We start from the raw sequence: 112804 nt of genomic DNA on the forward strand, positions 1-112804 counted from the left end.
CGCCGTCAGCGGGGAGACTGTCGTCTCGGCCAGTTGCGCCCAGGCGGCACGGTCGAGCTCGGTGTAGGGAGTCACCTCCCGCGACGGCTGCAGCATGAGCCCCATTCTTCCCATCCGCCGGGGGAGCACCCACACCGGGCAGACGTGGCCTTCGTCTCAACCGGCCGCCGGATCCGCGACCGCCGAAACTTTCGGACCCGCGGCGCCCCGGAGTGACCGGGGTCGTGTGCAAGGATCCGGCGTGATGTTCGACCCCTGCTGGCTCGGCGCTCAGCGGTTGCCCGAGGTGACCGTGCACGCCTCGGGGGCGCTGGCCCAGACGATCCGGGCCGAGCTGCGGCAGACCCGCCGGATCCGCAACGGCGTGGAAGTCGCGCTGTGCGTGCTGACCCGGGTCCGGGAATCGCCGTTGTGGCAGGAGGTCGAGGCCGCGCTGCCGCTCGACGGGCTGGGCGCGGAAGGCTTCGTGGTGGTGCGACGAGGCAACCAACTGGTCGTCGCCGCCGAGGGCGGCCGTGGCTTGCTGTACGGGCACTTCTACCTGCTGCGGTACTTCGAGTGGATGACCGGCGACTTCACCGTGGTCGAGCGGCCGGCCATCCCGGTCCGGATGCTGGATCACTGGGACAACTTGACGGGCTCCGTCGAGCGCGGGTACTCCGGTGGGTCGATATTCTTCCGCGACGGCCGGGTGGTCCAGGACCTGACCCGGGTGCGGGCGTACGCCCGGATGCTGGCGTCGATAGGGATCAACGCGGTCGCGATGGCCGAGACCCGGTTGCTCACCGACCATCTCCCGGATGTGTCCCGGCTGGCGGCGGTGTTCCGCGAGTACGGGATCGCGCTGAGCCTGGCGGTCGAGATGACCGATCCACCGGACGAGCGGGCGGCGCAGTGGTGGTCGGCCGCGGTCGGGCGCCTGTACGACGCCGTACCCGATCTCGGTGGGTTGATGGTGTCGGCGGACTCCGAAGGATGGTCGCCCGCAGACGGTGCGAACCTGCTCGCCCGGGCGTTGGCGCCGTACGGCGGGAGTGTGTTCTGGCGGTGTTCCGGGTACGGCGGCCGGCCGGACTGGCGGGATCGGCGGACGGATCGCGCGCGGGCGGCGTACGACCACTTCATCCCGCTGGACGGGCGGTTCGACGAGAACGTCGTACTGCAGGTGAAGCACGGGCCGCTGGACTTCCAGGCGCGCGAGGCGATGTCGCCGTTGCTGGGGGAGTTGCAGGAGACCGCGTTCGCGGTGGAGTTGCAGGTGACGCAGGAGTACACCGGGCAGCAGCAGGATCTGTGCTACCTCGGGCCGTGGTGGCGGGAGATCCTGCAGTTCGACACGACCGGATCAGGTGGGTCAACCGTCGCCGAGCGCACCGACGCGATCGTTGCCGTCGCCAACGTCGGCGACGATCCGAACTGGACCGGGCACAAGCTTGCCCAGAGCAACCTGTATGCGTACGGCCGGCTGGCCTGGGATCCGGGTGCCGATCCGGTCAGCCTGCTGCACGAGTGGGCCGCGGCGACCTTCGCGATGGACGATCGGACCCGCTCCGAGCTGGTGTCGATCATGGCCGGGTCCTGGCAGACGTACGAGCGTTACACCGCGCCGCTCGGGGTCGGGTTCATGGTCGCGCCGGAGACGCATTACGGCCCGAACGTGAACGGGTACGAGTACTCGGCGCGCGGGACGTACCACTTCGCCGACCGCTACGGCGTCGGCGTCGACCGCACGGTCGCGACCGGCTCCGGCTTCACCGCGCAGTACCCCGAGCCCTTGGCGAGCCGCTACGAGAACGTCAGCACCTGCCCCGACGAACTCCTACTGTTCTTCCATCACGTCCGGTACGACCACGTGCTGCAGAACGGCCGCACGGTCCTGCAGCACATCTACGACACCCACTTCCAGGGGTACGCCGAGGTGGCGGCGATGCTGACCCGCTGGAAGGCCATCGCGGACCGCTTCGAGCCCGTGGTGCGCGAGAACGTCACCTCCCGGCTGGAGGCGCAGCTCGCCAACGCCGCCGACTGGCGGGATCAGGTGAACACGTACTTCTACCGTCTCAGCGGGATCCGCGACGCGGAGGGGCGCACGATCTACGGGTAGGCTGGCCGAAAGTTTCGAGGGGAGGCGCTCGTGGGTCAGCGGATGACGATCGCGAAGATCGCGGAGCAGGCCGGGGTCTCGGTCCCCACCGTCTCGAAGGTGCTGAACGGTCGCGCCGACGTCGCCGCGGACACCCGGGCCAAGGTCGAGGGCATCATCCAGGAGCACGGCTACCAGCGCCGGACCGCGAGTACGGCGAGCAGCCCGATGATCGACCTGGTGTTCCCCGAGCTGAGTGGGGAGTGGGCGATCCAGCTGATCCGCGGGGTCGAGGGTGTGCTCCGGGCGGAGGGCGTCGAGCTGGTGCTGTCCGAGTGTGGCGACGCCCGGCGGCCGCGGCAGGAGTGGATCGAGTCCGTCCTGAACCGCCGGCCGCTCGGCGTGATCATGGTGTTCTCCGACCTCGACCCGGACCAGCGGGCGCAACTGGAGGCACGGCGGATCCCGTTCGTCGTGGTCGACCCGATCGGTGACGAGGGGGACGACGTACCGTCCATCGGCTCGGCGAACTGGAACGGTGGGCGGATGGCGACCCTGCATCTGCGCAAGCTCGGGCACACCCGGATCGGGATGATCGGCGGCCCGGTCGAGACGCTCTGCTCGCGGATGCGCGTCGACGGGTACCAGGACGCGTTGCGCTCGACCGGGATCGCGGTCGATCCCGAGCTGATCCGCGCCGGCGACTTCAGCGTCGGCGGCGGTCACCGGGAAGCTCTCGCGCTGCTCCGGTTGCCGGAGCGGCCGACGGCGATCTTCGCGGGCAGTGACATGCAGGCGCTCGGTGTCTACCAGGCCGCGCGGGAGCTCGCGCTCGACATCCCGCGCGACCTCTCGGTGGTCGGGTACGACGACCTCCCGGTGGCGCAATGGGTCGGCCCGACGCTGACGACCGTCCACCAGCCGCTGCACCAGATGGCCGAACTCGCCGCCCGCCTGGTTCTCGACCTTGCCCGCGGCATCACCCCGGCGGCCCTCCGCATGGACCTCGCCGTCGCCATGCGGATCCGGCAGTCCACAGCCGCACCGTCCGGCTGACCGTCCTGACTTCCGCCCCGCCCGCGGCGCGTGCTCCTCGCCGGAGGCGTCCGGTTAGGGTGAGAACCATGATCGTCGGCGTGGGCATTGATGTGGTCGACGTCGAGCGGTTCATGAAGACGCTCGAACGAACGCCCGGTCTGCGGGATCGGGTGTTCACGCCGACCGAGGCGGTCCGGCCGCCGGCTTCGCTGGCTGCTCGCTTCGCGGCGAAGGAAGCGCTCGCCAAGGCACTCGGCGCACCCGCGGGCATGCTGTGGCACGACGCCGAGGTGCAGACCGACGAAACCGGTCGCCCCTGGCTGGAGATCACCGGCACAGTCGCGGCCCAGGCTTCACGCCTCGGCGTCCAGAGTCTGCATCTGTCGCTGAGCCACGACGCCGGCATCGCTTCCGCCGTCGTCATCCTGGAGGGCTGAGTATGCGTCGCGCACACACCGTCGAACAGGTCCGGGCCGCCGAGGCCGAGCTGATGGCCCGGGTGCCCGAGGGCACCTTGATGCAGCGGGCGGCGACAGGCCTGGCAGTTGCCATCAGCAACTTCCTCGGCGGGACGTACGGCACCCGGGTCGTCCTGCTGATCGGCTCCGGCGACAACGGCGGTGACGCCTTGTACGCCGGTGCCCGGCTCGCCCTCCGCGGTGCCCAGGTCACCGCCATCCTGCTCTCCGCCAAGGCCCATGCCGAAGGCCTCGACGCACTCCTGGCCGCCGGCGGACGGGTCGGTTCGACCGACGACATCCGCACCGCCGACGTGGTGGTCGACGGCATCGTCGGCATCGGCGGTCGCCCCGGCCTCCGCCCGGATGCCTTGGCCGCCGTCGAGTTGGCCGACGAGTACGACGTACCGATCGTCGCCGTCGACACCCCGTCCGGCGTCGACGTCGACACGGGTGAGACCCGGGAACCGCACGTCCGTGCGGCACTCACCGTCACCTTCGGCACCCACAAGATCTGCCACTTCATCGACCCCGCCGCCACCGCCTGCGGCCCGGTCCACCTCGTCGAGATCGGCCTCGACCTCCCACCGGCCCCGATCGAATCCCTCCAGGCCGCCGACGTCCGCGCCCGCTACCCCGTCCCCCACGGCGAGTCCGACAAGTACTCCCGCGGCGTGCTCGGCCTGATGGTCGGCTCCACGCAGTACCCGGGCGCCGCGGTCATCGCCACCGCCGGCGCCCTCGGCGGCCCCGTCGGCATGGTCCGGTACGTCGGCCCGGACGCCGTCGCAGCCGAAGTCCGGGCAGCCCACCCGGAGATCGTGGCCGGCGACGGACGTGTGCAGGCCTGGACCATCGGCTCCGGTCTCGGCGACGAACTGGACATCGACCGGATCCGCGAACTCCTCGACGCCGAGGAGCCCGTCGTGCTCGATGCGGACGGACTGAAGGCGCTTGACGAGTCCGGCGACCACACCGGCGTACTCGTCACCCCGCACGCCGGCGAGCTGGCCCGCATGCTCGGCGTCGACCGCTCCACGGTGGAAGCCAAGCGCCTCGAGCACGCCCGGCTCGCCGCCGAACGCTTCGACGTCACCGTCCTCCTCAAGGGCTCGACGACCGTCATCGCCACTCCCGACGGGCACGTCCGCGTCAACACCAACGCCACCCCGTGGCTGGCCACCGCGGGTGCGGGCGACGTCCTGGCCGGTCTCTGCGGCGCGCTGCTCGCGTCCGGTCTGACGGCCCTCGATGCGGCTTCCCTCGGCGCCTATCTGCACGCCGCCGCGGCCAACCTCGCTTCGTCGAGTGCCCCGGTCACGGCCCTCTCGGTGGCGGCCGCTCTGCCGGAAGCCACGCGGTACCTGTTGCGCGCCTGAGTGGTGTGGACGTAGGACTGGATCTGCCAGTGCCTCCACCGCCTTTGGAGCGTGCACGTGAAGCGATTCGTGGGGTTCGTCGTCCTTGCTCTGATTGCCGTGCTGCCGGTGCCGGTCGCATCGGCGAGTGTGGCCAAGCCGTATGTGGCTGATCGGCAGACGAAGATCGACGTGATGGGGGAGTGGGCCCATCCGGACGATGACACCAGCATCATCGGGCCCTGCGGGGTCTGGCATCAGCGGTACGGCGTGAAGTGTGGCGTGATCCAGGTGACGCGCGGTGAAGGCGGCGGCAACGCGGTCGGCAACGAGCTCGGCCCCGACCTCGGTCTGCGCCGCGAGAACGAGGACCGCGTCGCGCACTACCGCTCCGGCACCGTCGACATCTTCAACCTCGACCGGATCGACTTCTTCTACAACCAGAGCGCGCCGCTGACGCAGTACTTCTGGGACGAGGAGGAGACGCTGCGCCGGGTGACCCGGGTCATCCGCGAGACGCAGCCGGAGATCTACATCGGCTTCACGCCGACCCTCGCCGCCGGTCACGGCAACCACCAGCAGGCCGGCCGGCTGATCTGGGAAGGCGTCATCGCAGCCGCCGACCCGAACCGGTTCCCCGAGCAGCTGAAGGGTCCGCACGCGCTCAGCACCTGGCAGGTGAAGAAGGTCTTCTCCGGCGGCAGCACGGCAGGCACCGGCGGTACGACGACCGCCGCGAACTGCACCACCGGCTTCACCCCGACCGGCCTGGACACCGTCGCGGGCGTGTGGACCGGCTACGACTCGCCGTACAAGTGGCCGGCCGGGAACCTGCAGGGACAGCCGGCCGGGACCGCGAAGATCTGGCAGCAGATCGCGGACGAGGGGCGCTCGGCGTACCCGACGCAGAGCCGGGTGATGTTCAAGGGGACCTCGGTTCCGGCGTGCTCGCGGTTCGGCATGACCGAGTCGTTCGTACCGTTCCAGCCGAACAGCAGTCCGCAGGCCGGGCTCGACGAGGCGATCCTGTTCGGCGCGACCAAGCCCGATCCCGGTGGGCTCCCGCTGGGGACCTTGGAGTACCTGACCTTCTCGCGGTTCTACAACGTCGCCGGTGAGTCCTTCCAGGCGACCGTGCACCTGAAGGCGCCGTCCGGGAAGCTTGCCAAAGGCAACATCGAGCTGACCGTGCCGGCCGGGTGGACCACGGACGGACCGCAGCCCGTCCCGGAGAAGTCGACCGCCGACATCACCTTCACGGTGACCCCGGCGGCCAACGCACCGGTGGACCAGAACGCGAAGGTCGCCGCCCGCTACACCACCGCTCATGCGTCCGGTTACACCGACAACGTCGTACGGATCGTGGCCGCTGCGGAAGGTCGCTTCCAGCGGTGGGGGAACTGGCAGGAGTACGACCAGTGGCTGCAGAACACCGCGCCGCAGGCCAATCGTCTCGGCCGCTCGCAGGCCATCCAGTCGATGGGGATCGGCCAGACGATCGACCTGCCGGTTGTCGTGCACAACTGGTCGGCGCAGCAGCAGAGCGGTGCGGTGTCGCTCGACCTGCCGGCCGACTTCACGGTCGACGCGCCCTCGAAGCCGTACGACCTCCAGCCCGGCGCGGACGCCACCGTGACGTTCAAGCTGACCAACACCGACACCTCACTGCCTGCGAACCAGAACGTGTCGATCCCGATCCGGACCGCCACAGGCAGTGAGACGCTGACGCTGACCCTGGTGCCGACGACGGTCATCCCGCAGGCGGCCCCGGTGATCGACGGCAAGGCGGAGCCGGGCGAGTACCCGGGCCCGACGCTCGACCTCGGCCGGATCTGGCAGGGCGCGGCCACCTGTACCGGCGTGGACGACTGCGGCGTTTCGTCAACCGGAGAAGGCAGTACGGCGAAGGTGAGCTGGTCCGACGACGCGTTGTACTTCTTCGTCCACGTGCGCGACGACTACCAGTCGTACGCCGTGACTCCCGCGGAGTGTGTCGGTCACTGGCAGGCCGACTCCGTCGAGATCCTGCTCGACCCGCGCGGGAACGCATCGAAGGCGCTGAAGGACACCGCGAACACGTTCAAGCTCGGCATCTTCCCGTTCACCCAGAGCGGCGGGCCCTGCTGGGAGCGGGATGCGGACAACCACCAGGGCTACTCGAGCGGCTCGCTCGACACCGGAAACGCACCAGGCGTACAGGTCGCGTCGACCGCGCAATGGGTCGGCAGCAACGAGACCACGGTTCCGCACGCGTACGCCGGTGGCGGCTACGACCTCGAGGTCAAGATCCCGCTGGCCGACCTGCCCGCCGCCGTCGACCCGACCCGGCTGGGTCTGAACATCACGCCGTACGACAACGACGACACCTCGGCGGCCGGTACGACGACGCTGCGGCACATCGACATGAGTACGCGGCTGGCCTGGTCGGCGCTCGGCTCGGTCCAGTCCGACCCGTACCGCTGGGGTCTCGCGACCCTGCCGGGCTACACACCACCGGCGGATCGCCCGACCACCCCGGCACCGCCGAACGTCTCCAACCCGAACCTGAACGGAGCCCTGTCGCCCCAGACCATCGCCCAGTCCGCCCGCAACGGCGTACCGATCTCCGGCCGCGTCCCGACCAGCGACCTGAAGATCCTGTCCGCCGAACTTCGCGGAAACGCCGTGGAGATCGTCACCAGTTCGAGTGGAGCCGGTACGGCCCGGGCGTTCCTGACCACCGGCCAGCTCGGTGCGATCCCGGTCTGGACAACCAGCTGTTCACCGGCTGCGGACCCAGCGCCCGACTACGGTCTGACGCCCTGCGCAGTCACCGACGGCGGCATCCCGCCGTGGTCCCCGGACATGAGCGGTCATCTCGTCAAACAGTCCAGCCAGCAGATCAGCCACGGCGTCCAGCACTGGTCCATCCCACTCACCGCGGCCCAACGCGCCACGCTGAGTGCCGACGGCCGGCTGCTCGTCTCCTACGAAACCCCACAGAACGAGGTCCAGGCGTTCGACGTCCAGCTCAGCCGGCGGTGAAGTCGAGTCCGCCGGCTGCTGTCCGGAGCTTCAACGTGGACGAGTCGATCTCGTAGCTGACGTCGCCCTTCAGGGCATTGAGGAGAGTGGTCTCGAGGGCCGCCGCGTCGCCGGTGCAGGCGCGGCGGGTGGTGGCGAGTTCGCCGAAGGTGAGCTTGTCGGTGGAACGCGCCACCATGCCCTGGAAGTCGTTGCACCCGGTCGATCCGGTGACGCGCTCGCCGTTGAGGGTCATCCAGGCCTTCTCGAAGCCGGCCTGGTGGGTGGCGGCATCACCGGTGACGACGGTGGTCAGGATCCACTTGGTGCCGTCCAGGGCGCGGGCCGGCTCGGCGGTGGCGCGGTCCACCAGCGAGATCGTCGTGCTGCCGGCCGTGAGGTCGAGCTTGCTACCGTCGAGCTTCCAGGCCGGCTTGCCGGAGAGGATGTTCGCCAGCCAGGAGTCCTGACCCTGCTGCAGACCGGGGCAACCCATCATGGTCATCGCCAGCCCGGCCTCGAGCGTCAGCTTGCCGCCGCTCGTCGACACCTTCGACTGCATCGAGTTGCAGCCGGCGTCCGCGACCAAGCGGCCGTCGTCGGTGAACTCCAGCCGGACCCGGGTGTTCGGCGCGAGCTCCTTGGGCTGTCCGTTCTCGGTCACGGCAGTGGACAGGAACGACTTGCCGGTCAGTGACGCACCTGCCTGGGACTCGCTCCCACAGGCGGCCAGGGCCAGCAGCAAACCGGCGGCGGCCAGGGCGATCGTCCGCATCTTCACACCCTACGGACGCCGCCGGCCGGGCCTTCGTTGCAGTGTGAAGGCTTGGTTAAGTCGGGCCCCCGGGTTGGCGGGTCAGATCACGGTTGGATAACGTCGCGGCGTACGCGAGAGCGAACGAGAAGGACAAGGCCGGTACGCCGGTCTGCCGGATCGGATCGGTGTTCCTGGGGACGCCGCCCTGTTTCTGGCCCCACTGGGGACCAAACGAACATTTGTTGGGTCACGCTGAAGCACTGGGGCAACGCAGAGTGGCCCGTCGAGCAGACGAGGAATGTGTTTTCCATGCCCCCCATCCGAACTGCCCGGAGTCGCAAGATCATCCCGGCGGTGTTCCTTGCCGTCGGCGCGCTCGTCGCCGCGCCGATCGTCGTCCATGCGGCCAAGGATTCCCCGGTATCAACTGCGAACGCAGCGGACAGCACGGTGACTGCCCTCCCGAGCGTCGGACGCGTCGAGACCTGCGTCCTGGACGCCTACTCCAGCTGTACCGTCCTGCACGGCTTCGCCCAGAAGCCGGTCGCCATCACCGCGACCGCCTCCGGACCGGCGATCCTGTCGATCGACCCGAGCAAGACCACCGACCAGAGCTACCGCCTGCGCGCCTTGCGCTACGACGGCCAGAAGTACCGCGCCGGCACCAAGTTGACCTACACGGCGCACTACGACTTCACGGCCGCGCCCGCGCAGCCCACCACTCCGGCGCCGAGCACCACGACGACGCCGACCAAGCCGCCGACGACCAGTACGCCGACGCCGAGCCAGCCGCCGACGACCACGACGACGCCGACCAAGCCGCCGACGTCGACTCCGTCGACGACCACGCCCACCACGACGACCCCCACGTCGACGGGCAGCCCGAGCCAGACCTGCACCAACCCGTCGTTCGTCACCACCTCGACGAACAACCAGGGTGACGGCCGGTCGTTCGGTGCGTACTACGTCCACAACAACATGTGGAACAACGACAACGGCACGTACACGCTGAGTGCCTGCAACTACAACAACTGGTTCCTCGACGTCACCCAGCCGCTGCCGGGTGACAAGGGCGTCCAGGCGTACCCGAACGTGCACAAGGACTACAACGACGTCGCATTGTCGAAGATCCAGTCGGCCAAGTTCGCGGCGACCACGCCCGCCAACTGCTCCGCGTGCATCTACAACGTCGCGTTCGACGCGTGGATCGGCGACGGGCTGAACAACGAGCTGATGATCTGGACCGACAACAAGGGCCAGGTCCCGGCCGGCAACAAGGTGGGCACCGTGACCTTCGGCGGCTTCACGTACGACGTCTGGCACGAGAACGGCTACACCGCGTACGTGTCCCAGGTGACGCAGAAGTCCGGCACGATGCCGCTGGCCAGCTTCTTCAACGACATGTCCTCCCGTGGCTGGGCCCCGAAGGCCACCACGTGGCAGGTCGACTTCGGCGTCGAGGTGGTGTCCACCGGCAACACCAAGCAGCGCTTCAACTTCACCGACTTCTCCATCCAGGAGAACTGACCCCCCGCGCTCTCGCGCTACCCGCGGCCGCCGTGACTCCCCCCAGGTCACGGCGGCCGCGTTGCGTAGGGTGCGGTTGTGATCGGACTCGTGATCTTCGACAACGACGGCGTACTGGTGGACTCCGAGCGGCTGGCCAACACGATCCTGGCCGAGCTGCTCACCGAGGCCGGGCTGCCGTACACCTTCGAGGAGACCGTGCGTGACTTCATGGGCGGCAGCATGGCCTCGATGCGGCAGCAGGCCGAGGCCCGGCTCGGGCGGCCGTTGCCCGCGGACCTGGAGGATCGCTACCACCAGCGGCTCTTCGACGGGTTCGCGCACCTGCAGGCGATCGAGGGCGTTGAGGCTGTCCTCGATCACCTCGAGGCGCGCGGCGTCACGTACTGTCTCGCATCGTCCGGCACCCACCGCAGGATCCGTACGGCGCTGACCGCGGTGGGGTTCCTGGATCGGTTCGACGGCCGGATCTTCAGCGCCGAGGACGTTGCCCACGGCAAGCCCGCGCCCGATCTGTTCCTGCACGCGGCCGGTTCGATGGGCGTGAAACCGGCCGACTGCCTGGTCGTCGAGGACAGCCCGCTGGGGGTCGCCGCGGCGGTTGCGGCCGGCATGAAGGTGTTCGGGTACGCCGGGATGACGGACCCCGCGAAGCTCTCCGACGCGGACGCGGTTTTCCATGACATGACCGCCCTCGCAGACCTCATCGACGCGGCCTGAGACACTGGAGGGGCTATGTCTACCCTCCAGTCACCTAGCGGCGACCGCCCGGTCCGCGCCGAGGCCGTCGTCGACCTGGCCGCGATCCGGCACAACGTGGCCACGCTGCGTGCCCGTGCCGCCGGCGCGCAGCTGATGACGGTGGTCAAGGCCGACGGGTACGGGCACGGAATGGTCCCGGTCGCCCGGGCCGCCCGCGAGGCCGGCGCCGACTGGATCGGCGCCGCCGTCCTCGAGGAGGCGCTCGCGCTGCGTGACGCCGGCGACACCGGTCCGATCTTCTGCTGGCTGACCACGCCCGGCGAGCCGCTCGCCGACGCGATTGCCGCCGGCATCGACCTGTCCGCGGGCGCGCCCTGGGAGATCGACGAACTGGTCGTCGGCGTGGTGGACCGGCCGGCCCGGGTGCACCTGAAGATCGACACCGGGATGAGCCGCGGCGGCGCCGTCCCCGAGGAGTGGCCGGCGCTGATCCGGGCCGCGGCGCGGGCCCAGGCGACCGGCCGGATCGAGGTCAAGGGCATCTGGTCGCACCTGGCGTCGTCGGACGAGCCGAAGAGCCCGGTCAACGAGTCCCAGCTCGCGACGTTCACCGAGGCGATCGAGGTAGCCGAGTCGTTCGGAATCGACGCCGAGTTCAAGCACCTGGCGAACTCCGGTGCCACGCTCGCGCTGCCCGAGACCCACTTCAACCTGGTCCGTCCGGGGGTGGCGACCTACGGGCTCTCGCCGTTCGGGCACACGCTGCCGTCGGCCGAGCTCGGGTTGCGGCCGGCGATGACGCTGCGGGCGCGGCTCGCGATGGTGAAGCGGGTGCCGGCCGGGGCGGGCGTCTCCTACGGCCTGACCTGGACCGCCCCGCGGCCGTCGACGCTGGGGCTGATCCCGCTCGGGTACGGCGACGGCCTGCCACGGCACGCGTCCAACGGCGCCCCGGTCCAGGCGGGCGGCAGGCGACGGACGATCGTCGGCCGGATCTGCATGGATCAGTGCGTGGTCAACCTCGAGGACGACCAGGCGGTCGCGGGCGACGAGGTGGTGCTGTTCGGCCCCGGGACCGCCGGCGAGCCGACCGCGGACGACTGGGCCGATGTCGCCGGGACCATCAACTACGAGATCGTGACCCGGCTGGGAGCCCGGATCCCCCGCCGGTACGTCGACAGTTCTGACAGCACCCCAGTCGAGAGGTAGACCGGTATGTCCAAAGCAGGACGGACTGCTGGTCTGATCGGGGCCGCGGTCGGCGTGCTGGCTGCGGGAGCGGCGGCCGGGGTCGCGGTCGAGCGGCAGGTGATCGGCCGGCGTTCGGGTCAGCGCGCGCAGCTGGAGGCCGAGCCGTTCGGTTCGCTGCGCGGCACTCCGCACGTCTTCACCGCCGACGACGGCGTCGAGCTGTACGTCGAGGTCGACGAGCTCAAGCGGTCCCGCCGCCCGGCCCCGCCGCCGAAGCGCAGGTTCGGCAAGAAGCTGCCGCTGCCGCCGGAGGACCTGACCGTGATCTTCGTCCACGGGTACGGGCTGAACATGGACGCTTGGCACTTCGAGCGCCGCGACCTGGCCGGGATCGGGACGATGGTCTTCTATGACCAGCGCTCGCACGGACGCTCCGGACGGTCGCCGAAGGAGCACGTCACCATCGACCAGCTCGGCAGGGACCTGTACGGGATCTTCGAGGAGTTCGCGCCGAGCGGCCCGGTGATCCTGATCGGTCACTCGATGGGCGGCATGTCGATCATGACCCTGGCCGAGCAGCATCCCGAGCTCTTCGGCGACCGGGTGATCGGGGTCGGCCTGTGCTCGACCAGCGCGGGCGGGCTGGACCAGGTTCCGATCGTGTTCCCGGGCGTCGTCGGCCGGTGGGTCCGGGCGCTGTCGGTGCCGACGGTCACCGCGCTCGCCCGCGTCCCGGACGTGGTCGAGCGCAGCCGCAAGGCCGGCACGGACCTGGTCTACCTCCTGACCCGGAAGTACTCGTTCGGCTCCGAGGTGCCGCCCGCGTTCACCGAGTTCGTCAACGAGATGATCTCGGCCACGCCGATCGAGGTGATCGCGGACTTCTACCCGCTGTTCGAGCGGCACGACAAGTACAACGCCCTCGAGCCACTGCAGAAGGTCGAGTGTGTGGTCATCGGTGGTGACAAGGACCACCTGACCCCGTTCAGCCACGCGGAGGAGATCGTCCGGCGGGTGCCCGGCGCGGAGCTGGTCGAGGTGAAGAACTGCGGCCACCTGGGCCTGATCGAGCACCACCGCGAGTTCACCGCCGCCCTCCTCGGCATGATCGAACGAGCCGAACAATCCCTAGGACACACATGAGTGCACTGATGGCCGGGCCTTCCCGGGAGGCCCCATGACCGACCTGCGTGTGGTCGACGCCACGGCGGACCACGTCGACCAGATCGTCGCGGTGATTCACCACGCCTTCTCCGCCCGGCGGGTGCTCGACCCGCCGGCCACCGCTCTGTCCGAGAACCCGACGACGGTGGCCGCGGCCATCGCGGAGCACGGCGGACTGCTCGTGCTGATCGACGGGGCGCCGGCCGGCGCGTTGCTGTTCAACCAGACCGGTGACGTACTCACCCTGCGCTGCGTCTCGGTGGACCCGCGCCACCAGGGCCACGGCGTGGCGTCGGCGATGGTGGGTTGCGCCGAGGAGGCCGCCGTACGGCGTGGTGTGAGCCGGGTGAACCTGATCGCGCGGGTCGAGTTGCCGGACACCGTGGAGTTCTGGCGGCGGCGTGGGTACTCGGTGGTCGAGCAGCATGACCACAACCTCATCTACGCGAAGGCGATGCCGCTCGAGCTCACCGTGCCGACGGCCGACGACATGCAGGCGATCGGCGAGGAGCTCGCGGGGCAGTTGCGGGCGGGCGACGTACTCGTGCTGTCCGGTGACCTGGGGGCCGGCAAGACGACGTTCACCCAGGGGCTCGGCGTGGGGCTGAAGGTGCGCGGTTCGATCACGTCGCCGACGTTCGTGATCTCGCGGGTGCACCCGTCACTGGCCGGCGGTCCGGCGTTGGTGCACGTGGATGCTTATCGGCTCGGTGGATTCGCCGAGCTGGACGACCTCGATCTCGACGCGAGTCTGGAGGACGCGGTCACCGTGGTCGAGTGGGGTCACGGCCTGGCCGAGGCACTGGCGCCGGACCGGCTGGACATTGTCGTGACCCGCGGCGACGACGACACCGACGAGACGCGCGAGCTGCGGATCACCCCGGTCGGTCCGCGCTGGGCGGCGTCCGGCGTCCGCGTATCTGTGCTGGAGAAGAACTGAGATGCTGCTTGCTTTCGACACCTCGAGTGCTGCCGTCACCGTCGCACTGGCGTCACCCGACGGCGAGATCCTCGCCTCGTCTACGACCATCGACGCCTTGCGGCACGGGGAGTTGCTGGCCCCGGCGATCGCGGACGCCTTCGCGACCGCGGGCGTGACGCCGCGCGATCTGACCCGGATCGCGGTCGGCGTCGGGCCTGGTCCGTTCACCGGACTGCGGGTCGGGCTGGTGACCGCGCGGACGATGGCGGACGTGCTCGGGATCGAGGTCGCGGGGGTGTGCAGCCTCGACATCCTGGCGCGGCAGTCGTCGCTGACCCTGCCCGTGGCCGTCGCGACGGACGCGCGGCGCAAGGAGATCTACTGGGCGCTGTACGACGGCCCGGCCGCGGACGGCAGCCGTCGTCGCCTCGAAGGGCCGGCGGTGGATCGTCCGGCCGAGGTCGCGCACGTGTTGTCGGGCCTGCCGGTGATCGGCCGCGGTGCGGTGCTGTACGCCGACGCGCTCGGCGTCTCCGATGTCGCTGTCGCCGAATACCCGTCGGCCGAGGTGCTGGCCGCCGGCGTGGCGACCGGGACGCTCGCGGTCGTCGCGCCCGACCCGCTGTACCTGCGCCGGCCGGACGTCACGATGTCCGCCGGCCCGAAGAGCGTGCTGCCGAAGTGAGACCAGCCATTCGCGCGGCCGGGGCGGATGATCTGCCGGCGCTGGCCGCGTTGGACGAGGTGTGCTTCGGCGCGGAGGCGTGGAGTACGGTCGCGTGGGCGACCGAGTTCGATCGGCTGTCCGAGGATCGGGTGATCCTGGTCGCGGACGAGGGCTCCGTGGTCGGGTACGCCGTACTCCTGGTGCCGCCGGTCGAGCTGGACGTGGTGGAGTTGCTGCGGATCGCGGTGTCGCCGGCCGAACGCCGTACCGGGATCGGCGGGCAGTTGATGACCGCGGCGCTGGCACGGTGCGCCGGGCGGACGGTGTTGCTGGAAGTTGCTGCGGGCAACGATTCGGCGCTGGGGTTGTACGAAGGCTTCGGGTTCGAGGAGATCAGCCGGCGGCGTGGGTACTACGCCGGTGGCGAGGATGCGGTGATCATGCGGTGGCGGGAGACGGTGTGAGTTCAGATGCGGTGACCATGGAGCCCCTGATTCTGGGGATCGAGACGTCGTGCGACGAGACCGGGGTCGGGATCGTCCGCGGGCAGACGCTGCTCGCCGACGCGATCGCGTCCAGTGTCGAGGAGCACGCGCGGTTCGGCGGCGTTGTACCGGAGGTCGCGAGCCGGGCGCACCTCGAGGCGATGGTCCCGACCATCCGGCGGGCGTGCGAGACCGCGGGGATCAAGCCGGCCGATGTCGATGCCGTCGCGGTGACCAGCGGACCAGGGCTCGCCGGCGCGCTGCTGGTCGGAGTGGCCGCGGCCAAAGGGCTGGCGCTGTCGCTCGACAAGCCTTTGTACGGCGTGAACCACCTGGCCGCGCACGTGGCTGTCGACACGCTGGAGCACGGCGATCTGCCGAAGGGCTGTGTCGCGATGCTGGTGTCCGGTGGGCACTCGTCGCTGCTCGCGGTCGAGGACATCACCGACGGCGTGGTACCGATGGGGAGCACCATCGACGACGCCGCGGGGGAGGCGTTCGACAAGGTCGCTCGCGTGCTGGGGTTGCCGTTCCCGGGCGGTCCCTATGTCGACAAAGCGGCGCGGGACGGCGGGGACCGCCTGTACGTGACGTTCCCGCGCGGGCTGACGTCGCAGCGGGATCTCGAGCGGCATCGGTTCGACTTCTCGTTCTCCGGGCTGAAGACGGCCGTGGCGCGGTGGGTCGAGGCGCGGCGTCGCGATGGTGAGGACGTGCCGGTCAATCACGTCGCCGCCGCGTTTCAGGAGGCGGTGTGTGACGTGCTGACCCGCAAGGCGATCGACGCGTGCAAGGACCGTGGGTTCGAGCACTTGCTGATCGGTGGCGGGGTCGCAGCGAACTCCCGGCTGCGCGCGATGGCCGAAGAGCGGTGCACTGCGGCGGGCATCGCCGTACGCGTGCCGCGGCCAGGGTTGTGCACCGACAACGGCGCGATGGTCGCGGCGCTCGGCTCGGAACTCGTCCGGGCCGGGAAGGCGCCGTCGCCGCTGGGGCTGCCGGCGGACTCGTCGATGCCGATCACGGAGGTGCTGAACAAGTGAGGTGGACGGGGGCGGACGGGTTCGAGGCCGACGACGATGTCTCGCGGATCGATGTGGACGTCGTGCAGGGGTTCCTGAGTACGTCGTACTGGGCGAAGGGGATCCCGCGTGAGGTGGTGGCGCGGTCGATCGCGGGCTCGCTGAACATGGGTGTGTACGCGGCCGACGGCGCGATGGTCGCCTTCGCTCGCGCGGTGACGGACCGCGCGACGTTCGCGTGGCTCGCGGACGTCTTCGTGCTGGACGAGTGGCGGGGGCATGGGCTTGGCCGGTTCGTGGTGTCCACGCTGGTCGACCACCCGGAACTGAAGGGCGTACGGCGCTTCATGCTGGCGACCGCGGATGCGCACGAGCTGTACCGCAGCTACGGCTTCAGCGAACTCGCGGACCCGAGCAGCATGATGGCCATCCGCCACGACGCCGCCGATCTGTACGGCCACCCGTGATCCACCCCGGGGTGGACCTGGTGTGGCACCCGGCTGGCGCGACTGATCTCGTCGTCCTGGCGCATGGCGGTAGGGAGCACTCTCAGGCGAGCCCGTACCTCTGGAGTGCTCCCCTCCTGCGCATGTGGCCGTTCGCGGCAGCCGCGCGCACAGCCGTCCCCACTGCTGCGATCGGACTGCTGCGCTACCGCTACCGGGGCTGGAACGGCGACGCCGCCGACTCCGCCGCGGATCTCCGCGCTGTCCTCGACGAGCTTCCTCCGGTGATCCGGCGGGTCGTCCTGATCGGCCACTCGATGGGCGGCCGCGCGGTCGTCGCCGCGGGCGATCATCCCCGGGTCGCCGGCGTACTGGCCTTGGCTCCGTGGCTCCCCGACGGCGAACCACTCACCGCACTCCGCGCGCCGGTCACCTTCGCCCACGGCACTCTCGACACCATCACCGACCCTCGCGCCACCACCGCCTACGCCAACCGCCTCCGCGCCGCCGGCACCCCGGTCACCGTCTACTCGGTCGCCGCGGAAACCCACAGCATGCTCCACCGGCCCGCCGACTGGAACACCCTCGTCGCCGCCTTCACCCACGACGCTCTCAGCACCCCGTCGCCCACAACCCCTTCAGCTGCTGGGGATACGGAGCCACTGCCTGAGTTCGGGCGTAGGTCGTCGGTTCCGGCTGCGGTCTGGTCCATCGCGGTAGCACGCCTGCGCCTCCCGGTGGTGGAACGCTTCCAGGCCGGCTGAACGAAACGACCGCGCTGTCGACGCGGTGCTGAGCTGTCAACGCGGTGCTGAGCTGCGAACGCGGTGCTGCGGCTGCAGTGCGGGGAAGGGCACGGCAGCGGGCAGAGACCTGGGGCTAGTGCGCCGCCTGCTCCCCAGGTGAACGGTCAGCGGCCAACCGGTTCCTGCCCACCACCCTGCCGAACCCAGATGAACGCCTGACTGCACCCGCATGACGCCCAGTCGACGTACGGCACCTCACTCCGTACGTCGTTCGACGCACGGCTCCTCAACCGCACGTCGAGTCTTAGTGGCGGGCCCCCGGCGAGTGCGGCAGCGGACGCAGCACCTCGCCCACCGGCAGGTCATCCGGGGACCCGCACGCGATGTCGATCATATGTTCGAATACACTCAGAGCGCAAGTCCGATGCGACGGCAGGAATAGGCGACCGCGTCCCGGCCGATCCGGGTGATGATGAGCGTCGCGGTCCCAGATCCTTTGGGGGCGAGCTTCTTCCTCAGCTGGGCCGGATCGACATCGACCCCGCGCTTCTTGATCTCCAGCGTCCCGATGCCCTGCGCGCGAACCCACGACCGCAGCGCCTTCTCCTTGTACGGCAACTGCTCCACCACCTCGTACGCCGACGCCAGCGGGGTCGGCACGAGCGTCGGTGCCGTGACGTAGGCGATGCGCGGATCCAGCAACCACCCGTCGACCGCGGCAGCCACAGCGGTCACCAGCCCAGCTCGCACCACGGCTCCGTCGGGCTCGTAGATGTACTGACCCACCGGACCACTCTCAGCCTCCGGTGCGTCGCTGACACTCACTCCACCAGGCAGAAGCGTCGCCCGCCGCGCGATACCGGCGTACAGCGCGCCAGACCACAGCGCCGCCTCCTTCACCTCACCGGCGTCGCTGACCCACTCCGCCTCGACCCCATCGGGTACGGCGTCATGCGGGATGCCCGGTGCGACCTTCACACACGCAGTCCGCTGCAGGAGCCCAGTGACGAACGACCATGGCGGCGAATAGGCGTTGTGGTCGAACACGCGCCGGCCATCCGCCCGCCGCGCCGGATCTGCAAACACCACGTCGTACGGCGTGAGCTCAGCCGACTCGGCGTCACCGACGACAACCTCACCGGGCAGATCGAGAGCCGCCAGGTTGGCGCGGGCCGTGGCCGCGGTCTCCGGATCGCGTTCGACACCAGTGACTCGTAGACCGGCGCGGGCGGCGCTGATGAGATCGCCTCCGATGCCACAGCCCAGGTCGACCACGCTGGCACCCGGCAACGTCATTGCGATGCGTGCGGCACGGTGTGAACCGACAGTGGTCCGGGTGGCCTGCTCCAGACCGTCCGGCGTGAAGTACATCCGCGCGGCATCCGCACCGAACTTGGCGACGGCTCGGTGGCGCAGCGATGCCTGTGTGACAGCAGCAGTGACGAGTGACGCGTCGTACCGCCGCCGGAGCTTCTCGACCAGTTGAAGCTCGCGGCCGGGGTGGTAGTCCGCGCAGGCAGCGGCGAGCACCTCAGCGCCAGGCCCGTCAAGCAACGCGGTGACTGTCACCCCGCAACCTTAGAGGGGGCTAGAGCAGCCTTTGCTCCAGCTTTGGGTGGCGGAGGAGTAGAGGCGCCAGTTCATGGCGGAGCGGGTCTTCGGGCCGTAGATGCCGTCCGCCACGAGCTTGTGCTTGCGCTGGACGAGTTTCACCACCGCGCGGGTGTTGCTGCCGTAGATGCCGTCGACGGCGAGCTTGGAGCCGTAGCAGAAGTTCAGGTTGCGCTGGAGGACCCGGATGGCGGTGTCGGGGTCGCCGTACACGGTGGAGCCGCGGTGTGGGTCGTCGCCGTACATGAGGTTGCAGGTCGTGCTGGTGCTGCCGTAGATCGAGGGCATCGGGATGCCCCAGCTGCGGTTGACGGGTACGAGCCGCGCCGCGCGGCACTGCGGGAGGGCGGCCGCGGCCTTCGCTTCGGCAGCGGCGGAGGTCCGGGCGGCGCTCGTCGCCTGATCTGCCGCGGTCTGTGGTGCCGGTCCGGCTGCTGGAGCACCGGCGCCGGCGGGCTGGTCCTTCGCGGCGCCGGCGGCGACCACTCCGACAGCGAGCGCGCCGACCGCGGCCAGGACCGCGACAGTCCGGCCGGACAGCTTGGGCAGAGACGGGAAGCTGATAGCCATGGCTTCTCCTCGGGGCGGTGCGCCGTTGACAGAACGGTCGCACGCCGACCCCGGGTAGGCCCAGCGTTCGACCACATTCCGTGCCTGGCCGGTTACCCGCCCGGAGGTTGCTGCCGGGTCAGGGTGTGTCCACTGGCAGATCAGGTCTGGCACTCGAGTTGACCGAGTGCTAATCGCGGCCTAGATTCGGTGTTGGCACTCTCCACCCGAGGGTGCCAGCGGTCCGGCCTCTGACCCCCGCGACGGCAGGGGAGCGCGACCAGTCTGAACCACTGACAAGCAAATCGACCGTGGAGGTCAGCAAGTGTCGGTCACGATCAAGCCGCTCGAGGACCGCGTCCTCGTCGCGCCGCTCGAAGCCGAGCAGACCACGAAGTCCGGCCTGGTGATCCCGGACACCGCCAAGGAGAAGCCGCAGGAGGGCGAGATCCTCGCTGTCGGCCCGGGCCGGATCGACGACAACGGCAACCGCGTCCCGCTGGACGTCGCCGTCGGTGACAAGGTCATCTACTCCAAGTACGGCGGCACCGAGGTCAAGTACGACGGCCAGGACTACCTGATCCTGGGCGCCCGCGACATCCTCGCAGTCGTCAGCAAGTGACGACCCCAGGGCGTGGGTCCGCGCCCCGGCAGATCCGCCGGGACGTTCCGCGTCCTGCCCGCTGTTCCTGACTGACACCGCCCTGGTGCCGACGACCGGTGCCGGGGCGGAGTCGGTCTGATACCTGTCCGGGGCGGTGGGGCGGGTCAGAGATGACACAGCGGGACCGGATCCGAACCTGCTACGAAGACATTCAGAGAGGGACTGGTTTTTTCCATGCCGAAGATCCTCGAGTTCGACGAGAACGCGCGGCGCGCGCTGGAGCGCGGCGTCGACAAGCTCGCGAACACGGTGAAGGTGACGCTGGGGCCCAAGGGCCGCTACGTCGTCCTGGACAAGAAGTGGGGCGCCCCGACCATCACCAACGACGGTGTCACCGTCGCCCGTGAGGTCGAGCTGGACGACCCGTTCGAGAACCTTGGTGCGCAGCTGGCCAAGGAGGTCGCCACCAAGACCAACGACATCGCCGGTGACGGCACCACCACCGCGACGGTGCTGGCGCAGGCACTGGTGCACGAGGGCCTGCGGGCCGTCGCCGCCGGGGTCAACCCGATGGGCCTGAAGAAGGGCATCGAGGCGGCCATCGAGGCCGTGTCGGCCAAGCTGATCGAGACCGCCCGGCCGGTGGACGACAAGGGCGACATGGCCCACGTCGCCACCATCTCCGCCCGGGACGCCGAGATCGGCACCTTGATCGCGGACGCGTTCGACAAGGTCGGCAAGGACGGTGTGATCACCGTCGAGGAGTCGAACACCTTCGGTACCGAGCTCGAGTTCACCGAGGGCATGCAGTTCGACAAGGGCTACATCTCGCCGTACTTCATCACCGACGCCGAGGCCGGCGAAGCGGTGCTGGAGGACCCGTACATCCTGATCAACCAGGGCAAGATCTCCGCGATCGCGGACCTGCTGCCGCTGCTGGAGAAGGTCGTGCAGTCCGGCAAGACGCTGCTGATCATCGCCGAGGACGTCGAGGCCGAGGCGCTGTCCACCCTGGTGGTGAACAAGATCCGCGGCAACTTCACCTCCGTCGCCGTCAAGGCGCCGGGCTTCGGTGATCGCCGCAAGGCGATGCTGGAGGACCTGGCCGCGCTCACCGGCGCGCAGGTCGTCGCCCCCGAGGTCGGCCTCAAGCTGGACCAGGTCGGTCTCGAGGTGCTCGGCACCGCGCGCCGGATCGTGGTCACCAAGGACAACACCACCGTGGTCGAGGGCGCCGGCAAGTCCGACGACATCGAGGCCCGGGTGAACCAGATCAAGGCCGAGATCGAGCGCACCGATTCCGACTGGGACCGGGAGAAGCTGCAGGAGCGGCTGGCCAAGCTGGCCGGCGGCGTCTGCGTGATCAAGGTCGGCGCGGCCACCGAGGTCGAGCTGAAGGAGAAGAAGCACCGCATCGAGGACGCCGTGTCGGCGACCCGTGCGGCGATCGAGGAGGGCATCGTCGCCGGTGGCGGCTCCGCTCTCGTCCACGCCGCCTCGGTGCTGGAGAACGGCCTGGACCTCGACGGCGACGAGCTCGCCGGAGTCCGGATCGTCCGTAAGGCCATCGTCGAGCCGCTGCGCTGGATCGCCGAGAACGGCGGCTACGAGGGCTACGTGGTGACCGCGAAGGTTGCGGAGCTGGAGGTCGGCAGCGGATTCAACGCCGCCACCGGCGAGTACGGCGACCTGCTGGCCCAGGGCGTGCTGGACCCGGTCAAGGTGACCCGGTCCGCGCTCGCCAACGCCGGCTCGATCGCCGCGCTGCTGCTCACCACCGAGACCCTGGTGGTCGACAAGCCCGAGGAAGAGGAGCCCGCCGCGGCCGGTCACGGCCACGGGCACGGCCACTGATCCTCAGGTCTGAACGAAAAGCACCGCCCGGCAGGTCTTCGGACCCGCCGGGCGGTGTTCTGTTCGGGGCGGTCGGTGCGGCGCCGCGGCGATCTGGTGGGATGACGTCGTGGCGACGATTCGTGAACGTGTCGACGAGGACCTGGACGTCTGCGCCGGCCTGCTGCGGGACGTGCACGAGCTGGCGGGGTATCCGATCAATTGGCCTGCCGACGCGCGCAGGTGGCTGACACCGGATGACGGGCTCGGCTGCTGGGTTGCTGAGAGCAACGGCCGGGTCGTCGGGCACGTGTCGCTGACGGCGAACGGGGCCGACGGGGCATCGGTGGAGCGGCTGTTCGTGGACCCGAAGGCGACCCGTGCGGGCATCGGCCGGCAACTGCTGGACCACTGCGTCAAGACCGCCGCCGACCTCGGGCGGAGGCTGTCGCTCGAGGTCGTCGACAACCGCGGTGCGGCCGTCACCCTGTACCGGCGTGCGGGCTGGCGGGAGACCGGCCGGACCCCGATCGACTGGGGCGGCGACCACGCATCGGCGGTCCTCCACTTCGACGCACCGCGCTGAGCGTCTCACGGGGCGACGTCCCGCTGTCTCAAACTCGGACCCCGACCCTCCGGTCCGAGTACCGTACGGGCGAGTAGTGACAGATCGTGATCAGAATCTGAAAATGCTCACGAATTGCCACTAGGCAACGAGAGATGAGAGCCATATCATCTTTCAGGCTGACCGGTCCGACACGAGGGGGCGAGGGGTGACCGAGGTCCAAGTACCGCACACCCACGACCGGGTCGAGCTCAGGGATCTTGCCGCGCTGGCCGGCGACGGGGACCGCACAGCTCTCAACGACCTGCTCACCAGGGTGCGCGCTGTCGCGCACCGCTACGTACGGTCCCGTCTGTGGACCTATCCCGGCGGCGCGGACATGGTCGACGACGTCGCCCAGGAAGTCTGTGTCGCGGTGTTCGGCGCGCTGAGCCGGTACCGTGACGAGGGGAGGCCTTTCGAGGCTTTCGTCTACGGCATCGCGGCCCGCAAGGTCGCCGATGCCCAGCGTGCGTTCGCGGTGGCCGACGTTTCGACGCCGGACCTGCCGGACGGCGCGGACGAGTCGCCGACTCCGGAGGAGCACGCGGTCCGGAGCTCGGAGGTCCAGCACATCATGGGGTTACTGGACAAACTGCCCGAGAAGCTACGCGAGATCCTGCGGCTTCGCGTGGTAGCGGGGATGTCAGCCGAGGAGACCGGCCGGGCACTGGGGATGACACCGGGGGCGGTGAGGGTCGCACAGCATCGAGCGTTGAACACGCTCAGGGGGTATGTGGGGCATGAGGGACGAGGAGCAGGGGAGGGGCATCATGGCTGACCGTTTCGACCTGGACGCGATCGACGCCGATGACGCACTGCTCGACCTGCTGGCCGCTGGTGGGGAGCCTGCGCGGAGCGCGGGGGAGCACGACCCGGCCGTTGCGCTGCTGGCCGAGTTGCGGCTGGCGGTGGAGGTCGAGGACGAACTCCCCGTGGAGACGATCGACGATCCGGAGAGCTTCCTGGCGCGTTGCGCCGCGCTGAACCCGATCACGGACCCGTTCGCCCGCAAGGTGGCGGCGCGCGGTCTGGCGCTGGGCGTCGCCGCGGTGGCCGCGCTGTCGGTCTCCGGGGTGGCCGCCGCGGTCAACGGCGACCCGCTCTCGCCGTACGAGAAGGTCATCGAGAAGATGGTCGACGCGGTCCGCCCGCAGACCAGCTTCCCGAAGGAACAGCTCGACGGCATGCCGGTGGTCGACAAGACGAAGATCGTCAAGGTCGCCAAGGACTACAAGCAGAAGCAGGACGCGAAGATCGCGGCCGAGGACCGGGTGGTCCGGGAGGAGCCGATTCCGCCGGCCGCCGTGCTGCCGACGGACACGCCGGACGTGCTGCAGCGGGCGATTCCGCAGATCCCCGAGCAGCCGACGGTGACGAAGGTCGACCCGCCGGCCGCGGAGACGACCAAGGCGCCGGAGAAGACGGACGACACCACGACGTCCGACCCGACGGACCCGCCGGCTACCACGCCGACCGACCCGCCGGCCACTGACCCGACGGCACCACCGGCCACGACGGATCCGACGACTCCGCCGGCGACCACGGACCCGACGACTCCGCCGCCGACCGACCCGACCACCACCGACCCGTCCATACCGCCGGCGAACCAGCCGGACACCGGCGAGACCGGCAACACCGAGACCGGGAACCCGACGACTGCGCCGACCGGTGACACGAGTCAGGGTGACACCACGGGCTCGGACACCACCACGCTGCCGGGTGACACGAGTGGTACCGATCAGTCCAGCTCGGACCCGGCTGGGACGACTCAGGAGCAGCCGCCGGTCGACACGCCGCCCGCTGACGTGCCGGATCCGCTGGGTGGACTGGTCGACAAGGTCATCGCGCCGATCCTGCCGTCAGCGACCGGGGCTGCCTTCGAGAACGAGACCGCCGAGCAGTTCTTCGGCGAGAGCGTTCAGGCGGCCGGCAAGCACTCGAGCGGGCAGACCAGCACCGGTTCGGTCCGGAACGTGTACCCGACCGGCAAGCACTCCACCGGCCTGTACGCCGAGGGCAGGCACGCGGCGATCGCCCGCGCGCACGGCTCGACCGCCGACGCCGACGTACTGCAGATCCTCGGCGTCGTCAACAAGCCGCTCCAGTGATCCCGCCGCGCCGGCTCACCAGCCGGCGCGCCGGGTCCCGGCCGGGCAGAGGCCCGGCCGGACCGGCCCTGTGGACGGGCGGTTCGGGGGCGTGAGCGGGCGCGGATAGGATGGGGTTCCGTTCTCGCCGTGTAAAGGTGCTTGTTTTACCCATGGACATCACAGCCACTGGAGTTCCGGACAAGTTCGCCGTCCTCGGGCTCACCTTCGACGACGTTCTCCTGCAGCCGAACGAATCCGACGTCATCCCGTCCGAGGCCATCACGCGGTCCCGGGTCAGCCGCAACATCGAGGTGAACATCCCGCTGCTGTCCAGCGCGATGGACACCGTCACCGAGGCCCGGATGGCGATCGCGATGGCCCGCCAGGGCGGCCTCGGCGTCCTCCACCGCAACCTCTCGATCGAGGACCAGGCCCAGCAGGTCGACCTGGTCAAGCGGTCGGAGTCCGGCATGATCGCGCAGCCGATCACCATCGGCCCGGACGCCAGCATCGGCGAGGCCGACGCGCTCTGCGCGCAGTACCGGATCTCCGGCGTCCCCGTGGTCGACAACGCCGGCGTCCTGGTCGGCATCGTGACGAACCGCGACATGCGGTTCGAGAACGACATGTCCCGCCCGGTGCGCGAAGTGATGACCAGGCAGCCGCTGATCACCGGCAGGCAGGGCATCGCCGCCGACGACGCGATGGCACTGCTCAGCAAGCACAAGGTCGAGAAGCTGCCGCTGGTCGACGAGGCCGGCAAGCTGACCGGCCTGATCACGCTGAAGGACTTCGTCAAGCGCGACCAGTTCCCGCTGTCCACCAAGGACGAGACCGGACGGCTGCGGGTCGGTGGCGCGATCGGCTTCTTCGGTGAGGCCTACAAGCGGGCGATGACGCTGGTCGAGGCCGGCGTCGACGTGCTCGTGGTGGACACCGCACACGGTCACTCCCAGGCCCAGCTGGAGATCATCCGCAAGCTCAAGGCAGACCCGGCCACCCGTGGCGTCGACGTCGTCGGCGGCAACGTCGGGACCCGCGCCGGCGCCCAGGCACTGGTCGACGCGGGCGCGGACGGCGTCAAGGTCGGCGTCGGCCCGGGCTCGATCTGTACGACGCGGGTCGTCTCCGGCGTCGGCGTACCGCAGGTCACCGCGATCTACGAGGCGTCCCTGGCCTGCAAGCCGGCCGGTGTGCCGGTGATCGGCGACGGCGGCCTGCAGTACTCCGGTGACATCGCCAAGGCGCTCGTGGCCGGTGCGGACACCGTGATGCTCGGGTCGCTGCTCGCCGGTTGCGAGGAGTCGCCGGGCGACCTGGTGTTCATCAACGGCAAGCAGTTCAAGGCCTATCGCGGGATGGGCTCGCTCGGCGCGATGCAGTCCGGCGGCCTGCGCAAGTCGTACTCCAAGGACCGCTACTTCCAGAGCGACGTCGGCAGCGACGAGAAGCTCATCGCCGAGGGCGTCGAGGGCCAGGTCCCGTACCGGGGCCCGCTGTCCGCGGTCGCGCACCAGCTGATCGGCGGTCTGCGCCAGTCCATGTGGTACTGCGGATCCCGGACCGTCCCCGAACTGCAGGAGAAGGGCCGGTTCGTCCGCATCACCTCCGCCGGCCTGCAGGAGTCCCACCCGCACGACATCCAGATGACGGTCGAGGCGCCGAACTACTCCGGCCGCTGACACCGCCTGTAACCGGTAAGGAACACCAGATGACCGAGATCGAGATCGGCCGCGCCAAGCGGGGCCGGCAGGCGTACGCGTTCGACGACATCGCGATCGTGCCGTCGCGCCGGACGCGTGACCCCGAGGAGGTCTCGGTCGCCTGGCAGATCGACGCGTACCGGTTCGAGCTGCCGATCCTGGCCGCGCCGATGGACTCGGTGATGTCACCGGCCACCGCGATCGCGATCGGCAAGGCCGGCGGTCTCGGCGTGCTCAACCTCGAAGGTCTCTGGACCCGGTACGAGGATCCGACCAGTCTGCTCCAGGAGATCACGTCGATCACCCGCGAGCAGGCGACGCATCGCCTCCAGGAGATCTACTCGGCGCCGATCAAGCCCGAGCTGCTCTCCCAGCGGGTTCAGGAGATCCGCGACTCCGGTGTCACGGTCGCCGGTGCGTTGTCACCACAGCGGACCAAGCAGTTCGCCAAGCATGTCGTGGACGCGGGCGTCGACCTGTTCGTCATCCGCGGTACGACGGTCTCCGCCGAGCACGTGTCCGGTCAGGCCGAGCCGCTCAACCTGAAGCAGTTCATCTACGACCTCGACGTACCGGTGATCGTCGGCGGTTGCGCGACACACCAGGCCGCGCTGCACTTGATGCGGACCGGTGCGGCCGGCGTACTCGTCGGCTTCGGCGGTGGCGCGGCGCACACGACGCGGAAGGTGCTCGGCGTCGCGGTGCCGATGGCGTCGGCGGTGGCCGACGTGGCCGCGGCGCGGCGGGACTACATGGACGAGTCCGGCGGTCGCTATGTGCACGTGATCGCGGACGGCTCGGTCGGACGGTCCGGCGACGTGGCGAAGGCGGTCGCGTGCGGTGCGGACGCGGTGATGGTCGGTTCGCCGCTGGCCCGCGCGAGCGACGCGCCGGGCGGCGGGTACCACTGGGGCGCCGAGGCCTGGCACGCGGACCTGCCGCGCGGTGAGCGGGTCGAGGTCGGCGTCACCGGGACACTCGAGCAGATCCTGTTCGGACCGTCCTGGGTCCCGGACGGCACGATGAACCTGGTCGGCGCCCTCAAGCGCGCGATGGCCACCACCGGCTACACGGAGCTCAAGGAGTTCCAGCGGGTCGAGGTCGTCGTCGGGTGACGGCCACCGGCGTCCTGCTGCTGCACGGATCCAGCGGTACGCCGGACCTCGAGCGGGTCCGGATCCTCGAGGCCGAGGGGTACGACGTACTCGCGCCGCGGTGGACCGTGGGCAGCGAGGTGCCATTGGAGTCGTTCCCGCTGGACGAGCTCGCGGAGCGCAACGATCGCCTGGTGGTCATGGGCAGCTCGTGGGGCGCCGAGGCCGCGCTGTTGCTCGGTGCGCTCGACGAGCGCGTGGACGCGGTAGTCGCCTTCGCTCCGAGCGCCTACGTGTGGGGCCGGTTCATCGAGGACGGGCGCCAGCGGTCGGCGTGGACGTGGCAGGGCGAACCGCTGCCGTTCGTGCCGTTCGACCCGGACTGGAAGGCGGACGACGACCCGCCGAGCTACACCGGGTGGTACCGGCAGAGCCTCGAGGTGTACGACGACGCGTCCGTCGAGCTGGCCCGGATCCCGGTGGAACGCATCCGCGAGGTGCTGCTGGTGGCGGGCGGTGACGACAGGGTCTGGCCCGCGGTGGAGTTCGCCGAGCGGATCGCCGCCTCGCGTGGTGCTCTGGAGACCCAGGTGGTGACGTTGCCCGAAGCCGGGCATCGCGTCGTCCTTCCCGGTGAACAGCCCAAGACCGCCGGGCAGCGGATGGCGCGCGGTGGTTCGGCCGAGGCCGATCGTGAGCTGGGCGCGCTCGCGTGGGACGACGTGCGTCGAGTCCTCACGGGTTGAGTGGTTCTGTAAGGATTGCCCGCATGGGATTGTTCAGCCGACAGAGCAGCCAGGACACGGACAATGTTGCCCTCGCCGCAGCGCGGGCCAGACTGTCCCCCGATGACGTGGACCAGGTGCGGTTCCTGATCACGACGAAGAAGACCGTGCACGCGGTGAAGCTGATCCGCGACCGTACCGGTCTCGCCCTCAAGCCGGCCAAGGAACTGGTCGACGACATCCGGCTGGGCCGCTACGTCCCGCCCACCACCGGTACGCCGCTGGTCCGGCGACCCGGCACCAACCTGGCCGAGCGCACCCGCGCCCTCAAGTCAGCCGGCGAACTCCACCAGGCGACCGCCCTGGTGGTGTCCGAAACCGGCATGACCGAAGCCGAGGCGGGGCTTTTCGTCGGTGCCCTGCGGACCGACCTGCAGGACTCCTAGGGCTTCCAGGCCGGATCCCGCCCGAAGGCACCGAGGAGTGCGTCCGCGGGGTCGGTGAACCCTTGGAGCCGGTCGCCGATCATGCCGAACGACCGGTAGGTGTCCTCGCGTTGCGCGAACCAGCCGGCCACCTCACTGACCAGTTCGGGCTCCATCCGGGGGTCGGCGCCGATCGCGGCCGCCAGATCCCACCCGTGCACGAGGTGATCGGCGGACAGTTGCCGCAGATATTCGCTCGCGTCCTCGTCGCCGTACGACAGATGCACCGTGGCGATCGGCTCGCCGGCTGCCGCCTGCGCGGCGCTTGCCGCCTCGGTGGCCGCGCCGATCGGATCGTCGCCGAGCAGATCCCCGTCCAGCGAGGTGCCGACCTCCGCGATCGTCCGGCCCGCCATCAGCGGCACGGTCCAGCGTTCCTCGCCGACCACGTGGTTCACCAGCGTGCGGACGTCCCAGTCGGCGCACGGCGTCCGGCCCGACCACTGGTCCGGGCCGACTTCGCCGACCAGCTGGGCGAAGTTGCCGACCGTCCGGTTGTGCAGTTCCACCGCGTCCATGACCTTCCCCCTCTCAGCGTCAGCGTCCGCCCGCGGGGGCAGCGCGTCAACGGCCGAGCTGGAGTTGCTGGGCGGCCTCGTGCGCTTGCTGCGAGGCGGTCAGGTCGCCGGTGGCGGCGAGCAGGTCGCCGTGGTGGCGGTAGCAGGAGCCGGCCAGGTCCTTCATCACCTTGTCGTCATCGGTGAAGGGGATCAGCGCGGTCGCGACCTCCGCGCACCAGCCGCCCAGGTCGAGGGCGATGTCGGTCCGCCCGGCCTGGTAGTACGCCTCCGAGATCTCGAGCAGCAGCTGGGCCCAGATCGGCACATAGGTGCTCGTCTCGTACCGCATCCGGTGCGACTCCCGCTCGGACGAGATCGCGAACAGGTAGTGCGCCTCCAGGCCCAGCGTCAGCGCGGTGTCCACGTCCTGCAGTAACAACGGCCGGATCAGCTCGGCCAGCTCGGCCGCCCGGACGGCCGCCGACTCGGGGTCGGTCCGGCCGGACACGGTCGCCAGCGTCATCCCCGGCGCGGGCTCGCTCAGCGCCAGCAGCCGGTGGTACTGCTCGAACGGACCGAGCTTGATCTCCGCGTTCTCCAGCGCGGTGACCAACGTGAGCGGCAGACCCCGGTCCAGCTCCTCGGTCACCCGGTTCGCCGTCTCCGGGTCGGTGTCGAACGCCGTCCGCAGGCAGGCCTCGCCCTCCATCAGCCGGCCGACGATGCCGAGGTGCTTGCCCTTCCTGGTCAGCGCCCCGACCAGCGTGCGCATGTCGGTCGCGGAGTCCGAGTCGGCGAGCGTGTCAGCCGTGGTCAGCCCGATCTCGTCGGCTTCCAGCGCGAGGTCGAGCCGGCCCTCGGCGGCATGGACGTCGGCCGACACGGCTGTCGCCGTACACAGATAGCGCGCGTACGAGAGCGATTGCGGGCTCTCGTTGATCTGGTCGGCCAGCTGCAGGAACAGCTGGGTCGCCGCGTCCGCGGACGCCACCGCCAGCGCGGGATCGCCGTACCGACGCAGGACGAGCGCGTTCATCGCGAGCACCCGGGCGAAGTCCGGTTGGTGCTTCAATCCGTCGACCCCGCCGACCAGCTGGCCGTACGCGATCACCGCGCCGTCCATCTCCAGTACGGCGGTCGCCCCGTGACCGCGATGCGCCTGGGTCATCGCCCGCCGGGCCCGCACGTCGGCCAGGAAGGAGGTCGCGTCGAGGACGCCGGCGTCGCTGAGCTCGGTGTAGCCGAGTTGGGCCTCGTGCAGCGCGGCCAGTGCTTCCTCGTGCCGGCCGGACGCGTTCAGCGAGCCGGCCAGCTCGTACTGGGTCGCGGCCATCAGGTGCTTGGCCTCGTAGTGGTTCGGGTGCCCTTCGGCCCGCTCCCTGGCCAGTTCGATGACGCGTTGCTGATACGGCCCGGCCTCGTCGGCACGGCCTTCCTCGATCAGCACCTGGGCTGTCTGCAGCGCCTCACCGAGCTCGTCCTCAGGAGGCGTCCAAAGCCCCCCGCTGTCCACCATCTCGACGTTCCACCCCTTCGCAGGTTCAGCCGATCAGCTTAGTGGTCAAACGCTCCGAACTCTCAGTCCTGACACGACCGAGTTGCACTGCTGACATGGCTATTACCGGCAGGTAGCCTGGACGAATGAGCGAGCAGACCTCGATTCCCGCGGACCCCGAGCTCGACCCGACCGCGTCGTACGCGACCGATCAGTCGGTCATCCGGCGGCTCTCGGGGCTGCTGCGGGCGACGGCCGGCACGCGGACGTCGTACGCGCCGGCGACCGGTCAGCCGATCGCGGACCTGCCGGTGTCCAGCCCGGACGACGTGATCGCCGCGATCCGGACGGCCCGCAGGACCCAGCAGACCTGGCGCCGGGTGCCGCTCGCCGAGCGGGCCGCGATCCTGCTGCGCTACCACGACCTCGTCCTGGATCACCGCCACGAGCTGGTCGACCTGGTCATCCGGGAGTCGGGCAAGGCCCGCAAGCAGGCGTTCGAGGAGGTCGCGCACGTCGCGCTGACCGCCCGCTACTACGGCCGCAAGGCCGCCGAGCTACTGGAGCCGCAGCGCAAGCTGGGCATCTTCCCGATCCTCACCCGCGCCGAGCAGCGGTTCGTGCCGAAGGGCGTCGTCGGCGTCATCTCGCCATGGAACTACCCGCTCAGCATGGCGATGGCCGACGGTCTGCCCGCGGTACTGGCCGGCAACACGATCGTGCACAAGCCGGACAGCCAGACCCCGCTGACCGCGCTCCGGGCGATCGAGCTGCTGTACGACGCGGGCCTGCCGCGGGACGCGTGGCAGCCGGTGAACGGCGACGGCCCGACCGTCGGCGGCGCCCTGATCCAGAACGCCGACTACATCTGCTTCACCGGCTCGACCAGGACCGGCCGGCTGGTCGCCAGGCAGGCCGGCGAGCGGCTGATCGGCTGCAGCCTCGAGCTCGGCGGCAAGAACCCGATGCTCGTCCTCCGCGACGCCGACATCCACCGCGCCGCCGAGGGCGCTGTCCGGGCCTGCTTCGCGAGCGCCGGCCAGCTGTGCGTCTCGATGGAGCGGCTCTACGTGGCCGACCAGGTGTACGACGCGTTCGTCACGGCGTTCGTGGACCGGGTGAAGAAGATCCGGCTGTCGGCCGGGACCGGCTGGGACGTGGACATGGGTTCGCTGATCTCGAAGGCCCAGCTGGAGACCGTGTCCCAGCATGTCGACGACGCGCGGGCGAAGGGCGCCACGGTGCTCGTCGGCGGCAAGGCCCGGCCGGACATCGGTCCGCTGTTCTACGAGCCGACCGTGCTGTCCGGGGTGACGCCGGCGATGGAGTGCTTCGACAACGAGACCTTCGGGCCGGTCGTGTCGATCTACCGGTTCTCCGACGAGTCCGAGGCGATCCAGCGGGCGAACGAGGGCGAGTACGGCCTCAACGCGAGCGTCTGGACCCGGGACGGCCGTCGCGGCCGGGCGATCGCCGCCCAACTGGTGGCCGGCACGGTCAACGTCAACGAGGGCTACGGGGCGACGTTCGGATCGATCGACACCCCGATGGGTGGCATGCGAGCCTCCGGGCTCGGCCGCCGCCAGGGCGCCGAAGGCATCCGCCGGTACGTCGATTCGCAGGCGATCGCGACCCAGCGCCTGCTGCCGATCGCGGCCTCACACGGCCTGTCCGACGAGACGTACGCCGAACTGATGACCGGCGCACTGCGGATCCTCAAGAAGCTGGGCCGCGCATGATTTTCGACTATGACGTTGTCATCATCGGCTCCGGCTTCGGTGGCAGCGTCAGCGCATTGCGGCTGACCGAGAAGGGCTACAAGGTCGCTGTCCTTGAGGCGGGCGCACGGTTCGACGACGCCGGGTTCGCGAAGAACTCCTGGGATACCAAGCGATTCCTGTTCGCGCCGAAGCTGGGCTGGTACGGCATCCAGCGGATCAGCGCGTTGCGCGACGTGATCATCCTGTCGGGCGCCGGAGTCGGCGGCGGCAGCCTGGTCTACGCGAACACTCTCTACGAGCCGCTGCCCGCGTTCTACACCGACCGCCAGTGGGCGCACATCACCGACTGGAAGGACGAGCTCGCGCCGTACTACGACCAGGCGAAGCGGATGCTCGGCGTCACCACCTACCCGGGCTTCACGCCCGCGGACCGGGTGATGAAGCAGGTCGCCGACGACATGGGCGTGGGGGACACGTTCCATCCGACCCCGGTCGGCGTCTTCTTCGGTGAGCCTGGTGTCGAGGTCGACGATCCGTACTTCGGTGGCGCGGGCCCGCGTCGTACCGGCTGTATCGACTGCGGCGAGTGCATGACCGGCTGCCGGCACAACGCGAAGAACACGCTGACGAAGAACTACCTCTACCTCGCCGAGCAGGCGGGCGCCCAGGTCTTCCCGATGACCACAGTGACGTCGGTTGAGCCGCTGCGGGACGGCGGGTACGCCGTGGACACCCGGCGTACCTCGGATCGGAAGAGCACACGGCGGTTCACCGCTGGTCAGGTCGTCTTCGCCGCTTCGGCGTTGGGTACGGCGAAACTCCTGCACCGGCTCCGGGACGAGGGCAAACTGCCCCGACTCTCGGACCGGCTCGGCGTGCTGACCCGGACCAACTCGGAGTCGTTGCTGGGCGCGATCTCGCGGGATCGCGACGTCGACTACAGCCGTGGGGTCGCGATCACGTCGTCGTTCCACCCGGACGACATCACCCACATCGAGCCGGTCCGGTACGGCAAGGGCAGCAACGTGATGTCGCTGCTGCAGACCGTGCTGACCGACGGCGACGGGGACAAGCCGCGGTGGCGGACCTGGTTGCGTGAGCTCGGGGTCCAGCGGAAGAACATCCGCCGGCTGTACGACCTGAAGCACTGGTCCGAGCGGACCGTGATCGCGCTGGTGATGCAGACCGCGGACAACTCGATCACGACGTTCGGCAAGCGGGACCGGCTCGGCCGCTGGCGGTTGAGCTCGAAGCAGGGCCACGGCGCCCCGAACCCCGCCTGGATCCCGGTCGCGAACCAGGTGGTCCGCCGGATGGCGAAGCTGATGAACGGGACCCCGGGCGGGACGATCGGGGAGCCGTTCAACGTGCCGATGACGGCGCACTTCATCGGCGGCTGCGCGATCGGCGACTCACCCGAGACCGGCGTGGTCGATCCCTACCACCGGGTCTACGGGTACGACGGCCTGCACATCGTGGACGGGTCCGCGATCTCGGCGAACCTCGGCGTCAACCCGTCGCTGACCATCACGGCCCAGGCGGAGCGAGCGCTCGCGTTCTGGCCGAACAAGGGTGCGGACGACGTCCGCCCGGCGCTCGGATCGGCGTACCGGCGGATCCAGCCGGTGAAGCCGGCGCATCCCGTCGTACCGGTGGATGCGCCCGGCGCGTTGCGGTTGCCGATTGTGCCGAAACAGTCTGTGACGAAGCCGTAACGCAACGATAATACTTCGCAGTGCCATCAGGGGAAATGAAAGAACCTCAGCACGTGTGTGGCTGCTGAGGTTTGTGAGGTATTTCTGAAAGGCCCAGTCTGTGCGTTCGAAGTGGCCAGAAAAGGGAGCAGGTCCCTCGGGAGCGTTTCCGCCCAAATCGCTTCCCGAGGGACCCACTCAAGCCGGGGTGAGGCGCCCGGCGCTTTGGGATCGGGTCACCAACCATGGCTGGCGACCCGAGCTCTTGGTCACTACCTTACATCCGATTCCAGGAGTTTCGAGGCTTCGCGACTGGTTGTGACCACTCTGCGTGCTGATCGTAATGATCAGCTTTTCGTTGCTCCATGTAACCGGGTGGCGGTCTTCCTTGCGGTAACCGCCTCTGCACACATCAACGAGCCCATCTACGGGGGGTTACGAGGTTCTCCAGAAAAGTCCCAAAAGATTTCGGGAGAGTGCGGAGAGTGGCTGAGGCACTTCGGCCGCCGGTGTTTCACGTGACGCCCGCCGCAGAGACGCCGCACCCGGCTGTCTTACTGTGAGCCGACCGTTCGATGAGGCAGGAGAACCATGAGCGACATCCTGGGCGTGGCACGTGAGCAGGTTCTGGAACAGGGCGTCGGCCTGAGCCAGGAGCAGCTGGTCGAGGTTCTCCGTTCACCCGACGAGTTGCTGCCCGAGTTGCTCGCGCTCGCCCACGAGGTGCGGGTCAAGTGGTGCGGCGAGGAGGTCGAGGTCGAGGGGATCATCTCGCTGAAGACCGGCGGCTGCCCGGAGGACTGTCACTTCTGCTCCCAGTCCGGCCAGTTCACCTCGCCGGTGCGCTCCGTCTGGCTGAACATCCCGGAGCTGGTGGAGGCGGCCAAGGAGACCGCGAAGACCGGCGCGACCGAATTCTGCATCGTCGCCGCCGTCCGCGGTCCGGACCAGCGGCTGATGTCCCAGGTGAAGGCCGGCATCGAGGCGATCAACGCCGAGGTCGACATCAACATCGCCTGCTCGCTCGGCATGCTCACGCAGGAGCAGGTCGACGAGCTCAAGGCGATGGGCGTGCACCGCTACAACCACAACCTCGAGTCGGCCCGCTCGTACTTCGGCGACGTCGTCACCACGCACTCCTTCGAGGAGCGCTGGGACACCTGCCTGATGGTGCGCGACTCCGGGATGGAGCTGTGCTGCGGCGGTCTGGTCGGGATGGGCGAGTCGCTCGAGCAGCGCGCCGAGCTGGCCGCACAGCTGGCCGAGCTCGACCCGCACGAGGTCCCGCTGAACTTCCTGAACCCGCGCCCCGGTACGCCGTTCGGCGACCTGGAGATCATGGACGGCAAGGACGCGCTGCGGACCATCGCCGCGTTCCGGCTCGCGATGCCCCGGACCGTCCTGCGGTACGCCGGCGGCCGCGAGCTGACCCTGGGCGACCTGGGCACCCGCGACGGCCTGCTCGGCGGGATCAACGCCGTCATCGTCGGCAACTACCTCACCACTCTCGGCCGCCCGGCGACCGCGGACCTCGACCTGCTGGCCGAGTTGAAGATGCCGGTCAAAGAGCTGCAGAAGACGTTGTGACCGAGGTCTACTGCGGCCACTGCGGCCGGGAGCTGACCGACGGCGATCACGACCGGTGCCGTCAGGCGCTGGCGCTCGAGCCTCCGAGGTACTGCGCCGAGTGCCGGCGCCGGATGGTCGTCCAGGTCCATCCGATGGGCTGGTCGGCCCGCTGCTCGGTCCACGGTGAGCTGGCGTCTCACTGACCTCGACTAGGGTTGAGGCATGCCCGACGCCGTACCTCGCCTGCTGGTCGCTCTCTACGGACCGACCTCGGCCGGGAAGACCGCGGTGTCGGTCGACCTGTGTCTGCGGATCCGGGACGAACTCGGACTCGAGCCGATCGTCGTGTCGGCCGACTCGCGCCAGGTGTACCGGTACATGGACATCGGGACCAGCAAGACCACGCCGGAGGAGATGCGCGGCATCCGCCACACGATGATCGACCTCACCGAGCCGGTGCGGAAGCTCGAGCTGGAGACGTTCGTCGCCGAGGCACGGCAGCACATGGAGGCCAGCTGGGCGTCCGGTGGTGTGCCGGTGATCGTCGGCGGCACCAGTGTCTACGTGCGTTCCCTGCTCGAGGGCTGGGAGGTGGACGCGGTCGCCGAGGCGCGGAACGCGGTCCGCCGCGACTTCCCGCGCAGCATGGCCGAGGACGCGTACGCCGTGCTCGACCGGCTGGACCCGAAGGCGGCCGGCAAGATCCACGCGAACAACTACGACGCGATCGTCAACGCGCTGGCGCATGCCATGGGCAACGATCCCGACCGGGCCGAGTCGCCGGTCGCAGCACGGCAGGTCGTGCTCGCGGTGGACCGTCCGGCCACGGACATCGATCGCCGGGTGGCGGCCACGTACGACGAGCAGGTCCGCCGCGGGCTGCGGGACGAGGTTCTCGGCCTCGACGAGCGGTACGACGTCCTGGCGCAGTACCGCCGTCTTGGCCAGAAGGCCCCGAACCAGGTCGTCCACACCCACGGCTACACCGAATGGTTCGACGTCGCCCTGGAACGCGGGCGACCGGTGGAGAACCTCACGGCGGAAGACCTGGCCGAGGTCCGCGATCGGGTGGTCGAGCGCATCCGCACCCACACCCGGCGCCAGCGCGCGGCGATCCCGAAACTCACGGGCCTCAAACCGGTCCGCGGCGCCAACGACGCCTTCGCCGCCGTGACAGCCGCCCTCGCAGCCGGTCCGGTCGCGACGGCCGGCCGCTCGAGGGGCTCTGGCGGCAAGCGCTCCGGGGCATCAGGCGGCGGGCGTTCCGAGAGGGCCGGCAGCAGTCGTTCCGGTGGAGCAGGTCGCCAGCGGTCCGACGGTCAATCCCGCCAGGGAAAACCGAACCGCGGCTCCCGCCCGCGGTAACCCGCCAGAACGTGCGCCGGCCAGGGCCAACCGATCGACGGTGGCCCCGGCCTGGCGCCGAGCAGTGGTCAGCCCTTGCCCTTGCCGCCCTTGGGGTTCCCGTTCTTGTTCGGGTTGCCGCGACGGCGTGCGTCACCCTTCTCGCCGCCGGCGTCCCGGCCGCGCCGCGTGTCGCCGCGCTCGTGCTTGCCCTGGGTCGACGGACGGGCGCCGCTGCGGTGCCCCTCGGCCGCCTGCTGCTGGTCGTCCTTCTTCTTGCCAAACGCCATGAGATTCCTTGTCGCTCAGAGCCGTTTCGCGGCTCGTGACTGATGGGTGTTTCAGCAGACGTTGCGATCCGGCCGGCGGTTCCCCGGTTGTTCTGCGTGACCCGGCCGGTCGGATAAAGTCCGGGTGTGGTTAACGTCGCCTTCAACGTTCTGGCCGAGCTCGGTACGGCGACCTGGACGGGGCCGCAGGCGATCGCGTACGAGACCGCGCAGGAGGGTGTTCGGCAGGCGATCGGCTACTACACCCGGCTGATCGAGACGGCCACCGAGCCGGATGCCGACGCCGTCGCGGGCTGGCGGGCCGAGCAGCAGGCCTGGGCCGCGCGGGGGCAGGAGCTCACTCCGCTGGACACCCGCGCGATCAAGCGCATCCGTCTCGACGCCGACACGCTCCTCAGCGTCGAGGAGCATGACGATGACGAGGACGAGACCGACGACGCCGGCGAGCGCGACGACGAGGACGACTTCGACGCCGTGGCCGGCGATGAGGACGCAGGCGACAACGAGGTGCTGGGGCGAGCGTGACCGACGTGTGGGGGACCGGGCCGGCCGGTGACGACGACCGCTACCTGCTGGACGAGGCGGAGAGCCGGCGGATCTTCAGCGACCGGATCGTTCCCGACCAGTTGACCGGCGTCGCGCAGGAGCAGCCGGTCGTGGTGTTCGTCGGCGGCCAGCCCGGCGACGGCAAGGCAACCATCACCGCGATGGCGAAGGCGGTCCTGCGTCGCCGCGGCCGTCCCGTCGTTCTGAACGCGACCGCTTACGAGCCGTACCACCCACGCTTCCACGAACCAATCACCGACGTACCGACGACCGCCGGCAAGTACGTCGCGGCCGACGGCCGGCGCTGGCTGGCACAGGCCGCGGATCTGGTGATCCGGGAGCGGTACGACGCGATCGTCGAGACGGAGTGCATCGACCCCGACGGCTTCGCAACATCGGCCCGCCGGTTCAAGCAGGCGGGGTTCCAGGTGGAGGTCGCGATCCTCGCGGTCCACGAGGCGCTCAGCCGCTTCGGCGTACTCGAGCGGCACATGCGCGCGCTGGAGAGCTTCGGCTTCGGCAGGCTGGCGACGCAGAGCGACCACGATGCCGGGTACGACGGCGTGCTGCGAGCCGCCGAACTGATCGACCAGGGGGAGTGGGCCGACCGGATCGCCGTACTGCGTCCGGACGGGCAGCTGATCTACGGCAACCAGCGCAATGCCGACGGTCAGTGGCAGCAACCCGCACGGACGGCCGAAGCGGTCACCTGGGAGCGAGACCGCGCCTGGACCGTGCTGGAGTCGCGGAACTTCCTGGAGACTGCGTCGCTGGTCGGCCGGATCGGGCTGGCCGCGCCGGTGCAGTGGATCCGGGACGAATCGCTCGAGGGCGCCAAGACGGTGACGGCGATGGCCCGGCCGAGGCTGCACCCCGACGCCGTGACGTTGCACATCGCAACGGCCGGCACCCAGCTGTAGGAGAGCTAGGCCACATCCTGGCCACCCACGCCTGCCGTCGTGGTGCGCAGCGATTACCGTGGTGAGTCCTCAGGACGGAGGCGGGACACGGTGTCACAGGCGGTCAATCGGCGGCTACAGCAGGATTCGGAGCTTCTCTGGCATCCGTACTCCTCGCTGACCGAGCCGTCGCCGGTCCGGTTGGTCCGGGGTGCGTCCGGCGTACGGCTGCAGCTGGACGACGGGGCCGGCGGGGTGGTCGAGGCGATCGACGCGATGGCGTCCTGGTGGTGCATGATCCACGGCTACCGCAATCCTGTGCTGGACGCGGCGGTGAAGAGCCAGGTGGACGACTTCAGCCACGTGATGTTCGGCGGGCTGACCCACGAGCCGGCCATCAGGCTGGCCGAGCGGCTGGTCGAGATCACTCCGGAACCGTTGCGGCACGTGTTCTTCTGCGACTCCGGCTCGGTCTCGGTCGAGGTCGCGATCAAGCTGGCGCTCCAGTACCAAGTTGCCCGAGGCAACAACGGGCGGACCCGGATGCTGACCGTCCGCGGCGGGTACCACGGCGACACGTTCGCGCCGATGAGCGTGTGCGACCCGGTGAACGGGATGCATTCGCTGTTCACCGGCGCGTTGAAGGAGCAGGTGTTCGGGCCGCAGCCGCCGGCCGGGTTCGATCGCCCGGACGACGATCCGGAGCTGCTCGCCTGGGCCGCCGCCGTGACCGAGCTGGCCGAGCGGCACGCGGGCGAGATCGCCGGCATCATCGTCGAGCCGATCCTCCAGGGGGCGGGTGGCATGTATCCGTACAGCCCGGCCTGTCTGCGCGTGCTGCGCGACCTCGCGGACCGGCACGGATTCCTGCTGATCCTGGACGAGATCGCCACCGGCTTCGGCCGCACCGGCACGCTCTTCGCCTCCGAGCACGCGGGCATCGATCCAGACATCCTCTGCGTCGGCAAGGCCTTGACCGGCGGCTATCTGACGCTGGCCGCGATGCTGTGTACGACGGACGTCGCGCAGACGGTCTCGAACGGACCGGGCGGCGCGCTGATGCACGGCCCGACCTTCATGGCCAACCCGCTGGCCTGTTCGGTCGCACTCGCGTCGATCGACCTGCTGCTGTCCCAGGACTGGGCCCTCCGGGTCGCTCGTATCTCGGAGGGTCTGTCGGCCGGTCTCGCGCCGGCATCATCGCTGCCGGCGGTCAAGGATGTCCGGGTGCTCGGCGCGGTCGGCGTCGTACAACTCGGTGGGCCGGTGGATCTGCCGCGGATGACCGAGGCGGCGCTGCGGCGCGGGGTGTGGGTCCGGCCGTTCCGCGATCTGGTCTACACGATGCCGCCGTACGTGTGCACCGACGACGAGATCGCCACCATCGCGGCGGCGATCGCGGGTGCGGTCGAGGAGGCCGGCTGATGCTCGAGGACTGGCTCGCTCCGAAGGCCGCGGCGCTGGAGTCCCGCGGCCTGACCCGCCGGCTCCGGGCCCGCGCGGCCGACGATCGGCTGATCGACCTGGCGGGGAACGACTACCTCGGCCTCGCGTCCGATCCGCGCGTGATCGAGGCCGCGGCCGAGGCCGTCTGCGTCTGGGGCACCGGATCGACGGCATCCCGTCTGGTGACCGGTACGACAGCTCTGCACGAGGAACTGGAATCGGCGCTCGCGTCGTACGTCGGCCAGGAGTCGGCGCTGGTGTTCTCGTCCGGATACCTCGCCAATCTCGGCGTGGTCACCGCACTCGGTGGACCCGGCACGCTGATGGTGTCCGACGACCACATCCACGCGTCGCTCGTCGACGCCTGCCGGTTGTCCCGGTCGCGGGTCGAGATCGTCCCGCACAACGACGTCGACGCGGTCACCAAAGTGCTTGCCGAACGCAACGAACCGCACGCGGTGGTGATGACCGAGTCGGTCTTCAGCGTGCTCAGCGATGCGGCGCCGTTGGCCGACCTCGCGTCCGTCGCTCGAGCGCACGACGCCGTACTCCTGGTCGACGAGGCTCACGGCCTCGGCGTCACCGGGGGCGGCCGTGGCTCCGTACACGCCGCCGGCCTGGCCGGTCAGGACCATGTGCTGGTCACCATGACGTTGTCCAAGGCAATGGCCTCCCAAGGGGGTGTCGTCCTGGGGCCACGCATCCTGCGCGAACACCTCGTCAACCGGGCCCGCCCGTTCATCTTCGACACCGGCCTGAACCCGGCCGCCTGCGCCGCCGCGCTGGCCGCTCTCCAGGTCCTGCAGGCCGAGCCCACTCGCCCTGATGCCATCCACGTCGCAGCCGCCCGTCTCGCCACCGCGTGCGGTGTCCCGCCTGCCGCGGGACCCGTCGTCTCCGTTCCCATGCCGGGCCCCCGCGAGACCGTCCATGCCGCAGACCTCTGCCTGGCGGCAGGCGTCCGTGTCGGCAGCTTCCGTCCGCCTTCGGTCCCCGACGGCATCTCCCGCCTCCGGCTGACCGCCAACGCCGGCCTCACGCAGGCAGACCTCGACCACGCCTGCACCGTCATCGTCGACGCGATCGGCCAGGTCTCATGATCATCCTCATCACCGGCACCGATACCGGCGTAGGTAAAACCATCACCACCGCAGCGTTGGCTGTCCGCCACGCGGGGGCTGTTGTCGTCAAGCCTGCGCAGACCGGCGTCACCGCCGACGAGCCGGGGGATCTCGCCGAGGTTCAGCGGCTGACCGGGATCACCGAGTTGCAGGAAGGTGTTCGGCTGCGGGATCCACTCGCGCCGACCACCGCCGCTCGGCGTGAGGGTGTGCCGTTGCCGACAGTCGAGGACCACGCCAAGTTCATCGACGACCTCGCAGGTAGGTATGACACCGTGCTGGTCGAAGGGGCCGGCGGCCTCCTGGTCGGACTGGATGCTGCGGGCAACAACCTGGCCGACCTCGCCGCGCACCTGACCACGCCGTTCACCTTCGTCGTGGTGACGCGCTCGGGACTCGGGACGCTCAACCACACCGGGTTGACCGTCGAGGCTCTGCGGGCTCGCGGCCTGCCCATCGACGGACTGGTGATCGGCTCGTGGCCGACGGAGCCTGATCTGGCTGAAGTGTGCAACCTGGAGGATCTGCCGGTGGCGACCGGAGTCCCGGTCATCGGGCGGATCCCGGCGGACGCGGGACGGCTTGATCGGAGCGCGTTCACCAGGGACGCGCCCGGCTGGTTCCGATGACGGGTTGTCCGGCGCGGTACGACGAGGAACTCGGATACTGGGTGGTCGACGACCCCGCGCTGGCTCGCGAGGTGCTGCTGGATCCGGAGACGTTCCGGCCGGACAACGCCGTACTGGCGCACACGCCGTTGTCGGTGAAGGCCTTGCGGGTGCTGTCGGGAGTGGGGTTCGCGTTGCCGCCGACATTGGCGAACAACGCGGGGGTGTCGCACCGGCCGATCCGCGCGGCGGTGGCGCGGTTCTTCAGTCCGGCGCGGGTGACGGCGGTGGAGCCGCTGGCTCGCGAGCTGACGGCGGCTCGGGTGGCCGAGGCGACCAAGGTGGTGGAACGCGACGGGCAGGTGGACCTGGTCCAGGCTGTCGCGGCCGAGCCGCCGGCGCTCGTCGTACTCGACATGCTCGGGCTGACGGAGGTCGACGTACCGGCGCTGAAGGCGTGGAGTCTGGATTCGCTGGAGCTGTTCTGGGGCTGGCCGGACGAGGACCGGCAACTGGAGTTGGCGCACAGCGCGGCTGAGTTCTACGCCTGGCTCCGATCCCGTACGACGGCCGCCCGCCAAGCTCCCGGAGACGACCTGTTCGGGGTGCTCGTCGCCCTTGGCCTCACCGACGAAGAGGTGTGCGCAGTCGGCTACTTCCTCCTGATCGCCGGCCAGGAAACCACCGCCCAACTCATCTCCACCACCTTCCACCACACTCTGTTGGCAGGAGGCGACCCCGCGGCAGTTGTCGAGGACGTGTTGCGGGAGGCTTCGTCGGTGCCGACGTGGCGGCGGGTCACCGCTGGGCCCGCGGTGGTTGGGGGTGTCGAGTTGCCTGGTGGCGCTCCTGTGCTCCTCGGGTTGTCCGGGCACGGCGGGCCCGCGGATCTCGCGTTCGGGGTCGGCGTACATCGGTGTCTGGGGGCCGGTCTGGCTCGGATGGAGGCGCGGGTTGCGCTCGAGTGTGCGGCCGGCCTGCTGAGCGCCGTACGGCTGGTGGAGGAGCCGCCGATGATCGACCTGCTGTCGTTCAGAGCGCCGAAGCGGCTGATGGTGACTTCCGTTCGTAACGCGGAGTAATACCGCGGACAACCGGCGGCGATAGCGTCCGCCGGGTGAGCTTCCCACCTCGCCGCCGGGTGCGGCTGTGGTTCGGCCAGCACCAGCTCGCGGACTTCATCGGCGAGCCGGCCGCGGCCACCCGTTACGAGGCCGCCATGCGCCGCCGCTTCCCCGGACTGGAGATCACCAACGACCCGGTGCCGGCCACCCCCCGGACCGCTCGATTACAACCCCGCTGACCTGCACCGATAGGCTTTGCAAGGTGACTGAGCATGAGTTGGTTCTGGTCGTCGACTTCGGGGCGCAGTACGCGCAGCTGATCGCGCGCCGGGTCCGCGAGGCCAAGGTGTACTCCGAGATCGTGCCGCACTCGATGCCGGTCGAGGAGATGCTGGCGCGGAAGCCGAAGGCGATCATCCTGTCCGGCGGGCCGCAGTCGGTGTACGCCGAGGGTGCGCCGCGGGTCGAGTCCGCGCTGTTCGACGCGGGCGTGCCGGCGTTCGGGATCTGCTACGGCTTCCAGGCGATGGCGCAGACGCTCGGCGGCGAGGTCCGCCGGACCGGTCTGCGCGAGTTCGGCCGCACCCCGGTGACGGTCAGCGCGGCCGGCACACTGCTGGCCGACATCCCTGAGGACCTCAACGTGTGGATGTCCCACGGTGATGCCGTCCACGCGCCGCCCGCCGGTTTCGCCGTACTCGCGGCGTCCCAAGGCGCACCCGTGGCAGCGTTCGAAGACCTGGACCGGCGGCTGGCCGGCGTGCAGTGGCACCCGGAGGTCCTGCACTCGCAGGCCGGGCAGGCGGTGCTCGAGCACTTCCTCTACGACATCGCCGGATGCAAGGGCGACTGGACCACGACGAACGTCGTCGACGAGCAGGTCGAGCTGATCCGCCGGCAGGTCGGTGACAAGCAGGTGCTGTGCGCGCTGTCCGGCGGCGTCGACTCCGCGGTCGCGGCGGCCCTGGTGCACAAGGCGATCGGCGACCAGCTGACCTGTGTGTACGTCGACCACGGCCTGCAGCGGGCCGGCGAGTCGGAGCAGATCGAGAAGGACTTCGTGGCCGCGACCGGGATCCGGCTCGAGATGGTCGACGCGGAGGACCAGTTCCTCGGCGCGCTGGCCGGCGTGACCGACCCGGAGCAGAAGCGGAAGATCGTCGGCCGCGAGTTCATCCGGACCTTCGAGGCGACCGCGCGCAAGGTGGACGCCGAGCGGCACATCGAGTTCCTGGTCCAGGGCACGCTCTACCCGGACGTGGTCGAGTCCGGCGGCGGCACCGGGGCGGCGAACATCAAGTCGCACCACAACGTCGGCGGCCTGCCGGACGACCTGCAGTTCAGCCTCATCGAGCCGCTGCGGACACTCTTCAAGGATGAGGTCCGCGAGCTCGGCCTGGCCGTCGGGCTGCCCGAGGCGATGGTCTACCGGCACCCGTTCCCCGGCCCCGGTCTGAGCATCCGGATCATCGGCGAGGTCACCAAGCAGCGCCTGGACCTGCTGCGCCAGGCCGACCTGATCGCCCGCACCGAGCTGACCGCGGCCGGTCTCGACCGCGACATCTGGCAGTTCCCGGTGGTCCTGCTGGCCGATGTCCGCTCGGTCGGCGTCCAAGGTGATGGCCGCACCTACGGTCACCCCGTCGTACTGCGTCCCGTCACCAGCGAGGACGCCATGACCGCCGACTGGGCCCGCCTCCCGTACGACGTCCTCGAACGCATCTCCACCCGCATCACCAACGAGGTCGACGAGATCAACCGCGTAACCCTCGACATCACCAGCAAGCCCCCCGGCACCATCGAGTGGGAGTGATCACTCGCTGAGGACCGCCTCCAGGGTCGTCGCTTCGGTCGTGCGGCCCTGGGAGCGGAGGCGGTCGACCAGGAGCCAGCCGGCGCGGTACCAGGGTTCGGTGCCGGTCGTCAGGGTTGGGAAGAGCTGCTCCAGCAGGGTCTCGTCGGCGCTGTGCTCGGCGACCAGTAGATGTGCGTTGAGGTGCTGGTCCGCGTAGCCGCCGCGTTCGTAGTGGTCGGCGGCTTGCGAGGCATGCTGTACGGCGGTGTCCGAGTCGCCCTGCTGTAGGGCGACCAGCGCCAGATCCCAATGGACACCGGCGGTCTGGAAGATGGCTCGCTGGTCGGCTGACGGCAGCGCGGTCAGCAGCGGGCGGGCGGTGTCGATCAGCTCGACCGCCCGGGCGAAGTCGCCGGTGTAGCGGGCGGACTGGGCCGCCAGGCGGAGTGCTTGCACCTGTTCGATCGGCTGCTCGGCAGCGGCGTACTGCGAGGCTGCGGACAGGAGCACCTCGACCGCCTCCTCGTCGCGGTCGAGCTTTTCCAGGAGCAAGCCCTCGTCGTGGCGGATCATCGCCAGCCAGGCCGGATGCGCATCGGCCGGCGCGGACGCCTGCAACTCGCGCACCTTGGTCAGTGCGGACTCCAGCTCGCCCAGCGAACGGTAGGCCTCGATCAGTACGCCGCGCGCATCGGCAAGCGGCTGGGCCAGACCAGGGTCACCGCCCAGCACCGGCAGCGCCTCCTCACCCGTCTCCGCCGCCTCCAGCGGCCGCCCGGTCATCAGATACGCACGCGCCAGCTCCAACCGGGCGAGCGCCACCTGAACCTCCATGCCCGGTACGCCGGCTAGCAGTGCGACTGCCTCGGTCAGGTCCTCGGCTGCCTCGACCGGGCGTTCGAGCTCGAGGCGGATCCGCCCACGCTGCCTGAACGCGAACGACCGCACCAGCTCACTCGCAGCCCCCGACGCCACCGTGGCGGCCTCTTCCGCTTCCTCGAAGCGTCCCAGCTGCGCGAGGAGGTCGCCCTGCATCATCGCTGCGCCCGCGAGCAGCTCCTCCTCCACGTTCGGATGTGCACGCAGCTCACGCAGTTCGCGTACGGCGTCGTCGTACCGGCCGGCGTGGGCATACACGGTAGCCAGCGAGTACTGCCAGTGGCTCTGACGTCGCGGCTCGTCCTCGGTGATCAGCCGGCGCAGCGGCTCCTCACCGGTTGCGAGGCCCTCCTCGACCTGTCCCAGCTCGCAGAGGAGCCGGCCGATGCGTCCGCGGTCGCGCAGCAGGCGGATCTCTTCACCAAGGTCGGCGTACAGCGCGAGTGCTTCGCGCCAGGACTCCAGCGCGCGCTCCGGCTTGTCGGACGCCAGCAACCCTCGCCCGTCCAGGGCACGGGCGCGGTCGAGTGCGGTCCACTCGCTCTCCGGCACCTCCTGCTCGAACACCTGCCAGGCCATGATCGCTTGCTCGGACTGCCCGCGCTGCCACGCGTCCTCGGCCTCGTCGAGCCAGCCGCGGCCGGTGGGCTCCGGCCGAGCGGGACCGAGTGGCGGCTGGTCCGAGGGTTCGGCGGCCGGCTGGGCCTGCTTCCGGAGCTGGGCACGCCGGGCGGTGTCCGAGAGCGGCAGGTACTCCACCCATGGCTCGGCGGTCAGCGTTGCGCGGATCTCGTCGCTGCGATGCGTCGTCCCGTTCCGTGCGTCGAACTGGGCTGCCAGCTCCAGAGCTCGCGCCTTGAGCTTCTCGGCCAAGTCGGCCGCCGGCACGGACGCTCCGGGCTGCCGGATCATCAGTACGCTGTCGACCCGGCTCAGAGCCAGTGACGCACCGGCCGCGAACACCATCTCGGCGTACGGCGACGGCGGGTCGGCCAGCTCGGGTGCGTGCCGCTCGATCAGCTCGACGGCCTTCAGTTCGTTGCCGGTCCGGGCCAGGAACACCACGTGGTCCGCGTGCTCACTCAGTTCGCCGACCCGCCCGCGGAGGATCCGGTACGCCTTCCGATGTGCGTCCACCGCCTCGGAATACATGCCCTCGGCAACATACGCCGGCAGCAGCGCGGTCAGCATCTGTTGCGGCTGCTCCGCGCAGGTGAGCTGCCCGTCCAGCACGGACACGGCCAGCGCGACGGCTTCCGCCGTACGCCCGACGCTGGTCAGGTGGTGCACCTTCGACGTCGGGTCGCAGCCGACGCAGTCCGACAGGTCGTCGCGCGGCGCGGTCGACCACAGCCGGAACTGCTCGGCCGCCGTGTCCGCATCGCCGATGTGGTGTGCGACCAGCCACCGGTGCTGATGGACGGCGTGCATGCTGTGGCCGCTCTGCCGCCAACGCCGTTCCATGTCGTCCAGGACGGCGTAGGCACGGTCCAGCGGCACCTCGGGGAACTTGGTCAGCGTGCTCGGCGCGTACTTGAAGCACCACAGGAACGTGTGCGAGTAGCCGCGGTACTGATCGGGTGACGCATCCCAGTCCGCCACGCACCGCGCGAACGGCACCAGCGACTTCCGCGGCTCGCCACCCATCACGTACGCCGTCACGAGCGAGAGGCGGCTGTAGAACGCCAGGTCCTCCTCACCGGCCGCATCGGCCCGCCGTACGACGTCCTCGAGCAAAGCCGACCGTGCTTTCCCGTACGGCGCACTCTCGGCACGCTGCAGTCGGTCCACGAGTTCCTGATTCATCGGGTCGGGTCCTCCTGCGTCGGGACAGCCTGGTCGAGCAGACCGAGGAAAGAGCGGTTCACCAGTGCAGAGTCCGCCGGACTGATCGGGTGGTAACCGAGCATCAGCGCATGTCCGTACAGCCCTTCCACTGCGAGCTGTGCGAGCTCAGGATCGTTCAGTGACGCCATCCGCCGTACCAAGGGACTGCGGTAGTTCAGAACGAGTTGCGGCCGGCTGTCGTCGTGGGTGTCGAGTGCACCGAGTACTTCGGACCATAGCGCGTCCGCACGATCCTTGGTGGCTCTGAGCTCACTGGCGAACTGTGCGGACCGGTCCACGAGGTAGAGCGCGGGCAGACCGGCCGGCTCGAACGCACGGACCACTACCTCGCAGCCGACCGAGTCCAGCGCGGCCTGCGCGAGCTGGACGAACGGGCGCAGCCCTAGCTCGGTGTCCGGGTCCAGACTGTCGAAGCTGGTGCTCAGCTCGGTCGGATCGAACCGTGTGGTGACCAGATCGGGCACTACCTCGGGGAGGCGCTCGAGGAGCTCGCTGTCGTAGGTGTAGCCGCCGTTCACCACAGTGATCTGCTGCGCGGCCGCAACCGCTGCGAGCTGACGGAACTCCTCGACCGTGGCGACATAGCGGATCTCACCGCTGCGCTCCTGCAGCTCAGCGGTCGTCATCCGTCCATGGTTCGTCTCGAAGCGCAGCCAGCGGTGGACCAGCCGGAGCATCTCGTCGTCGTGGAGCGCGAGCGCCTTCACGCCGAGCTGGTGGATGGCGAGGAACCGGTCCAGCTTGGCCGGGTCCGTGTTGCCGAGGCGGACCAGCCAGCCACGCAGCTGCGCACCCAGCGCATCCCGGGTGGCTTCGAGGTTGCCGTCGTCGAACAGCGCCTCGCGGCTCGCGGTCGGACGCAGCTCGGACGTGTCGATGACAGCGCGGACGAAGAACGCCCAGTCGGGGAGCAGCCCTTCGACGTTCTCGGCGAGCAGCATCCGCTTCAGGTACACGCGGTGCGTTGCCCGCTCGGCCGGGTTCGCGGCGAACGGCAGCACGAACGCGACACCGGTCAGCCCGGCGCCTGGATTGTTCAGGTGGATCACGTCGAACGGCGTGAACCCGAGCTTGTCCTGCGCATAGCCGAGCAGATCGGCCCGTGAGCCCTCCCAGGGTGCGGTGCCGTCGGTGACCTGCTCGCCGTCGACCAGGATCTCGATCGGCAGCAGTGCACCGAACAGGCGGATCAGTTCGACCACTGTGGCCTTCTTGTACCACTGCTCCGCACCACGCCGCGCCTTGAGCGTGACCGTCGTACCCGGCTCCGGACGATCCGTCGTCCCCGCGATCGTGTAGCGGCCGTCCGCCGTACCGATCCAGTGCGTGGCCGGACCGCCGGCCGGCTGGGTGACGACCTCGATCTCGTCCGCGACCATGAACGCCGACAGCAGACCGATGCCGAACTGGCCGAGGAACTCGGTCCGGGCGAACCCGATCTCGTCCCGCTTCGAGCTCCGCCCGATCGTTGCCAGCAGCTCCCGCACCTCGTCCGGCGTGAGGCCGATCCCGGTGTCGGAGATGCTCAGCCCGTCGTCGGCCGTGCGTACGTCGATCCGCTGCGGCGTACCGGGATCAGTGGCCTGGCGGGCCGTGATCGCGTCGACGGCGTTCTGCAGGAGCTCGCGCAGGTACACCCGCGGACTGCTGTACAGATGGTTGCTCAGCAGGTCGACGATCCCCTGCAGGTCGACCTGGAAGTTCTCGCGCACCACGGCAACTTACGACATGCCAGGGTCGGCGACTGTTCGCATAGCGTTGGTGACGGGCGGTGGTGAACGGTCCCCTTGATTTACAGGGTTTCCGGGGCCATCGCCTGGATGCCATCGAGGAGACGGTCGAGGCCGTAGCGATAGGACTCGGTCGCGGCCTCCCGGGTGCTCGACTGGTAGCCGTTCGCGTTCCAGATCGCTGTCATCGCGGGGTGTCTTTCGACGTCGAAGTACGTCTCCCAGAGGTCGCTGCGCTCGTACCACCAGGAGTCGTTGCTCTGACCGGTCGCGCGCTCGATCAGTTCGCTCTCCGCCTCCAGGCCGGCGGCGGAGTCGACGTACGTCGTGATCGCGAGCGCGGCCGTGTTCGTCTCGGCCGGGCTGAGGCCCAGGCCGAGGAACGCGGACAGCAGGTACTCGCGGCCCGCCAGCATGCCGGGGCCTACCGGCGGACGGATCGTCGACACCTGCGCGAGCCAGGGGTGCCGTTGGAACATCGCTCGGGTCTGCTCCGAGTAGATCTCGATCTGCTCGCGCCAGTCGTCGGGTCGTGGCTCACCGGGGCCGGGCAGGTCGCGCTCGGCCAGCACCTGATCCACCATCAGGTCGAGCAGCTCCTCCTTGGACGGCACGTAGGTGTAGAGAGTCATCGTCCCGACCCTCAACTCCTTGGCCACGCCACCCATCGAGGCCGCCACCAGTCCTTGCTCATCCGCCAACCGGATCCCCGCCATGACAACTTCGTCCACATCCAACGAAGGCCGACGCCCAGCCCCTCGGGCCTCGCGGCCCGGCGTCGCCCGCCCGGCGTCGGGGGCCCGCTTGCGGTGGTTGCGCCACAGGAGCGCCAGCGTCCGCTCCGGCTGACCCTCACCACTCCGCCGAACCGTCAAAGCCCCTCCGCTCTCCAGCACTCCCGGCCCTGCCCCTCCGGGCGTGCACGGCAAGCGTCGCACGTCGCCCGCCACCGAGGGACTCATAGGCACCGGGTCTGATTCTCGTATAGCCTACGAGAATTAGCTTTGGTGCGAGGGGAGACGACATGACGATCCTGGTGACGGGCGCGACCGGGAGTGTGGGGCGGCTGCTGGTGGACGAGTTGGTGGCGGCAGGCGCCCCGGTGCGCGCGCTTACCAACAACCCGACCCGGGCTGCGCTGCCGGACGGTGTCGAGGTCGCACGCGGGTATCTGGGTCAGCCGGCGACCCTGCCTGCCGCGTTGGCCGGTGTCGACACGGTGTACCTCGCGCCACTTCCGGCGTACGTGGAGGACTTCGTCCGGTGTGCTCAGGAGGCCGGCGTGCGGCGGGTCGTCGTACTGTCGGGTGAACCTGCGGACTACGAGGCGCAGAGGGATCCGTCGACGTGGCACTACTACCGGATCGAGCGGGCGATCGAGGCGGGCGGGTTCGACTGGACGTTCCTGCGGCCGGGGCAGTTCATGAACAACACGCTGGACTGGGCTGCGTCGATCAAGGCGGAGGGTGTCGTACGCGCGCCGTACGGCGGAGCTGTGCAGACGCCGATCGATCTGGCGGACATCGCGGCGGTCGCGCGGGTCGTCCTGCTCTCCGCGAGCTACAGCGGACAGAAGCTCATGATGAGTGGGCCGGAGGGACTGACGGCACCCGACCAGGTCGCCTGCATCTCGGCGGCGATCGGCCGGGACGTGCGCTTCGAGGAACTGACGCCGGCCGGCTATCTCGATCGGCTCGCGCCGGTGATCGGGCTCGAGACGGCGCAGTGGTTGCTGGACGGGTTCCGGATGATGGCGGAGCATCCGATGAAGCCCGAGCCGACGGTGCCGTCGCTTCTCGGCCGGCCGGCGGTGACGTATTGCGAGTGGGCGGTCGCGAACGCCGCCGCCTTCCTCGGTTGATTTGCTGCCGAACATGTGTTCGACTGTGATGCATGAGATGGGCCGGTCAGCAGCTCGATGTCGAGACTCCAGGGACGTTGCCAGGTCTCGGGTCGATCGCGGGTCTGGTCCGGTCGGTGACGACACCGGAGTTCCGGGGTATCACCTTCCATGAGGTCGTCGCCCGATCCGCGCTGAACTCGGTGCCCGGTACGTCGCTGCCCTTCAACTGGACCATCAACCCGTACCGCGGCTGCACCCATGCCTGCCGCTACTGCTTCGCCCGCCCGAGCCATCGCTATCTCGAACTCGACCAAGGCCTGGACTTCGACCAGCAGATCGTCGTGAAAACCAACGTGGTCGATGTCCTCCGCCGCGAACTCGCCCGCCCGTCCTGGAACCACGAACAAGTTGCCCTAGGCACCAACACCGATCCCTACCAGCGAGCCGAAGGCCGCTACCGCCTGATGCCGGGCATCATCGACGCCCTGGCCGGCTCCGGCACGCCGTTGTCCGTGTTGACCAAGGGCACCTTGCTCCGCCGCGACCTCCCGCTCCTTGCCGCCGCGTCCGAGCAGGTCCCCGTGGGCATCGGGATCTCGCTGGCCCTGGGCGACGAAGAGCTCCGGCGCCACGTCGAGCCCGGCGTCCCCTCCGTCCGCGGCCGCCTCGACCTCATCCGAGCCGTCCGCGAAGCCGGCCTCCCGTGCGGCGTCATGGTCGCCCCCGTCCTCCCCTGGCTGACGGACTCACCCGACCAGTTGGACCACCTCTTCGGCGAGCTGGCCGAAGCCGGCGCCACCGGCGTCACCACCCTCGTCCTCCACCTGCGTCCCGGCGTCAAAGACTGGTTCATGACCTGGCTGGCCCAAGACCATCCCCACCTGGTGGCCCGCTACGAATCCCTCTACGCCCACGGCTCCTACGCATCCCCCAGCTACCGCAAAGCCTTCGAACAAAAAACCCGCCCCCTCCTCAACAAACACGGCTTCGGCCGCCCCTCCACCCACCGATCCGACCCCCTCCCCGGGCCCCCGACCCAACCCGCCCCGAGGTCCACTCAACCGAGCGCGGGGTCCGCCCAGCCCGGTGCCAGATCCGCCCAACCTCGCGCGAGGTCCGCCCAGCCCCGCGCCAACGCGAACCACCCCCGCGGCATCGTCGAAGCCCCCGGCCCCACCGCCACCTCCGACTCCGCCACCGGCTGGGGCGAGCCCGACCCCACCACCCGCTTCCGCCGCCCTCCACCCCCGAAACCCACCACCCAAGCAGCCCCACCAACCCAACAACCCCTCTTCTAACCAGCCAGCCGGAGAACCGCACGGGGTTCTACGGGAGGGTGAGGATTTCGGGGCCTGCGGGGGTGATGGCGACTGTGTGTTCGGCGTGGGCGCCTCGGGTTTGGTCGGCGGAGCGGAGGGTCCAGCCGTCTTCGTCGATGCGGTAGGTGCTGCCGGGACCGGACCAGAACCAGGGTTCGATGGCGAAGACGTGGCCGGCGCGGAGTTTGAGGCCTCGGCCGGAGCGGCCGCCGTTGGGGATGTGAGGGTCTTCGTGCATGCGGTGGCCGATGCCGTGGCCGCCGAAGTCGAGGTTGGTGCCGAGGCCGGCGTCGTGGCCGATGCGGCCGATCGCGGCGCTGATGTCGCCGAGGCGGTTGCGATCGACCGCGGCGGCGATGCCGGCGGCGAGTGCGCGTTCGGTGGTCGCGATCAGCTCCAGGTCCTCGGGGTGCGGCGTACCGACGCTGAAGCTGATCGCGGAGTCCGCGCACCATCCGTCGACGGAGGCGCCGCAGTCGACGTTCAGCAGATCGCCGTCCTCGAGTTTCAGGTCGGTCGGCAGGCCGTGCAGCACCGCGTCGTTGACCGACGTACAGATGACGCCGCTGAACGGGCTGGTCGCGAACCCGGGCTGGTAGCCCTCGAACAGCGACACCGCCCCGGCCGAGCGCAGGACGTCCCGGGCGACCTCGTCGAGCTCGCGCAGCGAGACCCCGACCGAGGCCTCCTTCCTCACTGCCTGCAGGGCGTTGGCGACGACACGGCCGGCCGTGCGCATCTGTTCGATCTCCGCCGGCGTCTTCAACTCGACCATTGGCTGCTTCCTCAACTTCACGGGATAGTTATACCGGTACTATTATCACGCTCATGGTAAGACCACCTCTGTCCAGCTGGGATCGCGAACGCGGCCGTCAGCTCGGCCGCCTGCTCCGTGAGGCTCGCGGCGAGCGCAGCATGGTGGACGTCGCGGCCGCCTGCGGGGTCTCCGTCGACACCCTCCGCAAGATCGAGACGGGTCGTATCCCCACCCCAGCCCTGTTCACTGTTGCCGCCGTCGCCGCGACCCTCGACCTCTCCCTGGACACCCTGGTCGCCGCCTGCCAGGACAACCACGTCGCCGACGCTCCACCGGACTCCTCCGGCCTGATCGCCTAGGCCGCCTGTAATGGTTCCCGGCGAGCGGGAACAAACGCGGTGTGGAACCAATGCCCACGCCGGAAACGGCTGACCTCGACCAGCTCTTCCACGACCACTATCGCGCCGTACTGCGGTACGTCGTACGCCGCGCCGGTGATCGCGACAGAGCCCACGACATCGCAGCCGAGGTGTTCCTGGTCGCATGGCAGCGCCGTCGGGAGCTGCCGGCGCAACGCGCGCTTCCTTGGCTGTACGGAGTGGCGGCGAACGTGCTGGCGCATGCTCGGCGATCCGACCTCCGCGCGGCCTCGGCGTACGGGCGCTTCGGCAACAACCTGGTGACCCGGAGCGATCCCGGGCCGGGAGAGCAGTTGGAGTGGTCGGACGACCTGGCGCAGACATTGACCGCGCTGCGCGAGCTGAGCCCGGCGGATCAGGAAGTGCTGATGCTGGTGGCTTGGGAGGAGTTGCGAGGCAAGGATCTCGCCGCGGCGCTGGGGTGCTCGTCCGCCGCTGCCGCCGTACGGCTGCACCGGGCCCGGCGCCGGCTGGCGGCAGTCCGGGCGCGACACGGTCGCCAGGAGAGCGAACGGTCGGCTGGTTCCGCAGTCGTTGCTGGTCAGTCCAACCTGCAGGGAGAGCACTGATGAGAACTACCGACCTCGACGTACTGCGGCGCGCGGATCCGGCCGCCGCGATCGCCGACGGCCCGTTGACCGAGCAGGAGTTGCACAGCCTGCAGCTCATCAAGACCCGGATTGCGACCCAGGAACGCCTCGACGAAGGACCGGCCGCGGCCAAGCCGAAGCTGCCGGCTCGGTGGCAAGGAATGCCGCGGCGGGCGGTACTGGTCGGCGCGGCAGTGGCCGTGGTGGCAGGTGGCAGCCTGGTCGTGGCCGATCCTTTCGAGACGAAGCGAGCGGTCGCGGCAACTCCGCCGCTGCTGCACGCCGAGCTGGCAGTCGGCGGATCGGCGAGAGGGGAGTTGCTGCAGCTGGCGGCCCGCGCCGCCAGAGACGTGACGTTGCCGGGCGACAGCGGCTCCGCGCACTCGGTGCGGATGCGCTCATGGGATCTGTCGATCGGCGTCGACAAACACGACCAGGTCACGTCAGCTGTGCTACCGCGGGAGACGACTCTGGTGTGGCATGGGGATCGGTCCGGGATGATGCGGACGACGGCGGCAGAGCCGTACTTCCCTGACGCCAAGGATCGCAAGGCCTGGGAGCGTGGCGGGCCGCGCCAGAAGCCCGGGACCGTGCTGGGTGAGGAGAAGTGGCGACCCGGAGAGTATGACCCGATGTACCGCTACCCGCTGCCGACCGATCCGGCCCGGCTGCTGGCTGAGCTGACGACGACTCACCGGATCGATGACATGGGTACCCAAGAGCTCGTCGTCGCATTGACCGACCTCTACCACGAGACCGTGCCGGTCCCCGGCGTTCGGTCCGCGATGCTGAGTCTGCTGGCCGATCGGGGCGACGTCGTGGCGCTGGGATCGATGACCGATCGGGCTGGGCGGACCGGGCGGGGTTTCGCAGTGGACGGGGACGGTTTTGGACTGCCGACGCGGCAGGTGTTGATCGTCGACTCCACGACTGGTGCGTTGCTGGCTGCTGAAGAGGTTCTCACCAAGACCGCCGGCCGACTTCCCGTCCGAGTGCCGAGCGTGATCGGCTACACCCTCTACCTCTAGGCCCGCTGAGCCCGCGAAGGACACTGTTTGGTTGCTGTGGCAACTAAGTCTGGGGTTGCCGCGTCTTCTGAGCGACTGGGGTTTGAGGCTTGGGGGAGTGGGATGGCGGTACGGCGACGTACGGTGCTCGGCGGATTGCTTGCCGGAGCCGGAGTACTGGCGACTGCAGGGTGCATCGCGGACACGGCAGCGGACACCGGTAGGGGTACAAAGACTGGTCAACCCGGGACCGCCAGATCCGAAGCGGGTAAGGGGAATCGACCCGACCGGATCACGCTGGTAGCGACCGGCGACGTACTGCTCCACGAGCGACTGTGGACCACCGCGAAGCGCGACGGCACCAACGGCGCCTGGGACTTCGCGCCACTCATGAGCAGCGTGAAGCCGCTGGTACAGCAGGCCGACCTCGCGATCGCGCACCTGGAGACTCCGCTTGCGCCACAAGGCGGTCCGTACCACGGCTACCCGCTGTTCCAAGGCCCGCCGCAGATCGCCGCCGCGCTCAAGCAGACCGGGTACGGCGTCTGCACTACAGCTAGCAACCACAGCTTCGACGGCGGCGCGACCGGTGTCGATCGGACCCTCGACACCCTCGAGAAGGCCGGACTGCGCCACGCAGGGACGGCGCGCTCGAGAAGCGAAGCCGAGACGCCCACCATCGTCGACGTCAACGGTGTGAAGATCGCCTCGCTGTCGTACACGTTCGGCTTCAACGGCCTGCCGTACCCGAACGGCCAGACCTGGCGCGCCGGCAAGCTGGACGCGGCCACGATCATCCGGAACGCGAAAGAGGCGCGCGACCAGGGCGCTGAGATCGTCGTGGTCAGCTGCCACTGGGGGACGGAGTACTCGAGCAGGCTCAACGATCAGCAACGCGAGCTCGCACCCCAACTGCTTGCCGATAGCAACATCGACCTGGTGATCGGTCATCATGCGCACGTGGTGCAGCCGATGGAGCAGATCAACGGCAAATGGGTCGCCTACGGTCTGGGCAACCTGGTCGCGGCGCACCGCGAGCCCAACAGCACCAAGGCCGAAGGTCTCCTGGTCCGCTTCACCTTCACCCGCGACGGTGACCGCTGGAAGACCGAGCAGGCTGAGTACGCACCGCTCCTCATGACCGATGCCCTACCCGTCCGCGTCCTCGACGTACGTCGTGAACTCCCGAAGGCCAGCGGATCCAAGCGCAGCCGCCTCGAGCTGGCCCAGCGCCGTACGACGGAGACCGTCACGGCGCTGGGTGCGAACCCGAAAATGCTTTGAGCCCAGCAGGTCCGGCGTTCTATGGTCGGCGCATGATTACGTACTTCGTGATGGTGCGTCGTGCCCGGCTCCGGGCAGGCGCGGGGTGCCTGGGGATGGCATCCGCTCGATAGTCGTTGGGCTCAGCGCGTCGTGGACGCGGCCGGGGTCAGACCCGGTGAACTCGTCCTCGACGTCGGGGCCGGACTCGGTGCGCTGACCGCGCCGCTGGTCCGGGCCGGTGCCCAGGTAGTGGCCGTCGAACTCCACCCACAGCGGGTCGACCGGTTGCGTCGGCGGTTCGCGGATGCGCCGGTGACGGTGGTCCGGGCCGATGCCGCGGATCTCCGGTTGCCGTCGCGGCCGTTCCGGGTGGTGTCGAGTCCGCCGTACAACATCTCCACCGCACTGCTGAAGCGCTTGCTGGCGCCGGGTTCTCGCCTGGTGTCGGCGGATCTCGTGCTGCAGCGGCAGGTGGCGAGCCGGTGGGCTCGCGGTGATGCGCCGGGGGCGAACCGGTGGTTCCGGCACTACGACCCGTCGATCGGGCTTCGCCTTCCCCGCAAGGCTTTCACCCCACCCCCGCATGTCGACTCCGCAGTCCTGGTACTGCGCAAACGGTAATGAGGCCCCCACCAGCCAGGTGGGGGCCTCACTGTTATCCGTGCCAGGAGTTCCACAACGCGGCGTACGAACCCTGACGGGCGACCAGTTCGTCGTGGCTGCCGAGCTCCGAGATCCGCCCGTCCTCCACCACCGCGACCCGGTCCGCGTCGTGGGCCGTGTAGAGGCGGTGGGCGATCGCGATGACCGTCCTGCCCTCCAGCACCGCGGCCAGCGAGCGCTCCATGTGCCGAGCCGCTCGCGGGTCGATCAGCGACGTCGCCTCGTCCAGCACCAGCGTGTGCGGATCCGCCAGCACCAGCCGGGCCAGTGCCAACTGCTGCGCCTGCGCCGGCGTGAGCGCCAGCTGCCCAGAGCCGACGCGGGTGTCCAGACCGTCCGGCAGCGCCTCCGCCCACTCCTGCGCGTCGACCGCGGCGAGCGCCGCAAGCAGTTCCTCGTCCGAAGCTTCCGGCCGCGCCATCGACAGGTTGTCGCGCAGCGTCCCGACGAAGACGTGATGCTCCTGGGTCACCAGCGCGACCTGCTTACGCAGCTCGTCCAACGGCAGCTCGGTCATGCCGACGCCGCCGACCGTCACCGAACCGGTCCGTGGCGGATGGATACCCGCGACCAACCGCCCCAGCGTCGACTTGCCGGCACCGGACGGACCGACCATCGCGATCCGCTCGCCCGGCTGGATGGTCAGCTCGACGCCGTGCAGCACGTCGCGACCGTCGACGTACGAGAACCGCACGTCGTGCGCCTCGACCAGCTCGCTCGACGGCGACTGCCCCGACGGCGTCCGATCGTCCGGTACGTCGCTGATGCCCAGCAACCGTGCAAAGGCCGCACCGCCCGACTGGAGCTCGTCCATCCACGAGATCAACCGGTCGACCGGATCGATCAGCTGGTTGACGTACAGCACACCGGCCGTGACCGCGCCGAGCGAGACGTGCTCGCCGAGGTGCAGCCAGCCTCCGAACAGCAGCGTCCCGACGACCGGCACCAGATAGCCGACCTCGACGACCGGGAACCACACCGTCCGCAGGAACAGCGTGTACCGCTCAGCGAGGTAAGAGCCCCGGATGTCCGCATCGCCGCGGCGGACGCGATCGTCGTACCGCCGCAAGGCCTCGACCGTCCGCGCACCCTCGACCGTCTCGGCCAGCGAGCTCGTCATCTGTGCGTACGCCGCGTTCTCGCGGAGGTAACCGTCTTTCGCGCGGCGCAAGTACCACTTCGTGCTCAGCCAGAGCACCGGCACCATCGCGACCAACGGCACGAGCACCCACACGCCGACCAACACGGTGGCGACGACCGTGAACAGCACCGTGACGAACGCGATGATCGTCTCGGGTACGGCGAACCGCACCGTCCGCGAAAGTGTGTCGACGTCACGCGACGTCCGGGACAGCAGGTCACCGGTGCCGGCCCGCTCGACCGTGCCGATCGGCAGGGCGAGCGCATTGTCGACGAAGTCCTCCCGCAGCTCGGCCAGCACCTGCTCGCCGAGCGCGAACGACTTGAACCGGGCCCACCGGGTCAGCAGCGACTGCGCCACGACGAACACCGCGATCACGATGATCACCTGGTTGACCTTGGCGGCGGTCGTCCCGTTCTGGACGTCTTCGACCAGGTCACCGATCAGCCGCGGCGCGGCCAGACCGCTGACCGCCGCCAGCCCGTGCAGCAGCAGCGCGACGGACAGCGTGCGTGGGTGCCGGCGCGCCAGCCGGCGGGCATGCCGCCGGATCTCGGTGGGCCCGGCGACGGGCAGGATCTGCCTCATCGGAGGGCCTCCTCGGCTTCGGTCTCACGGGTGACGGTCCGGCGATACCGGGCCTCGGTGTCGAGCAACGTACGGTGCTTGCCTGCGGCAACTACGCGGCCGGAGGCGACGAAGATCACCTCGTCGACGCGGTCGAGCAGCAACGGGCTCGCGGTCAGGACCACGGTGCTCCGGCCGGACCGGTAGGCCCGCAGCCGATCCGCGATCCGCGCCTCGGTGTGCGCGTCGACCGCAGAGGTCGGCTCGACCAGCACGAGGACGGACGGGTCCGCCAGCAGCGCACGCACCAGCACCAGCCGCTGCCGCTGACCGCCGGAGAACGACCGGCCCTTCTCCTCGACCTCGGAGTCGAGCCCGTCCGTCAACGCGACCAGCACGTCCTCGGCGGACGCCGTGCGCATCGCGGCCATGATCTCGTCGTCGGTACGACGGCCGTCCGGGTCGAGCTCCGAGCGCAAGGTGCCGGTGAACAGCTGGGAGCCGGTGTCGCTCACCAGGATCCGCTCACGGACGTCCGCCCGGGTCGCACTGGCCAGCGTCACGCCGCCGTACCTGACCTCGCTCAGGTCGTCGTACCGACCCAGGCGGTCTGCCAGCTCCGCATAGCTGTCGGGCTCGGCGGAGACGATCGCGGTGAGCAGGCCGTCGCGCGCACGGATGCCCGAGACCGGATCGACCAGGTCACCGCCGTCGGGGAGGCGCACTGATCGGGCGGGCTCGGTGATGTCGGGCTCCAGCTCCAGCACGCGGACGACTCGACCCGCGGCGACCAGACCGCGCATGAGCTGGTTGGCGAACTCGGTGGCCGTGCGCAGCGGGAGCACAAGGAACGTCGCATAGCCGTAGAAGGCGACCAGCGAGCCCGCGCTGAGGTCGCCCCGCAGCGCGAAGTGGGCGCCCAGACCGACCACGAGCACCACGAAGATGCCGGGCAGCAGCACCTGGGCCGCATCCAGCACGGACTGGATCCCGGCGACGCGGACACCCGCCTGCCGCACCTGCTGCGACTCGCTGCGGTACCGCCGGGAGAAGGACTCCTCGCCGCCGATGCCGCGGAGCACCCGCAGACCGCCGACGATGTCGGAGCCGAGCGAGTTCAGCTCGCCGACCGCCTCGCGTTGCGCCGACTGCCGCTTGTGCAGTGGACGCAGCATCGGGCCGAGGCAGAGCAGCATCACGGGTACGCCGATCAGCACCACCAGGCCGAGCGTGGTCGACTGGGTGAGCAGGATCGCCGCGACGATGACGAACGCGACGATCGCCCCGGCGAACCGGGCCGAGATCTCCATCAGGTTGCCGACGTACGACAGGTCGCCGGCGCCGACGCTGACCACCTCGCCGGTGGCCAGGTGCTTCGGCAGCGTCGCGCCGAGGTCAGCGGACTTCCGGGTCACCACCTGGACCGTGCGGTACGCCGCGGACAGCCAGTTCGTCACCGCGAACCGGTGCCGCATGATGCCGGCGATCGCCTGCACCACGCCGACCGCGAACAGCGCGGCGGTCCACTGCAGCAGCCGCTCGCCGTCGCGCGCGGCGATGCCCTCGTCGATCGCCAGGCCGAGGATCGCCGGGATGAACGCCTGCGCGGCCATCCACAGAATGCCGAACGCCATCCCGCCCATCAGGGTGCGCTTCTGACCCCGCGCGACCCACCACAGATAGCGGGCCGGCGAGCGGTGATCGGGAACGCCGGGATCGGCGAAGGGAAGTTGTTTCATGGCGCCTTCAGGCTAGGTGCGACCACCGACAACCGCATGCGAATTAATCGCGTTTGGGACGGTCACGGTCAGTGCGGGTTCCGTCTCCCCGCGCATCAAAAGAGCTTCATCTTGCGTTGGGCAACGAGTTCCCGCGGGGCCATGTCCGGCCCCTGTCCTGGGACCATGCTGGTGATCGCGCATCGGGGAGCGAGTGGCTACCGCCCGGAACACACGCCGGCGGCGTACCGCCTGGCCGCGGCCCAGGGGGCCGACTATCTGGAGCCCGACCTGGTCGCCACCCTCGACGGCGTCCTGGTCTGCCGGCACGAGAACGAGATCTCCGGTACGACGGACGTCGCCGACCACCCGGTCTTCGCGGACCGGAAGCTCACCAAGATCGTCGACGGCACCGCGGTCACCGGCTGGTTCGTCGAGGACTTCACCTACACCGAACTGCGGACCTTGCGGACCCGGGAGCGGATGCCCGGTCTGCGTGCCAGCAACACGGCGTACGACGGGCTGGAGGAGATTCCCACCTTCGACGACGTGGTGGCCCTCGCCCGGCGGGAGGCGCTGCGGCTCGGGCGGCCGATCGGCGTCATCCCGGAGATCAAGCACCCGACGTACTTCCGGCGGCTCGGACTGCCGCTGGAAGAGCTGTTGACCGAGCGGATCCTGGCCCTGGGACTGCGCGACGACGAGGTGATGGTGCAGTCGTTCGAGCCGACCAGTCTGCGCCGGCTGTCGGTCATGACGCGGGTGCCGCTGGTGCAACTCGTCGACTCCGAGAGCGCTCCGAACGACTTCCTCCGCACCGGCGACGGCCGCACGTACGCCGACTTGATCGAGCCGGCCGGGTTGCGCGAGATCTCGACGTACGCGCACGTACTGGCGCCGCACAAGGACCTGGTCATTCCACGCACCGCGAGTGGGACCCTGGGCGAGCCGACCCGGCTGGTCGACCAGGCTCACCGCGCCGGCCTGGCCGTCCAGCTCTGGACCTTCCGCGCCGAGCGCCGGTTCCGCCCGACCGGCACCGACTTCCCGACCGAGCTGAACCGTTTCGCCGCCCTCGGCATCCAGGGCCTGTTCGCCGACCACCCCGACCAGGCTGTCGCAGCACTCCGCAAGCCGGCGCTGAACCTGTAGACGCGCGACGGAGTCAGCGGAGGCGATAGGCGTGGATCAGGGTCTGGTCGACAGCGTTGCCGTCGCTGTCCGAGGACAGCACCTTCAGTGAGATGAAGTCGCCCGTGCGCGGATGGGTGTACGTCGCCCGGTAGCGGCCGTCCTGCAGTGTGCTCAGCACGGTCTTCTGCCAGGTCGCACCGTCGTCGGACGACACCAGGACCTTCACCGCACTGACCGGTCCGGCCGTCGATCCGGGTTGGTGGCCGACCGTGAGATCAAGGTCGACACGCTGTCCCCTGGCCGCGGTGTTGGCGAGATCGAGAGCACTTCGGCCGGACCGCGCGTCGGCGACATCGGTGTAGTCGACATCGAGGAGCGGGAGAACAGCCTTGGTCCCCTCCGCGACCGTCGCCGATCGGAACGTCCACTCCGTGTGGGCCGCGGACATCAATCCGACGACAGCCCCGTGGTTGTACACGTCGGAGACGAGCCGGTAGTCAGTCGCGTCCGCCGGCACAGTCACGTCACCGACCGGGGAACTCGAGGTGTAGAGCTCGGTGTCGCCGGCGAACAACGCAGTGGCGGCCCAAGCGCCGGGCAGCGCACGTGACCAGTTGCCCCTGGAGTCGGTGAACATCGCGTAGTCGAAGCTGATCCGGTTCCCTCGCCGTGTGGTCGTGCCCTGGCTGTTGGGCTCGGTCCCACCGGCGACACCCGGGGAGTACGGAGCCTTGAGGAACTCGAGGGCGGCGTGCTCTCCCGGTCGGTAGGTGGGCAACGTACGAGGCCGGACGACGGTCCGCCCGGCGCCGTACTCCCAGGCTGTCGCCACCTGTACGTCGCGACCGGCGGTCACGTACTGGGTCCGGGTGTAGCCGGTGGACGGGACCCAGTCGCCGACGGGTTGCGTCGTACAGCCGCAGCTCTGGCGCAGGTGCTGATTGAGGATCCACCCGCCCCCGGCCTCGCCGGTTCCAGAGCTGTAGATCCTGGTCGCCACGGTGGCCAGGCCGGTGGCGCGGTAGGCGAGGTCGCGGCCGACCTGTCCGTTCTCGACGAAGCTGACGTCATAGGCGTACGGCGAACGCGGTGTGCCGGTTAGGTCGATCCACGCCGACGACGGTCGGTGGGACGCGGCACGCAAGGCGAGGCCGCCGGATCGCGTCGTCGTCATCGTCACGATCCCGGGATCCCCTGCCGGTGGGACCAGCAGGCTGGTGTCGGCCGGGTAGATGACCACCCCCGCAGCGCCTGCGTCGGCGAGCTGTTGGACCAGAGTGTCGACGGAGATGTCACTGGGTTGCTGGACGACTGCGACCGCACCCGCAACACCCTTGGGATCGGAGTCGGCATCGACCAACCGGTAGCGGTGTCTACCTTCGGCGAGCGGACCGCCGGCGTACCAGACATCGGTCCGGCCGTGGCCGGCCTTGGCTTGCAGCAGCGGTACTCCGGCGTCCCAGGTCGAGGTGACCGCGAATCCGGCGTCCTGGACCCGCTCGGTCGGCGACATCGACAGCAGCGGCGGTGTGCCACGGGTCAGATCGACCTGCCACTCGTCGTAGGTGGCGGCAGTGCTGCCTGCGTCGCCCCTGGCCCACCGGACCGAGAGGCTGTGAGGAACCGACGGCTTCGGGGTCGTCAGCGTCATCGGTTGTGCCGTCCGCGCGTCGAGCGTCACGGTGGAGTTCGGTGCCTGGGCGGCCAGCTTCGGCAGGCCCACGATGCTCACCTCGGCGAGTCCGGCACCGGAGGCATCAGGTGTCCGGACGAGCCCGAAGACGTTGTAGTCGCCCTCCGGCAGGCGCAGAGTCCACTCCTTCTGGTCGGGAGTGAAGAAGAAGTCCTCGGGGTAGTACCGCCCGTCGACCTGCCGGTACGGCGCGACCCGGATCCGAGCCGTTGCCGGGCTGCCGTGGCGGTCGAGGGCACGGAAGGTCACCTCGACGGTGTCGTCCTGCTTGACGAAGCCGACCGCAGTGGCGATCCCGCCGCCCGGACCGGTCGCGGTCACCCGTCCGGTGTAGTCGTCGGCTGTCAGCGCGGTTGCGTCCAGTTCGAGCGTGACCTCGGCTGCTCCACCCGGCGCGATGGTGACAGTGCTGGGGTGGACGCTGGTTCCGGCGAGGTCGGTCGCCAGGTCGAGGCTCACCGCGGCCTTGGAGTAGTTGTGATAGGTCAGGGTCCGCTGCTGCCGCAACTGGTCGGCGCGATAGGGGCGGGTGATGTCGCCGAAGCTCGCGACCCCCTGGTCGACGGTGACCTGCTGGGCGATTGCCCGGGTGAGGTCGACGGCCCCGCCACCGGCTGTGAAGGCGGTGCCGCTGGAGACCGGTGCGGCGGTGGAGGTCAGCGTTGCCTTGAGCAGACTGGGAGACCAGTCGGGATGGGCCTGGTGAACGACAGCTGCCGCGCCGGCACTGTACGCCGCGGCCGGCGCGGTGCCGACGACACTCGCGTAGCCACCGCCTGGAACGGCGCCGACGACCCCGAAGGCCGGTGCGACGAGTTCAGGCTTGATGGCGCCACGATCCGCCATGACGCCGTGCCGCGACTGATCCCACCAGCGCGCCTGCCGGGTACCGCCGACCGTGAGCGCGGCAGCAGCCGCTGCCGGTGCGGCCACTTCGGACGTGCCTGGCTGGCCCGGCCCCTTCGAGCCCGTGGACACGACGAACAGGGCGTCGGAGGTCTGGCTCAGACTGTCGACCGCCTCCGTCAGCGGATCGTTGCCACGAGTGATGGCGCCCTCGACGTTGACGTCGACGACGTCGGCACCAGAGGCCGCGGCCCACTGCAGGCCGGCGATGGCCCAGGACTCGTAGCCGATGCCGGTGTCGTCGAATACCTTTCCGGCGGCCAGGTGAGCACCAGGCGCGGCGCCGACGTACTGGCCGTTGGAGGCGGCACCGCTACCGGCCGCGACCGACGCGGTGTGCGTGCCGCTGCCCAGTCGGTCGGTGGGGTCGTTCGCGCCGGTGAAGTCTCGCGCCTGGTCGATGCGGCCGGCGAAGTCGGGATGTGAGGCGTCGATGCCGGTGTCGAGGATCGCGATCGTGGAGCCGGTTCCGTCGTACGACCCCTGGGTTTTCGGAGTGGCCGCGGCGGTGTCAGTGGTGCGGTCGGTGGGGACCGCGCGGGTGCGCGCGTCGAGCCATACCTTCGCCACGTCGGCCCGCCGCTCGATCTCGGCGAGGAAGGTCGTTCCGGCCTGCTTCGGCTGAGTCACGGCCAACGCCCTGACATCGGCGAGGGCTGCGCGGACCTGGACTCCCGCGGGAGCCGCCTTGGGGCTGACGGCCGCGCCGGTGCGGTAGGTGACGATGAGGGGGAGCGTGGTCCGGTCGGCGTCGCCGTACCCCTGGCGGACCAGGGCGCTGACGTCGAAGAGACGTGGATCGAGCTTGCCGGCGGCGAGGAGTTCCTGTGCCGAGGCCGGCTCGACGTACACGTCGCCGTCGCGGACGTAGCTGTAGGTGCCGCCGGGTGCGCCCGCTACGACTCTGGCCTGCTGTGTGCCATCTGCCTGGGTGTCGAGGCGTACGACGTCGCCGGTGACGAGTGTGACCAGGTCGGTGGTTGAGCCGGTGCCGGGCTGTTCTGGTGCGGCAGTGGTCGGGGGCAGGGCCGTGGCAGTGCCGGCTGTGGCCAGCAGTGCGGTGGTCAGTGTTCCAGCAAGGACGAGGGCGGTAAGTCGTCGAGGAGGCACGCGTGGAACGTATGAGCCGCCGTGGTGGCGAGCAATGCCTCTGACTGGCAGATACCCGTCATGGCGCGAGTCGGCCGCGCCGCTGGGACGGCCGCGGCGGGGTGACGAACGGTGTCGTCACCCCGCCGCGGGGTGGTGGTTGGCTGCGCCCGGGAGGGGCGCAGGGCGGATCATGCCGCCGGGGGCTTGTTGTTGGTGTCGTCGTAGATACGGGAGGCGATGTCGGCCTCGGGCGAGTGGTTCTGCTGGTTCACCGACTGCTGGACGTTCTGCCAGACCGCCTTGCCGTCGGCCTCGGGAATCACGATCCAGGCCACCGCGTAGCCGAGCAGAGCGGTGCCGCCGGTGATCAGGGTCAGACCGACGATGCCCAGGCGGACCAGGGTGACGTCGATGTTCAGGTACTCGGCGATACCGCCGGAGACACCGGACAGCATCCGCTGGTCGCGGGAACGGCGCAGGGTCTTGCCGGACAGGTTCGAGAACGGTGCATTGGAGTTCGTCATGGCTCAACTCTCCCGTCCAGGACCCCTCCGGCACATCAGGATCGGTACCGACCGACCCCTGACCCGACCCCTGGAACCCCGATCACCCACCCCTGACGACTTTCGTGGAACCCCAGCCCGCGGTCAGCCTGTCTCTAGAGGTGAGGGGCGGTGCGAATGGACGACTTCAGCGAGTACGTGGCGGCGCGCTGGCCCACGCTGGTTCGCTCCGCGGTGCTCCTCGGCTGCAACCACCCGGAAGCCGAGGACGTCGTCCAGACCGCCTTGGAACGCTGCCTGCTGAAATGGGGCAAGGTCCGCGCGGCCGACGACCGGGACGCGTACGTACACCGGATCCTGATCAACACGTTCCTCTCCGCCCGGCGCCGCCGCTGGCACGGGGAGCGACCCTCGGCGGTCCTCCCCGAGTACGCCGGTCTCGACCAGACGACCGGTGTCGACGACACCGACGCGGTGACGCGCGCACTCGACCGGTTGCCGGGTGACCAGCGCACAGCCGTCGTACTGCGGTACTACGCGCACCTGAGCGAGCAGCAGATGGCGTCCGTACTCGGCGTCCCCGCCGGCACCGTGAAGAGCCGGCTGTCCCGGGCCGTGAAGGCCCTGGCGCAGGACCCGGACCTGGCAGAACTGCGAGAGACCCGATGATCGAAGCGAAGCTGACCGAACTCCTCGAACGCGCCGGCGAGCACGTCGACGTCGGCCCGCCCCCGCTGGACGCCATGCGCGCGGGCGCCGCCCGTCGACGGCGCCGCCGTACGGTCGCCTGGTCGTCCGTCAGCGTGGCCGCCGTGCTGGCCGTGATCGGTGGAACGACTCTGCTCACGCAAGGCTCCAGCGGCGTCGACCCCCAGCCGCCTGTCACCTCCCGTAGCCCAGGCGTGGTGGCTGGCGGGACGCGGCTCGTCGGACTTGGGCACGCGGCGATCGCGGTGCCGAAGGCGTGGGGCACGAACCAGGTGATTTGTGGAACGCCGCGGACCGACACGGTTCTCGTCGACTTCGGCATAACGACCTTGTGCTTGGGTCTTCCCCGCGCCGGGGTCGAGAGCGTGGAGGTGGTTCGCGGCAAGCCGAAGACTGACTTCCACGTCGATGAGAGCACCGAGATCGATGGCGTGCCGGCCCAGCGTCAGCGGACGACCTGCAGCCAGGGCCCGATCAACAAGGTCACAGTCTGCTCCGGCACTGTGTTCATTCCGTCTCTCGACGTGTCGTTCCAGGCGACGTCGTCCACGAGTGCCGAGGAGGTGGGCCGGATCCTCGCGCGGATCGTGATCGTGCCGGACCTGGTCGGCGTACCGGGGTACCGGACGATCGGCCGGAATGGTCACCAGCCCCAGGGGCCGGACTATGCCGAGTTGTTGAAAGAGGCGGGGTTGAAGGCCGAGTTCCGGACCAGGATGTCGCCCGGCTACCCGGCTGGAATGATCTTCAGCGGCTCGCCGGCACCAGGCACGATGGTGGCGCCTGGCACGCCGGTGACGATCACGGTCGCGGGGCGCTGACGTCGTACGGCGGAAACTGTCGGTGCGGGTGCTTACCGTCGGGGGAATGGACGTCCAGGTGCTGCAGAAGGTCGTGTTCGGCCTGCCGGGAGTGGAGGAACACGAAGGCTGGGCGGGTCAGCCGGTCTTCAAGGTGCGGAACAAGAGCTTCGCCTACATGTCGGAGGACGAGACCAGGCTGCAGCTCAAGGCTTTGCGCGAGGAGCAGGAGGCGCTGGTGTCCGAGGATCCGGACGTGTACTCCCCGTCCTGGGCAGCCGGCCGCTTCGCCTGGCTCGACATCGACATCGCCGCGGCCGACGACGAAGAGCTCCGGGAACTGATCACAGAGGCCTGGCGCCTGACCGCCCCGAAGTACCTGATCTCCCAGCTGACGTCCTAGATCGTCCGACGGACCAGGACCCACTGCGGACTGGTGCGGCTGACCTCGGTGAAGCCGGCGTCGAGGAAGACGGACAGCGGGCCGCGATAGAGGTCGGACGAGGGAACGCGGTTGGTGGTGGAGATGTCGACGGCACAGCCCTCGATGAAGGTGGCGCCGTACGAGCCGGCCAGATCGACAGCTCCGTGGGCCAGTTGGCGTGTGAGGCCCTGGCGGCGGTGGCCGACCGGTACGACGAAGCACGTGATGACCCACGCGTCCGGCCGATCGGTGCGCCAGTTGGGTGAGGCGACCACCCGTGGGTACGACGTCCGCGGGGCGACCGCACACCAGCCGACCGGCGTGGTCCCGTCGTACGCGAGGACGCCGGGTGGTTGCTCCGCGTCGCAGACCTGGGATCGCAACGCCTTCCGGTGGCTGTCCGGGGTGGCGTCGGACCAGTGCCGGCCGCGAAGCCGGAAGTACTGACAGAAGCACCGGGCCGGATCGCCACGCTCGCCCATCACCGTCGCCACGTCGTCCCACGAGTCCGGCCTGGCCGGGCGCACCTCCAGCATGCGGTCACCGTACTGTGCCTGGCGTGACCGGATGCGTCCGGTGGGGGACCGGGACGAGACTGTCGCCGGTCCCGCCGCGATGCGAGGTTTGGGCCATGTCGAACGAACCTCAAGCAGTCCTTCTCGATGACGCCGAAACCAGCCCGGTCGCACCGGGCATCGTCCGCCGGGCGCTGCCGTCCAGTGGGCAGGTGCTGGTCCGCGCGTTCGACCTCGACGCCGGGATCGCCTGGCCGGAGGTCGACGTGCACGACCGAGACGAGCTGATCTACGTCGCGGCGGGCGAACTGCTCGACCACGGCCGGTCCTACCCGGCCGGGACCTACCTGTACTACCAGGCCGGCAGCCGGCACCAGCCGCGGACCGAGACCGGTGTCCGGATCATCGTCTTCGGGCCGGCGGAGGCGCCCGCCGCGAGCTGATCGCCAGCCGGCCCTGCGGCGGGGGGCTGGCTTGCACTCGTTTGGGTCGAGTGCTAATACTTGGTTAGCACTCGAAGGGTGAGAGTGATAAGACTCCTGCCCCGCGAGTGTGACAGAAGACGGCCTCGATGAGGTGCCGGAGCGTGGCGGGACATGAGCGCCGCGACCTCGGCGCCGTCCGTCGCGGGCATCCGGGCCGGCTGAACACAAAGACTCGACGCGGGAGGACTCGCGGAGAATGCCCAAGCTGATTTCTTTCAATGAAGAGGCGCGCCGCGGCCTCGAGCGAGGGATGAACACCCTCGCCGATGCGGTCAAGGTGACGCTCGGCCCCAAGGGCCGCAACGTCGTCCTGGAGAAGAAGTGGGGCGCCCCCACCATCACCAACGACGGTGTCTCCATCGCCAAGGAGATCGAGCTCGAGGACCCGTACGAGAAGATCGGGGCCGAGCTCGTCAAGGAAGTTGCGAAGAAGACCGACGACGTCGCGGGTGACGGCACCACCACCGCCACCGTGCTGGCCCAGGCCCTCGTCCGCGAGGGGCTGCGCAACGTTGCGGCCGGCGCCAACCCGATGAGCCTGAAGAAGGGCATCGAGAAGGCGACCGAGGCGGTCAGCGAGCAGCTGCTCGCGCTCGCCAAGCCGGTCGAGACCCGGGAGCAGATCGCTGCGACCGCGTCCATCTCGGCTGCCGACAACCAGGTCGGCCAGATCATCGCCGAGGCGATGGACAAGGTCGGCAAGGAAGGCGTCATCACCGTCGAGGAGAGCAACACCTTCGGCCTCGAGCTCGAGCTCACCGAGGGTATGCGCTTCGACAAGGGCTACATCTCGCCCTACTTCGTGACCGACACCGAGCGGATGGAAGCGGTCCTCGACGACCCGTACATCCTGATCGTCAACAGCAAGATCTCGAGCATCAAGGACCTGGTCCCGGTGCTGGAGAAGGTCATGCAGACCGGCAAGTCGCTGGCCATCATCGCCGAGGACATCGAGGGCGAGGCGCTGGCGACCCTGGTCGTCAACAAGATCAAGGGCACCTTCAAGGCCGTCGCCGTCAAGGCGCCGGGCTTCGGTGACCGCCGCAAGGCCATGCTGGTCGACATCGCCGTCCTCACCGGCGGCGAGGTGATCTCCGAGGAGGTCGGCCTCAAGCTCGACTCCGTCGACCTGGAGCTGCTCGGCCAGGCCCGCAAGATCGTCGTCACCAAGGACGAGACGACCATCGTCGAGGGCGAGGGTGACGCCGACCAGATCGGCGGCCGGGTGAACCAGATCCGCGCCGAGATCGAGAAGTCGGACTCCGACTACGACCGCGAGAAGCTGCAGGAGCGGCTGGCCAAGCTGGCCGGCGGCGTTGCGGTGATCAAGGTCGGCGCGGCCACCGAGGTCGAGCTGAAGGAGCGCAAGCACCGCATCGAGGACGCCGTTCGCAACGCGAAGGCGGCCGTCGAGGAGGGCATCGTCGCCGGTGGTGGCGTGGCTCTGCTGCAGGCGTCGGTGATCGCGTTCGAGAAGCTGGACCTCGACGGTGACGAGGCCACCGGTGCCGCCATCGTGCGGTCCGCGGTCGAGGCGCCGTTGAAGCAGATCGCCGTGAACGCCGGCCTCGAGGGTGGCGTCGTGGTGGAGAAGGTTCGCAACCTCGAGCCGGGCTGGGGCCTCAACGCCGCGACCGGTGAGTACGTCGACCTGATCGCCACCGGCATCATCGACCCGGCCAAGGTGACGCGCTCGGCGCTGCAGAACGCGGCGTCCATCGCGGCCCTGTTCCTCACCACCGAGGCCGTCATCGCCGACAAGCCGGAGAAGGCCTCGGCCGCTCCGGGTGGCGCGCCCGACATGGGCGGCATGGACTTCTGATCCACTGAGGTCCAACAGCACAAGCAGTACAAGCGGTCCCGGGCCTTCGGCCCGGGACCGCTTGTTTGTGTGGGCCGCGGCGCTGGCCGTTAGGTTGCGGTGATCAGGTGGTTGGCGAGGGTGGGGAGAAGGTGCCGGCGGGGATGGTCCGGCTGAGGCCGCAGGTGCCGTCGGAGGTGCCGGGGACCTTGAGCCACGCCAGGAGGTCGACGCCGGCGGCCTGGGACGGGACGCCCGCGACCTGGGTGGCGACGCCGAGCTTGCCGTACGGAGCGTCGGCATCGCGAATGAGTCCTTCCGTCAAGGGCGGGAGGGTCACTCACCGTGTCGACGACGTTACCGCTCGACGGTCAGCTGTTCTCGTCGAGCTCACAGAACGACGTGTAGTGGTCGCCGGTGTAGTAGACGTGGATCGGCGTCGTCAGCGCGCCGCCCCCGATCAGCCGGCGCGCACCGCGGTCGGGGGAACCGGGCGTCTTCACGGTGTACTCGTGGTAGTAGCCACTCGACTCCGACGGCAGGATGCCTTCCCGGTTCTGGAAGACCGTGCCGTCCTGGGGATATGGGAACGGCCCACCGGAGTGGATCAGGTCGAGAGTGTCCGAGGCCTGCGACGGCAACGAGCTGATTGCGCAGGTGTCGATGGCCTGCGTGCTGGGTGCGGTGTAGGACGGCACGTCGTACGTCGGTGCGGCGTACGCGGTGGAGCCGAGGGTGGTCGCGGTGGCGAAGGTGAGGGCGGCGATGAGGGTTCTCATGCCGAGGAGGCTTCCCGGCCCAGGCGACGCCGGTACATCCCAGGTGTGAATAACAACTGGACTATGACCTCGACCGTCCCCTAAAGTCTGGGCCGGCGAGACCGAACCGCAGCGGAAGGAGCGACCGATGAACACTCTGACTTGTTTCCCGGCGCGACCGATCCGCTCGCACAGCTCGCACTGAGCGGAGCAGCGCGCCTCCTGCTGGAGGATTCGTGACCATCCGCACCACCGTCGAGGCCGACCTCGACACCATTCTTTCCCTGATCGAGCAGAAGTCGGTCAACACCGTCACGCTCGACCGCTACCGCGAGTACGTTGCCGACGGCTACTACCGCGACGACTGGACCTGGGTCGTCGAGGAAGACGGCAGGATCCTGGCTCTCGCCATCTGGTGGGGCGCCCCCGGCGACGTCCACCCGTACAGCATCGACGGCCTGTACTATGCCGGCGACGGCGACCCGGTCCCGGTCTGGACGGCGCTGATCGAGCACGCCGTCAAGTCCCGCCCGGCCGATGCCGAGCCGCCGGAGTACCACTTCTTCCTGACCAGCGACTGGCGGGACGAGCCCGACGTGGTCGCCGCGGTCGAGCCACGCAGCCAGGCGGCCGCGGCGGCCGGGCTGACCGAGATCACCGACCGGCTGCGGTACGAGTGGAAGCCGGCGTACGGACTGCCGCCGCGGTCCACCCGGGTGCGGTTCGAGCCGGCCGGCGACGAGGCCTTCGTGGACGTGTTCATGCGGGTCAGCGAGGGCAGCCTGGACGCGGCCACCGCGCGGGAGATTGCGCGGCTCGGGGTCGAGGGCGCGGCCCGCGAGGAACTCGCCATGTACAAGTCGATGCCGGGCGACCGGTCCTGGTGGCGGCTCGGGTACGACGCCGACGGGAAACTGATCGGGTTCGCGATGCCGTCCGCCAACGCCGGTGGGCCGGTGGTCGGGTACCTCGGGGTCCTGCCCGAGCAGCGCGGGCACCGGTACAGCGACGACCTGCTGGCCGAGATCACCCATCTGCTCGCGGAGACGGGTGCCGAGCACATCCGGGCCGACACCGACTTCGGCAATGTCCCGATGGCCAAGAGCTTCGAGCGCCTGGGATACCGGAACTTCGCGGTCCGCCGGGTGTTGTCCTTCCCGGAGGCCTGAAGGCTATCCCTCGGCGTACCCGACTGGGTGCGCCGAGGGGCAGACGGCGGGCGTTCCGGCCCCCTATGCTCCCTGACATGTCAGAGAGCTCCGGGGGGAGTCGGGAGCGGGGGAGGCACGGCGATGCGTGACATCGCGCTCATCCTGCACGTCGTGGCGGGTGTCCTCGCGATCGTGTTCGGCCCGTTGGCGATCGTCCTCACCCTGCGCCGGCACGGGTTGAACTGGGCCGGCGAGGTCTATCACTGGGCCATCGCGCTGGTCTGCGTGTCCGCACTCGTGATGGTGCCGTACGACTGGAGCCGGCTGTGGTTCTTCTGGCCGATCTCGATCGCGTCGTACCTGTTCGTGTACCTCGGCCAGCGGGCCGCCGAAGCGCCCGGCGGGTTGTGGTATCGCGGCGTACTGCGGGGGTACGGCGGCGGCTGGATCGCTTTGTGGACAGCGATCGTGGTGGTGAGCCTGCCGCACCAGCCGTGGGCGTGGGCGATCCCGATCGTGCTCGGGTCGACCGTGATCGAGTGGCTCTGCTTCAAGCCGCAGCCGGGCTGGACCCATCAGGCCCAGCCCGGCCATTGAGCTGTCAGCGCAGTGGCTTGAAGAAGGTCCGCAGATCAGCGGCGAGCAGGTCCGGCACCTCCATCGCGGCGAAGTGACCGCCGCGCTCGTACTCGTTCCAGTGCTCGATCTTGCCGGCCGGATCGGCCAGGCTCTTGATCGCCGTCTCCGCACCGAACACCGCGACTCCGGTCGGCGGTCCCTGGACGTCGCCACCCCAGCCACCCGAGTCCTGATGGGCGAGCATCGCCTTCCAGGCCTGGACTCCGTCGTAGACCGCGTGCGCCGACGACGCACCGGAGCCGGTGAACCAGTACAGGCTGACGTTGGTCAGCAACTGGTCCCGGTCGACAGCCTCTTCCGGCAACTTGTGGATCGGGTCGGTCCACTCCGCGAACTTCTCCACGATCCAGGCCAGCTGCCCGATCGGCGAGTCGTTCAGCGAGTACGCCAGCGTCTGTGGCCGCGTCGACTGCAACACGAAGTACCCGAAGCCGTCGTCGAGCGACTTGTTGAACCGCTCCACCCGGGCCCGATCCGACTCCGACAGGCCCTCCACCGAGAGCGGTCCTCCGAACGGCGCGCCCGCGCTCACCCCAGCCAGATGGGCGCCGACCACGTGCGCCGGATCCACCATCGGCAGCATCCCGGCAACCCCGGATCCCGCGTCGGTGCCGTGAGCGGCGTACCGCTCGTATCCGAGCCGGCTCATCAGCTCGGCCCACATCTGCGCCACCCCGAACAGGTTGAACCCACCCGGCCCGAGCGGCGTGGAGAACCCGTATCCAGGCAGCGACGGTACGACGACGTGGAACGCGTCGGCCGGGTCACCGCCGTACGCCGCCGGATCGGTCAGCCGGTCGATCACCTGCTGGAACTCCACCGGCGACCCCGGCCAGCCGTGCGTGAGGATCAGCGGCAACGCATCCGGCGACGCCGACCGCTGGTGGAAGAAGTGGATCCGCTGACCGTTGATCTCGGTCGTGAACTGCGGGATCTCGTTCAGCGCGGCCTCCGCGGCCCGCCAGTCGTAGCCGTCGGCCCAGTATCCGGCGAGCTCCTTGAGGTAGGAGACCGGAACCCCGCGGCTCCAGTCGTCCACGGCCGGAGTGGCCGGCCACCGCGCCGCGGCCAGCCGCGCCTTGAGGTCGTCCACCTCCGCCTGCGGGATCTCGATCCGGAAGGGCCTGATGTCCATGTTCGTTGTCATGCCTTCAGGCTAGAAACGATTGCGGCGAGCTTCCTTCCGCAATGAAGAACGAATCTGAGCGGGACAATAGTCGGGTGACGAGCAACTTCGACCGCTTCCTGGCGCAGCTCCCCACCGCCGATGCCGAGCGTGGCCGCGCGCTGTTCCGCCCGGCCCGGGTCGAGCGCGGCGAGTTGCTGGTCCGGGCCGGCGACCGGCCGGAGCGCGTCGGGTTCGTCGAGCGCGGACTCTTCCGGCTCTACCAGACCGACGCGGCGGGGACCGAGCGTACGCTCGCGTTCCGCGCCGAGGGCGAGCTCGTCTGCGCCTACAGCGCGGCCCTGCGGCAGGAGCCCTCCCGGCTGACCATCGAGGCCCTCGAGCCGGCCGACCTGATGATCGCTCCACGGTCGACGTACGACGCGTTGGTCCGGGCGAGCCTGGGCTGGCAGGCTCTCGTCGCCCGGCTGACCGAGGCACTGTACCTGCGGGTCGAGCAACGGCAGACCGAGCTGCTCCTCGCCGACGCGACCGAGCGGTACCGGCTGTTCCTCGCGGGTCACGAGGACCTCGCCGGCCGGCTCACGCAGCGCCAGATCGCGTCGTACGTCGGGATCACACCGGAGGCGCTCAGCCGGATCCGGCGGCGATTGATCTCGATCAACGACGACCGGCCCGCGGCTGCCTACGGTCGGGATCATGACGACGATGCGCGCGATGGCAACCGATCGAGTCGGCCCCGGAGCAGTCCTGCGGCCGCACACCCTGCCGGTGAAGGCACCCGTTGACGGCGAGGTCCTGATCAGGGTGATGGCCGCGGCGGTCAACCCCGCCGACCTCGGCATGCTGGCCGGCAACTACCGCTGGTACGACGAGCTCCGGCTGCCGCTCGTGCCTGGGTACGACGTGGCCGGCGTGGTCGAGGGCGGCGACTGGGCGGCCGGGGCAGCGGTGATCGCCAGTACCGGTCACTCGCGGACGCAGGTCGGTGGCTATGCCGAGTTCGTGACGCTTCCCGCCGCGCAGGTCGCCGCGGCGCCGGCGAACCTCGACTGGACCGAGGCCGCCACGCTGCCACTGGCCGGGCTCACCGCCTACCAGGCGCTCGATCTCCTCGACCTCGCCCCAGGCAGCACGCTGCTGGTCAACGGCCCCCGGGGAGCGGTCGGCCGATTCGCGACCGAACTCGCCGTCGCGCGCGGCATCACCGTCCTCACACCGGACACGGGCGAGGCGCCGGCAGCGGACTCGGCCGGACGGCCGGCCTCGGGGTCGGCTGATGCCGCCCTCGATGTGGTCGGTGGACCGCGGGCTCGCGCGGCCTTCGCGGCGGTGCGCGACGGCGGCCGCTATGTCACCACCGTGCCGGAGTTCTGGGTCCCGGGTGGTCAGTTCACCGCGGACCGGGGCATCGAGCCCAGGATCGTCCGTGCCGAGCCTGACGGCCGCATGCTGGACCGCCTTGCCCGCGCCGCAGAAGCCGGTCAGCTCACCGCGACCGTCGCCAAGACGCTCGCGCTGACGGAGGCGGCGGACGCCCTCGACCTACTCCAGGCCGGAGGCGTCCGCGGCAAACTCGTCCTGGTCCCGTGAGGTGCCGGCCGCTCAGGCCTGGCCGCTCGCCGGTCCCTGGTCACCCCAAGGCTCCCTCCACCCCCGGGGTCAGGCCTGGCCGGCCTGCTCCTCTGGAGTGGCTTTGCGGACGACGAGACGCGTCCAGGCGCCGACATAGATCCGGTCGTCCGGGTCGAGTTCCTGGCGCTGTCCAGGGACGATCGGGTCCTCGGGAAGCGGTCCGGCGGCGGACGCGACGTACGTGCCGTTGGAGGACTGCAGGTCCTCGACCCACCAGCGCTGGCCGTCGGTGGTGAGCTGTGCCTGACGGCGGCTCACCCCGGTGTCGTCACCGCAGTCGACCTCGGGCGAGATACCGCGACTCCGGGACGGCCGGCCGATCAGGACGCTCTTCTCGTTCAGCGGGATCACCACCGGCAGGCCCGGCGACGGACACGGGTCGTCGCTCTGCTGGACGGCGTACCAGTCGGGGTCGACCCAGCGTTCGACCACCCACTCGGCCACCTCCTTGGGCGCGGGCGGCACCGGCGGCGGGGTGGACAGGTCGAGTGACGAGGCCTGCCGCGGCATGGTGCCGGTGGTGAAGTCGTAGCCGCAGTTCTCGCAGAACAGGGCGTCTGTGGCCGCCGGCTCCGAACAGTTCGGGCAGGTCTGGGCGCCCGTGGCCGGGGCCGCAGCCGTGACCGGGGCCGGCGCCGCGACGGCGGGCGCCGGCGTCTGTGCGGCGGCCGGTGTAGCCGCGGCGCCGATCGGCAGACCGCAGACGTCGCAGTAGTCGGTCGAGACGGACGGGTGCCCGCTCGGACAGGTGACTGTCGTCATTTCTTCACCCGGGTGGTCTTGGTGGAGGCCGTGTCGAGTGCCATCTCGTCGGCTTTCTCGACCGTCCGCTTGAGCCGCACCGTACCCGCTTCCTGGTCGTCGATGTCGACGACCTTGCGCAGCCGGGTGGTCGCCTCCTCGTTGCCGGTCTGGGCGGCGAGCTGGACCGCGCGGCCGAGCTTCGTGGTGGCGGTCGCGGTGTCACCCGCGGCCTTCGCGGCCAGGCCGTCCTGGATCGCCTCGGCCAGCTCTGTCTGGCCGGTGTAGTGCGCGACCTCCGGGCTGATCCGGGTGGTCAGCGCCTCGTCCGCGGACCACAGCGCCTTGACCAGGCCCTGCGCGACCACGTCGTCGCCGATCACGAGCTGCACCCGCGCGGCGAGCTGCTCCTGCCCGATTCCCTTCGCGGCCAGCCGGATAGCGACGTGGTAGTCGCGGGACTCGTCACCCCACGAGCCGGTCGGGTACGAGCCGGTCAGCGGGTTGATCGCCGTACGGCGTGAGGTCAGGTCCTCGACCGTGGGCGCGACCTGCCGGACGAACAGCACCTCGGCGCCCTGCGGAGCCCAGACCCGCAGATCGGCCTGGGCGATGCCGCGGCTCATCGCGTTCTGGATCAGCTTGGAGAACTCGGCCGCCAGCTGTTCCCGGGCCGGGATGATGTCGACCGTACCCAGGAGCGCCTGGGCGATCCGCCGTACCTCGTCGACCTGCCAGGCCACACCGACGCCGCGGCAGTCGCACTGGAACTGGCCGGTGACGGCCTGGATGGTCTGGGTCAGCACCTCGGGCGTCTCGTGCTGGTTCTCGCCGTCGGTGAGCAGGATGGCGTGCTTCTGGGTCAGCGACGGCACGGTCGCGAACACCCGCGACGCCAGCCGCAGCCAGGTGCCCATCGCGGTCCCGCCGTCGGCGTAGAAGCGGGACACCGCGTCCTTGGCCGCCTGCCGGGTGAACTGGTCCATCCGCACCATCACCGGCTCCGGCGACGGCGGGAACGCCAGCTGGGCCCGGTCGTTGCCGGAGATGACCGCGAACCAGACCCCGTCGAGGATCTGGTCGAGTGCGGTCTGAGCGGCGTACGCGGCGGCCTGGACGCCCTCGCGGCCCATCGAGCCGGAGGTGTCGACGATGATGATCTCGCCGGCGTCGCCGCTGCCGGACTGCCCGGCCGCACCGGCGCCGGTGCAGTTCACCGTGACAATCGCGTGCACATCGGTTCCGCCGTCGGGCAGGAACTCGTTCTGGTAGACGGTGGCGGAGAACTCGGCCATCTCGGGTCCCTTTCCTAGAGCCGCGCCAGCGCGACGGTGATGTTGTCCTGGCCACCCTGGGCGTTGGCCCAGTCGACCAGGGCGGACGCGGTGGCCATCGGCTCGCCACCGTTCGCCGCAGCGGTCTGACGTACGAGGTCGGCCAGCGGTGCCGCCTCGGAGCAGTAGTTCCACAGTCCGTCCGAGCAGACCAGGATCCAGCCCGGCCCGGTCACCCGGAGCGTCGTCGTCCGAGGAGTGTGGTCCGGAGCGTCCTTGCCGAGCCAGCGAGTGATCGCATGCGCGTGTGGACCGGACTCCGCCTCCTCACGCGAGATCCCGGTGGCGATGAGCTCGGCGGCCCACGAGTCGTCCACGGTGAGCGCGACCGCCTCGGCCTCGTCCGGGAACCAGTACGCGCGACTGTCCCCGACGTTGCCGGCCACCAGCAGACCGTCCTCCAGGATCGTCGCCACGAACGTGCACGACGCCGGGTTGGGACTGTCCGGACTCGTGTTGTCCAGTACGGCGTCGTTGGCCGCATCGGCAGCCGCCTCGAGCCGGGCCACGATCGCACTGCTCCGGGACGACTCAGTGCCCAGGCCTTGCGCGTGCCCGGCCGTCAGTACGTCGCGAGCCGCGCGGGATGCGGCCAGTGACGCGACATCCGAGTCGAGTGACGAGCTGACACCGTCACAGACGACCAGCAGCGCGCGGCTGCCCGGTTCGGGGTCGGCCGCGATGGCCAGTGCGTCCTCGTTGCGGCTGTGCCGGATTCCGCGGTCGCACACGCCGGCCACCCACGGGCTGGGCTGCTCAGTGTAGTGGTCCCGGACCTTGGCGGCCTTGGTGCCGCACGTCTCGCAGTAACCCTCCGCACCGATGACGCCGCCGCAAGACTGGCACGGTCCCACCGGACTGGTCCCTGTCATGATCTCGACAGTCGGCTCGGTGTCGGTGTCCAAGGCAGGCGTGGTCGGGGTGCTGGGGCTGAGCTCGGCGCCGCAGGCCTCGCAGAAGCGATCGGCCTCGGAGACCGGGCCGCCGCAGCTGGGGCAGACCGTCTGGGTCGTACTCGTCATCGCAACGTCCATCCTCGAACCTCGTTGGCCTGGTCGACCAGGGCGATCCGTTCCGGCCGGCTCTGCGCCTGGTCGGCCAGTTGCCGGTAGGTGGCCTCGAGCCCGTCCCGCAGGGCCGGCTCGGTGGCCTCCCGGCCGTCGATCCGCAGTCCTTCCTGCGGACCGGACTGCTGGACCTCGGTCAGCGCGGTCCGGAACACGTCCGCGGCCAGGTTGGCCCGGTCGACCGGGTCGATGGTCAGCGCGTCGATGCTGTCCATCGCCTGGGCGAGCGCGGGAAGGCCACGCCCCGATCCTGCCAGTAGTCCGGCCCGCTGGCGACGGGCCCGGACGTACGAGCCGCTGGTGCGGGGCACCAGGTCGAGTGCGGCGAGGGCGCCGTCCAGGTCGTTGCGCCGCGTGCGGATGTCGGCCAGGCCGAACGCCGAGGGGGCGATGTAGTTGGCGTCGGTCCGCGCACAGGTGAGGTAGAGGCCCTCGGCAACGTCGTACTCGCCGCTCTGCTCGCAGGCGATCGCCAGCGCGAGCTTCGGCCCGAGCTCGCCCGGCACCTGGCCGTAGACGGCGTTGAATGCCGACTGGGCCGCCGCCGCGTTCCCGCGAGCCAGTGCGACCAGTCCGGCCATCCAGACTGCCCGCCACTCCCACGGATCCTCGGCCAGCAGGTCCGAGACCGCGGTGTCGACCATGTCGTAGCGGTCCGCGCCCACCTCGAGTGCGGCCTCGGCGATCTCCAGCAGGATCTGCGGGGACGACTCCGGCGCATCCACGAGCAGTTCGAGCCGCTTGCCCGCGTCCGGCACGCTGACCGTCTTGAGCCAGCCAGCCATCTTGTCGCTGTCGTCCGGCGCCAGCGAGGGCAGCTGTTGCCACGGCGCGGCCGCCTCGCCCAGGCCCATCGCCTTGTCGCCGGGTGTGCCGAACAGCAGCGACGACGCCGAGTGCTGCGCCGCCTTGACGCCCTGCTTGTCCGCGACGATCTCCCGCAGTACGCCGAGCAGCTGCACGCGGAACTCGTCGGCCGACTGGAACCGGTCTGCCGGATCCTGGGCACACGCCTTGAGCAGCAGCCGGTACACCGAGTCGTACTGCTGGAACAGCGGCACCTCGGCCACGGGCGGCAGCGAGGTGACGTACCGGGACTGGTAGCCGCGGAACTCCATCGCCAGCACGCACAGCGTCCGGCCGAGCGTGTAGATGTCGGAGGCAACGGACGGGCCGACCTCGGCGACCTCGGGTGCCTGGAAGCCGACGGTGCCGTAGATCGCGGAGTCCATGTCGTCGATCCGCCGGACACCGCCGAGGTCGATCAGCTTGACCGCGTCGCCGACCTGGATGATGTTGTCCGGCTTGAAGTCGCAGTACACCAGGCCGAGGTCGTGCAGGTACGAGAACGCCGGCAGGATCTCCAGGAGGTAGGCGATCGCCTGGTCGATCGGCAGCGCGTCGTACCGGCCGTTGTTGGCGGCCATCCGTTGCTTGAGCAACGTCTTCAGCGACGTGCCGCCGACGTACTCCATCACGATGTAGCCGGCGCCGTCGTGGGTGACGAAGTTGTAGATCTCCACGATCAGCGGGTGCTCGACCCGGGCCAGGAACTGCTGCTCGGCGATCGCGGCCGCGACGGCGTCCGGATCCTCGGAGTTGAGCAGGCCCTTCAGCACCACCCAGCGGTCGGACACGTTCTTGTCCCGGGCCAGGTAGATCCAGCCGAATCCACCGTGCGCCAGGCAGCCGGCCACCTGGTACTGACCGCCGACCAGATCGCCTGCCTGCAGCTTGGGCGAGAAGGAGAACCGGTTGCGGCACTTCGGGCAGAAGCCCTCGGTCCGGCCGGGCTGGCCGGCGCGGGACCGGCCGACCGGGTTGCCACAGTTCGGGCAGTTCCGGCGGTCCTCCGGCACCTGCGGGTTGACCAGGATCGCTTTGCTCGCGTCGATCGCGGGGATCGACGGTACGTGCGTCAGCCCGGCACCGAGCCGCGCTCCGCGCAGACGGGTGGACGACGTCCCGAGCTTGCGGGTCAGCTTGGACCCGGCCTGGGCGGCCCGGGCCGAGCCGAGCGGTGTCGACGCGAGCCGGTTGGACGCGCGCGACACGGTCGACGGCGTACTGATCGGGTCGGGGTCGCTGGTCACGGCCGGGGCGCCGGAGACGGCGGAAGGGCTCGTGGTGCCGTCGGGAGCGGGGGAGCCGCAGACGTCGCAATAGCCGTCGACGAAGGTCCCCGTGCAACCGGGTTGCGTGCAGGCGCCGGTCGCCGAGACGGCCGAGGAGGCGGCGGCCGGGGCGGCCGGCGAGGCGGTCGCAGCGGCGGTCGCGGGGGAGCCGCAGATGTCGCAGTACCCGTCCACGATGCTGCCGGTGCAGCCGGGTTGCGTGCACGCGATGGTCGTCGTCATTTCGTCCCTCCGGTGGCTTCCAGGTAGGCCTGGTAGGCCGTCACGAGTGCGCCGAGGCGGGTCAGCTCGACCGGCTCCTGCGCGATCACCGCGCGGGCGCGCCGGTACAGCTCCGCGAGATCTTCGTTGCCTGGGGCAACACTGCTCGCCTTCACCTGGTAGGCGTCCAGCAACGCCGCCAGCTCGTCACGGTGCGCCAGTGCGGCGCCGTACGCCGCCTGCGCCTGACCCAGCGCCCGTCGTACGGCGTCCAGCCGGCTCAGGTACTTCTCCAGTTCGGTCGGGGTGTTCGGCACCGGGCCGAGTGCGGTCACATCAGGTACGGCGAGCCGCGGGGCCGGTGTGACCGTGGCGACCGCCTTGTCGGCGAGGGCTCGGACCGCGGTGCCCTGCGCTTCCAGTTCACTGCGCAGCGAACGCGCCCGCGCGACGTCGGCGGCTCGCTCCTTGCGGGTCGCGGCGCCGACGATCAGGTCGCGCTCGGCCCGGGCCGCGTCGATCTCGAGCGGGCCGATCAGTCCGCCGATGTCCGCGCCCCGCTTGCTGCGCTCGGTCAGGTCGGCGACGCGGCGGTCGAGGTCGTGGTGCTCGGCGATCGCCGCGTTGCGAACAGTCGCCGGCTCCAGCTTGACGAGGTCGTTGATCCGTTCGACCTGCGCGCGCAGTTGCCGCAGGTGGGCAGCCAGGTCGGCGTCGCCCGGCTCCAGCGCCAGCTTGGCCCGCAGGCTGGACGCCAGCGCATCCGACAACTTGCATGCCTCAGGCAACGAAACCGCGAGTGACCCGCCGGCGCCGCCGGTGTCCAGACCACCCCAGATCAGCGTCGAGATCCGCTCGGTCTCCTTGACTCCGACCCGCCCGGAATCCCACGTCACCAGGATCAGCTCGTACCGATCCGACACGGCCTTCCACACCGCCATGCTGAGCACGACATCCGCACTCAAAGCATCCGCGTCCGCCGAATGCAAAGCAGCCTGATCCAACTCGTCGAGCTCAGCCTTCCGCCGATCCCGCCAAGTCCCCAACGCGTCGAGGAACGAGAGCAGCTCCGTCGCAGCGACGCTGCTCCCCATCTTCCCCGGCGGCGCCGGCGCCGAGACAGTCGGCGTACGAACGGTCATGCCGGTGGGACCCGGCCGTAGACCGGCGCCGGGGGAGTCGCCTTCCCCAGAGTGCCGAGCCAACTGTCGTACGAGTGCTGCCAGCGGCCGTCCTTCTTCATCTGCTCGAGCACGCCGTTCACGAACTGGACGAAGTCCGCCTGGCCGGCGTTCATACCCAGACCGTAAGGCTCGGCGCTGAACGCTGGGGCCGTCGTCACGCGCGCATACGGGTCCTGCGCGGCCTCGCCGGCGAGGACGGTGTCGTCACCGGTGATGCCGACGGCCTTGCCTTGCTGGAACAGCACAAGGCAACCGGTGGCGGTGTCCGCCGTGATCGGGACGACCTTCGGGTATTTGGTGCGCAGGTTGTCCAGGCTCGTCGAGGCGGCGGGCGCACAGACCGTCTGGCCGGCGAGTTCGTCCAGGCTCTGTACCGGTTTGCCGTTCGCGTTCATCAGGTCGGTCCGGACGAGCAGCTTCTGACCAGAGTGGTAGTACTCGGCGGAGAAGGCGATCTCCTTCCAGCGGGCGCAGGTGATCGTCATGTTCCGGGCGACGAGGTCGACTGCCCCCGGCTTCCGCGGCGCCGTCAGCACGGGCAGTCGCTGTGGGGTCGAGATCACCCGCAGTTCGACGCGGTTCGGGTTCGTCTTGGCGTCGGGGAAGATCGCCTCCGCGACAGCGTTGACCATATCGATGTCGAGGCCCTCGATCTTGCCGGTCAGCGGATTCCGGGAGCCGAGGTTGAGGCTGTCCGCGGAGACGCCGGCGACCAGGCGACCGTAGTCGTAGATCTTGCTCATCGTGCTACCTGCCGGCATCTGGCCGGGTGGCGGCAATGGTCCCGCGGGCGCGTACGACTGCAACGCGTTGGTGCAGTCCTGCGGTGCCGGTGTCGCGGGCGGTGCCGGTGTCGCGGAGGGCTTCGCCGGGACTTCGGTGGCGGCGTAGTTCCCCGAGCCGCAGGCGGTGAGGAGGAGGGCGGCGGCTACCGCGATCGGGATGAGCTTCTTCATCGGTACTCCTCCAGTCGCTGCGACATGCCCCAGGTGACGAGCAGTGCAGCCACGATGCCGAGCGGTAGGCCGAGCCAGCCGATCGGTGGCAGGCCGCCGCGGGTGTCCGACAGCTCGGATGTGACGGTGTCGCTCGTCGACTGCAGTCTGTCGGCCGAGCTCTCGTCGAAGGACTTGAACGCGACGACGGAGTTGTTGTCCTTCGTCGTACCCACGGCCATCGCGACGGCGTTGTCCCAGTTGCCGTTGGTGTCCGCCTTGCGGACCGCGCCATGGATCCTCTTGTACTCGTTCCAGCTGGTAGTGAGGTCGTTGGCCGTCGTGGAGGATTTCTTCAGTTCGTCGTCGACGGTGGCGGAGGCGGTGTTGTAGGCCTTGTCGAAGGCGTCGCCGGAGCCGCGGGCGATCAGGGTGAGGCTCTCGTTGGAGCGGGCGTCGTACGCCGCGATCCGGGCGCGCGACAAGGCCAGGGTCTTGGCGTAGGCGTCGTCGCGGGTGCTCGATGCATTGCCGGACGCGCTGGACAGGGAGACGCCGCCGACGACGGTGGTCAGCAGGATGAGCAGGCCCCCGGCCGCGATCGGGATGTTGATGTAGCGGTGCGTACGGCGGGCCAGCCAGCGCAGCGTGATCACGAAGACCACCAGCGCGAGGAGGCCGCCGGCGACCACCCAGATCGTGCCGAGGCGGACGCCGTCGAACTCGGTGTCGACCCGCTGCTCATTGGCCTCCACCAGCGCGTTCACCAGCGGCAGCGAGTCGTTCTGCAGTACGGCGTTCGCGTCGCGCAGGTATTGCGATCCGATCGGGAGGCCCTGGCGGTTGTTCGCCCGGGCTTGCTCGATCAGGCCGTCGTACGTGATCAGTGTGGTGTTCAGCTCACCCAGTGCCTTCTGGTCGGCCGGCTGGGCGGTCGAGGCTTCCGTGATCAGGCGGGCCGCGGACGCCATCGAGTCGACGAAGTGCTGACGCTGCGCGGGCGGCTCCAAACCGCCGACGAGGAACGCGTTGGTCGCGTCCGCGTTGGCGCTGACGAGGTTGGTGTGGATGGCCTGGATCCGGACAAGCTGGGCGGCGTTGGCCTCGGCGCGTTTCAGGGCGCCGTCGGACTGCCGGAACCCCTGGGCTGCGGTCAGGCCGAAGACGACGCTGACCGCCGCGGCCAGGACGAGGAAGGCGCGCATCCGGCCTGGTGTGCCCTCGAACCACGCGGCGACCAGACCCCGCACGCCTGGCCTCCGGGCGCTGGGTGGTTGCGACGCGGTGCTGCTGGACTGCTGGGCCGGCGGCGACGACCAGGTCGCGGGCGGCGCACTCTGAGTCTGGGTCACGCCTCTTCTCCTTGCTCGGACTGGTCCGCTTCCACGGCGAGGTCTGCCGGCTCGGCGACGTCCTCTTCCTCACTGAGGTCCTCAGCGAGGATCTGACGCAATTGGTCCTTCGTCGGTGCCGTCACGTCGCGAAGCCTCCAGGCGTGCCGCCCGATGGCGGCCTCCAGCACGTTGCGCGCGAACCTCCCGTTACCGAACGAGTGGTCACGTGGCGTGGCCTCCAGGATCTCCCGGAACCTGTCCAACGCCTCCGGCACCAGCTCGTAGTCGGCGGCTTCGGCGAGCCCGGTGAGGATGTCGGTCAACTCGTCGTCGCTGTAGTCGTCGAACGCGATCGTGGTCCGGAACCGGCTGGCCAGCCCCGGGTTCGCCGCGATGAACGCCTCCATCGGCTCGGGGTACCCCGCAACAATCACCACCAGGTCGTCGCGCCGGTCCTCCATCTCCTTGACCAGCGTATCGACCGCTTCACGCCCGTACTGGTCGGCGCCGCTGTCCCCCGAGGTCAGGCTGTACGCCTCGTCGATGAACAGCACCCCGCCGGCCGCGGACGCGACCACCTCGGCGGTCTTGGTCGCGGTCTGGCCGAGATACCCCGCCACGAGCTCGGACCGGTCGACCTCGACCAACTGCCCCTTCGACAACAGGCCGAGCGCCTTGTAGATCCCGCTCACCAGCCGCGCCACCGTGGTCTTGCCGGTGCCCGGATTCCCCACGAACACGAGATGCCGCGTGATCGTCGGACTCTTCAGCCCCGCCTCGGCCCGCAGCTTCTCCACCCGCAGTACGGCGACCTGCCGATGCACTTCCCGCTTCACCCGAGCCAGCCCGGTCAGCTCGTCGAGCTCCGCCAGCAACTCTTCAACCGATTTGGCAGGTTCTTCAGGCTTCGCTTCGACAGGAGTCTGAGGTGTGCTCTGGACTGTCGGCGTCGGAGCGACCTGCAGCGGGCGGGCGCCCGCGGCCTGCAGTTGCGCCGCTGCTGCCACCGACGCGTTACCTACAACCCGCATGGTGGGTTCGCCCAGCGTGCAAGCTGCCGAGGCCACCTCGGCCAGCGCCTCGGCGTAAGCAGCCTTCTCTGTCGAGCCTTCCGCGATCAGCTCGGTCAGCACGGCGGTCGGCGCACCACGCCAGCGACGACCGCGTACGGCGGCATCGAAGAAATCCTGTGTCGTCGCACCCGGGCTGGCCTTGGCCCAGTCCGCGGGTGCACCCGGAGCGGACTCCGCCAACGCGGCGGCCAGCGACAATGCCTCCGCCTGGGCGGTCCGCTCGGCAACACCCGCACGAGCAGCCACGGCAAGCAGTTCCGACACTGCTTCCGAGAGTGACCTTCCCCCCGCGCCGCTCATGACCCTCCCCGTCCAGGTGGTGGTGCCAGGGGTCCCGCCGAGCCGGTGTCCGGTGGTGGTGTCGACGCCGTCGGGCCGATGGCCAGGCCTCCGCCGGTCGAGCCGGTGCCGAACTTCTCCTGCAGGAACCGGCCGTGGGCGATCAGCGCCGCCGCGTCGGCCCGGTTCACCGCGTCGAACACCTTGTCCATCGTCGCGGCCAAGAGGTCCAACTGGTCGATCAGGATCATCAGCGACGTCTTGCCCCGGTCCACCGGCCGCGTGTCCGCCCATTGCCGCGGCAGCCGCAGATACCCACCGATCGCCTCCGGCAGATAATCCGTCGCCGTCGCCATCACGGAGTACGCCTGCGCACTCCCACCGAGGTTGCCGAGCCGCGGGATCGTGTCGCGCACGGTCCGGACCACCCGGCCGACTCGCGATGCGACCACAGCCGGTACGGCGCCGTCCGCGACCAACTGCTCGACGCGGACGAGCGCCGCCAGCAGGTCGTCGTTCGTCGGAGCGCGGGGAGAGGGGGCAGGCTCGGGCTCCTGCTTGCGGCCGGTCAGCCGCGCCAAGAAGTCACCGAGTGTCATGCAGTTCCCTGTCCCCCAGTTGACTCTGCGTCAGCGACCGAGGTCGAGGTCGAGACTGCCGTGGACGACCCGCTGGTCCTGCTGTGCGACCCGCTCCAGGTAGCTGCGGGACTTCGTCACCTCGGTCTCCAGCGTGCCGATGGTGGCGGCCATGTTGTCCAGCGCCTCCACCTTGAACGTGTCGATCGCGTCCATGGTCGCGTAGATGTTCGCGAACGCCGCCTGCAGTTGCGGCAGCCCGATCGTCGCCGACGCGGCCTGCTGCTGGATCGCCACCGAGTTGTCCCGCAGCATCTCCGAGGTCCGCTCGATCATCCCGCTGGTGGTCGTGTTCAGTGCGGTGATCTGGTCCAGCACCAGCTTCTGGTTGCTCAGCGCCTGCGCCACGATGACCGCCGTGCGCAAGGCCGAGACGGTCGTCGTCGACGCGCGGTCGACGCCCTTGATCAGCTCGATGTTGTTCTTGATCACGATGTCGATGGCCAGGTAGTTCTGGATCGACACGGCCAGCTGGGTGAGCAGGTCCTGGTGCTTCTGCCGGACGTAGAACAGCACATCCTCGCGGAACGCCTTCGCCTTGTCCGGGTTCGTCGCCTCCAGTTCGGCGATCGCCGCGGACAACCGGGCGTCCAGGCGCTCGGCGACGTACACGTACTGGTTCAACCGGCCCATCGCGTCCCAGAGCTGCTGCTTCTCCAGGTTCAGCGCGGCGTTGTCCTTGCCGAGCTCGTCCTGGCCGTTGCGCAGCGCGTGCAGGATGCCCTCGAGGTGACTCTGCGCGCTCTGGTACTTGCGGAAGTAGTCCTCGATCTTGTCCCCGAACGGGATCAGCCCGAGCAGCTTCTTCGGGCCGGTGGCTGCCTTCGGGTCCAGGTCCTCGACCGTACGGCGAAGGTCCAGCAGTGTCTGGCCGACAGTCGAACCCTCGGAAAGCCCGCCGCTCTGCAACGCGCGGACCGGCGACTGGAGCAGGCGGTTCGAGCTGTCGGCGGCGGCGCGGATGTCGACGTCGCCCATGCTCCGGACGTCAGTGGCCTTGGCCGCGAACTCCGGCGACCGCGGCTCGGCCGCCATCAACGAGGTGAGGAACGTGTCGACCTTCGCGTCGAGCCCGGGCAGCGCGGCCGCATCCACAGCGGGCGCCAGGCTCGGGGCGGCCGTCGCGGCGACCGGCTGTGACGGCGGCGGAGCGGTCAGTATCAGTCCGGGAGCCGTCGCCGTCGGCGGCTGCAACGGCGCCATCGCCGGCTGCGCAGCGGCCGGCTGAGCGGCCGGTGCGCCTGCTGTGTTGTCTGCTTCGGTCATCGTCGTTCCCCTCCGGTGGCCTCCGCGAGGCGTCCCCTCGCCCGCGCGCTGTCACCTCCGTGACGCGCACACAATCTAGTCGGTTCCGGGTCCCCATGGAGTCCCCGTTGCCTACTCGTTGTTAGCTGCGACGGTAGCTAACGAAGCTGAAGCCGTCGTGGGGGGTGCGGGCGGTTTCGGTCCAGGCGGCGTGGTCGAGGGACGGGAAGGTGACGTCGCCGGTGGGGGACTGGTCGACCTCGGTGAGTTCCAGGCGGTCGGCGTACGGGAGAGCCTGGCGGTAGATCTCGCCGCCGCCGGCTACGTAGAGGTCACCGTCGTACTTGAGGGCCTCTTCGAGGGTGTGGACGACGTCGACGTCGTTGGCGGACCACGCGGGCTGGCGGGTGACGACGACGGTACGGCGGCCGGGCAGCGGTCGGCCGATGGAGTCGTAGGTCTTGCGGCCCATCACCAGCGTGTGGCCGAGCGTGAGCGCCTTGAAGTGCTGCAGGTCCTCGCGGATGCGCCAGGGCAGATCGTTGTCCCGCCCGATCACGCCGTTCCGCCCGACCGCGGCTATCAGGATGACGCTCATACGGCGATGGGCGCCTTGATCCCGGGGTGCGGGTCGTAGCCGATCAGCTGGACGTCTGCGATCTCGTAGGAGTCGATCGAGTCACGCTGCGTCAGTTGGAGTGTCGGCAGCGGCCGGGGCTCGCGGGTGAGCTGCAGGCGGGCCTGGTCCAGGTGGTTCAGGTACAGGTGGGCGTCACCGAGCGTGTGGACGAAGTCGCCGACCTCGAGCCCGGTCTGCTGCGCGACCATATGGGTGAGCAGCGCGTACGACGCGATGTTGAACGGGACTCCGAGGAAGATGTCGGCCGACCGCTGGTACAGCTGGCAGGACAGCCGGCCCTCGGCGACGTAGAACTGGAACATGGTGTGACAGGGCGGCAACGCCATGCTGTCGACGTCTGCGACGTTCCACGCGTTCACGATGTGCCGGCGGGAGTCCGGGTTGTTCTTGATCGACTCGATCACGCCCGCGATCTGGTCCACGTGCCGGCCGTCCGGCGTCGGCCAGGACCGCCACTGGTAGCCGTACACCGGGCCCAGTTCGCCGTCCGCGTCGGCCCACTCGTCCCAGATCGAGATGTTGTTCTCGTGCAGCCACTTGATGTTCGTCGAGCCGCTGAGGAACCAGATCAGCTCCCCGATCACCGATCGCAGATGCAGCTTCTTCGTCGTCACCGCCGGGAACCCGGCCCGGAGGTCGTACCGCGACTGGTGCCCGAACACACTCAGCGTGCCCGTCCCGGTGCGGTCCCCCTTCTCGGCTCCGTGGTCCAGCACATGCCGTAGAAGATCGAGGTACTGCTGCATGCCGCCAACCTACCTCGATCAGCTGGGAGGAGGTTTGAAAGACTCACGGTCGTGGATGAGTACGTGCTGACGCTCGTGGTGCGGGTGGAGAAGAACGCGCGGCCGGCGCAGACGGATGCGCTGGAGACGGCGGCGCGGGCGGTGCTCGCGATCCTGGCCGACGAGCGATCGACCGCCGACGGGACGACGGCCGGCGAGATGACGGGCGAGAGGTCGACGGGTGAGACGTCGACCGGCGAGGGGGAGTGGGCCGGGGCGATGCATGCCTGGCAGGACGATCGGATCCGGAAGATCGTCAAACGCGCTCGCGGCGCCGAGTGGCGCCGCACCGAAGGGATACCCGGGATCACAGTCACCGGAACTGGAGCGGGCACCGAGCCCCCGGTGGATGCCGAGGAGCCGGTGGTTGTGGCGGAGGTTCGCGTGTTTCCGCCGACGCCGATGGACGACGTACCGGCGGAGTTCGCCAACCTGCAGGTGAGCGGGACCGATTTCGCGGACTCCGGCGAACTGCCGCCGCCCGCGCCCGGCGTACCGGTGTTGTGGATCAATCCGGATCTGGAGATGTCGAGCGGAAAGGCGATGGCGCAGTGTGGCCACGCGGCGCAGCTCGCCTGGTGGGAGCTGTCAGCGGAGGCCCGCAAGGACTGGATGGCGAGTGAATTCGCACTGGCAGTGCGGACGGCGAGCCCCGCGCAGTGGCGGCGGCTGTTGACCAGCGGCCTGCCGGTGGTCCAGGACGCGGGCTTCACCGAGGTGGCGCCCGGGTCCCGGACCGTGATCGCGGCTCATCCCTTGCTGACCCGGTAGTGCAGGTGGGTGACCCGGTCACCCACGACGATCTCCGGGTCGTCGAGCAGGATCTGCTCGCCGGCGTAGTCGCCGAAGAACTTCTTGCCGGTGCCGAAGATCACCGGGACGAGGTTGTACGAGAGCTCGTCGATCAGGCCGGCTCGTAGCGCCTGGCCGGTCAGGTTTCCCGCGGCGAGCGAGATGTCCCGATCACCGGCGAGCTCCTTGGCCTTCGCGACGGCCTCCTCGATCCCACTGACGAAGCTGAACGGCGCATCGGGGAACGGCCAGTCGGTAGGCGGCTCGTGGGTGACGACGACGACATGCTGCCCGAACGGCGGGACGCCTTCCCAGCCGTTGGTGATGTCGAACAGGCGCCGCCCGCACAACACCACGCCGACCTTCCTCCAGGCCGTGTTGACGTAGTCCGCACTTGCCGGACTGACGTGGAACGGCCGTCCCGGGTCGGTCCCGTACAGCTCGACCGGCCCGTTGTTGTACCAGTCGAACAGCGGTCCGACACCATCCTCGGTGTCCGCGACGAAGCCGTCCAGCGAGACCACGGCGGCAGCGATGACGTTGCCCATGGCTACTTCTCCTTCACGACGCGATAGGTGAGATGCTGCGCGGCCGGCGTCGAGACGCACTCGACCAGCTCCAGCCCGATCGCCGGCCCGGCCTCGGCCGGGAACAGTCGGGTGCCGTCACCGAGTACGACGGTTGCCACGTGCAACCGCAGGACGTCGGCCAGCCCGGCGGCGAGGACCTCGTGGCAGACCTGCCCGCCGCCCATCACGACCACTTCCTTGCCCCCGGCAACCTCCGCGGCCTGGCGGACCGCGCTCTCCACGCCGTCGGTGACGAAGTGGAAGCGATCGCCGAGCCGGGGATTCGCCGGCGCGGAGTGGGTGACGACATAGACCGGTGGATTCACCTCGCCGGTCGGCTTCGCGCCGTACCCCATCTCGTCGCTCCAGCCGCCCGGGGCGTCGATGATGTCGAACAGGTTCCGGCCCTGGATGACGGCGCCGGTGGCCTCGAAGGCGGCGTCCAGTACGGCGCGATCCGCGTCGTTGCCGTGGAAGACCCAGTCGTGCAGGGCCATGCCGCCGTCGCCGAGGCCGTTGCCGAGACCGACGTTGGGTCCGGTGACGTACCCGTCCAGCGACACGGAGATGTCGACGACGACGTCGCTCATCGGTCAGCCCTCCTTCGCGACGAGCTCGGCGAGGCGGTCCATCGACTCGCGGATGCCGTGCTCCATGCCGTACTCGATCGACTGGTCGCGGCTCTCCACCGAGGAGAACACCGACTGCTGGTGCAGGCGGACGCCGGTCTCGGTCGGTTCGAGGGTCATCTTCTCCAGGCAGACCTCGCCCGGAGCGCCTTCCCACTCGAAGGTCTGGATGATCAGCTTGTCCGGCTCGACGGTGTGGAAGACGCCGCGGAAGGCGTACTCGCCGGAGTCGTCGCGGTGGATGTAGCGGTACGTCCCACCCGGGCGTACGTCGTACTTCTCGATGGTCGCGTCGAGGTCGCGCGGGCCGAGCCATTCGGCGACCAGGTCGGGATCGGTGCAGATCCGGAACAGCTGGGCCGGGGTGGCGTCGAACTCCCGCGTCACCTCCACGAACGGCGTACCGGCGGGGGTGTTGATGATCGTGTCGCTCATTTCTCCTGCTCCTTCACGGTTTTGAGTACTGCGTCCATCCGGCGGAACCGGCGTTCGGTCTCGAGCCGGTACTCGTCGATCCAGCTCGTCAGCGCTTCCAAAGCGGCCGGGACCAGGTGGCACGGGCGGCGTTGCCCGTCCCGGGTCCGGGTGATCAGCCCGGCGGCCTCGAGCACCTGGATGTGCCGCGACACCGCCTGCTTGGTGATCGGGAACGGTTCGGCCAGCTCGTTCACCGTGGCCGGCCCGCGGGACAGTCGCGCGATCATCGCTCGCCGGACCGGATCGCCGAGCGCGGTGAAGGCCCGGTCGAGCTGGTCGTCGTCAACTGCCATGTTTATCAACCATCCCCTTGATCAACCGATAGGTTGACTATAGGGATGGCTGGTGCGCATGGTCAAGGGGCCGTCCGCTAGACCGTTTCGAACGCCGCCATCATGGCCATGTCCTCGTGCTCGAGGTTGTGGCAGTGGATCAGGTACTTGCCTTTGTGCGCGCTGAACCTGACCAGTACGTCGACCACCTCGGCCGGCCGGATGTCCACGGTGTCCTTCCAGCCCGCGTCGTACCCACCGGGCTTGCCGCCGCCACGGCTGAGCACCTGGAACGGTGCGAGGTGGACGTGCACCGGATGATGGACGTCGGTGACGAACGACCAGATCTCGAACTGATCCAGCTTCACCTGGGCCTGCATCACCGCCGGGTCGAACGCCTTCCCGTTGATCGTCCAGCCCTGATGCCCGTTCGCATTGCCGCGATGGAACAGCCACTTCCGCCGGACGACACCGGCCGGCTCGGGAAGCACGGCGTACGACGAGAGTTTGGCCGGGATACTGCTGTCGTCCTTGGCTTTGCGGGCGACCTTGAAGCGCAGGACATTCGCGTTGTTGTCGAGCTTGTTGACGAGCGTGACCTCCTCGCCCGGCTGGTACTGCGAGAAGTCCACGATCACGTCGAAGCGCTCGGCCGGGGCGATCACCAACGTCTTGTGCTCGACCGGTGCGTCCAGCAGTCCGCCATCACTGCCGATCTGGACGAACGTCGCCGGGCCTTTGTCGAACGCGAGTTCGTAGCGGCGGGCGTTGCTCGCATTGAGGAACCGCAGGCGATACCGGACCGCGTCCACCTCGTGCATCGGCCACGGTGCGCCGTTCACCAGGGTGACGTCGGCGACAACCCCTTCCATGTATCGCGTTTCGACGCCGGGACCGTCCTTCGCGGCCGGATACAGGAACGAGCCGTCCTCGGCGAACGCGCGGTCCGCGATGACCAGTGGAATCTCCCGATCGCCTGCGGGCAAGGGCAAACGATCCTGTTCGTCGTCGCGAATGATGTGCAGACCGAACAGACCTCGATAGACCTGTGGCGCGGTGTAGTCCATCGTGTGGTCGTGGTACCAGAGCATCGCGGCGCGCTGCGCGTTCGGGTAGGTGTAGGTCCGGCTGCCCATCTTCATGTCACCACCGGCCATGTGGTGTCCAGAGGGTTCTCCGTCGGCCGGCATCAGCAGATCCAACGGCCAGCCGTCACTCGACGCCGGGGTGTGACCACCGTGCAGGTGTACGACGGTCGACACGTCGAGCTCGTTGACCTGCTCGACGATCGTTGTCCGCCCACTCCGGACATCGAACGTGGGTCCCGGCAGGAGGCCGTCGTACCCCACGACCTCGGTCTTGAGGCCGGGAAGGATCTCCAAGCTGGCCTTGCGTTGTACGACGCGGTAGTAGTCGGCATTCGTGTCGGTGCGGATCGGCTTCTTCACCGGTGGGATCGGGAGTGGCACCTTGAAGGGCTCGGGGAGTGGCGCCTTGCTGCGGAGCAGTTCGCCTGCCTGTGCTGGCTTGGCCTCGCTGCCGCAGTTGGTCAGGGTCAGCGCGGCGCCGGTGCCGCCGGCAACGGCCAGGAACCCGCGGCGGGACATCTTCATCGCTTCGCCTCCCGGCGACTCAGGCGTGCGGTGGGCCGGAAGGACCAGACGGTCATCCAGACGACGGTGATCACGATCGCCGTGCCGAGCGGGATGTGGACGGCGAAGTTCCGCTGGTAGCCGAAGACGAGCTGGACGAACTCGGCGACGAACAGTACGGCGGTGAGGACGGTCGGCCAGACCCGGCCGCCGCCGCCCAGCCAGTAGATCGCCGCGGCGACGAACTGGATCAGCGCGACCAGCCACACCGACGAGCCGATGGGGCCGTGGATGTTCATCGCGTCGACGTTGCCGGACAGGAAATAGCCGGCCAGGATCGGCTGCGCGACGATGAGTGCGGCGTGCAGCACGAGCACGATCCGCAGGGACACCAGGCTCGCGCGCGGCCGGCGTACGGACTTCTCGATCTGTTCGGCGGTGTGCGTCGTCATGCCGGCACCGCCACGCGCTGGCGAGTGGTCCAGACAACGAAGGCGACCGCGCCGCCGACCAGGGCGATGCCGAGCGGGATGTGGATCGCCAGCTGGCGGGTGTAGCCCATCGCGACCTCGAAGCCCTCGCCCAGCGCGATCAGCAGCGTCGCCAGCGGCGCGAGCAGCCGGCCGCCGGACCGCCACCAGATCGTTGCTATGAGCAACTGGAAGAGTCCGGTGAAGGTGAGCGCCAGACCGGTCGGCTCGTGCATCCGCATCGCGGCGCCGGATCCGTTCAGGTAGATCCCCGCGAAGACAGGCTGCAGGCAGATCGCGACGGCATGGACGCAGGCGACCAGTCTGAGGGCGGTGAGCGACATCATGTAGACAGACAATAGTAGTCTGGCTACATGTAGATCAATCAGGTATTCCCCGGATCGTCGTCCGGGGGTTTGTCAGGTGAGGCGGCCGAGCGGGGCGACCTCGATCCCGGCGCGTTCGCAGACCCAGTGCGGATCGGGGCCGAGCTCGGGCTCGATCCGCAGCTCGTGGTCGTTGAGGTCGTCGCACGCCGTGCAGCGCGGCCAGCGGACGCCGGAGTCGACCAGGCGGTCCTGGACGTCCTGCGCGACCAGACCGGCGATGTGCTCCGCGCCGTCCGGCCACTGGTCAAGCCACCACTGCCGGCCGGCCACCGCGTCCTCGAGCAACGACACCATCACCGCGTCGTCGAATCCCCGCGCGGCCAGGTCGTGCAGGACCATGGCTCGGGCGGTCAGCAACACCCCTGGCTCACTCATCGCCCTTCAGAGTGCCAGACCGAACCGACAAAACCCCACGGCACCTCCGACGCTTGCCCCCTCACCCAGAGGGTTGCCCGCTGAGATTCCGAGGGGGCAACCCTCCAGTTCGGGGGTTGTCCCCTCGGTTGCGGGGTTAGCCGGCGGGGGTGGGGCAGGTGGGCGCCGGGTCGATGCGGTCGGCGAGGCGGAGCTCGCGTTCGGCGGCGGAGCGCAGTACGGCGCTGAGCCGGGTGCGGACCGTGAGAGTACGGCGCGGGGCCGGCTCGTGGTGCGGCTGCTGGGGAGCGTTCGGGAGCGCCGACTGCGCGACTGCGCGAGCGTTCTCGACTGCGGTGTTGCCGGCGATGAAGTACGTCATGGTTCTGCTCCCTCCTGAGAGCGTGGTGTGTCGGCCGGCGGCCGGTGTGGCCGTCGGAAGTCGTGCGGTATCGACCCAGGAACCCGGAAGTGGGGCCTAGGTGTGGTGTGGAATTGTCAGCGTCGAGGCGCCGGTCCGCTGCTCGAGCGGACGACGAGCTCGGTCGGCATCAGGAGTTGTCGCTCGGTGGTGACCGGGTCCAGCAGGATCCGGCCGACCGCGCGGCCCTTGTCCTTGATCGGCTGGTGGACCGTGGTCAGTCCGGCCGGTCCCGCGGCCGGGATGTCGTCGAAGCCGGCCACGGTCAGATCCCGGCCTGGAGTCAGGCCGCGGACCTTCATCGCCTCCATCGCGCCGAGTGCCTGGACATCGCTCAGCCCGACGATCGCGGTCGGCCGGTCCTGCGAGTCGAGCACCCACTCCGCGCCGGCGAGCCCGGAGCTGAACGCGTTGTGGCCGCCGGAGACGATCCGCAGCCGCGCGTCCGGCATCGTCTTCTGCAGGCCGCGAATCCGCAGCTCGCAGTCGGTGTAGCCGACCTCGTCCGGCGACAGCTCCACCGGACGGCCCCCGGCCGCCTGGGCGTTGTCGACCAGTACGACGATGTCGCGGTGACCGAGCCGGGCCAGGTGCTCGCCCAGTTGCGCGGCCGCCTCCACCTCGTCGATGGCGACCCAGGACAGGTCCGGGTGGTCGCCGCGGTCGGTGGACACCGCCGCGATGCCACGGTTGGCGAGGATCTCGAGCGCCGGATGACCACCCGGCACACAGAAGATCGCCGCGCCGTCGATGGAGGCCTGCTGGACGGCGGTGCTGCCGCCGGCGATGTCGGTCGAGCTGAGCGGCATCAGCAGCAGGCTGGTGCTGAACTCCTCCGCGACCTCGGCCAGGCCGGCCAGGAAGCCGACCGCGTACGGATCCGAGAAGGCGTAGGACAGCTTGTCGGTGAACAGGACCCCGATCGCACCGGCCTTGCCGCTGCGCAGAGCCCGGGCGGATGCGTCCGGACCGGAGTACCCGAGCTCGTGGGCCGTGCTCAGGATCCGCTCGCGGAGCGCGGCGGACAGCTGGTCGGGCTTGTTGTAGGCGTTGGAGACGGTCGACGGCGACACTCCCACGGCCTTCGCCACGGTTTTCAAGGTGACCCCAGCCATCGTCCGACTCCTCTCTGCATCGTTCTACTAAATCGTTCTAGAAAAACGATACAGAAGACCCAGAGAGAGCGCAACACATATTTCTTGTGCAGCTCGACAGGACGTATCGGAGGTCGCGGGTGTTCCGCCTGAGGGCTTACGCGGGAGGAAGGGCGCCGGCAACCGACACCTCCTGTCGAGCGGTTCACCGGCGCGGGGCGGGCGGTGCGAGATGATGACCCCCATGGGTTCGTTGCTGGAGGTGATTGCGCTGCATCCTGCCGATGCGGAGGCGGCGCAGGAGGGTGGGGCGGACCGGCTGGAGCTGTGTGCGTCGATGGAGGCGGACGGGTTGTCGCCGTCGGTGTCGACGGTCAGTGCGATCCGGCGGTCGACCGACCTGCCGTTGCGGGTGATGCTGCGGCTGTCGGACTCCTTCACGATCAGCGGCGCCGAGCAGAACAGGCTGACCGCGATGGCGCAGTCCTACCTCTCGGCCGGCGCGGACGGCTTCGTCCTGGGATTCCTGACCCCCGACAACCAGGTGGATGTCGAGTCGGTGGCCGCGCTGGTCAGCACCTTCGCCGGTACGCCGTGGACGTTCCACCGTGCGATCGACGCCGTACTGGAGCAGGGGCCGGCGTGGCGAGCACTCCGCTCGCTGGCCGGGCTGGACTGCGTGCTGACCGCCGGGTCGTCGATCGGTGTCGCACATGGGCTGGACGATCTGTGCAAACTGGCCAAGGAGGACGCCGCGATCGCCGGTGTGATGATGGCTGGCGGTGGACTCCAGCCGGAGCACGTGCCGTGGCTGTACCAGAGCGGCGTACGGCGTTTCCATGTCGGCTCGTCGGTCCGTCAGGACGGATCGTGGACCAAGGCGTACGTGAACTCCCGCTTCGTGCGTTCCTGGCGCAACCTGCTCGACGCCCAGGACGCGCGCGAATGATCCTCATCGACCCGCCGGCCTGGCCGGCGTGGAACAGAGTCTGGTCCCACCTCGTCAGCGACGAGTCCTACGAGGAGCTGCACGCCTTCGCGAAGGCAGCCGGCATCCCGGCCCGCGGCTTCGATCGGGACCACTACGACGTACCGAGCGAGCGGTACGACGACCTGGTCGCTGCCGGTGCGGTCCCCGTGTCCAGTCGGGAAGTGGTTCGTCGATTGATTGCTTCCGGGTTGCGTCACCGGAAAAGACAACGGCCCCCAACCGAGTGAGGTTGAGGGCCGTTGGGTCAGTCGAGCAGTTCGGTGACGGTGCCCGCGGCGACGGTGTGGCCGCCTTCGCGGACGGCGAAGCCGAGGCCGACGGTCATGGCGACCGGCTTCTCCAGTTCCACGCCGAGCTCGATGGTGTCGCCCGGCATGACCAGGGTGATCTCACCCAGGTCGATGCCACCGGAGACATCCGTCGTACGGAAGTAGAACTGCGGGCGGTAGTCCGCGGCGAAGGGGGTGTGCCGGCCACCCTCGGCCGTGGACAGCGCGTGCAGGGTCGCCCGGAACTTCCGGTGCGGGTGCACACTGCCCGGCAACGCCACCACCTGGCCGCGACGGACCTCGTCGCGCTTCACGCCACGTAGCAGCACCGCCGCGTTGTCGCCCGCCTCCGCGGACGCCAGCGTCTTGCCGAACGTCTCCATCCCGATCGCCGTACTGGTGACCGTCGGGCCGAGCCCGACCACCTCGACCGCGTCGCCGAGCTTCAGCGAACCGCGCTCGACCGCACCGGTGACCACTGTGCCGCGGCCGCTGATGGTGAGCACGTTCTCGATCGGCATCAGGAACGGCTCGCCCAGCACGCGGTCCGGCACCGGCACGTAGGAGTCGACCGCGTCCAGCAGCTCACCGATCGCGGTGGTCCACTGCGGGTCACCTTCCAGCGCCCGCAGTCCGGAGACGCGGACGACCGGGACGTCGTCGCCCGGGAAGCCGTACTCCGACAGGAGTTCACGGACCTCCAGCTCGACCAGGTCGAGCAGCTCGGGGTCGTCGACGGTGTCCGCCTTGTTCAGCGCGACCACCAGGTACGGCACACCGACCCGGCGCGCGAGCAGCACGTGCTCCCGCGTCTGCGGCATGGCGCCGTCCTGTGCGGAGACGACCAGGATCGCGGCGTCCACCTGGGCGGCGCCGGTGATCATGTTCTTCACGTAGTCGGCGTGCCCGGGCATGTCGACGTGCGCGTAGTGCCGGGTCGCGGTCTCGTACTCGACGTGCGAGATGTTGATCGTGATCCCGCGCGCGACCTCCTCCGGCGCCCGGTCGATACCGTCGAACGCGACGAACCGGTTGACGCCCGGGTCGCGCTCGGCCAGCACCTTGGTGATGGCGGCGGTGAGGGTGGTCTTGCCGTGGTCGACGTGACCCATCGTGCCGATGTTGAGGTGCGGCTTGGTCCGCACGAACTGGCTCTTGGCCATGCTTGTTTTCCCTTTGCTGTCAGAAGATTCAGTGCTGCGAGCCAGGACCCTCCGGGCTTGCCTTCCGCAGCGCTGTCACCGCGCGGAGGGGGCCGGTGAGCGACCACCCTCCTCCGCGGGTCCTGCTCAGCAGGAGGAGGGTCGGATTCGCGCGCCGGTGAAGGTTGCTGAATCGACTGACGCCCACGTGGGAGCGCCCGTCAGGCCGGTGCCTGACAGGTCGGACTCGAAAACCACGCGGGACATGCGGATCACGGTAGGTAGGAACGCTGCCGACGGCAACAGAAATTCCCGCGCCGCGCCGGGGGAGGGAAGGTCAGTTGAGGGCGAAGAGCCTGCTGCCGTCGGAGAAGATCGGGCGGGCGCCGGCGACGGTGACGGCCGGCTTGTTGCAGGTGACCTCTTCGGTCAGGGCGACCGGCTTCGCGGTGGTGCCGGCCAGGATCGGGCGGGGCTGGATGCCGGTGGCGCCGATCATCACCGGCGAGCAGCTTCCGTGCGGCTGCGGCATCAGTGTGACGACCCGCCCGTCCGGCAGCAGTCCGAACCCGTCCCGCGGGTACTCCGGCTGCTGCAGCTTCGGCGGCACCTCCAGCAGGTGATGCCACTGCGGTGTCCCGTCCGCGGGGCTCGACGCGGAGACGTCGTACGTCTGCGGCTGTCCGACGTCGCTGGCGTTCCGGCAGGTGATCAGGACGAGGGAAGCGTGGGTGGCCGCGAGTTGTGCGTCGCACGACGCGGACCCGAGTCGGGGCCGCGGTGTGCCCGGCACCGGGGTCGTCCAGATGATGCGGCCCTCGCTGACGTCGACGGACCACTGGAAAAGCGTTCCACCCGCGGCGCCGGTCCAGATCAGTCCGGAGACCTCCCGGGTGTCAGGTACGGCGACCAGGTCGCCGACCCAGGTGGACGGCTCCAGCTCGGCACTCAGGTCGAACCTGATCCCCAGATCGACCTCCCACCGCTGGTCACCGGTCTCGACGTCCAGACCGCGTACGACGGCACTGTTGCCACCGCACGCGTCGACGACGACCGCCTGGTCGCCGATCAGCTCGCCCTGTGTCACGTTGCAGCGCAGTTGCGTGCGCCAATGCGTCGGACTGCTCACGCCGTGCGCCACGACGTAGTTGCCCTCCGCCACCAGCAACTGGTCTTGGTCGACGGCCAGGGCGGTCCCGTCGGTGTGGACCTCGGTCAGCACCTTGCCGCTCACCGCATCGAGTACGGCGTACGTCGGCAGGTCGATGCCCGCCGGATCGCGGTAGTCCGCGAACGGGAGGTGGGCGGCGATGGTCCGGCCGTCGGCGGAGACCAGGAGGCCCTTGGAGCCACTGGACGCGGCGTCCTGGACGTCGGCCCGCGAGTACCTCCACCGGATCTGGCCGGTGGTCGCGTCGGACATGACCACGCCGTCGGAGCGCAGTTCGGCTACTCCACCCGCCGTACCGGCGATAGCGCCGGTGGCGGGCACTTCGCGGCTCCAGGCGAGCGTTCCGTCGAGCTGCACCGGCATCTGGTTGGGAGCGATGGTGGTCGTCGTACTGACCGTGTTGGCGGTCTCCAGCCGGGCCTGTACGAATGGTTCCCCGGCCGACACCACGATCCAGGCCAGTACCGCCGCGCACACCACAGTGGCGCCGAGGCCCAGCATCCGCGGCGGAGCCTGCGCGTATGGCGGTGCGAGCCGCAGCCGTCTCGCCAGCGACAAGAGCGCCCCGGCCAGCACCAGAGCGACGGACGCGAGCATCAGGTACGGCCAGCGCTCGGACATGGCCGCACCGGGCTGTGCCGCCGGCCAGCGCCACCAGCAGATGCCGACGGCGATCACTCCGACCACTGCGAACACCAGTGCGGGGATGGTCAGCAGTCGCGGCTGGGTTCGGCGGAACCATGCGCAGGCCAGTCCGGCCGACAGCGCCGTACCGGCGATCGGCGTCCAGACTGGGAAGCCGCTGACGTCCTCCGGGCCGGCGGGCCACTTGGCGGCCGCGCCGAGGCCGCGGCCGAGCAGGACCGAGGACGCGATGACCACACCGAGGGCCGCACCGAAGTAGATGACCGGGATCAGCCCGCCGATCGGCCGGGCCGCCTTAGGGCCCAGGGTGCCGACCTCCCGGGCGATGTTGCCGCGGGCTGCTTGCTCCCACTGGTCATGACCTCGAGTGGTCGCGTACAGCCGGGTCCCGGCCAGGCTCTGCAGGAACGTCATCCGGCCTCGGGCGAAGTCCCGGTCGGCGATGTGCCCGTACTCCTGCCGGATGCCGGCGGAGTATTCGTCGTACCGCTGCGGTGTCGCGCTCAGGATGCGCAGGTCGGCGTCGCACAGGACCGCGCCGTTGCGGTCGTCCGGCTCGCAGTCGTGCTTGGCGGTCAGCCTGACGAGCCGGCCGATCTCCTCGACCCGCTCGGCCTCGACGCCGTAGGCCGCCAGCTCGAGCTCGGCCAGCTGGGCCGAGACCTCCTCGTTCTCGCCGGGGTCGGCCTGGGGGTCGTAGATCGCGTCGTGGAACCACGCCGCCAGCCGGACCGTGTCCGCGTCGTCGGCGGCGTCGGCCAGCTCGTCGATGGTCTCCAGAACCTCGGTCAGGTGCCGCTGGTCGTGATAGTGCCGCTGTTGCTCTGCGTAGCGAGCCAGCAGGTCTTCGCCCAACGGCTGCGCGTGCGGCAGCAGGCGATTCCACTGGTCGCGCAAGTCCATGGCTGGGAGTCTCGCACTCCCCGGGAGCCTGTACCGACCGATCCGGGGCTCCCGGATAGGGTCGTGGCCAAAGCGATATCGGCTCGTCACCTAGCCGCTTCGATGGGTGCACCAGGCACCGAGTTCCAACAGTGAAATTGCGGTGCAGGTCACAGTTCCGGCGCGAGGAGAAGTGCATGCGGTTCGGGTTGGTCGGCACCGGTTCCTGGGCTCGGCGGACGCACGGACCGGGGTTGAGCGCCGCCTCCGGCGTGGAACTGGTGGGCGTGTGGGGCCGGCACGCCGACAAAACCGCGGCGCTCGCGGGTGCGCTGGGTGTCACGGCGTACGGCGACTACGCGGAGTTACTGGAGTCAGTGGATGCGGTCGCGTTCGCCGTACCGCCGAAGGTGCAGGCGTCGATGGCGCTGGAGGCCGCCGCTGTCGGCAAGCATCTGCTGCTGGACAAGCCGGTCGCGGACTCGCTCGACGACGCCCGGGCACTGGCCGACGAGGCCGCGGACGAGGGCATCGCGTCGGTGGTGTTCTTCACCAGCCGGTTCCAGCAGCCGCTGCGGTCGTTCTTCGCGGAGATCCAGGCGCGTGGAGGCTGGAAAGGCGGCTGGACCCGCATGCTCGCCGCCCTCGACGAACCGGGCAAGCCGCTCGTCGACTCACCCTGGCGACGCGAGCGGCGTGGTGCCATCTGGGACGTCGGCCCACACGCCCTGGCCAACTTGACCGCGATGCTCGGCCCGATCGTCGAGCTGGCCGCCGTCGGCGGTGCCGGCGGCCTGGTCCACCTCGTCCTCACCCACGAGTCCGGAGCCACCAGCACCGCCAGCATCTCGCTGTCCGCTCCGCCCCTGGGCAGCAACTTCGAGACCGGCGTCTGGGGAGAGACCGGTACGGCGCTCCTGCCGGCCGCCGAGACGTCCGCGATCGAGGCACTGCAACTCGCTGCCGAGGAGCTGGTCGCCGCGGCCGAGTCGGGCGAGTCGCACCCCGTCGACGTCGCCTTCGGCACGCGCATCGTCGAGCTCCTGGCCGCTGCCGAGCTGCAGCTCGCCTGACGGCCGGAGCACCGTACACCTCAATCCGCTTGCGTGGCACTGAACATGTGTTTAGTCTATTGAACATGCGTTCAGAGGATCTCACCGCGCAGGCCAGGATTCGCAATGCTGCGGTCGAGCTGTTCGCCCGGGACGGCTTCGAGAAGACCAATCTGCGGGCGATCGCGGCGGCCGCGGGCGTCAGTGCCGGCCTCGTCATTCACCACTTCGGCAGCAAGGACGGGTTGCGGGCGGCCTGCGACGAGTTCGTGCTGCAGGTCCTGACCCGCCGGGCCCGGGCGGCCGGGACTCCGGATCTGCTGGGCGAGTACCTGGCGGATCCGGACGGGTATCGGCGGCAGGTGCAGTACATGACGCGGGCGATGGCGGAGGACTCGCCGGCCGCGCAGACCTTCGTCGACCGCATCGTCGGCGAGTCGGAGGCGGTGCACCGGGCCGGGGTGGACGCCGGTCGCATGCGCGAGTCATCGGATCCGCGGGCGCTCGCAGTGCTGAACGTGCTGCTCAGCCTGGCCACGTTGACGATGCCGCCGGCCCTCGCGCGGGCGCTCGGCCAGGAGGAGTTCGGGCCGGACGTGCTGCGCCGGCTCGCGGTGCCGACGCTTGAGCTCTACACGTACGGCCTCTACACCGACGACACCGCGCTGCGGACAGCAGCCGCGGCAGATGAGGAGATGAGCGAATCATGACGATCACGCTCCCGGTCTTCGACCAACTGGAGGACAGTCTCTGGCTGACGTTGTGCGGCCGGGCGCTGGACAACCGGCGCGAAGACCCGTTGCTGCGTGACGAGCTGGCGGACGAGATCGTCCGCACGGTCGACTACGACTACGGCAAGCTCAAGACCAGCCCGAGCAGCGTGATCTACATCGCGCACCGGGCGCTGAAGCTGGACGAGATCGCCCGCGACTTCGTCACCCGTCATCCGGACGCGATCGGGCTCGACCTCGGTGCCGGGCTGGACTCGCGCGCGACGCGGATCGACGTACCGCCGACGGTGGACTGGTACGACGTCGACTTCCCCGACGTGATCACCGCGCGGCAGCAGTTGGTCCCGGCGCGCCCGCACGTGCACAACCTCGCGGCCGATCTCGCCGAGCCCGGTTGGCTGGACCGGATCCCCGCGGACCGGCCGGCCGTCATCGTCGCGGACGGGCTGCTCGCGTTCTTCCCGCTGGCGGAGTGGAGCGCGATCCTGAACCGGATCATCGAGCATTTCCCCAGCGGCGAGATCGCCTTCAACGGATACTCGACCTTCGCCGTCAAGGCCGCGAAGGTGTATCCGGGCGCGAAGGCCGTGCGGGCGATCATGCGCTCGGAGGGTTTCGACGATCCGCACACCCCGGAGACCTGGAACCCGAAACTTCGGCTGGTGCGGGAGATCCTGCTGACCCGGGAGCCCGAGGTCGAGCGGTTCCCGGCCGGACTGCGGTGGGCCAACCGGCTGTCGGCGCGGAGTGAGTCGTTGTCCCGGCGCGGGAACGTCGTACTGCACTATCGCTTCTGAGTCAGCCGCTTCTGAGTCAGCGCAGTGCGATGACGGTGTCGGTGCCGGAGGTGAGCACGAGGTTGCCGATGGCGCGAGGGTCGCGGCCGCAGGAGATGCCGGTGGGGAGCGGGACCTGACGGAAGCCGGTGCTGCTGATCACGTTGGCGACGCAGCCGGTCGTGCCGCGGCCGAGCGAGATCACGCGGGCGTCGGCGGTGACGGTCACCTTCATGCGCGGGCTGACCGGTGCGGTCGTCTGCCAGGCGGTCAGGCCGGTGTTGGCGTCGATGGCCGTGACCACGGTCTTGCGGTTCTCCAAGGTGCTGGGGCCTGGGCAGTCCACGACGACCAGGTACTTTCCGGCCGCGTTGAGCAGCGTCCGGCACGCCCAGGTCCGTGGCACCGGCCAGCGCCAGCGGACGTCACCCGTCCGCGGATCGATGGCAGCGAGGGCGACAGGTACGTCGGAATCGCCGCCAGGCTCGGCCACGACCACCAGGCCGGCCACAACGACGGGTCGGCGGTAGGTGTCGGCGGAGGCCTTGGTCCAGAGCCTCTTGCCGGACTTCAGATCCAGTGCGGTCATCTCGTCGGGCTCGTCGTTGCAGCTGTGCCCCACGAACGCGACCACGGCCTCAGCGGTTGCGACCGCGCCCAGATCCGTGCAGCCGCCCGGCTCGAACGTCCACCGCTCGTGCCCGTCCGAGTCGACGCCGTGCAGTTTGCTGGAGCCGCCCGGCGCCGGCTCGCCGGTCAGCAGTGGTTGCGCCTGCTGGATCAGGCGGTCGCGGGTGTGGCCCGGCCACGCGGCCTTGCGGTGACCGGTCTTCGCGTCGAGCAGCAGGTAGCCGACGTCGGCGAACTCTGCCAGCACGTAGTCACCGTCGCCGGTCGCCACGATGTTCGGCTGCTCGTCGGAGTCGGACCGGCTGTAGCGCCAGCGCAGTACGCCGGTCGCGGCGTCGAGCATCTCGATCACGCCGCTCTGGCGGGGGACGGCGATGCCGTACCTGGTCCCGATCGCCTGCTCGGCCCCGGAGCCCGGCAGTGACTTGCTGACCCAGGCGACCGTGCCGTCGAGGACGGACGGGGACGCCTTGCCCGCTTCGTTCGGTGTGCCTTCGACTCGCTCGTTGGAGCTCAGCACGTAGTTGCGGGCCAGTGGCTGGATGATCAACAGCAGGATGAGTGCGACCGCGGCCGGCACTGCCAGCCAGGCGAGTTGCTGACCGGGGTTGCGGGCGGGGAGGAAACGGGCAGTTCTCGTGCGCAGTAGCGAGGCGACCAGCGCTGCTGAGCCGGCCAGCAGGAGCAGGAGCAGGGCAGCGATGAGCAGCGGCACGCGTAGGCCCACGCCGACGGCGGGGTTGATCCTCGGGACCCGGGCCCAGGCGACGAGCAGCCCGGTGACAGCAATCGCGACCACCGCACCGGCGATGAGTCGGGAGCGTTGGCTGGCACTTCGGGCGCAGCGGAACAGCAGCGGTGCGCTGAAGAACGCTACGACGGCCAGCACGACGGGAGGCCAGCCGGCCTCGTTCTGGGCGGTCGGGACCTGCCATGAGGCGCCTGATGCGGCGATGGAGACTACGGCGGCGGCGATCGCGCTGAAGGTGGCGGTGGCGGTCAGGGCGGCTTGTTGCCAGCCACGCCAGGGCGCTGGGAGTTGGCTGTCCAGTCCGGCGAGCTCTGACTCGAGGTTGACCCGGGCGACCGGGCCGAGCCGTTGGCGGGCCAGTTGGGTGCGATAGAGGTGACCGTCGAGCAGTTCGCGGACCTCGTCGTACCGCTGCTCGAGTGCGGCCTTGCGGTCGCCGGCGTCTCGCCGTACCTCGGCGGTGTGGACGGCGTACCGGCTGGGGTCGGCGGCGAGGATCGCGTTGACGGCGTCGAGGAGTACGTCGCCGTTCGCGTCGCGCCGGGGTGGTGCGTAGGAGTCGGGCGGGGGTGCGGCGAGCTCGCCGGTGAGGCGGATCAGGCGGGCGACTTCGGCGATGCGGATCGGCGGTACGCCGTACTGCGGGAGGAGTTGCTCGGCCAGCCGGGCGGATGCCTCGGCGTCCTCCGCCGGCGTGCCGCCCGGCTCATGGACCGCCCGGTGGAACCAGGCCGCGAGCCGGACCGAGGTCGGGTCGGTGGACAGCTGGATGAGTGAGTCCAGCGCCGTCAGCACGATCTCCAGGTAGTGGTCGCGGTAGGCCCGGCGCGTCCGTTCGACGTACCTCGCCACCAGCTCGTCCGCCAGCGAGGCGGAGCCGGGCACCAGCTCGCCCCACCGCCCACGCAGCTCGACCACTGCCCCAGTTTGCCAGTCCGGCCCCTACAGCGAACGCTCGATCACCCGACCGGCAGCTTGCGGTTGCGGTGCGAGGCTCGCACAGGGCTACTGGCGGGCGGCGAGGACGCCGGAGAGAAGGCCGGGGTAGAGGGACTCGAGGTCGGTGCGGCGGAGCTTGCTGATCCGCCGGGTGCCTTCGGTGTGGGTGGACAGGACGCCGGCCTCGCGGAGGATGCGGAGGTGGTGCGCCCGGGTCGAGGCAGTGACGGGGAGGTCGATCTCGCCGCACGCGATGCCCTGGGGCACGTCGGCGAGGGCGCGGACGATCTGCAGCCGGACCGGCTCGCCGAGGGCCTGAAGCACCGTCTCGACGCGGATCTCGTCGCGCTCCGGCTGCGGGAGTTCTTTGTTACTCATGTGTCCATAATACGACGGGCGTCGAAGTTCGATGATCTTCGTAGTACGATGACGGTCGAACTACTGAACCTCGTCCGGAAGGTCTCCGATGTCCGCACGGATCTACCTGCTCGGCGCCGGCGCGTTCGCCGTCGGCACCAGCGCGTACGTCGTGTCCGGCGTACTGCCCGACGTCAGCTCCGAGCTCCACGTCTCGCTGACGGCCGCGGGCCAGCTCGCCACCGCGTTCTCCCTGTCGTACGCCGTCGGCGCGCCGATCCTGTCCACACTGACCGGCCGGTGGGAGCGCCGTACCCTCCTCATCGCCGCACTCGTCCTGGCCGCGCTGGGCAACCTCATCGCCGCGGTCGCGACCGACTACCCGGTGCTGATCGTCGGTCGGGTGGTGGCCGCCTTCGGTGCCGCCGTCTACACCCCCGCCGCCACTCTCTTCGCGACAGGACTGCTGCCACCCGAGGAACGCGGTAGGGCCGTCGCCATCGTGTTCGGCGGTCTGACCTTCGCGCTGGTGCTCGGTGTGCCGGCCGGCAGCCTGCTCGGCCCGACGCTCGGCTACAAGGGTGTCTTCGCCCTCATCACGGTCGTCGCCGTACTGGTCGCCATCGTCGAGCGGGCCGCGCTTCCGAGGGTGGACGCGCCTCCTGTGGTCAGTCTGCGCGAGCGGTTCGCCGGTGTGACCGATCGGCGGGTGCAGATCGTTCTCGCGATGACCGTGCTCGGAGTGCTCGGCGCCTTCAGCGTCTACATCTACATCGTGCCGCTGCTGAAGCACTCCGCCGGATTGACCGGGAGAGTCACCGGCATCCTGCTTCTCGTGTACGGCGTGGGCGCCGTGGTGGGGAATCTGGTCGGAGGACGCGCCACAGACCGATTCGGCAGCCTGCGCACGCTCCTGGTCCTGTTGACCGGCCTCACTGCCGTCGTCGGCACCTTGGACCTCACCATGACCACCGAGGTCGGCGCTGCCGCGGCCCTGTTCGTCTGGGGCATGTTCACCTGGGCCTTCAACCCGCCGATCCAGAACCTCCTGCTGGAGCTCGGCGGTGGCCTGCTGATCTCGCTCAACGCGTCCGCGATCTATCTGGGCGCCGGACTGTCCGCTGTGGTGGGCGGTCTGGTCATCCAAGCATTCGGTGTCAGCTACCTGCCGGTGCTGTCCGCCGTGCTCTCGCTGGCGGTGCTCGGCCTGCTGTTCGCGCTCTGGCGCGACTCGGCCCTCCAGCGCGTCGAGGAGCTGGAGCGCGAAGAGGACATCTATCTCACAGCTGCAGCCGACTGATCACTGAGTGGTACCCCGGCTAGGGCAGGCTAGCGCCCATGCGTCTGCTCGCCGGGGTCCTCTTGGTGTCGACCGTGCTCGCACCGACGGCGGCCGCGCCCGGTCCGGATCCGGCGTCCGTCGTCGGCGGCTGGAAGACCTCGTCGGTGTACGTCGACCCGTCGCAGCGCTCGCTGGTCCCCGACAAGGACGCCGCCGAGTTGGCCGAGCGGGTGCGCGATCACCATCCGGCCATCCGGATCGCAGTGGTCCCGGTGGCGGCCTTGAACGGGAGTGGTGACAACAGCGCCGCCGCCCGCGCGTACGTCGACAAGCTGGTGGACCTGCAACGGGCCGATGGCATCTATCTGGTCGTGTTCGGCGGAGCGATCACCTGGGGGAGCGCGGTCGGGGTCGACACCCCGATCGCCGGAATTCTGACCGACGAGTTGGACAAGCACAGCCGCTCCGACCCGGTCGGCACGCTCAACGGAGTGCTGGACCAACTCGACGTACCCAAAGCTTCGAGCGGGCCGCCTGGCTGGCTGTGGCCGGCTCTGATCGTGCTTATCGTCCTGGTCGCCGGCGGCCTGGCCCTGCGCTGGTGGAAGTCGCGGCCGGGCAAGGACGAAGGCCCTGCGCTCTACCGGCCGTCGTACGACGTCCTGCCGGATGAGGCCGACAGTCTGTCGGAGCGGCGGGCGCTGGCGCGCGAGGACGTGACGCGGTTCGGCGAGGAACTGGATGCCGCCGACGTGCGTCTGGACGGCGTGAACACAGCGGCGGACGTGCAGGCGGCGATGGACGCGTACGCCGATGCCGGGCGCGTGGTCGACGGCGAGCCCGATGACGACAAACTGCGCGAGGTCCGGGCCACCGTCGAGTACGGGCGCTGGCGGCTCGCTTGCGCCCAGGCACTCGTCGCGGGAACGCCCAAGCCGGCACGCCGGGCGCCCTGCTTCTTCGACCCTGCTCACGGCACGTCCCTGACGGACTGGATGTACACGCCAACCGGCGGGCGGCCCCGGGAAGTCCCGGTCTGTGGTGCCTGTCGCGACCGGCTCTCGGGAGGAACACGATGAAACGACTGCTCGGTGCGCTCGCACTGGTCGCAGCCTCGATGTTGCCGGGGGTACCGGCGCACGCGGCCACCGACCCCGACGTCTACCTGAACGCCGTGGCCGGCAACCTCGGCGACCCTGGTGTCTGGGTCGACCCGGACGTCAAGGAGCTGACACCGGCCGAGGTCGCGGAGCTGGACGCCGCGGCGAAGAGTGCCGCGGCGCCGATCCGGATCGCAGTGATCCCCGCGGCCAAGATCAACACCTCGGACAGCGACTACTTCGTGAACCTCGCCTGGGAGGGCGAGGAGATCGCGGACCAGCTCTACGACCGCGTCGGCGTCGAGGGTGCGTACGCCGTACTGGTCGATGCGGACTCGGAGTCCGACGGACGTGGTTTCCATGCTGTCCAGCGAGCGGACCACGGGCCGACGTACCACGTGGGCGACGCGGTGGACCAGGCGGTCGACTGCTGTGCGCCGGACTACCAGGACATGCTGGTCAGGTTCATCCAACGAGCTCAGCAGGTCGACAAGCCGTTCTACGTCGACGCAGCGCCGTACGCCGGTGGTTTCGCCGGACTCATCGGGCTCTGGTACGGCGCGACCGCGCTAGGCGCTCGGCGGGCGCGCCGGAAGGACGAGACGGAGCACCTGGGGATCACGCGGCCGCTGCTGAACGAGGAGATCATCGCGCTGTCGCAGCAGGTCTCCGCGCTGCCGACGACGTCCGACCCGCAGCAGTCCAAGCTCTCCAAGGATGTGCTCGACACAGTCGAGAAGGCCCGGCACCGACTCGACGCGGCCAAGGGTGACGCGGACGTCGAGGCGGTGACCTCGCTGCTGGGGTCAGCCCGCTACGGGCTGGTCTGCCTGGACGCCGTACGCGCCGGCAAGCCGATCCCCGAGCCGACGGCACCCTGCTTCTTCGACCCGCGCCACGGGCCCAGCACCGACACCGTCGAGTGGCAGCCGGAGCGCGGGAGTGTCCGCGAGGTCAGCGTGTGTGCGGCCTGCAAGCAGCGGGCGGTGGCCGGGGAGGAACCGCAGGTCCGGATGGTCGAGCAGTGGAGCGACAACCTGCGGCCGTACTGGATGGTCGGCGAGGGCATGTCCGCGTACATCGACGGCTACTGGTCGCAGGGCAACGGCCGGCGCTGGTGGTTCCCCGACGACGACGCCCGCCGGACCGGCGACCGAATGCGGGCTCGTTGGCGCTCCCGTCGCCCCGGTGCGCGGTTCAGCCGGTGGAGCTCTGACGTCGGGTCCTCGATGCGCAACCGGTCGGCGTCGTCCGGCAGCGGCTCGGACGGCGACAGCGGCTGGTCCAGCGGCTCGAGCCGCCGCAGCTCCTGGTCTTCCCGTACCCGGTCGAGCGGCGGCGGTTCGTCGCGGCGCTCGGCTCGGCGATCAGACGGCTCGCGGGGCTTCTAGGACTTCGGGCAGGTCTTCGGTGTGCAGGACGGCCAGCGACGTGACCGCACGGGTGAGGCAGACGTAGAGGCGGCGGAGGCCGGTCCGCTCGTCGGCCTCACCGGCCACGATGCCGGCCGGCTCCACCAGCACGACGTGGTCGAACTCGAGGCCCTTCGCCAGTGAGGCGGGTACGACGTCCAGGTGCGCGTCGGCGTCGTCCTCGTCGCCCAGCACGGAGAAGGCGATTCCCTTGTCCTGCAAGGCCTTCCGGGTCGCCGCCACCAAGGCGTCCGGGACGATCAGACCGATCGAGCCGAGTCGCGCCGACACCTCGTCGACGGTCGTCACCGCGGCCGCCAGGCTGTCCGGCACCCGGTCGATGGCCAGCTCACCGCGCGCCCGTCGTACGGCGGTGGGCGGGGTGAGGTGTGGTGCGATCAGGGGGAGCAGGCGGGCGGCGTACTCGATCACTTGGCCGGGGACGCGGAAGCCCGCGGTCAGCTCCTCGGTGTGGGCACCGGTCTTGCCCAGGTGCTTCAACGCCTCGTCCCACGACGGTGTGGCCCACGGAGTGGTGCCCTGAGCGATGTCGCCGAGCACTGTCATCGAGCCGGTCGAGCACCGCCGTCCGACTGCGCGCAGCTGCATCGCGGACAGGTCCTGTGCCTCGTCCAGCACCACGTGACCCAGTGACGGCGTCCGGTCGACCAGATCGGCGATCTCGTCGATCAGCGTGGCATCGGCGACCGACCACTTCGCGGCTCCGGCCGACCGCGGCACCTTGTCCCAGATCAGCAGCGCCTGCTCTTCAGCAGTGAGGAGTCCGTCGGCGTGCTCGGCGAGCAGTTCCGGGTCGGTGAAGAGGCGGAAGAGCAGCTTCGCCGGATCCACAGCGGGCCAGAGTGCTTCGGCGTACTGCTTGACCGGGCGACTCCGGGCCACCGAGTCCTGCACCCGGTCGTCCGGTGAGTCACCGGCCGCCTCCATCCGCAGCAGGACGGCGTGCGCCAGGCGCTGGGGCAACATCGACCGGCCGGCGCCGTACCGGACTCCACGCGTCTGAAGCTCGGTGACCAGCTCCTCGGCCTGGTACGTCGGGACCCGCCACCGGTGCGATCCCCGCGGCACGACCAGCGCCTCCGTCGGCATCCGCACCTGCGACCACACCGCCCGGTGCAGTACGGCGGCCATCCGAGCATCGCCCTTGAGTACGTCGACTGCCGCCGGACCCGGCCCCGCCACCCGCACCCGGGCGACCAGCTCCTCGACCGTGGTCTGCTTCGCCTCGATCTCGCCCAGCGCGGGCAGCACGTCGCCGATGTAGCGCAGGAAGCTCGCGTTCGGCCCGACCACGAGCACTCCGGCCCGGCTGAGCTGGTCGCGATACGCATAGAGCAGGTACGCCGCGCGGTGCAGACCGACCGCGGTCTTCCCGGTCCCGGGGGCGCCCTGGACGCAGATGGTGTCGTCGACCCCGGCCCGGACGATCACGTCCTGCTCAGGCTGGATGGTCGCCACGATGTCGCGCATCGGGCCGGAACGCGGTCGCTCGATCTCCGCGTCGAGGATGTCGCTGTGTTCGTCGGCCGGCGCGCTCGAGGTCAGGTCCTCGTCCTCGAAGGCGGTCATCTCGCCATGCGTGAAGCCGAACCGGCGGCGTACCCCCACGCCCATCGGCTCGGTCCGGCTGGCCCGGTAGAACGGCACGGAGATGTCCGCGCGCCAGTCCACCACCAGCGGCTCGCCCTGGTCGTCGTTGACGTGCCGCCGGCCGATGTGGAACGTCTCGTCGGTGGGCTCGAGGTAGTCCAGCCGGCCGAAGAACAGCGGCACGTCCGGGTCGTCCTCGAGCTCCTTCATCCGCCGCCAGATCGCGGCCTGCAGGTACTCCTGGTTGACCCGGTCCGCGCTGTGGACCTCCAGCGCGCCGGTCTTCTCCCGCATCACCGCCAGCGCGGCTCGCGAGGTCTTCAGGTAGTCCTTC

At 69.6% G+C, this 112804-nt stretch carries 109 protein-coding genes (2 of these 109 running past the window's edge); 63 read left to right on the top strand and 46 right to left on the bottom strand.

The genetic code is table 11. The features are described from left to right. Nucleotides 1-96 carry the 5' end (the start) of a type I pantothenate kinase gene (coaA, locus tag OG876_RS18955; RefSeq protein ID WP_328526197.1) on the bottom strand. It extends 858 nt beyond the left edge of the window, so 96 of the gene's 954 nt are visible here — the first part of the coding sequence; the start codon lies at nucleotides 94-96; its stop codon lies beyond the left edge, outside the window. 148 nt (nucleotides 97-244) lie between these two features. Here coaA and OG876_RS18960 point away from each other — a divergent pair, with 148 nt between their 5' ends. The 5 genes from OG876_RS18960 (at nucleotide 245) to OG876_RS18980 (ending at nucleotide 7961) form a co-directional block, all read left to right on the top strand. Then, entirely contained in the window at nucleotides 245-2104 is a 1860-nt protein-coding gene (locus tag OG876_RS18960) for an alpha-glucuronidase (protein WP_328526930.1), read from the top strand. A gap of 42 nt (nucleotides 2105-2146) precedes the next feature. Beyond that, a complete protein-coding gene (locus OG876_RS18965; RefSeq protein ID WP_328526198.1) occupies nucleotides 2147-3139 on the top strand; it encodes a LacI family DNA-binding transcriptional regulator in 993 nt (330 codons plus the stop codon). A gap of 68 nt (nucleotides 3140-3207) precedes the next feature. Further along, nucleotides 3208-3558: a holo-ACP synthase gene (locus tag OG876_RS18970; RefSeq protein ID WP_328526199.1), complete on the top strand. Its 351-nt coding sequence runs from the start codon at nucleotides 3208-3210 to the stop codon at nucleotides 3556-3558. 2 nt (nucleotides 3559-3560) lie between these two features. Beyond that, entirely contained in the window at nucleotides 3561-4958 is a 1398-nt protein-coding gene (locus tag OG876_RS18975) for an NAD(P)H-hydrate dehydratase (protein WP_328526200.1), read from the top strand. A gap of 57 nt (nucleotides 4959-5015) precedes the next feature. Then, the gene (locus OG876_RS18980; protein ID WP_328526201.1) at nucleotides 5016-7961 is read left to right on the top strand and encodes a sugar-binding protein; all 2946 of its coding nucleotides are present in this window, start codon (nucleotides 5016-5018) and stop codon (nucleotides 7959-7961) included. On the opposite strand, the gene OG876_RS18985 is transcribed toward OG876_RS18980, so the two are convergent. Then, nucleotides 7948-8715 (bottom strand): META domain-containing protein, encoded by a 768-nt coding sequence (locus OG876_RS18985; RefSeq protein WP_328526202.1) that lies wholly within the window; start codon nucleotides 8713-8715, stop codon nucleotides 7948-7950. The genes OG876_RS18980 and OG876_RS18985 overlap by 14 nt on opposite strands. A gap of 291 nt (nucleotides 8716-9006) precedes the next feature. Here OG876_RS18985 and OG876_RS18990 point away from each other — a divergent pair, with 291 nt between their 5' ends. The 10 genes from OG876_RS18990 (at nucleotide 9007) to OG876_RS19035 (ending at nucleotide 17587) form a co-directional block, all read left to right on the top strand. After that, nucleotides 9007-10224 carry a GH12 family glycosyl hydrolase domain-containing protein gene (locus tag OG876_RS18990; RefSeq protein WP_328526203.1) on the top strand — a complete coding sequence of 406 codons (1218 nt, stop codon included), beginning with the start codon at nucleotides 9007-9009 and terminating at the stop codon, nucleotides 10222-10224. Nucleotides 10225-10302: 78 nt separating this feature from the next. Further along, nucleotides 10303-10944, top strand: a complete 642-nt coding sequence (locus tag OG876_RS18995) for an HAD family hydrolase (protein ID WP_328526204.1) — start codon at nucleotides 10303-10305, stop codon at nucleotides 10942-10944. A gap of 15 nt (nucleotides 10945-10959) precedes the next feature. Then, nucleotides 10960-12135, top strand: coding sequence for an alanine racemase (alr, locus tag OG876_RS19000; protein WP_328526205.1), 1176 nt, complete (start codon nucleotides 10960-10962; stop codon nucleotides 12133-12135). Between the two features lie 6 nt (nucleotides 12136-12141). Then, a complete protein-coding gene (locus tag OG876_RS19005) occupies nucleotides 12142-13260 on the top strand; it encodes an alpha/beta fold hydrolase (protein WP_328526206.1) in 1119 nt (372 codons plus the stop codon). Between the two features lie 34 nt (nucleotides 13261-13294). Next, on the top strand, nucleotides 13295-14221 hold the full coding sequence (gene tsaE, locus OG876_RS19010; RefSeq protein ID WP_328526207.1) for a tRNA (adenosine(37)-N6)-threonylcarbamoyltransferase complex ATPase subunit type 1 TsaE: 927 nt from the start codon (nucleotides 13295-13297) through the stop codon (nucleotides 14219-14221). A 1-nt stretch (nucleotide 14222) separates the two neighbouring features. Continuing rightward, the gene (tsaB, locus tag OG876_RS19015) at nucleotides 14223-14888 is read left to right on the top strand and encodes a tRNA (adenosine(37)-N6)-threonylcarbamoyltransferase complex dimerization subunit type 1 TsaB (protein ID WP_328526208.1); all 666 of its coding nucleotides are present in this window, start codon (nucleotides 14223-14225) and stop codon (nucleotides 14886-14888) included. Then, nucleotides 14885-15334 carry a GNAT family N-acetyltransferase gene (locus OG876_RS19020; protein WP_328526209.1) on the top strand — a complete coding sequence of 150 codons (450 nt, stop codon included), beginning with the start codon at nucleotides 14885-14887 and terminating at the stop codon, nucleotides 15332-15334. The genes tsaB and OG876_RS19020 overlap by 4 nt, the downstream gene beginning before the upstream one ends. 17 nt (nucleotides 15335-15351) lie before the next feature. After that, complete coding sequence (tsaD, locus tag OG876_RS19025) at nucleotides 15352-16398, top strand: tRNA (adenosine(37)-N6)-threonylcarbamoyltransferase complex transferase subunit TsaD (RefSeq protein ID WP_328526931.1); 1047 nt, start codon at nucleotides 15352-15354, stop codon at nucleotides 16396-16398. Continuing rightward, nucleotides 16395-16844, top strand: coding sequence for a GNAT family N-acetyltransferase (locus tag OG876_RS19030; protein ID WP_328526210.1), 450 nt, complete (start codon nucleotides 16395-16397; stop codon nucleotides 16842-16844). Before tsaD ends, OG876_RS19030 begins: the two co-directional genes overlap by 4 nt. 20 nt (nucleotides 16845-16864) lie before the next feature. After that, nucleotides 16865-17587 carry an alpha/beta fold hydrolase gene (locus tag OG876_RS19035; RefSeq protein WP_328526211.1) on the top strand — a complete coding sequence of 241 codons (723 nt, stop codon included), beginning with the start codon at nucleotides 16865-16867 and terminating at the stop codon, nucleotides 17585-17587. Nucleotides 17588-17977: 390 nt separating this feature from the next. On the opposite strand, the gene OG876_RS19040 is transcribed toward OG876_RS19035, so the two are convergent. Further along, nucleotides 17978-19138 carry a class I SAM-dependent methyltransferase gene (locus tag OG876_RS19040; protein ID WP_328526212.1) on the bottom strand — a complete coding sequence of 387 codons (1161 nt, stop codon included), beginning with the start codon at nucleotides 19136-19138 and terminating at the stop codon, nucleotides 17978-17980. A 9-nt stretch (nucleotides 19139-19147) separates the two neighbouring features. Continuing rightward, a complete protein-coding gene (locus tag OG876_RS19045) occupies nucleotides 19148-19750 on the bottom strand; it encodes a peptidoglycan-binding domain-containing protein (protein ID WP_328526213.1) in 603 nt (200 codons plus the stop codon). Between the two features lie 304 nt (nucleotides 19751-20054). On the opposite strand from OG876_RS19045, the gene groES reads away from it, so the two are divergent. The 9 genes from groES (at nucleotide 20055) to OG876_RS19090 (ending at nucleotide 28831) form a co-directional block, all read left to right on the top strand. After that, nucleotides 20055-20351, top strand: a complete 297-nt coding sequence (groES, locus tag OG876_RS19050) for a co-chaperone GroES (protein ID WP_130384566.1) — start codon at nucleotides 20055-20057, stop codon at nucleotides 20349-20351. Nucleotides 20352-20567: 216 nt separating this feature from the next. Then, nucleotides 20568-22187, top strand: coding sequence for a chaperonin GroEL (gene groL / locus OG876_RS19055; protein WP_328526214.1), 1620 nt, complete (start codon nucleotides 20568-20570; stop codon nucleotides 22185-22187). A gap of 109 nt (nucleotides 22188-22296) precedes the next feature. Continuing rightward, nucleotides 22297-22752 carry a GNAT family N-acetyltransferase gene (locus OG876_RS19060; protein ID WP_328526215.1) on the top strand — a complete coding sequence of 152 codons (456 nt, stop codon included), beginning with the start codon at nucleotides 22297-22299 and terminating at the stop codon, nucleotides 22750-22752. 187 nt (nucleotides 22753-22939) lie between these two features. After that, nucleotides 22940-23551, top strand: coding sequence for an RNA polymerase sigma factor ShbA (gene shbA / locus OG876_RS19065; protein ID WP_442914140.1), 612 nt, complete (start codon nucleotides 22940-22942; stop codon nucleotides 23549-23551). Continuing rightward, nucleotides 23544-24881, top strand: coding sequence for a hypothetical protein (locus OG876_RS19070; RefSeq protein WP_328526216.1), 1338 nt, complete (start codon nucleotides 23544-23546; stop codon nucleotides 24879-24881). Before shbA ends, OG876_RS19070 begins: the two co-directional genes overlap by 8 nt. Nucleotides 24882-25033: 152 nt before the next feature. Next, complete coding sequence (gene guaB / locus OG876_RS19075) at nucleotides 25034-26545, top strand: IMP dehydrogenase (protein WP_328526217.1); 1512 nt, start codon at nucleotides 25034-25036, stop codon at nucleotides 26543-26545. Between the two features lie 29 nt (nucleotides 26546-26574). Next, on the top strand, nucleotides 26575-27681 hold the full coding sequence (locus OG876_RS19080; RefSeq protein ID WP_328526218.1) for a GuaB3 family IMP dehydrogenase-related protein: 1107 nt from the start codon (nucleotides 26575-26577) through the stop codon (nucleotides 27679-27681). Then, nucleotides 27678-28406 carry an alpha/beta fold hydrolase gene (locus OG876_RS19085; RefSeq protein ID WP_328526219.1) on the top strand — a complete coding sequence of 243 codons (729 nt, stop codon included), beginning with the start codon at nucleotides 27678-27680 and terminating at the stop codon, nucleotides 28404-28406. The genes OG876_RS19080 and OG876_RS19085 overlap by 4 nt, the downstream gene beginning before the upstream one ends. 23 nt (nucleotides 28407-28429) lie before the next feature. Beyond that, entirely contained in the window at nucleotides 28430-28831 is a 402-nt protein-coding gene (locus OG876_RS19090; protein WP_328526220.1) for a hypothetical protein, read from the top strand. Here OG876_RS19090 and OG876_RS19095 read toward each other — a convergent pair. Together OG876_RS19095 and OG876_RS19100 are read right to left on the bottom strand one after the other, a co-directional pair. Then, on the bottom strand, nucleotides 28828-29388 hold the full coding sequence (locus tag OG876_RS19095) for a TIGR03086 family metal-binding protein (protein WP_328526221.1): 561 nt from the start codon (nucleotides 29386-29388) through the stop codon (nucleotides 28828-28830). The two genes, OG876_RS19090 and OG876_RS19095, sit on opposite strands and share 4 nt — an antisense overlap. 46 nt (nucleotides 29389-29434) lie before the next feature. Then, nucleotides 29435-30886 carry a hypothetical protein gene (locus OG876_RS19100; RefSeq protein WP_328526222.1) on the bottom strand — a complete coding sequence of 484 codons (1452 nt, stop codon included), beginning with the start codon at nucleotides 30884-30886 and terminating at the stop codon, nucleotides 29435-29437. Between the two features lie 125 nt (nucleotides 30887-31011). Between OG876_RS19100 and OG876_RS19105 the strand changes: the two genes are divergently transcribed. The 5 genes from OG876_RS19105 (at nucleotide 31012) to OG876_RS19125 (ending at nucleotide 37214) form a co-directional block, all read left to right on the top strand. Next, the gene (locus OG876_RS19105; protein WP_328526223.1) at nucleotides 31012-32604 is read left to right on the top strand and encodes a succinic semialdehyde dehydrogenase; all 1593 of its coding nucleotides are present in this window, start codon (nucleotides 31012-31014) and stop codon (nucleotides 32602-32604) included. Then, entirely contained in the window at nucleotides 32601-34301 is a 1701-nt protein-coding gene (locus tag OG876_RS19110; RefSeq protein ID WP_328526224.1) for a GMC family oxidoreductase, read from the top strand. Before OG876_RS19105 ends, OG876_RS19110 begins: the two co-directional genes overlap by 4 nt. A gap of 570 nt (nucleotides 34302-34871) precedes the next feature. Next, entirely contained in the window at nucleotides 34872-35867 is a 996-nt protein-coding gene (gene bioB, locus OG876_RS19115; protein ID WP_328526225.1) for a biotin synthase BioB, read from the top strand. Continuing rightward, on the top strand, nucleotides 35864-36052 hold the full coding sequence (gene bsaP / locus OG876_RS19120; RefSeq protein WP_328526226.1) for a biotin synthase auxiliary protein BsaP: 189 nt from the start codon (nucleotides 35864-35866) through the stop codon (nucleotides 36050-36052). Before bioB ends, bsaP begins: the two co-directional genes overlap by 4 nt. Before the next feature lie 19 nt (nucleotides 36053-36071). After that, nucleotides 36072-37214, top strand: coding sequence for a tRNA (adenosine(37)-N6)-dimethylallyltransferase (locus OG876_RS19125; protein ID WP_328526227.1), 1143 nt, complete (start codon nucleotides 36072-36074; stop codon nucleotides 37212-37214). 68 nt (nucleotides 37215-37282) lie between these two features. Here OG876_RS19125 and OG876_RS19130 read toward each other — a convergent pair whose 3' ends face one another. Beyond that, nucleotides 37283-37483 carry a hypothetical protein gene (locus tag OG876_RS19130; RefSeq protein ID WP_328526228.1) on the bottom strand — a complete coding sequence of 67 codons (201 nt, stop codon included), beginning with the start codon at nucleotides 37481-37483 and terminating at the stop codon, nucleotides 37283-37285. A gap of 126 nt (nucleotides 37484-37609) precedes the next feature. Between OG876_RS19130 and OG876_RS19135 the strand changes: the two genes are divergently transcribed. The 8 genes from OG876_RS19135 to guaA all read left to right on the top strand — a co-directional run bounded on the left by OG876_RS19135 (nucleotide 37610) and on the right by guaA (nucleotide 44980). Next, nucleotides 37610-38008, top strand: a complete 399-nt coding sequence (locus OG876_RS19135; RefSeq protein ID WP_328526229.1) for a hypothetical protein — start codon at nucleotides 37610-37612, stop codon at nucleotides 38006-38008. Then, complete coding sequence (locus OG876_RS19140) at nucleotides 38005-38949, top strand: zeta toxin family protein (RefSeq protein ID WP_328526230.1); 945 nt, start codon at nucleotides 38005-38007, stop codon at nucleotides 38947-38949. Before OG876_RS19135 ends, OG876_RS19140 begins: the two co-directional genes overlap by 4 nt. Nucleotides 38950-39039: 90 nt before the next feature. Continuing rightward, nucleotides 39040-40353, top strand: coding sequence for an adenosylmethionine--8-amino-7-oxononanoate transaminase (gene bioA, locus OG876_RS19145; protein ID WP_328526231.1), 1314 nt, complete (start codon nucleotides 39040-39042; stop codon nucleotides 40351-40353). Beyond that, nucleotides 40353-41474, top strand: coding sequence for an 8-amino-7-oxononanoate synthase (locus OG876_RS19150; protein ID WP_328526232.1), 1122 nt, complete (start codon nucleotides 40353-40355; stop codon nucleotides 41472-41474). Before bioA ends, OG876_RS19150 begins: the two co-directional genes overlap by 1 nt. Next, complete coding sequence (bioD, locus tag OG876_RS19155) at nucleotides 41471-42124, top strand: dethiobiotin synthase (RefSeq protein ID WP_328526233.1); 654 nt, start codon at nucleotides 41471-41473, stop codon at nucleotides 42122-42124. Before OG876_RS19150 ends, bioD begins: the two co-directional genes overlap by 4 nt. After that, nucleotides 42121-43185: a cytochrome P450 gene (locus OG876_RS19160; RefSeq protein WP_328526234.1), complete on the top strand. Its 1065-nt coding sequence runs from the start codon at nucleotides 42121-42123 to the stop codon at nucleotides 43183-43185. The genes bioD and OG876_RS19160 overlap by 4 nt, the downstream gene beginning before the upstream one ends. Nucleotides 43186-43220: 35 nt before the next feature. Continuing rightward, nucleotides 43221-43406: a hypothetical protein gene (locus tag OG876_RS19165; protein WP_328526235.1), complete on the top strand. Its 186-nt coding sequence runs from the start codon at nucleotides 43221-43223 to the stop codon at nucleotides 43404-43406. Nucleotides 43407-43429: 23 nt separating this feature from the next. Beyond that, the gene (gene guaA / locus OG876_RS19170) at nucleotides 43430-44980 is read left to right on the top strand and encodes a glutamine-hydrolyzing GMP synthase (protein WP_328526236.1); all 1551 of its coding nucleotides are present in this window, start codon (nucleotides 43430-43432) and stop codon (nucleotides 44978-44980) included. Here guaA and OG876_RS19175 read toward each other — a convergent pair whose 3' ends face one another. The 3 genes from OG876_RS19175 to OG876_RS19185 all read right to left on the bottom strand — a co-directional run bounded on the left by OG876_RS19175 (nucleotide 44981) and on the right by OG876_RS19185 (nucleotide 50294). Continuing rightward, the gene (locus OG876_RS19175; protein WP_328526237.1) at nucleotides 44981-47647 is read right to left on the bottom strand and encodes a tetratricopeptide repeat protein; all 2667 of its coding nucleotides are present in this window, start codon (nucleotides 47645-47647) and stop codon (nucleotides 44981-44983) included. Then, complete coding sequence (locus OG876_RS19180) at nucleotides 47644-49401, bottom strand: HSP90 family protein (RefSeq protein WP_328526238.1); 1758 nt, start codon at nucleotides 49399-49401, stop codon at nucleotides 47644-47646. The genes OG876_RS19175 and OG876_RS19180 overlap by 4 nt, the downstream gene beginning before the upstream one ends. Before the next feature lie 80 nt (nucleotides 49402-49481). After that, the gene (locus OG876_RS19185; RefSeq protein WP_328526239.1) at nucleotides 49482-50294 is read right to left on the bottom strand and encodes a TetR/AcrR family transcriptional regulator; all 813 of its coding nucleotides are present in this window, start codon (nucleotides 50292-50294) and stop codon (nucleotides 49482-49484) included. 149 nt (nucleotides 50295-50443) lie between these two features. Here OG876_RS19185 and OG876_RS19190 point away from each other — a divergent pair, with 149 nt between their 5' ends. Continuing rightward, nucleotides 50444-51280 carry an NmrA family NAD(P)-binding protein gene (locus OG876_RS19190; protein WP_328526240.1) on the top strand — a complete coding sequence of 279 codons (837 nt, stop codon included), beginning with the start codon at nucleotides 50444-50446 and terminating at the stop codon, nucleotides 51278-51280. A gap of 32 nt (nucleotides 51281-51312) precedes the next feature. Next, nucleotides 51313-52560, top strand: a complete 1248-nt coding sequence (locus tag OG876_RS19195; RefSeq protein WP_328526241.1) for an Rv2578c family radical SAM protein — start codon at nucleotides 51313-51315, stop codon at nucleotides 52558-52560. Nucleotides 52561-52588: 28 nt separating this feature from the next. Here the strand turns inward: OG876_RS19195 and map are convergent, their stop codons facing one another. Then, a complete protein-coding gene (map, locus tag OG876_RS19200) occupies nucleotides 52589-53356 on the bottom strand; it encodes a type I methionyl aminopeptidase (protein WP_328526242.1) in 768 nt (255 codons plus the stop codon). A gap of 53 nt (nucleotides 53357-53409) precedes the next feature. On the opposite strand from map, the gene OG876_RS19205 reads away from it, so the two are divergent. The 5 genes from OG876_RS19205 to OG876_RS19225 all read left to right on the top strand — a co-directional run bounded on the left by OG876_RS19205 (nucleotide 53410) and on the right by OG876_RS19225 (nucleotide 57241). Further along, the gene (locus OG876_RS19205; RefSeq protein ID WP_328526243.1) at nucleotides 53410-53697 is read left to right on the top strand and encodes a helix-turn-helix domain-containing protein; all 288 of its coding nucleotides are present in this window, start codon (nucleotides 53410-53412) and stop codon (nucleotides 53695-53697) included. Nucleotides 53698-53747: 50 nt separating this feature from the next. Beyond that, the gene (locus OG876_RS19210) at nucleotides 53748-54326 is read left to right on the top strand and encodes an RNA polymerase sigma factor (RefSeq protein ID WP_328526244.1); all 579 of its coding nucleotides are present in this window, start codon (nucleotides 53748-53750) and stop codon (nucleotides 54324-54326) included. Beyond that, entirely contained in the window at nucleotides 54326-55375 is a 1050-nt protein-coding gene (locus tag OG876_RS19215; protein WP_328526245.1) for a CU044_5270 family protein, read from the top strand. Before OG876_RS19210 ends, OG876_RS19215 begins: the two co-directional genes overlap by 1 nt. A 102-nt stretch (nucleotides 55376-55477) precedes the next feature. Next, complete coding sequence (locus tag OG876_RS19220; RefSeq protein WP_328526246.1) at nucleotides 55478-56638, top strand: CapA family protein; 1161 nt, start codon at nucleotides 55478-55480, stop codon at nucleotides 56636-56638. Nucleotides 56639-56698: 60 nt separating this feature from the next. Continuing rightward, on the top strand, nucleotides 56699-57241 hold the full coding sequence (locus OG876_RS19225) for an rRNA adenine N(6)-methyltransferase family protein (RefSeq protein ID WP_328526247.1): 543 nt from the start codon (nucleotides 56699-56701) through the stop codon (nucleotides 57239-57241). A 34-nt stretch (nucleotides 57242-57275) separates the two neighbouring features. Here OG876_RS19225 and OG876_RS19230 read toward each other — a convergent pair whose 3' ends face one another. Next, nucleotides 57276-59012 (bottom strand): ABC transporter ATP-binding protein, encoded by a 1737-nt coding sequence (locus OG876_RS19230; RefSeq protein ID WP_328526248.1) that lies wholly within the window; start codon nucleotides 59010-59012, stop codon nucleotides 57276-57278. Beyond that, nucleotides 59009-60730, bottom strand: coding sequence for an ABC transporter ATP-binding protein (locus OG876_RS19235; RefSeq protein ID WP_328526249.1), 1722 nt, complete (start codon nucleotides 60728-60730; stop codon nucleotides 59009-59011). The genes OG876_RS19230 and OG876_RS19235 overlap by 4 nt, the downstream gene beginning before the upstream one ends. 165 nt (nucleotides 60731-60895) lie before the next feature. On the opposite strand from OG876_RS19235, the gene OG876_RS19240 reads away from it, so the two are divergent. Then, a complete protein-coding gene (locus tag OG876_RS19240) occupies nucleotides 60896-61861 on the top strand; it encodes a glycerophosphodiester phosphodiesterase (protein ID WP_328526250.1) in 966 nt (321 codons plus the stop codon). A 13-nt stretch (nucleotides 61862-61874) separates the two neighbouring features. Here the strand turns inward: OG876_RS19240 and OG876_RS19245 are convergent, their stop codons facing one another. Both OG876_RS19245 and OG876_RS19250 read right to left on the bottom strand, forming a co-directional pair. Continuing rightward, complete coding sequence (locus OG876_RS19245; RefSeq protein ID WP_328526251.1) at nucleotides 61875-65552, bottom strand: S8 family serine peptidase; 3678 nt, start codon at nucleotides 65550-65552, stop codon at nucleotides 61875-61877. Nucleotides 65553-65722: 170 nt separating this feature from the next. Then, nucleotides 65723-66058 (bottom strand): PspC domain-containing protein, encoded by a 336-nt coding sequence (locus OG876_RS19250; RefSeq protein WP_328526252.1) that lies wholly within the window; start codon nucleotides 66056-66058, stop codon nucleotides 65723-65725. A gap of 156 nt (nucleotides 66059-66214) precedes the next feature. Here OG876_RS19250 and OG876_RS19255 point away from each other — a divergent pair, with 156 nt between their 5' ends. The 3 genes from OG876_RS19255 to OG876_RS19265 are packed head-to-tail and all read left to right on the top strand — an operon-like array spanning nucleotide 66215 to nucleotide 67948. Then, nucleotides 66215-66706: a SigE family RNA polymerase sigma factor gene (locus OG876_RS19255; protein ID WP_328526933.1), complete on the top strand. Its 492-nt coding sequence runs from the start codon at nucleotides 66215-66217 to the stop codon at nucleotides 66704-66706. Beyond that, a complete protein-coding gene (locus tag OG876_RS19260) occupies nucleotides 66703-67566 on the top strand; it encodes a PASTA domain-containing protein (protein ID WP_328526253.1) in 864 nt (287 codons plus the stop codon). The genes OG876_RS19255 and OG876_RS19260 overlap by 4 nt, the downstream gene beginning before the upstream one ends. Nucleotides 67567-67612: 46 nt before the next feature. Beyond that, entirely contained in the window at nucleotides 67613-67948 is a 336-nt protein-coding gene (locus tag OG876_RS19265) for an MmcQ/YjbR family DNA-binding protein (RefSeq protein ID WP_328526254.1), read from the top strand. Here OG876_RS19265 and OG876_RS19270 read toward each other — a convergent pair. Then, nucleotides 67945-68505 carry a GNAT family N-acetyltransferase gene (locus tag OG876_RS19270; RefSeq protein ID WP_328526255.1) on the bottom strand — a complete coding sequence of 187 codons (561 nt, stop codon included), beginning with the start codon at nucleotides 68503-68505 and terminating at the stop codon, nucleotides 67945-67947. The genes OG876_RS19265 and OG876_RS19270 overlap by 4 nt on opposite strands. Nucleotides 68506-68600: 95 nt before the next feature. On the opposite strand from OG876_RS19270, the gene OG876_RS19275 reads away from it, so the two are divergent. Further along, on the top strand, nucleotides 68601-68927 hold the full coding sequence (locus OG876_RS19275) for a cupin domain-containing protein (RefSeq protein WP_328526256.1): 327 nt from the start codon (nucleotides 68601-68603) through the stop codon (nucleotides 68925-68927). A 238-nt stretch (nucleotides 68928-69165) separates the two neighbouring features. Further along, on the top strand, nucleotides 69166-70791 hold the full coding sequence (groL, locus tag OG876_RS19280; protein ID WP_328526257.1) for a chaperonin GroEL: 1626 nt from the start codon (nucleotides 69166-69168) through the stop codon (nucleotides 70789-70791). Between the two features lie 103 nt (nucleotides 70792-70894). On the opposite strand, the gene OG876_RS19285 is transcribed toward groL (OG876_RS19280), so the two are convergent. Together OG876_RS19285 and OG876_RS19290 are read right to left on the bottom strand one after the other, a co-directional pair. After that, complete coding sequence (locus tag OG876_RS19285) at nucleotides 70895-71095, bottom strand: hypothetical protein (RefSeq protein WP_328526258.1); 201 nt, start codon at nucleotides 71093-71095, stop codon at nucleotides 70895-70897. A gap of 46 nt (nucleotides 71096-71141) precedes the next feature. Beyond that, nucleotides 71142-71549: a ribonuclease domain-containing protein gene (locus OG876_RS19290; protein WP_328526259.1), complete on the bottom strand. Its 408-nt coding sequence runs from the start codon at nucleotides 71547-71549 to the stop codon at nucleotides 71142-71144. Nucleotides 71550-71764: 215 nt separating this feature from the next. On the opposite strand from OG876_RS19290, the gene OG876_RS19295 reads away from it, so the two are divergent. Continuing rightward, a complete protein-coding gene (locus tag OG876_RS19295) occupies nucleotides 71765-72697 on the top strand; it encodes a GNAT family N-acetyltransferase (protein WP_328526260.1) in 933 nt (310 codons plus the stop codon). A gap of 123 nt (nucleotides 72698-72820) precedes the next feature. Next, nucleotides 72821-73276 carry a hypothetical protein gene (locus OG876_RS19300; RefSeq protein WP_328526261.1) on the top strand — a complete coding sequence of 152 codons (456 nt, stop codon included), beginning with the start codon at nucleotides 72821-72823 and terminating at the stop codon, nucleotides 73274-73276. Nucleotides 73277-73280: 4 nt separating this feature from the next. Here the strand turns inward: OG876_RS19300 and OG876_RS19305 are convergent, their stop codons facing one another. Further along, nucleotides 73281-74465, bottom strand: a complete 1185-nt coding sequence (locus tag OG876_RS19305) for an epoxide hydrolase family protein (protein ID WP_328526262.1) — start codon at nucleotides 74463-74465, stop codon at nucleotides 73281-73283. A 74-nt stretch (nucleotides 74466-74539) separates the two neighbouring features. Between OG876_RS19305 and OG876_RS19310 the strand changes: the two genes are divergently transcribed. Both OG876_RS19310 and OG876_RS19315 read left to right on the top strand, forming a co-directional pair. Continuing rightward, nucleotides 74540-75232 carry a Crp/Fnr family transcriptional regulator gene (locus tag OG876_RS19310; protein ID WP_328526263.1) on the top strand — a complete coding sequence of 231 codons (693 nt, stop codon included), beginning with the start codon at nucleotides 74540-74542 and terminating at the stop codon, nucleotides 75230-75232. Continuing rightward, nucleotides 75144-76037: an NADP-dependent oxidoreductase gene (locus OG876_RS19315; RefSeq protein ID WP_328526264.1), complete on the top strand. Its 894-nt coding sequence runs from the start codon at nucleotides 75144-75146 to the stop codon at nucleotides 76035-76037. Before OG876_RS19310 ends, OG876_RS19315 begins: the two co-directional genes overlap by 89 nt. Before the next feature lie 69 nt (nucleotides 76038-76106). Here the strand turns inward: OG876_RS19315 and OG876_RS19320 are convergent, their stop codons facing one another. The 12 genes from OG876_RS19320 to OG876_RS19375 form a co-directional block, all read right to left on the bottom strand. Continuing rightward, nucleotides 76107-76841 carry an FHA domain-containing protein gene (locus OG876_RS19320; RefSeq protein WP_328526265.1) on the bottom strand — a complete coding sequence of 245 codons (735 nt, stop codon included), beginning with the start codon at nucleotides 76839-76841 and terminating at the stop codon, nucleotides 76107-76109. Further along, complete coding sequence (locus OG876_RS19325) at nucleotides 76838-78115, bottom strand: vWA domain-containing protein (protein WP_328526266.1); 1278 nt, start codon at nucleotides 78113-78115, stop codon at nucleotides 76838-76840. Before OG876_RS19325 ends, OG876_RS19320 begins: the two co-directional genes overlap by 4 nt. Nucleotides 78116-78129: 14 nt before the next feature. Next, complete coding sequence (locus tag OG876_RS19330) at nucleotides 78130-79176, bottom strand: PP2C family serine/threonine-protein phosphatase (protein WP_328526267.1); 1047 nt, start codon at nucleotides 79174-79176, stop codon at nucleotides 78130-78132. Beyond that, the gene (locus OG876_RS19335) at nucleotides 79173-81578 is read right to left on the bottom strand and encodes a serine/threonine-protein kinase (protein WP_328526268.1); all 2406 of its coding nucleotides are present in this window, start codon (nucleotides 81576-81578) and stop codon (nucleotides 79173-79175) included. Before OG876_RS19335 ends, OG876_RS19330 begins: the two co-directional genes overlap by 4 nt. Then, on the bottom strand, nucleotides 81575-82699 hold the full coding sequence (locus OG876_RS19340) for a hypothetical protein (protein ID WP_328526269.1): 1125 nt from the start codon (nucleotides 82697-82699) through the stop codon (nucleotides 81575-81577). The genes OG876_RS19335 and OG876_RS19340 overlap by 4 nt, the downstream gene beginning before the upstream one ends. Then, nucleotides 82696-83697: a glutamate ABC transporter substrate-binding protein gene (locus tag OG876_RS19345; RefSeq protein WP_328526270.1), complete on the bottom strand. Its 1002-nt coding sequence runs from the start codon at nucleotides 83695-83697 to the stop codon at nucleotides 82696-82698. The genes OG876_RS19340 and OG876_RS19345 overlap by 4 nt, the downstream gene beginning before the upstream one ends. Continuing rightward, the gene (locus tag OG876_RS19350) at nucleotides 83694-85028 is read right to left on the bottom strand and encodes a hypothetical protein (RefSeq protein ID WP_328526271.1); all 1335 of its coding nucleotides are present in this window, start codon (nucleotides 85026-85028) and stop codon (nucleotides 83694-83696) included. The genes OG876_RS19345 and OG876_RS19350 overlap by 4 nt, the downstream gene beginning before the upstream one ends. Further along, nucleotides 85025-86347 (bottom strand): AAA family ATPase, encoded by a 1323-nt coding sequence (locus OG876_RS19355; protein WP_328526272.1) that lies wholly within the window; start codon nucleotides 86345-86347, stop codon nucleotides 85025-85027. The genes OG876_RS19350 and OG876_RS19355 overlap by 4 nt, the downstream gene beginning before the upstream one ends. 32 nt (nucleotides 86348-86379) lie before the next feature. Then, the gene (locus tag OG876_RS19360) at nucleotides 86380-86961 is read right to left on the bottom strand and encodes a hypothetical protein (protein ID WP_328526273.1); all 582 of its coding nucleotides are present in this window, start codon (nucleotides 86959-86961) and stop codon (nucleotides 86380-86382) included. 30 nt (nucleotides 86962-86991) lie between these two features. Further along, the gene (locus OG876_RS19365) at nucleotides 86992-88266 is read right to left on the bottom strand and encodes a toxic anion resistance protein (RefSeq protein ID WP_328526274.1); all 1275 of its coding nucleotides are present in this window, start codon (nucleotides 88264-88266) and stop codon (nucleotides 86992-86994) included. 121 nt (nucleotides 88267-88387) lie between these two features. Next, a complete protein-coding gene (locus tag OG876_RS19370) occupies nucleotides 88388-88843 on the bottom strand; it encodes a dihydrofolate reductase (protein WP_328526275.1) in 456 nt (151 codons plus the stop codon). After that, on the bottom strand, nucleotides 88840-89631 hold the full coding sequence (locus OG876_RS19375) for a thymidylate synthase (RefSeq protein ID WP_328526276.1): 792 nt from the start codon (nucleotides 89629-89631) through the stop codon (nucleotides 88840-88842). Before OG876_RS19375 ends, OG876_RS19370 begins: the two co-directional genes overlap by 4 nt. 51 nt (nucleotides 89632-89682) lie before the next feature. On the opposite strand from OG876_RS19375, the gene OG876_RS19380 reads away from it, so the two are divergent. Next, complete coding sequence (locus tag OG876_RS19380; RefSeq protein WP_328526277.1) at nucleotides 89683-90441, top strand: aminoacyl-tRNA hydrolase; 759 nt, start codon at nucleotides 89683-89685, stop codon at nucleotides 90439-90441. On the opposite strand, the gene OG876_RS19385 is transcribed toward OG876_RS19380, so the two are convergent. From OG876_RS19385 to OG876_RS19430, 10 genes are all read right to left on the bottom strand, one after another. Further along, nucleotides 90420-91010, bottom strand: a complete 591-nt coding sequence (locus OG876_RS19385) for a dihydrofolate reductase family protein (RefSeq protein ID WP_328526278.1) — start codon at nucleotides 91008-91010, stop codon at nucleotides 90420-90422. The genes OG876_RS19380 and OG876_RS19385 overlap by 22 nt on opposite strands. A 2-nt stretch (nucleotides 91011-91012) precedes the next feature. Then, nucleotides 91013-91621 (bottom strand): dihydrofolate reductase family protein, encoded by a 609-nt coding sequence (locus OG876_RS19390; RefSeq protein ID WP_328526279.1) that lies wholly within the window; start codon nucleotides 91619-91621, stop codon nucleotides 91013-91015. A 3-nt stretch (nucleotides 91622-91624) separates the two neighbouring features. After that, entirely contained in the window at nucleotides 91625-92095 is a 471-nt protein-coding gene (locus tag OG876_RS19395; RefSeq protein WP_328526280.1) for an SRPBCC domain-containing protein, read from the bottom strand. Then, entirely contained in the window at nucleotides 92092-92430 is a 339-nt protein-coding gene (locus OG876_RS19400) for an ArsR/SmtB family transcription factor (RefSeq protein WP_328526281.1), read from the bottom strand. Before OG876_RS19400 ends, OG876_RS19395 begins: the two co-directional genes overlap by 4 nt. 77 nt (nucleotides 92431-92507) lie before the next feature. Then, nucleotides 92508-94022, bottom strand: a complete 1515-nt coding sequence (locus tag OG876_RS19405) for a multicopper oxidase domain-containing protein (protein ID WP_328526282.1) — start codon at nucleotides 94020-94022, stop codon at nucleotides 92508-92510. Next, nucleotides 94019-94453 carry a hypothetical protein gene (locus tag OG876_RS19410; RefSeq protein WP_328526283.1) on the bottom strand — a complete coding sequence of 145 codons (435 nt, stop codon included), beginning with the start codon at nucleotides 94451-94453 and terminating at the stop codon, nucleotides 94019-94021. Before OG876_RS19410 ends, OG876_RS19405 begins: the two co-directional genes overlap by 4 nt. Next, nucleotides 94450-94818: a hypothetical protein gene (locus OG876_RS19415; protein WP_328526284.1), complete on the bottom strand. Its 369-nt coding sequence runs from the start codon at nucleotides 94816-94818 to the stop codon at nucleotides 94450-94452. The genes OG876_RS19410 and OG876_RS19415 overlap by 4 nt, the downstream gene beginning before the upstream one ends. 72 nt (nucleotides 94819-94890) lie before the next feature. Further along, the gene (locus tag OG876_RS19420; protein ID WP_328526285.1) at nucleotides 94891-95235 is read right to left on the bottom strand and encodes a hypothetical protein; all 345 of its coding nucleotides are present in this window, start codon (nucleotides 95233-95235) and stop codon (nucleotides 94891-94893) included. 136 nt (nucleotides 95236-95371) lie between these two features. Then, a complete protein-coding gene (locus OG876_RS19425) occupies nucleotides 95372-95596 on the bottom strand; it encodes a hypothetical protein (protein ID WP_328526286.1) in 225 nt (74 codons plus the stop codon). 116 nt (nucleotides 95597-95712) lie between these two features. After that, nucleotides 95713-96750 (bottom strand): LacI family DNA-binding transcriptional regulator, encoded by a 1038-nt coding sequence (locus OG876_RS19430; protein ID WP_328526287.1) that lies wholly within the window; start codon nucleotides 96748-96750, stop codon nucleotides 95713-95715. Between the two features lie 223 nt (nucleotides 96751-96973). Between OG876_RS19430 and OG876_RS19435 the strand changes: the two genes are divergently transcribed. Then, nucleotides 96974-97678, top strand: a complete 705-nt coding sequence (locus OG876_RS19435; protein ID WP_328526288.1) for a copper homeostasis protein CutC — start codon at nucleotides 96974-96976, stop codon at nucleotides 97676-97678. After that, nucleotides 97675-97947, top strand: coding sequence for a DUF4031 domain-containing protein (locus OG876_RS19440; RefSeq protein ID WP_328526289.1), 273 nt, complete (start codon nucleotides 97675-97677; stop codon nucleotides 97945-97947). The genes OG876_RS19435 and OG876_RS19440 overlap by 4 nt, the downstream gene beginning before the upstream one ends. A gap of 17 nt (nucleotides 97948-97964) precedes the next feature. Here the strand turns inward: OG876_RS19440 and tuf are convergent, their stop codons facing one another. Beyond that, a complete protein-coding gene (tuf, locus tag OG876_RS19445; RefSeq protein ID WP_328526290.1) occupies nucleotides 97965-99152 on the bottom strand; it encodes an elongation factor Tu in 1188 nt (395 codons plus the stop codon). Nucleotides 99153-99468: 316 nt separating this feature from the next. Then, a complete protein-coding gene (locus OG876_RS19450; protein WP_328526291.1) occupies nucleotides 99469-101850 on the bottom strand; it encodes a hypothetical protein in 2382 nt (793 codons plus the stop codon). Nucleotides 101851-102026: 176 nt separating this feature from the next. Between OG876_RS19450 and OG876_RS19455 the strand changes: the two genes are divergently transcribed. The 3 genes from OG876_RS19455 to OG876_RS19465 all read left to right on the top strand — a co-directional run bounded on the left by OG876_RS19455 (nucleotide 102027) and on the right by OG876_RS19465 (nucleotide 104409). Next, nucleotides 102027-102902 (top strand): Gfo/Idh/MocA family protein, encoded by an 876-nt coding sequence (locus OG876_RS19455; protein WP_328526292.1) that lies wholly within the window; start codon nucleotides 102027-102029, stop codon nucleotides 102900-102902. 65 nt (nucleotides 102903-102967) lie between these two features. Further along, nucleotides 102968-103591 carry a TetR family transcriptional regulator gene (locus OG876_RS19460; RefSeq protein WP_328526293.1) on the top strand — a complete coding sequence of 208 codons (624 nt, stop codon included), beginning with the start codon at nucleotides 102968-102970 and terminating at the stop codon, nucleotides 103589-103591. After that, nucleotides 103588-104409 carry a class I SAM-dependent methyltransferase gene (locus OG876_RS19465; protein ID WP_328526294.1) on the top strand — a complete coding sequence of 274 codons (822 nt, stop codon included), beginning with the start codon at nucleotides 103588-103590 and terminating at the stop codon, nucleotides 104407-104409. Before OG876_RS19460 ends, OG876_RS19465 begins: the two co-directional genes overlap by 4 nt. 16 nt (nucleotides 104410-104425) lie before the next feature. Here the strand turns inward: OG876_RS19465 and OG876_RS19470 are convergent, their stop codons facing one another. Both OG876_RS19470 and OG876_RS19475 read right to left on the bottom strand, forming a co-directional pair. After that, nucleotides 104426-106687 (bottom strand): outer membrane protein assembly factor BamB family protein, encoded by a 2262-nt coding sequence (locus OG876_RS19470; RefSeq protein WP_328526295.1) that lies wholly within the window; start codon nucleotides 106685-106687, stop codon nucleotides 104426-104428. Between the two features lie 87 nt (nucleotides 106688-106774). Beyond that, nucleotides 106775-107086, bottom strand: a complete 312-nt coding sequence (locus tag OG876_RS19475) for an ArsR/SmtB family transcription factor (RefSeq protein WP_328526296.1) — start codon at nucleotides 107084-107086, stop codon at nucleotides 106775-106777. An 88-nt stretch (nucleotides 107087-107174) separates the two neighbouring features. On the opposite strand from OG876_RS19475, the gene OG876_RS19480 reads away from it, so the two are divergent. Genes OG876_RS19480 through OG876_RS19490 form a run of 3 tightly spaced genes read left to right on the top strand, consistent with a single transcriptional unit; the run spans nucleotide 107175 to nucleotide 110838 of the window. Beyond that, nucleotides 107175-108365 (top strand): MFS transporter, encoded by a 1191-nt coding sequence (locus OG876_RS19480; RefSeq protein ID WP_328526297.1) that lies wholly within the window; start codon nucleotides 107175-107177, stop codon nucleotides 108363-108365. Nucleotides 108366-108403: 38 nt separating this feature from the next. After that, nucleotides 108404-109426, top strand: coding sequence for a hypothetical protein (locus tag OG876_RS19485; protein WP_328526298.1), 1023 nt, complete (start codon nucleotides 108404-108406; stop codon nucleotides 109424-109426). Continuing rightward, a complete protein-coding gene (locus tag OG876_RS19490) occupies nucleotides 109423-110838 on the top strand; it encodes a hypothetical protein (protein ID WP_328526299.1) in 1416 nt (471 codons plus the stop codon). The genes OG876_RS19485 and OG876_RS19490 overlap by 4 nt, the downstream gene beginning before the upstream one ends. Here the strand turns inward: OG876_RS19490 and OG876_RS19495 are convergent. Beyond that, nucleotides 110815-112804: the 3' portion of a HelD family protein gene (locus tag OG876_RS19495; RefSeq protein WP_328526300.1), read on the bottom strand. It continues 35 nt past the right edge of the window; 1990 of the gene's 2025 nt are visible here — the last part of the coding sequence; its start codon lies off the right edge, out of view; its stop codon occupies nucleotides 110815-110817. The genes OG876_RS19490 and OG876_RS19495 overlap by 24 nt on opposite strands.

It is taken from the genome of Kribbella sp. NBC_00359 (assembly GCF_036097425.1).
Taxonomy (GTDB): Bacteria; Actinomycetota; Actinomycetes; order Propionibacteriales; family Kribbellaceae; genus Kribbella.

Excerpts from the sequence above, each read along its gene's own strand:
- OG876_RS18960 (WP_328526930.1), top strand. The coding sequence starts at position 245 with ATGTTCGACCCCTGCTGGCTCGGCGCTCAGCGGTTGCCCGAGGTGACC.
- OG876_RS18965 (WP_328526198.1), top strand. The coding sequence starts at position 2,147 with ATGACGATCGCGAAGATCGCGGAGCAGGCCGGGGTCTCGGTCCCCACC.
- OG876_RS18970 (WP_328526199.1), top strand. The coding sequence starts at position 3,208 with ATGATCGTCGGCGTGGGCATTGATGTGGTCGACGTCGAGCGGTTCATG.
- OG876_RS18975 (WP_328526200.1), top strand. The coding sequence starts at position 3,561 with ATGCGTCGCGCACACACCGTCGAACAGGTCCGGGCCGCCGAGGCCGAG.
- OG876_RS18985 (WP_328526202.1), bottom strand. The coding sequence starts at position 8,715 with ATGCGGACGATCGCCCTGGCCGCCGCCGGTTTGCTGCTGGCCCTGGCC.
- OG876_RS18990 (WP_328526203.1), top strand. The coding sequence starts at position 9,007 with ATGCCCCCCATCCGAACTGCCCGGAGTCGCAAGATCATCCCGGCGGTG.
- alr (WP_328526205.1), top strand. The coding sequence starts at position 10,960 with ATGTCTACCCTCCAGTCACCTAGCGGCGACCGCCCGGTCCGCGCCGAG.
- OG876_RS19005 (WP_328526206.1), top strand. The coding sequence starts at position 12,142 with ATGTCCAAAGCAGGACGGACTGCTGGTCTGATCGGGGCCGCGGTCGGC.
- tsaE (WP_328526207.1), top strand. The coding sequence starts at position 13,295 with ATGACCGACCTGCGTGTGGTCGACGCCACGGCGGACCACGTCGACCAG.
- tsaB (WP_328526208.1), top strand. The coding sequence starts at position 14,223 with ATGCTGCTTGCTTTCGACACCTCGAGTGCTGCCGTCACCGTCGCACTG.
- tsaD (WP_328526931.1), top strand. The coding sequence starts at position 15,352 with ATGGAGCCCCTGATTCTGGGGATCGAGACGTCGTGCGACGAGACCGGG.
- OG876_RS19045 (WP_328526213.1), bottom strand. The coding sequence starts at position 19,750 with ATGGCTATCAGCTTCCCGTCTCTGCCCAAGCTGTCCGGCCGGACTGTC.
- groL (WP_328526214.1), top strand. The coding sequence starts at position 20,568 with ATGCCGAAGATCCTCGAGTTCGACGAGAACGCGCGGCGCGCGCTGGAG.
- OG876_RS19070 (WP_328526216.1), top strand. The coding sequence starts at position 23,544 with ATGGCTGACCGTTTCGACCTGGACGCGATCGACGCCGATGACGCACTG.
- guaB (WP_328526217.1), top strand. The coding sequence starts at position 25,034 with ATGGACATCACAGCCACTGGAGTTCCGGACAAGTTCGCCGTCCTCGGG.
- OG876_RS19080 (WP_328526218.1), top strand. The coding sequence starts at position 26,575 with ATGACCGAGATCGAGATCGGCCGCGCCAAGCGGGGCCGGCAGGCGTAC.
- OG876_RS19090 (WP_328526220.1), top strand. The coding sequence starts at position 28,430 with ATGGGATTGTTCAGCCGACAGAGCAGCCAGGACACGGACAATGTTGCC.
- OG876_RS19095 (WP_328526221.1), bottom strand. The coding sequence starts at position 29,388 with ATGGACGCGGTGGAACTGCACAACCGGACGGTCGGCAACTTCGCCCAG.
- OG876_RS19100 (WP_328526222.1), bottom strand. The coding sequence starts at position 30,886 with ATGGTGGACAGCGGGGGGCTTTGGACGCCTCCTGAGGACGAGCTCGGT.
- OG876_RS19105 (WP_328526223.1), top strand. The coding sequence starts at position 31,012 with ATGAGCGAGCAGACCTCGATTCCCGCGGACCCCGAGCTCGACCCGACC.
- OG876_RS19110 (WP_328526224.1), top strand. The coding sequence starts at position 32,601 with ATGATTTTCGACTATGACGTTGTCATCATCGGCTCCGGCTTCGGTGGC.
- bioB (WP_328526225.1), top strand. The coding sequence starts at position 34,872 with ATGAGCGACATCCTGGGCGTGGCACGTGAGCAGGTTCTGGAACAGGGC.
- OG876_RS19125 (WP_328526227.1), top strand. The coding sequence starts at position 36,072 with ATGCCCGACGCCGTACCTCGCCTGCTGGTCGCTCTCTACGGACCGACC.
- OG876_RS19130 (WP_328526228.1), bottom strand. The coding sequence starts at position 37,483 with ATGGCGTTTGGCAAGAAGAAGGACGACCAGCAGCAGGCGGCCGAGGGG.
- OG876_RS19150 (WP_328526232.1), top strand. The coding sequence starts at position 40,353 with ATGCTCGAGGACTGGCTCGCTCCGAAGGCCGCGGCGCTGGAGTCCCGC.
- bioD (WP_328526233.1), top strand. The coding sequence starts at position 41,471 with ATGATCATCCTCATCACCGGCACCGATACCGGCGTAGGTAAAACCATC.
- OG876_RS19160 (WP_328526234.1), top strand. The coding sequence starts at position 42,121 with ATGACGGGTTGTCCGGCGCGGTACGACGAGGAACTCGGATACTGGGTG.
- OG876_RS19175 (WP_328526237.1), bottom strand. The coding sequence starts at position 47,647 with ATGAATCAGGAACTCGTGGACCGACTGCAGCGTGCCGAGAGTGCGCCG.
- OG876_RS19190 (WP_328526240.1), top strand. The coding sequence starts at position 50,444 with ATGACGATCCTGGTGACGGGCGCGACCGGGAGTGTGGGGCGGCTGCTG.
- OG876_RS19195 (WP_328526241.1), top strand. The coding sequence starts at position 51,313 with ATGAGATGGGCCGGTCAGCAGCTCGATGTCGAGACTCCAGGGACGTTG.
- map (WP_328526242.1), bottom strand. The coding sequence starts at position 53,356 with ATGGTCGAGTTGAAGACGCCGGCGGAGATCGAACAGATGCGCACGGCC.
- OG876_RS19205 (WP_328526243.1), top strand. The coding sequence starts at position 53,410 with ATGGTAAGACCACCTCTGTCCAGCTGGGATCGCGAACGCGGCCGTCAG.
- OG876_RS19210 (WP_328526244.1), top strand. The coding sequence starts at position 53,748 with ATGCCCACGCCGGAAACGGCTGACCTCGACCAGCTCTTCCACGACCAC.
- OG876_RS19215 (WP_328526245.1), top strand. The coding sequence starts at position 54,326 with ATGAGAACTACCGACCTCGACGTACTGCGGCGCGCGGATCCGGCCGCC.
- OG876_RS19220 (WP_328526246.1), top strand. The coding sequence starts at position 55,478 with ATGGCGGTACGGCGACGTACGGTGCTCGGCGGATTGCTTGCCGGAGCC.
- OG876_RS19230 (WP_328526248.1), bottom strand. The coding sequence starts at position 59,012 with ATGAGGCAGATCCTGCCCGTCGCCGGGCCCACCGAGATCCGGCGGCAT.
- OG876_RS19235 (WP_328526249.1), bottom strand. The coding sequence starts at position 60,730 with ATGAAACAACTTCCCTTCGCCGATCCCGGCGTTCCCGATCACCGCTCG.
- OG876_RS19240 (WP_328526250.1), top strand. The coding sequence starts at position 60,896 with ATGCTGGTGATCGCGCATCGGGGAGCGAGTGGCTACCGCCCGGAACAC.
- OG876_RS19250 (WP_328526252.1), bottom strand. The coding sequence starts at position 66,058 with ATGACGAACTCCAATGCACCGTTCTCGAACCTGTCCGGCAAGACCCTG.
- OG876_RS19255 (WP_328526933.1), top strand. The coding sequence starts at position 66,215 with ATGGACGACTTCAGCGAGTACGTGGCGGCGCGCTGGCCCACGCTGGTT.
- OG876_RS19260 (WP_328526253.1), top strand. The coding sequence starts at position 66,703 with ATGATCGAAGCGAAGCTGACCGAACTCCTCGAACGCGCCGGCGAGCAC.
- OG876_RS19265 (WP_328526254.1), top strand. The coding sequence starts at position 67,613 with ATGGACGTCCAGGTGCTGCAGAAGGTCGTGTTCGGCCTGCCGGGAGTG.
- OG876_RS19270 (WP_328526255.1), bottom strand. The coding sequence starts at position 68,505 with ATGCTGGAGGTGCGCCCGGCCAGGCCGGACTCGTGGGACGACGTGGCG.
- OG876_RS19275 (WP_328526256.1), top strand. The coding sequence starts at position 68,601 with ATGTCGAACGAACCTCAAGCAGTCCTTCTCGATGACGCCGAAACCAGC.
- groL (WP_328526257.1), top strand. The coding sequence starts at position 69,166 with ATGCCCAAGCTGATTTCTTTCAATGAAGAGGCGCGCCGCGGCCTCGAG.
- OG876_RS19290 (WP_328526259.1), bottom strand. The coding sequence starts at position 71,549 with ATGAGAACCCTCATCGCCGCCCTCACCTTCGCCACCGCGACCACCCTC.
- OG876_RS19300 (WP_328526261.1), top strand. The coding sequence starts at position 72,821 with ATGCGTGACATCGCGCTCATCCTGCACGTCGTGGCGGGTGTCCTCGCG.
- OG876_RS19305 (WP_328526262.1), bottom strand. The coding sequence starts at position 74,465 with ATGACAACGAACATGGACATCAGGCCCTTCCGGATCGAGATCCCGCAG.
- OG876_RS19315 (WP_328526264.1), top strand. The coding sequence starts at position 75,144 with ATGACGACGATGCGCGCGATGGCAACCGATCGAGTCGGCCCCGGAGCA.
- OG876_RS19320 (WP_328526265.1), bottom strand. The coding sequence starts at position 76,841 with ATGACGACAGTCACCTGTCCGAGCGGGCACCCGTCCGTCTCGACCGAC.
- OG876_RS19325 (WP_328526266.1), bottom strand. The coding sequence starts at position 78,115 with ATGGCCGAGTTCTCCGCCACCGTCTACCAGAACGAGTTCCTGCCCGAC.
- OG876_RS19330 (WP_328526267.1), bottom strand. The coding sequence starts at position 79,176 with ATGACGAGTACGACCCAGACGGTCTGCCCCAGCTGCGGCGGCCCGGTC.
- OG876_RS19335 (WP_328526268.1), bottom strand. The coding sequence starts at position 81,578 with ATGACGACGACCATCGCGTGCACGCAACCCGGCTGCACCGGCAGCATC.
- OG876_RS19340 (WP_328526269.1), bottom strand. The coding sequence starts at position 82,699 with ATGACCGTTCGTACGCCGACTGTCTCGGCGCCGGCGCCGCCGGGGAAG.
- OG876_RS19345 (WP_328526270.1), bottom strand. The coding sequence starts at position 83,697 with ATGAAGAAGCTCATCCCGATCGCGGTAGCCGCCGCCCTCCTCCTCACC.
- OG876_RS19360 (WP_328526273.1), bottom strand. The coding sequence starts at position 86,961 with ATGACACTCGGTGACTTCTTGGCGCGGCTGACCGGCCGCAAGCAGGAG.
- OG876_RS19365 (WP_328526274.1), bottom strand. The coding sequence starts at position 88,266 with ATGACCGAAGCAGACAACACAGCAGGCGCACCGGCCGCTCAGCCGGCC.
- OG876_RS19370 (WP_328526275.1), bottom strand. The coding sequence starts at position 88,843 with ATGAGCGTCATCCTGATAGCCGCGGTCGGGCGGAACGGCGTGATCGGG.
- OG876_RS19375 (WP_328526276.1), bottom strand. The coding sequence starts at position 89,631 with ATGCAGCAGTACCTCGATCTTCTACGGCATGTGCTGGACCACGGAGCC.
- OG876_RS19385 (WP_328526278.1), bottom strand. The coding sequence starts at position 91,010 with ATGGGCAACGTCATCGCTGCCGCCGTGGTCTCGCTGGACGGCTTCGTC.
- OG876_RS19390 (WP_328526279.1), bottom strand. The coding sequence starts at position 91,621 with ATGAGCGACGTCGTCGTCGACATCTCCGTGTCGCTGGACGGGTACGTC.
- OG876_RS19395 (WP_328526280.1), bottom strand. The coding sequence starts at position 92,095 with ATGAGCGACACGATCATCAACACCCCCGCCGGTACGCCGTTCGTGGAG.
- OG876_RS19400 (WP_328526281.1), bottom strand. The coding sequence starts at position 92,430 with ATGGCAGTTGACGACGACCAGCTCGACCGGGCCTTCACCGCGCTCGGC.
- OG876_RS19405 (WP_328526282.1), bottom strand. The coding sequence starts at position 94,022 with ATGAAGATGTCCCGCCGCGGGTTCCTGGCCGTTGCCGGCGGCACCGGC.
- OG876_RS19410 (WP_328526283.1), bottom strand. The coding sequence starts at position 94,453 with ATGACGACGCACACCGCCGAACAGATCGAGAAGTCCGTACGCCGGCCG.
- OG876_RS19415 (WP_328526284.1), bottom strand. The coding sequence starts at position 94,818 with ATGATGTCGCTCACCGCCCTCAGACTGGTCGCCTGCGTCCATGCCGTC.
- OG876_RS19420 (WP_328526285.1), bottom strand. The coding sequence starts at position 95,235 with ATGAGTGAGCCAGGGGTGTTGCTGACCGCCCGAGCCATGGTCCTGCAC.
- OG876_RS19425 (WP_328526286.1), bottom strand. The coding sequence starts at position 95,596 with ATGACGTACTTCATCGCCGGCAACACCGCAGTCGAGAACGCTCGCGCA.
- OG876_RS19430 (WP_328526287.1), bottom strand. The coding sequence starts at position 96,750 with ATGGCTGGGGTCACCTTGAAAACCGTGGCGAAGGCCGTGGGAGTGTCG.
- OG876_RS19435 (WP_328526288.1), top strand. The coding sequence starts at position 96,974 with ATGGGTTCGTTGCTGGAGGTGATTGCGCTGCATCCTGCCGATGCGGAG.
- OG876_RS19440 (WP_328526289.1), top strand. The coding sequence starts at position 97,675 with ATGATCCTCATCGACCCGCCGGCCTGGCCGGCGTGGAACAGAGTCTGG.
- tuf (WP_328526290.1), bottom strand. The coding sequence starts at position 99,152 with ATGGCCAAGAGCCAGTTCGTGCGGACCAAGCCGCACCTCAACATCGGC.
- OG876_RS19450 (WP_328526291.1), bottom strand. The coding sequence starts at position 101,850 with ATGGACTTGCGCGACCAGTGGAATCGCCTGCTGCCGCACGCGCAGCCG.
- OG876_RS19455 (WP_328526292.1), top strand. The coding sequence starts at position 102,027 with ATGCGGTTCGGGTTGGTCGGCACCGGTTCCTGGGCTCGGCGGACGCAC.
- OG876_RS19460 (WP_328526293.1), top strand. The coding sequence starts at position 102,968 with ATGCGTTCAGAGGATCTCACCGCGCAGGCCAGGATTCGCAATGCTGCG.
- OG876_RS19465 (WP_328526294.1), top strand. The coding sequence starts at position 103,588 with ATGACGATCACGCTCCCGGTCTTCGACCAACTGGAGGACAGTCTCTGG.
- OG876_RS19475 (WP_328526296.1), bottom strand. The coding sequence starts at position 107,086 with ATGAGTAACAAAGAACTCCCGCAGCCGGAGCGCGACGAGATCCGCGTC.
- OG876_RS19480 (WP_328526297.1), top strand. The coding sequence starts at position 107,175 with ATGTCCGCACGGATCTACCTGCTCGGCGCCGGCGCGTTCGCCGTCGGC.
- OG876_RS19485 (WP_328526298.1), top strand. The coding sequence starts at position 108,404 with ATGCGTCTGCTCGCCGGGGTCCTCTTGGTGTCGACCGTGCTCGCACCG.
- OG876_RS19490 (WP_328526299.1), top strand. The coding sequence starts at position 109,423 with ATGAAACGACTGCTCGGTGCGCTCGCACTGGTCGCAGCCTCGATGTTG.